Annotated in this window: 99 protein-coding genes and 1 tRNA gene (1 of these 100 running past the window's edge); 47 read left to right on the top strand and 53 right to left on the bottom strand. The window is 68.2% G+C overall.

The annotated features are described in order from the left end of the window. From lon to HFL01S_RS12880, 7 genes are all read right to left on the bottom strand, one after another. A protein-coding gene (gene lon / locus HFL01S_RS12910; RefSeq protein ID WP_066259025.1) for an endopeptidase La crosses the window boundary here: on the bottom strand, positions 1-1396 show its 5' portion. The gene continues 1037 nt to the left of window position 1, outside the view; 1396 of the gene's 2433 nt are visible here — the first part of the coding sequence; its start codon is at positions 1394-1396; the stop codon falls past the left edge of the window. 75 nt (positions 1397-1471) lie between these two features. Next, entirely contained in the window at positions 1472-2737 is a 1266-nt protein-coding gene (clpX, locus tag HFL01S_RS12905; RefSeq protein WP_066259022.1) for an ATP-dependent Clp protease ATP-binding subunit ClpX, read from the bottom strand. Between the two features lie 149 nt (positions 2738-2886). Then, positions 2887-3504, bottom strand: coding sequence for an ATP-dependent Clp endopeptidase proteolytic subunit ClpP (gene clpP / locus HFL01S_RS12900; protein WP_066259020.1), 618 nt, complete (start codon positions 3502-3504; stop codon positions 2887-2889). A gap of 195 nt (positions 3505-3699) precedes the next feature. After that, complete coding sequence (tig, locus tag HFL01S_RS12895) at positions 3700-5010, bottom strand: trigger factor (RefSeq protein ID WP_066259015.1); 1311 nt, start codon at positions 5008-5010, stop codon at positions 3700-3702. Between the two features lie 68 nt (positions 5011-5078). After that, positions 5079-5165: transfer RNA gene (locus tag HFL01S_RS12890), tRNA-Leu, on the bottom strand. A 77-nt stretch (positions 5166-5242) separates the two neighbouring features. Then, complete coding sequence (locus HFL01S_RS12885) at positions 5243-8398, bottom strand: efflux RND transporter permease subunit (protein ID WP_066259013.1); 3156 nt, start codon at positions 8396-8398, stop codon at positions 5243-5245. A gap of 8 nt (positions 8399-8406) precedes the next feature. Beyond that, positions 8407-9507: an efflux RND transporter periplasmic adaptor subunit gene (locus HFL01S_RS12880; RefSeq protein ID WP_245644807.1), complete on the bottom strand. Its 1101-nt coding sequence runs from the start codon at positions 9505-9507 to the stop codon at positions 8407-8409. A 192-nt stretch (positions 9508-9699) separates the two neighbouring features. Here HFL01S_RS12880 and hpnC point away from each other — a divergent pair, with 192 nt between their 5' ends. Next, on the top strand, positions 9700-10605 hold the full coding sequence (hpnC, locus tag HFL01S_RS12875; protein ID WP_066259011.1) for a squalene synthase HpnC: 906 nt from the start codon (positions 9700-9702) through the stop codon (positions 10603-10605). Here hpnC and HFL01S_RS12870 read toward each other — a convergent pair. Further along, positions 10580-11371 (bottom strand): sensor histidine kinase, encoded by a 792-nt coding sequence (locus HFL01S_RS12870; RefSeq protein WP_084383272.1) that lies wholly within the window; start codon positions 11369-11371, stop codon positions 10580-10582. The genes hpnC and HFL01S_RS12870 overlap by 26 nt on opposite strands. 304 nt (positions 11372-11675) lie before the next feature. On the opposite strand from HFL01S_RS12870, the gene HFL01S_RS25415 reads away from it, so the two are divergent. The 22 genes from HFL01S_RS25415 to HFL01S_RS12755 all read left to right on the top strand — a co-directional run bounded on the left by HFL01S_RS25415 (position 11676) and on the right by HFL01S_RS12755 (position 34830). Continuing rightward, positions 11676-12392, top strand: a complete 717-nt coding sequence (locus HFL01S_RS25415) for a Crp/Fnr family transcriptional regulator (protein ID WP_066259007.1) — start codon at positions 11676-11678, stop codon at positions 12390-12392. 87 nt (positions 12393-12479) lie between these two features. Next, a complete protein-coding gene (gene bchI / locus HFL01S_RS12860) occupies positions 12480-13505 on the top strand; it encodes a magnesium chelatase ATPase subunit I (RefSeq protein WP_066259005.1) in 1026 nt (341 codons plus the stop codon). Beyond that, positions 13502-15319 carry a magnesium chelatase subunit D gene (locus tag HFL01S_RS12855; RefSeq protein WP_066259000.1) on the top strand — a complete coding sequence of 606 codons (1818 nt, stop codon included), beginning with the start codon at positions 13502-13504 and terminating at the stop codon, positions 15317-15319. Before bchI ends, HFL01S_RS12855 begins: the two co-directional genes overlap by 4 nt. A 5-nt stretch (positions 15320-15324) precedes the next feature. After that, a complete protein-coding gene (gene bchO, locus HFL01S_RS12850) occupies positions 15325-16248 on the top strand; it encodes an alpha/beta fold hydrolase BchO (protein WP_066258999.1) in 924 nt (307 codons plus the stop codon). Positions 16249-16281: 33 nt separating this feature from the next. After that, positions 16282-17526 carry a Coenzyme F420 hydrogenase/dehydrogenase, beta subunit C-terminal domain gene (locus HFL01S_RS12845; RefSeq protein WP_066258998.1) on the top strand — a complete coding sequence of 415 codons (1245 nt, stop codon included), beginning with the start codon at positions 16282-16284 and terminating at the stop codon, positions 17524-17526. 123 nt (positions 17527-17649) lie between these two features. Then, positions 17650-18576: a polyprenyl synthetase family protein gene (locus tag HFL01S_RS12840; protein ID WP_066258994.1), complete on the top strand. Its 927-nt coding sequence runs from the start codon at positions 17650-17652 to the stop codon at positions 18574-18576. A 5-nt stretch (positions 18577-18581) separates the two neighbouring features. Continuing rightward, positions 18582-20729: a chlorophyll synthesis pathway protein BchC gene (gene bchC, locus HFL01S_RS25695; protein WP_245644806.1), complete on the top strand. Its 2148-nt coding sequence runs from the start codon at positions 18582-18584 to the stop codon at positions 20727-20729. Next, the gene (locus HFL01S_RS12825) at positions 20729-21736 is read left to right on the top strand and encodes a chlorophyllide a reductase iron protein subunit X (protein WP_066258993.1); all 1008 of its coding nucleotides are present in this window, start codon (positions 20729-20731) and stop codon (positions 21734-21736) included. Before bchC ends, HFL01S_RS12825 begins: the two co-directional genes overlap by 1 nt. A gap of 19 nt (positions 21737-21755) precedes the next feature. Next, positions 21756-23303 carry a chlorophyllide a reductase subunit Y gene (bchY, locus tag HFL01S_RS12820; protein WP_066258992.1) on the top strand — a complete coding sequence of 516 codons (1548 nt, stop codon included), beginning with the start codon at positions 21756-21758 and terminating at the stop codon, positions 23301-23303. Further along, entirely contained in the window at positions 23290-24771 is a 1482-nt protein-coding gene (bchZ, locus tag HFL01S_RS12815; RefSeq protein ID WP_066258990.1) for a chlorophyllide a reductase subunit Z, read from the top strand. The genes bchY and bchZ overlap by 14 nt, the downstream gene beginning before the upstream one ends. Before the next feature lie 145 nt (positions 24772-24916). Further along, positions 24917-25060 (top strand): light-harvesting antenna LH1, beta subunit, encoded by a 144-nt coding sequence (pufB, locus tag HFL01S_RS12810; protein WP_066258988.1) that lies wholly within the window; start codon positions 24917-24919, stop codon positions 25058-25060. A 39-nt stretch (positions 25061-25099) separates the two neighbouring features. After that, the gene (locus tag HFL01S_RS12805) at positions 25100-25324 is read left to right on the top strand and encodes a hypothetical protein (protein ID WP_066258987.1); all 225 of its coding nucleotides are present in this window, start codon (positions 25100-25102) and stop codon (positions 25322-25324) included. Positions 25325-25336: 12 nt separating this feature from the next. After that, on the top strand, positions 25337-25537 hold the full coding sequence (pufA, locus tag HFL01S_RS12800; protein ID WP_066258983.1) for a light-harvesting antenna LH1, alpha subunit: 201 nt from the start codon (positions 25337-25339) through the stop codon (positions 25535-25537). Between the two features lie 118 nt (positions 25538-25655). Further along, complete coding sequence (pufL, locus tag HFL01S_RS12795; RefSeq protein ID WP_066258978.1) at positions 25656-26495, top strand: photosynthetic reaction center subunit L; 840 nt, start codon at positions 25656-25658, stop codon at positions 26493-26495. A gap of 23 nt (positions 26496-26518) precedes the next feature. After that, positions 26519-27496 (top strand): photosynthetic reaction center subunit M, encoded by a 978-nt coding sequence (pufM, locus tag HFL01S_RS12790; RefSeq protein ID WP_066258977.1) that lies wholly within the window; start codon positions 26519-26521, stop codon positions 27494-27496. Next, positions 27496-28947, top strand: coding sequence for a photosynthetic reaction center cytochrome PufC (pufC, locus tag HFL01S_RS12785; protein ID WP_084383271.1), 1452 nt, complete (start codon positions 27496-27498; stop codon positions 28945-28947). Before pufM ends, pufC begins: the two co-directional genes overlap by 1 nt. A 35-nt stretch (positions 28948-28982) precedes the next feature. Next, entirely contained in the window at positions 28983-29927 is a 945-nt protein-coding gene (ispH, locus tag HFL01S_RS12780; protein ID WP_066258975.1) for a 4-hydroxy-3-methylbut-2-enyl diphosphate reductase, read from the top strand. 1 nt (position 29928) lies between these two features. Beyond that, positions 29929-30738: a hypothetical protein gene (locus tag HFL01S_RS12775; protein ID WP_066258971.1), complete on the top strand. Its 810-nt coding sequence runs from the start codon at positions 29929-29931 to the stop codon at positions 30736-30738. Between the two features lie 22 nt (positions 30739-30760). Beyond that, positions 30761-32338, top strand: coding sequence for a 1-hydroxycarotenoid 3,4-desaturase CrtD (gene crtD / locus HFL01S_RS12770; RefSeq protein WP_066258970.1), 1578 nt, complete (start codon positions 30761-30763; stop codon positions 32336-32338). Next, positions 32272-33174 (top strand): carotenoid 1,2-hydratase family protein, encoded by a 903-nt coding sequence (locus tag HFL01S_RS12765; RefSeq protein WP_066258968.1) that lies wholly within the window; start codon positions 32272-32274, stop codon positions 33172-33174. The genes crtD and HFL01S_RS12765 overlap by 67 nt, the downstream gene beginning before the upstream one ends. A 73-nt stretch (positions 33175-33247) precedes the next feature. Next, the gene (locus HFL01S_RS12760) at positions 33248-33502 is read left to right on the top strand and encodes a helix-turn-helix domain-containing protein (RefSeq protein ID WP_066258965.1); all 255 of its coding nucleotides are present in this window, start codon (positions 33248-33250) and stop codon (positions 33500-33502) included. Next, complete coding sequence (locus HFL01S_RS12755) at positions 33499-34830, top strand: type II toxin-antitoxin system HipA family toxin (protein ID WP_066258963.1); 1332 nt, start codon at positions 33499-33501, stop codon at positions 34828-34830. The genes HFL01S_RS12760 and HFL01S_RS12755 overlap by 4 nt, the downstream gene beginning before the upstream one ends. Positions 34831-34863: 33 nt before the next feature. On the opposite strand, the gene HFL01S_RS12750 is transcribed toward HFL01S_RS12755, so the two are convergent. From HFL01S_RS12750 to HFL01S_RS12730, 5 genes are all read right to left on the bottom strand, one after another. Next, entirely contained in the window at positions 34864-38007 is a 3144-nt protein-coding gene (locus HFL01S_RS12750) for a type I restriction endonuclease subunit R (protein ID WP_066258959.1), read from the bottom strand. A gap of 22 nt (positions 38008-38029) precedes the next feature. Continuing rightward, positions 38030-39538: a Fic family protein gene (locus HFL01S_RS12745; protein ID WP_245644805.1), complete on the bottom strand. Its 1509-nt coding sequence runs from the start codon at positions 39536-39538 to the stop codon at positions 38030-38032. Positions 39539-39637: 99 nt separating this feature from the next. Next, the gene (locus HFL01S_RS12740) at positions 39638-40747 is read right to left on the bottom strand and encodes a DUF4268 domain-containing protein (RefSeq protein ID WP_066258958.1); all 1110 of its coding nucleotides are present in this window, start codon (positions 40745-40747) and stop codon (positions 39638-39640) included. A gap of 50 nt (positions 40748-40797) precedes the next feature. Further along, positions 40798-42156: a restriction endonuclease subunit S gene (locus tag HFL01S_RS12735; protein ID WP_066258957.1), complete on the bottom strand. Its 1359-nt coding sequence runs from the start codon at positions 42154-42156 to the stop codon at positions 40798-40800. Continuing rightward, a complete protein-coding gene (locus HFL01S_RS12730; protein WP_066258955.1) occupies positions 42153-43907 on the bottom strand; it encodes a type I restriction-modification system subunit M in 1755 nt (584 codons plus the stop codon). The genes HFL01S_RS12735 and HFL01S_RS12730 overlap by 4 nt, the downstream gene beginning before the upstream one ends. A 100-nt stretch (positions 43908-44007) precedes the next feature. Here HFL01S_RS12730 and HFL01S_RS12725 point away from each other — a divergent pair, with 100 nt between their 5' ends. Beyond that, a complete protein-coding gene (locus tag HFL01S_RS12725) occupies positions 44008-44388 on the top strand; it encodes a RidA family protein (protein ID WP_066258953.1) in 381 nt (126 codons plus the stop codon). 16 nt (positions 44389-44404) lie between these two features. Here the strand turns inward: HFL01S_RS12725 and HFL01S_RS12720 are convergent, their stop codons facing one another. Genes HFL01S_RS12720 through bchF form a run of 14 tightly spaced genes read right to left on the bottom strand, consistent with a single transcriptional unit; the run spans position 44405 to position 61415 of the window. Continuing rightward, complete coding sequence (locus HFL01S_RS12720) at positions 44405-45517, bottom strand: phytoene/squalene synthase family protein (RefSeq protein ID WP_218008626.1); 1113 nt, start codon at positions 45515-45517, stop codon at positions 44405-44407. Next, a complete protein-coding gene (locus tag HFL01S_RS12715; RefSeq protein ID WP_084383280.1) occupies positions 45498-47117 on the bottom strand; it encodes a phytoene desaturase in 1620 nt (539 codons plus the stop codon). Before HFL01S_RS12715 ends, HFL01S_RS12720 begins: the two co-directional genes overlap by 20 nt. After that, positions 47114-47902: a putative photosynthetic complex assembly protein PuhE gene (puhE, locus tag HFL01S_RS12710; RefSeq protein WP_066258951.1), complete on the bottom strand. Its 789-nt coding sequence runs from the start codon at positions 47900-47902 to the stop codon at positions 47114-47116. The genes HFL01S_RS12715 and puhE overlap by 4 nt, the downstream gene beginning before the upstream one ends. Positions 47903-47911: 9 nt before the next feature. Further along, positions 47912-49048 (bottom strand): magnesium-protoporphyrin IX monomethyl ester (oxidative) cyclase, encoded by a 1137-nt coding sequence (gene acsF, locus HFL01S_RS12705; RefSeq protein WP_084383269.1) that lies wholly within the window; start codon positions 49046-49048, stop codon positions 47912-47914. A gap of 32 nt (positions 49049-49080) precedes the next feature. Further along, positions 49081-49530 carry a photosynthetic complex assembly protein PuhC gene (puhC, locus tag HFL01S_RS12700; protein WP_066258949.1) on the bottom strand — a complete coding sequence of 150 codons (450 nt, stop codon included), beginning with the start codon at positions 49528-49530 and terminating at the stop codon, positions 49081-49083. A gap of 25 nt (positions 49531-49555) precedes the next feature. Further along, positions 49556-50251 carry a photosynthetic complex putative assembly protein PuhB gene (gene puhB / locus HFL01S_RS12695; RefSeq protein ID WP_084383268.1) on the bottom strand — a complete coding sequence of 232 codons (696 nt, stop codon included), beginning with the start codon at positions 50249-50251 and terminating at the stop codon, positions 49556-49558. Continuing rightward, positions 50248-51009 carry a photosynthetic reaction center subunit H gene (puhA, locus tag HFL01S_RS12690; RefSeq protein WP_066258947.1) on the bottom strand — a complete coding sequence of 254 codons (762 nt, stop codon included), beginning with the start codon at positions 51007-51009 and terminating at the stop codon, positions 50248-50250. The genes puhB and puhA overlap by 4 nt, the downstream gene beginning before the upstream one ends. A 25-nt stretch (positions 51010-51034) precedes the next feature. Next, the gene (locus tag HFL01S_RS12685; protein WP_369407732.1) at positions 51035-52468 is read right to left on the bottom strand and encodes a BCD family MFS transporter; all 1434 of its coding nucleotides are present in this window, start codon (positions 52466-52468) and stop codon (positions 51035-51037) included. Continuing rightward, positions 52465-53193, bottom strand: a complete 729-nt coding sequence (bchM, locus tag HFL01S_RS12680; protein WP_066258945.1) for a magnesium protoporphyrin IX methyltransferase — start codon at positions 53191-53193, stop codon at positions 52465-52467. The genes HFL01S_RS12685 and bchM overlap by 4 nt, the downstream gene beginning before the upstream one ends. 13 nt (positions 53194-53206) lie before the next feature. Next, positions 53207-54130: a ferredoxin:protochlorophyllide reductase (ATP-dependent) iron-sulfur ATP-binding protein gene (bchL, locus tag HFL01S_RS12675; RefSeq protein ID WP_066258943.1), complete on the bottom strand. Its 924-nt coding sequence runs from the start codon at positions 54128-54130 to the stop codon at positions 53207-53209. Further along, positions 54127-57990, bottom strand: coding sequence for a magnesium chelatase subunit H (locus HFL01S_RS12670; protein ID WP_066258941.1), 3864 nt, complete (start codon positions 57988-57990; stop codon positions 54127-54129). The genes bchL and HFL01S_RS12670 overlap by 4 nt, the downstream gene beginning before the upstream one ends. Continuing rightward, positions 57965-59578 carry a ferredoxin:protochlorophyllide reductase (ATP-dependent) subunit B gene (gene bchB / locus HFL01S_RS12665; protein ID WP_066258939.1) on the bottom strand — a complete coding sequence of 538 codons (1614 nt, stop codon included), beginning with the start codon at positions 59576-59578 and terminating at the stop codon, positions 57965-57967. The genes HFL01S_RS12670 and bchB overlap by 26 nt, the downstream gene beginning before the upstream one ends. After that, positions 59569-60906, bottom strand: a complete 1338-nt coding sequence (locus tag HFL01S_RS12660) for a ferredoxin:protochlorophyllide reductase (ATP-dependent) subunit N (protein WP_084383267.1) — start codon at positions 60904-60906, stop codon at positions 59569-59571. Before HFL01S_RS12660 ends, bchB begins: the two co-directional genes overlap by 10 nt. Further along, positions 60903-61415, bottom strand: a complete 513-nt coding sequence (bchF, locus tag HFL01S_RS12655) for a 2-vinyl bacteriochlorophyllide hydratase (protein WP_157538861.1) — start codon at positions 61413-61415, stop codon at positions 60903-60905. The genes HFL01S_RS12660 and bchF overlap by 4 nt, the downstream gene beginning before the upstream one ends. Positions 61416-61735: 320 nt before the next feature. Here bchF and HFL01S_RS12650 point away from each other — a divergent pair, with 320 nt between their 5' ends. The 6 genes from HFL01S_RS12650 (at position 61736) to HFL01S_RS12625 (ending at position 68133) form a co-directional block, all read left to right on the top strand. Continuing rightward, on the top strand, positions 61736-62677 hold the full coding sequence (locus HFL01S_RS12650; RefSeq protein WP_066258937.1) for a cobalamin B12-binding domain-containing protein: 942 nt from the start codon (positions 61736-61738) through the stop codon (positions 62675-62677). A 51-nt stretch (positions 62678-62728) separates the two neighbouring features. Beyond that, complete coding sequence (gene ppsR / locus HFL01S_RS12645) at positions 62729-64177, top strand: transcriptional regulator PpsR (protein ID WP_245644804.1); 1449 nt, start codon at positions 62729-62731, stop codon at positions 64175-64177. A gap of 168 nt (positions 64178-64345) precedes the next feature. Continuing rightward, positions 64346-65221: a chlorophyll synthase ChlG gene (gene chlG / locus HFL01S_RS12640; protein ID WP_084383266.1), complete on the top strand. Its 876-nt coding sequence runs from the start codon at positions 64346-64348 to the stop codon at positions 65219-65221. Further along, a complete protein-coding gene (locus HFL01S_RS12635; protein ID WP_066258935.1) occupies positions 65218-66582 on the top strand; it encodes a BCD family MFS transporter in 1365 nt (454 codons plus the stop codon). Before chlG ends, HFL01S_RS12635 begins: the two co-directional genes overlap by 4 nt. Further along, entirely contained in the window at positions 66579-67796 is a 1218-nt protein-coding gene (locus HFL01S_RS12630) for a geranylgeranyl diphosphate reductase (RefSeq protein WP_066258933.1), read from the top strand. The genes HFL01S_RS12635 and HFL01S_RS12630 overlap by 4 nt, the downstream gene beginning before the upstream one ends. A 40-nt stretch (positions 67797-67836) precedes the next feature. Beyond that, complete coding sequence (locus tag HFL01S_RS12625) at positions 67837-68133, top strand: hypothetical protein (RefSeq protein ID WP_066258931.1); 297 nt, start codon at positions 67837-67839, stop codon at positions 68131-68133. Here HFL01S_RS12625 and HFL01S_RS12620 read toward each other — a convergent pair. Continuing rightward, the gene (locus HFL01S_RS12620) at positions 68115-68429 is read right to left on the bottom strand and encodes a high-potential iron-sulfur protein (protein WP_066258930.1); all 315 of its coding nucleotides are present in this window, start codon (positions 68427-68429) and stop codon (positions 68115-68117) included. The two genes, HFL01S_RS12625 and HFL01S_RS12620, sit on opposite strands and share 19 nt — an antisense overlap. Positions 68430-68544: 115 nt before the next feature. On the opposite strand from HFL01S_RS12620, the gene hpnD reads away from it, so the two are divergent. Both hpnD and hpnE read left to right on the top strand, forming a co-directional pair. Then, the gene (hpnD, locus tag HFL01S_RS12615) at positions 68545-69411 is read left to right on the top strand and encodes a presqualene diphosphate synthase HpnD (protein WP_066259099.1); all 867 of its coding nucleotides are present in this window, start codon (positions 68545-68547) and stop codon (positions 69409-69411) included. Then, on the top strand, positions 69408-70733 hold the full coding sequence (gene hpnE / locus HFL01S_RS12610; protein WP_066258925.1) for a hydroxysqualene dehydroxylase HpnE: 1326 nt from the start codon (positions 69408-69410) through the stop codon (positions 70731-70733). Before hpnD ends, hpnE begins: the two co-directional genes overlap by 4 nt. A gap of 9 nt (positions 70734-70742) precedes the next feature. Here hpnE and HFL01S_RS12605 read toward each other — a convergent pair whose 3' ends face one another. Further along, a complete protein-coding gene (locus HFL01S_RS12605; protein WP_066258924.1) occupies positions 70743-71399 on the bottom strand; it encodes a glutathione S-transferase family protein in 657 nt (218 codons plus the stop codon). A 3-nt stretch (positions 71400-71402) separates the two neighbouring features. After that, positions 71403-72143 (bottom strand): HAD family hydrolase, encoded by a 741-nt coding sequence (locus HFL01S_RS12600; RefSeq protein WP_066258922.1) that lies wholly within the window; start codon positions 72141-72143, stop codon positions 71403-71405. Between the two features lie 19 nt (positions 72144-72162). Here HFL01S_RS12600 and hemH point away from each other — a divergent pair, with 19 nt between their 5' ends. Next, entirely contained in the window at positions 72163-73254 is a 1092-nt protein-coding gene (gene hemH, locus HFL01S_RS12595) for a ferrochelatase (protein WP_066258920.1), read from the top strand. 968 nt (positions 73255-74222) lie between these two features. On the opposite strand, the gene HFL01S_RS12590 is transcribed toward hemH, so the two are convergent. The 8 genes from HFL01S_RS12590 to HFL01S_RS12555 all read right to left on the bottom strand — a co-directional run bounded on the left by HFL01S_RS12590 (position 74223) and on the right by HFL01S_RS12555 (position 82899). Further along, positions 74223-75092: an alpha/beta fold hydrolase gene (locus tag HFL01S_RS12590; RefSeq protein WP_066258918.1), complete on the bottom strand. Its 870-nt coding sequence runs from the start codon at positions 75090-75092 to the stop codon at positions 74223-74225. Beyond that, a complete protein-coding gene (locus HFL01S_RS12585) occupies positions 75089-76189 on the bottom strand; it encodes a branched-chain amino acid ABC transporter permease (RefSeq protein WP_066258916.1) in 1101 nt (366 codons plus the stop codon). The genes HFL01S_RS12590 and HFL01S_RS12585 overlap by 4 nt, the downstream gene beginning before the upstream one ends. A gap of 10 nt (positions 76190-76199) precedes the next feature. Next, positions 76200-77186, bottom strand: coding sequence for a branched-chain amino acid ABC transporter permease (locus HFL01S_RS12580; RefSeq protein WP_066258914.1), 987 nt, complete (start codon positions 77184-77186; stop codon positions 76200-76202). Next, positions 77183-77920 carry an ABC transporter ATP-binding protein gene (locus HFL01S_RS12575; RefSeq protein WP_066258912.1) on the bottom strand — a complete coding sequence of 246 codons (738 nt, stop codon included), beginning with the start codon at positions 77918-77920 and terminating at the stop codon, positions 77183-77185. Before HFL01S_RS12575 ends, HFL01S_RS12580 begins: the two co-directional genes overlap by 4 nt. Next, complete coding sequence (locus tag HFL01S_RS12570; protein WP_066258910.1) at positions 77917-78684, bottom strand: ABC transporter ATP-binding protein; 768 nt, start codon at positions 78682-78684, stop codon at positions 77917-77919. The genes HFL01S_RS12575 and HFL01S_RS12570 overlap by 4 nt, the downstream gene beginning before the upstream one ends. 138 nt (positions 78685-78822) lie before the next feature. Beyond that, positions 78823-80010 carry a substrate-binding domain-containing protein gene (locus tag HFL01S_RS12565; RefSeq protein WP_066258908.1) on the bottom strand — a complete coding sequence of 396 codons (1188 nt, stop codon included), beginning with the start codon at positions 80008-80010 and terminating at the stop codon, positions 78823-78825. Positions 80011-80173: 163 nt separating this feature from the next. Further along, positions 80174-81649, bottom strand: coding sequence for a sigma-54 interaction domain-containing protein (locus HFL01S_RS12560; protein WP_066258906.1), 1476 nt, complete (start codon positions 81647-81649; stop codon positions 80174-80176). Next, entirely contained in the window at positions 81646-82899 is a 1254-nt protein-coding gene (locus HFL01S_RS12555; RefSeq protein WP_066258905.1) for an MFS transporter, read from the bottom strand. The genes HFL01S_RS12560 and HFL01S_RS12555 overlap by 4 nt, the downstream gene beginning before the upstream one ends. Positions 82900-82992: 93 nt before the next feature. Between HFL01S_RS12555 and HFL01S_RS12550 the strand changes: the two genes are divergently transcribed. Continuing rightward, complete coding sequence (locus tag HFL01S_RS12550; RefSeq protein ID WP_066258904.1) at positions 82993-83952, top strand: LysR family transcriptional regulator; 960 nt, start codon at positions 82993-82995, stop codon at positions 83950-83952. A 33-nt stretch (positions 83953-83985) separates the two neighbouring features. Here the strand turns inward: HFL01S_RS12550 and HFL01S_RS12545 are convergent, their stop codons facing one another. The 10 genes from HFL01S_RS12545 to HFL01S_RS12500 all read right to left on the bottom strand — a co-directional run bounded on the left by HFL01S_RS12545 (position 83986) and on the right by HFL01S_RS12500 (position 95041). Next, entirely contained in the window at positions 83986-84618 is a 633-nt protein-coding gene (locus tag HFL01S_RS12545; RefSeq protein WP_066258903.1) for an HAD-IA family hydrolase, read from the bottom strand. A 32-nt stretch (positions 84619-84650) separates the two neighbouring features. Continuing rightward, on the bottom strand, positions 84651-85697 hold the full coding sequence (locus HFL01S_RS12540) for an ABC transporter ATP-binding protein (protein ID WP_066258902.1): 1047 nt from the start codon (positions 85695-85697) through the stop codon (positions 84651-84653). Positions 85698-85713: 16 nt separating this feature from the next. Further along, positions 85714-87906 carry an ABC transporter permease gene (locus HFL01S_RS12535; protein WP_066258901.1) on the bottom strand — a complete coding sequence of 731 codons (2193 nt, stop codon included), beginning with the start codon at positions 87904-87906 and terminating at the stop codon, positions 85714-85716. A gap of 24 nt (positions 87907-87930) precedes the next feature. After that, complete coding sequence (locus HFL01S_RS12530) at positions 87931-88953, bottom strand: ABC transporter substrate-binding protein (RefSeq protein WP_066258897.1); 1023 nt, start codon at positions 88951-88953, stop codon at positions 87931-87933. A 59-nt stretch (positions 88954-89012) separates the two neighbouring features. Then, the gene (locus HFL01S_RS12525; protein ID WP_066258895.1) at positions 89013-90074 is read right to left on the bottom strand and encodes an ABC transporter ATP-binding protein; all 1062 of its coding nucleotides are present in this window, start codon (positions 90072-90074) and stop codon (positions 89013-89015) included. Then, positions 90067-91131, bottom strand: a complete 1065-nt coding sequence (locus tag HFL01S_RS12520; protein WP_066258894.1) for a sensor histidine kinase — start codon at positions 91129-91131, stop codon at positions 90067-90069. The genes HFL01S_RS12525 and HFL01S_RS12520 overlap by 8 nt, the downstream gene beginning before the upstream one ends. Before the next feature lie 7 nt (positions 91132-91138). Then, entirely contained in the window at positions 91139-91822 is a 684-nt protein-coding gene (locus HFL01S_RS12515) for a response regulator transcription factor (protein ID WP_066259098.1), read from the bottom strand. A gap of 127 nt (positions 91823-91949) precedes the next feature. Continuing rightward, positions 91950-93440, bottom strand: a complete 1491-nt coding sequence (locus HFL01S_RS12510; protein ID WP_066259094.1) for a tripartite tricarboxylate transporter permease — start codon at positions 93438-93440, stop codon at positions 91950-91952. A gap of 18 nt (positions 93441-93458) precedes the next feature. Then, positions 93459-93995: a tripartite tricarboxylate transporter TctB family protein gene (locus tag HFL01S_RS12505; protein ID WP_066258892.1), complete on the bottom strand. Its 537-nt coding sequence runs from the start codon at positions 93993-93995 to the stop codon at positions 93459-93461. 80 nt (positions 93996-94075) lie between these two features. Beyond that, the gene (locus tag HFL01S_RS12500; protein WP_066258890.1) at positions 94076-95041 is read right to left on the bottom strand and encodes a Bug family tripartite tricarboxylate transporter substrate binding protein; all 966 of its coding nucleotides are present in this window, start codon (positions 95039-95041) and stop codon (positions 94076-94078) included. A gap of 178 nt (positions 95042-95219) precedes the next feature. Between HFL01S_RS12500 and HFL01S_RS12495 the strand changes: the two genes are divergently transcribed. From HFL01S_RS12495 to HFL01S_RS12480, 4 genes are read left to right on the top strand one after another with little or no spacing between them, the layout of a single operon-like run. After that, complete coding sequence (locus HFL01S_RS12495; RefSeq protein ID WP_084383263.1) at positions 95220-97292, top strand: DUF1631 family protein; 2073 nt, start codon at positions 95220-95222, stop codon at positions 97290-97292. A gap of 19 nt (positions 97293-97311) precedes the next feature. Beyond that, the gene (locus HFL01S_RS12490) at positions 97312-98001 is read left to right on the top strand and encodes a response regulator transcription factor (RefSeq protein ID WP_066258886.1); all 690 of its coding nucleotides are present in this window, start codon (positions 97312-97314) and stop codon (positions 97999-98001) included. Between the two features lie 4 nt (positions 98002-98005). Continuing rightward, positions 98006-99451, top strand: coding sequence for a sensor histidine kinase (locus HFL01S_RS12485; protein ID WP_084383262.1), 1446 nt, complete (start codon positions 98006-98008; stop codon positions 99449-99451). After that, positions 99441-99896: an RNA-binding S4 domain-containing protein gene (locus HFL01S_RS12480; RefSeq protein ID WP_066258882.1), complete on the top strand. Its 456-nt coding sequence runs from the start codon at positions 99441-99443 to the stop codon at positions 99894-99896. Before HFL01S_RS12485 ends, HFL01S_RS12480 begins: the two co-directional genes overlap by 11 nt. A gap of 99 nt (positions 99897-99995) precedes the next feature. On the opposite strand, the gene HFL01S_RS12475 is transcribed toward HFL01S_RS12480, so the two are convergent. The 3 genes from HFL01S_RS12475 to HFL01S_RS12465 form a co-directional block, all read right to left on the bottom strand. Next, the gene (locus HFL01S_RS12475; protein ID WP_066258880.1) at positions 99996-100904 is read right to left on the bottom strand and encodes an EamA family transporter; all 909 of its coding nucleotides are present in this window, start codon (positions 100902-100904) and stop codon (positions 99996-99998) included. 324 nt (positions 100905-101228) lie between these two features. Then, the gene (locus HFL01S_RS12470; RefSeq protein WP_066258878.1) at positions 101229-102413 is read right to left on the bottom strand and encodes a hypothetical protein; all 1185 of its coding nucleotides are present in this window, start codon (positions 102411-102413) and stop codon (positions 101229-101231) included. A 483-nt stretch (positions 102414-102896) separates the two neighbouring features. Then, on the bottom strand, positions 102897-103385 hold the full coding sequence (locus HFL01S_RS12465; protein ID WP_066258877.1) for an Rrf2 family transcriptional regulator: 489 nt from the start codon (positions 103383-103385) through the stop codon (positions 102897-102899). A 121-nt stretch (positions 103386-103506) separates the two neighbouring features. Between HFL01S_RS12465 and HFL01S_RS12460 the strand changes: the two genes are divergently transcribed. The 4 genes from HFL01S_RS12460 (at position 103507) to leuA (ending at position 107401) form a co-directional block, all read left to right on the top strand. Next, positions 103507-104724, top strand: coding sequence for an NnrS family protein (locus HFL01S_RS12460; RefSeq protein ID WP_066258874.1), 1218 nt, complete (start codon positions 103507-103509; stop codon positions 104722-104724). A gap of 46 nt (positions 104725-104770) precedes the next feature. Further along, the gene (locus tag HFL01S_RS12455) at positions 104771-105067 is read left to right on the top strand and encodes a DUF2249 domain-containing protein (protein WP_066258873.1); all 297 of its coding nucleotides are present in this window, start codon (positions 104771-104773) and stop codon (positions 105065-105067) included. Positions 105068-105080: 13 nt separating this feature from the next. Further along, complete coding sequence (fdxA, locus tag HFL01S_RS12450) at positions 105081-105404, top strand: ferredoxin FdxA (RefSeq protein WP_066258871.1); 324 nt, start codon at positions 105081-105083, stop codon at positions 105402-105404. 317 nt (positions 105405-105721) lie between these two features. Further along, the gene (gene leuA, locus HFL01S_RS12445) at positions 105722-107401 is read left to right on the top strand and encodes a 2-isopropylmalate synthase (protein WP_066258870.1); all 1680 of its coding nucleotides are present in this window, start codon (positions 105722-105724) and stop codon (positions 107399-107401) included. A gap of 175 nt (positions 107402-107576) precedes the next feature. Here leuA and HFL01S_RS12440 read toward each other — a convergent pair whose 3' ends face one another. Beyond that, the gene (locus HFL01S_RS12440; RefSeq protein ID WP_066258868.1) at positions 107577-108041 is read right to left on the bottom strand and encodes an Lrp/AsnC family transcriptional regulator; all 465 of its coding nucleotides are present in this window, start codon (positions 108039-108041) and stop codon (positions 107577-107579) included. A gap of 232 nt (positions 108042-108273) precedes the next feature. Here HFL01S_RS12440 and HFL01S_RS12435 point away from each other — a divergent pair, with 232 nt between their 5' ends. The 5 genes from HFL01S_RS12435 (at position 108274) to HFL01S_RS12415 (ending at position 113020) form a co-directional block, all read left to right on the top strand. Then, positions 108274-109059 carry a transporter substrate-binding domain-containing protein gene (locus HFL01S_RS12435; protein ID WP_066258866.1) on the top strand — a complete coding sequence of 262 codons (786 nt, stop codon included), beginning with the start codon at positions 108274-108276 and terminating at the stop codon, positions 109057-109059. Between the two features lie 69 nt (positions 109060-109128). After that, complete coding sequence (locus HFL01S_RS12430; RefSeq protein ID WP_066258865.1) at positions 109129-109809, top strand: ABC transporter permease; 681 nt, start codon at positions 109129-109131, stop codon at positions 109807-109809. Beyond that, positions 109806-110507: an ABC transporter permease subunit gene (locus HFL01S_RS12425; protein WP_066258864.1), complete on the top strand. Its 702-nt coding sequence runs from the start codon at positions 109806-109808 to the stop codon at positions 110505-110507. Before HFL01S_RS12430 ends, HFL01S_RS12425 begins: the two co-directional genes overlap by 4 nt. A 44-nt stretch (positions 110508-110551) precedes the next feature. Beyond that, on the top strand, positions 110552-111526 hold the full coding sequence (gene mmuM / locus HFL01S_RS12420) for a homocysteine S-methyltransferase (RefSeq protein WP_066258862.1): 975 nt from the start codon (positions 110552-110554) through the stop codon (positions 111524-111526). Between the two features lie 123 nt (positions 111527-111649). Further along, complete coding sequence (locus HFL01S_RS12415) at positions 111650-113020, top strand: hypothetical protein (RefSeq protein WP_157538859.1); 1371 nt, start codon at positions 111650-111652, stop codon at positions 113018-113020. 116 nt (positions 113021-113136) lie between these two features. On the opposite strand, the gene HFL01S_RS12410 is transcribed toward HFL01S_RS12415, so the two are convergent. Beyond that, complete coding sequence (locus HFL01S_RS12410; protein WP_066258855.1) at positions 113137-113409, bottom strand: hypothetical protein; 273 nt, start codon at positions 113407-113409, stop codon at positions 113137-113139. Positions 113410-113615: the final 206 nt, after the last annotated feature.

The raw sequence follows: 113615 nt of genomic DNA, 5'->3' as shown, positions 1-113615 counted from the left end.
CGACCTCGACGTAGTGGTCACCGAAGGTGTGGTTCTGCTCGGGATCGAGCACCTCCAGCAGGGCTGACGACGGGTCGCCCCGGAAGTCGGTGCCCAGCTTGTCGATTTCATCCAGCAGGAACAGAGGATTGCGAGTACCCACCTTGGACAGGCTCTGAAGCACCTTGCCGGGCATGGCGCCGATGTAGGTACGGCGGTGCCCGCGGATCTCGGCCTCGTCTCGCATACCACCCAGCGCCATGCGCACGTACTTGCGCCCGGTGGCCTTGGCCACCGACTGACTGAGCGAGGTCTTGCCCACGCCCGGAGGTCCGACGAGGCACAGGATCGGTGCCTTAACCTTGTCCACGCGCTGCTGCACCGCGAGGTACTCAAGAATCCGGTCCTTGACCTTCTCCAGACCATAGTGGTCTTCGTTCAGGACTCCCTCGGCAAACGCCAGATCGTGCTTGATCTTGGTCTTCTTGCTCCAGGGCAATGCCACCAGCGCGTCGATGTAGTTGCGCACCACCGTGGCCTCCGCCGACATGGGCGACATCAGCTTGAGCTTCTTGAACTCTGCCTCTGCCTTCTTGCGCGCTTCGGCAGGCATCTTGGCCGCCTTGATCTTCTTCTCGATTTCCTCGATGTCGGCGCCCTCTTCGCCTTCGCCAAGCTCCTTCTGGATCGCCTTGACCTGCTCGTTGAGGTAGAAGTCGCGCTGGTTCTTCTCCATCTGGCGCTTGACGCGACCACGGATTTTCTTGTCAACGTTCAGGATGTCGACCTCGCGCTCGAGCTGCTCGAACAGGTTCTCCAGCCGCTTGTTGATCGGATCAAGATCCAGCACCACCTGCTTGGACTCCAGCTTCAGAGGCAGGTGCGCGGCGATGGTGTCGGCCAGGCGACCCGGATCGTCGATGCTGGAGATCGAGGTCAGGATCTCGGACGGAATCTTCTTGTTCAGTTTGACGTACTGGTCAAACTGCTGCATCACGGCGCGGCGCAGCGCTTCGAGTTCGTTGGTCTGTGTGGCAGAGCGCTCCTGTGCCGGATCGATCGGTGTGACGTGGGCCACGAAGTGGCTTTCACCGTCCACGATCGACAGCACCTTGGCGCGCTGGACTCCCTCCACCAGCACCTTGACGGTGCCGTCTGGCAGCTTGAGCATCTGCAGAATGGTGGCGACACAGCCCATCTCGAACATGTCGTCCGTGGAAGGCTCGTCCTTGGCGGCGGCTTTCTGTGCCACCAGCATGATGCGGCGCTCGGCTTCCATCGCCGCCTCCAGCGCCTTGATACTCTTGGGGCGACCGACAAACAGCGGAATCACCATGTGGGGAAAGACCACCACATCGCGCAAAGGCAACAGTGGCAGGTCTACAGGCGTGCTGGGCAGGGGGACTTGTCCGGACATTTCAGACCTCTAGATGTTTGACGGGCGAAAGCGGGTGTCGCATACCGCTTGCTCTCGCCCTCTCGACGCACGCAATCAGGCCTGCTTGGCCGCCTCGCGGTACACCAGCAGGGGGGGCTTGTTTTCTTCGATGGTGGACTCGTCGACCACCACCTTCTCCACGTTGCTCATCCCCGGCAACTCGAACATGGTGTCGATCAGGGCGTTTTCCAGTATGGAACGCAGGCCCCGGGCACCGGTTTTTCGCGCCAGCGCCTTGCGGGCGATGGCTTTGAGCGCCGCGGGTCGCACTTCGAGATCGGCTCCTTCCATCGCCAGCAGCCGGGAAAACTGCTTGACCACCGCGTTCTTGGGTTCGGTGAGGATTTCGACCAGCGCGTCCTCGCTGAGCTCGGCCAGACTCGCAATCACAGGCAGTCGCCCAACCAGCTCCGGGATCAACCCGAACTTGATCAGGTCTTCCGGCTCGATGTCCTTGAAGGCTTCTGTCAGGCTGCGCTGCTGCTTGCTCCTGACGACCGCGCCAAAGCCCATGCCAGACGCCTCGGTGCGGTTCTCGATGATCTTCTCGAGACCTGCGAACGCGCCGCCACAGATGAACAGGATGCTGGTGGTGTCGACTTGCAGGAAATCCTGATTGGGGTGCTTGCGGCCGCCCTGTGGCGGCACGCTGGCCATGGTGCCCTCGACCAGCTTGAGCAGTGCCTGCTGAACCCCCTCACCCGACACGTCGCGGGTGATCGATGGGTTGCCCGACTTGCGCGTGATCTTGTCGATCTCGTCGATGTAGACGATGCCTTGCTGCGCGCGCTCAACGTCGTAGTTGCAGCTCTGCAGCAGCTTGGCCACGATGTTCTCGACGTCCTCGCCGACATAGCCGGCCTCGGTCAATGTGGTGGCATCGGCCATGACGAACGGCACATTGAGCATGCGCGCCATGGTCTGGGCCAGCAGTGTCTTGCCAGAGCCGGTGGGCCCGATCAGCAGGATGTTGCTCTTGGCCAGCTCGACGTCGTCCTTGCGAGCGGACTGCTTGTGCCGCAGGCGCTTGTAGTGGTTGTAGACCGCCACCGCAAGAGCACGCTTGGCAGCTTCCTGACCGATCACGTAGCTGTCGAGATTGTTTTTGAGGTCTGCTGGCGTGGGCAGGTCGTCGGGCGCGGTCTTGACCGATTCCAGTCCGGGCAGTTCATCACGAATGATGTCGTTGCAAAGGTCGATGCATTCATCGCAAATGAACACCGACGGTCCCGCAATGAGCTTCTTCACCTCATGCTGGCTTTTGCCGCAGAACGAGCAATAGAGTGCCTTTTCGCCGGAAGCGGCTTTTTTGTCGGCCATGGTCTGGAGGTGGGACTACCTAGTGGGAAAGTTGGAAACAATGATAGATCAAGCCCGCCGGGCCCGAAACCAAGGAAAAGGACCCCATTCAGGGCGAAATCCGCCGTCAGAAGGCCTCTTTTCCATGATGGTCTTGGCTGCGAAACCGATCAGCCCGCCACGGGACGCTTGTCGATCACCTTGTCGATCAGTCCGTACTCGGCCGACTCGGCTGCCGACAGGTAATAGTCACGCTCGGTGTCTCGCTCGATTTTTTCCAGCGGCTGGCCGGTGCGCTCGGCCAGGATCTTGTTCAACTGCTCGCGGGTCTTGAGGATCTCGCGGGCATGGATCTCGATCTCGGTGGCCTGGCCCTGGGTGCCGCCCAGCGGCTGGTGGATCATGATCTTGGAGTTGGGCAATGCAAATCGCTTGCCCTTGGCGCCGGCGGCCAGCAAAAACGCGCCCATACTGGCTGCCATGCCGGTGCACAGCGTCGACACATCGGGCTTGATGAAGTTCATGGTGTCGAAGATCGCCATGCCGGCGCTGACCGAGCCGCCCGGGGAGTTGATGTAGAAGGAAATGTCCTTGTCCGGATTTTCGCTTTCCAGGAACAGCAACTGCGCCACCACCAGATTGGCCGACTGGTCATTGACCGGGCCCACCAGGAAGATCACGCGCCCCTTGAGCAGGCGCGAATAGATGTCGTAGGCGCGCTCGCCACGCCCCGACTGCTCGATCACCATGGGCACCATGCCCAGACCCTGAATGTCCATTGCGCTCATGCGTTTCTCCAATGTGTGAATGCTTGAATGTCACTACTGTAACCAACCCGACAAAGCCGCGATCATGGCGTCGGTTTTGCCCAGGGCTTGCATATGGCGTGCCCGTGGCAAAACACAAGGTAGGCCCAAAACAAGAAGGGCGGATCGCTCCGCCCTTCTTATGCCCTGTCACGGCGACAAGCGCCGCGCAGACCCTCAGGCCTGGCCCATCAACTCGTCAAAACCGACTGCCTTGTCGGTGACCTTGGCCCGGGACAGCACGAACTCGGTGACGTTGTTCTCGATCACCACGGCTTCCACCTCGGCCATGCGGCGGTTGTCGCTGGTGTACCAGCGCACCACATCGGCCGGCTTTTCGTACGAAGAAGCCAGCTCTTCGATGTGGGCCTTGATCTGCTCAGGCTTGGCGTGCAGCTCGTGCGCACGCACCAGCTCGGCCACTACCAGACCCAGGCGCACGCGGCGCTCGGCCTGCTCCTGGAACAGCTCGGCAGGAATCGGGGCCTTGTCGGCATCCTTGATGCCGCGCTGCTTGAGGTCGGCACGGGCGCCTTCCAACAGCCGGTCGACTTCGGACTGCACCACCGACTTCGGCAGATCCAGCTCGGCCTTGGCCACCAGGGCGTCCATCACAGCCTGCTTGTTGCGGGCCTGGACGCGGAACTTGACTTCGCGCTCGAGGTTCTTCTTGATGTCGGCGCGCAGGGCTTCGACCGTGCCATCGGCAATGCCCAGCGACTTGGCCAGGGCCTCGTCCACCTCGGGCAGGTGGGCGGCTTCGATCTTGTTGACCGTCACCAGGAAGTCCGCGGTTTTTCCAGCCACGTCCTTGCCGTGGTAGTCGGCCGGGAACGGCAGCGGGAAGGTCTTGGACTCGCCGGCCTTCATGCCGCGCACGGCGTCTTCGAACTCCTTGAGCATCTGGCCGTCGCCGACGATGAACTGGAACCCTTCGGCCTTGCCGCCTTCGAAAGCCTCGCCGTCGATCTTGCCGGCGAAGTCGATGGTCACGCGATCACCATCGGCGGCGGCCTGGTCGGCAGCGCGCTGGGCGAAGGTGCGGCGCTGCTTGCGCAGGATGTCCAGCGTGCGGTCGATCGCCGCGTCGCTCACTTCCGTGCTGATCTTTTCGATCTCGGCGGTCGACAGATCGCCGATCTTCACCTCGGGATAGACCTCGAACACCGCATCGAAAGTCAGCTGGCCTTCGGGAGCGCCTTCTTTCTCGGTGATCTGGGGCTGGCCGGCCACGCGCAGCTTGGCTTCGCCAGCGGCGTTGGCGAAGGCCTCACCGACCTTGTCGTTCATGACCTCGTAGTGCACCGAGTAGCCGTAGCGCTGGGCCACGACGTTCATGGGCACCTTGCCCGGACGGAAACCGTCCATCTTCACATCGCGGGCCAGGCGCTTGAGGCGCTTGGCCACTTCGTTCTGGATCACGTCGGCCGGCAGCGTCAGGGTGATCTTGCGCTCCAGCTTCTCCAGGGTTTCAACGGTCACGGTCATGGTTATCTCCAATCAGGAAAGCGGTCGACCAGCGAGGCCGGCCGGTGAGGATCTGTCTGTCGGTTCTGTGGTGCGCGGGGGGGGACTCGAACCCCCACACCATTGCTGGCGTCAGGACCTAAACCTGGTGCGTCTACCAATTTCGCCACCCGCGCGCCTGACATGCGGCGCCCACAGGCGACCACCTGGATGCACGGGCGCCGCCGACGGCAACCTTCTATTGTATCCGTGCTCAGGCGTCCTTCCGGACCCGGAACCAGGCAGCGTACATCGCCGGCAATGCCAGCAGCGTGAGCACGGTCGCGACGATCAGTCCGCCCATGATGGCCACCGCCATCGGCCCCCAGAACACACTGCGCGAGAGCGGGATCATGGCCAGCACGGCCGCCGCGGCGGTCAGCACAATTGGCCGCATGCGGCGCACCGCGGCCTCGACGACGGCGTCCCAGGCCGGCACGCCGCGGGCACGGTCCTGCTCGATCTGGTCGATCAGGATCACCGAGTTGCGCTGGATCATGCCCATGAGCGCGATCACGCCCAGCAGTGCCACGAAGCCGAACGGACGCCCCAGCAGCAGCAGCGCACCGGCCACGCCGGCCATGCCCAGCGGCCCGGTCAAGAACACCAGCAGCGAGCGGCTGAAGCTTTGCAGCTGCAGCATCAACAGGGTGAAGGTGATGAACAGCATGATGGGCATGCCAGCGGCAATCGACGATGAGCCCTTGCTGCTCTCCTCCACCGCGCCCGCCACCTGCACGTGGTAACCGGTCAGGCCCTTCGCCAGCCAGCCGGCCTCGGCTTGGCGCAGCGCTGGCAGCAGCTCGGCGGTCACGGTGGCACCCTGCAGACCCTCGACCACATCGCCCTGCACCGTGATTGCGTAGTCGCGGTTTTCGCGCCACATCACGCCCGGCTCCCAGCCGAACACCGGCTTCGCGATCTGCGACAGCGGGATGCTCTTGCCGCTGGCGGTCGGGATGTAGGCGTTGTCCAGGCTGGTGATCGCGTCGCGCTCGGACAGCGGCTGGCGAAGCACGATGTCGATCAGCTTGTCACCGTCGCGGTACTGGCCCACGGTGCTGCCGCTGAGGATGGTGCGGGTCGCGTTGGCGATGGACTGGCTGGACACGCCCAGCGCCCTCGCCTTGGTCTGGTCGACCTCCAGTCGCAGGGCCTTGACCGATTCGTTCCAGTTGTCGTTGACGCCACGCATGCTGGGACTGGCCCGCATCAGGCCCTTGACCTCGTCGGCCAGCCCGCGCAAAACCGCCGGATCTGTGCCCACCACGCGAAACTGCACCGGGTAAGGCACCGGAGGCCCGTTGGGCAGCAGTTTCACCCGCCCGCGCACCTCGGGAAACTCGGTGGCCAGCAGCTCGGGCAGCGCCTTGCGGATGCGCTCGCGGGCCGCCAGGTCCTCGGGCAGGAGGATCATCTGGGAGACGTTGGTCTGCGGGAAGATCTGGTCCAGCGGCAGGTAGAAGCGCGGCACACCCGAACCCACCCAGGTGCTGACGCTAAGCACGCCAGGCTCACGGGCCAGCCGGGTCTCGACGCGCCGCGCCACCTCGTCCGTGGCCGCAATGCTGGCGCCCTCGGGCAGCCAGATGTCGACCAGCACCTCGGGCCTGGCCGAGTCGGGGAAGAACTGCTGCTGCACCTGGCCCATGCCGGCCATGCCCAACACAAAGGTGGCAATGGTCAAGCCAATCGTGATCCAGCGGTGCTCGACACACCAGTTCACCAGGGCCCTGAATTTCACATAGAAGGGACCGTCGAACACCTCGTGCGCCGGCCCGGTGTGGGCCTTGACCTTGAGCAGCCGCACCCCCAGGTAAGGCACGAACATCACGGCCACCACCCAGGAGATCACCAGCGCCGCGACAGTCACGGCGAAGATCGCGAAGGTGTATTCACCCACCGCCGAATTGGCCAGCCCGATCGGCAGGAAGCCGGCGGCCGTGATCAGCGTGCCGGTGAGCATGGGCATCGCGGTCGCGTCCCAGGTGAAGGTGGCCGCCTTCATCATGGAATGGCCCTCCTCCAGCTTGCGCACCATCATCTCGACCGCGATGATTGCGTCGTCCACCAGCAGACCCAGCGCGATGATCAGCGAGCCCAGCGAGATCTTGTGCAGGCCGATGTTCCAGTAGCGCATGGCCAGGAAGGTGATCGCCAGCACCAGCGGAATGGTGATCAGCACCACCAGACCGGGTCGCATGTCCAGCACATAGCGGCGCAGGCCGGTGCCGCCCTCGCGGCGGTGCAGGCCCAGGCTCACGAAGCTGACCGCCAGCACAATCAGCACCGCCTCGATCAGCACCTTGACGAACTCGTTGACCGAACGACTGACGGCACTGGGCTGGTCCTGCACCTGCACCAGTTCCATGCCCGCCGGCAGATGCCCGCGGATGTCGGCCAGCGCGGTCTCCAGCGCCTGGCCCAGCGCGATGATGTCACCGCCCTTGGTCATGGAAATACCCAGTGCGATACTGTCCAGACCGTTGTGGCGCACCAGCACCTGCGGCGGGTCGATGTAGCCCTGGCGGATCTGCGCGATGTCGCCCAGTCGCAGCTGCGTGCCGTTGGCGGCGCGGATGGGCATGGCCCGCAACTGCTCGACCGAGCCGAAGGCCCCTGCCACGCGCACCTGCAGAACATCGTGCGGCGCCTGCACGTTACCGGCCGACTCCACCGCGTTCTGCTGGCCCAGTGCCGCCAGCACCTGCTGCATGTCCAGACCCAGGGTGGCCAGTCGCTGGTGCGAGATCTCGATGAAGAGTTTCTCCTCCTGCACGCCGAACAGCTCGACCTTGTTCACGTCCTTCACGCGCAGCAGCTTCTGACGCACCTCGTCGGCCACACGCTTGGTTTCGGCCGGAGAAAAACCCTGGCCCTGCAGCGCGTAGATGACCCCGAACACGTCGCCGAACTCGTCGTTGAAGAACGGCCCGATCACACCCTGCGGCAGGGTTGCCCGGATGTCGCCCACCTTCTTGCGCACCGTGTACCAGGTCTGCGGGATCTCCGAAGCCGGCGAGTTGTCACGCACCTGGAACAGGATCAGGGTCTCGCCCGGCTTGGAGTAGCTGCGGATCTTGTCGGCGTAAGGCACCTCCTGCAGCGTCTTCTCGATGCGGTCGGCGACCTGTTCGGACACTTCCTGCGCGGTGGCGCCCGGCCAGTAGGCGCGCACCACCATGGCACGGAAGGTGAACGGCGGGTCTTCGTCCTGCCCGAGCTGGAAGTAGGCCGCGATGCCCAGCAGCATCAGCACGATCATCAGGTAGCGGGTGAAGGCCTGGTGGTCCAGCGCCCACTGGGACAGGTTCATGCGCGAGATCCAGGAATCCTGCGCGTCGGAGGGGTTGGGATGGCTCTGGCTCATCGTCCACCTCAGGGCTTCTGGGCCGCGGCGAAGCGGGTGACCTGCTGGCCGGGCGAGAGCACATGCACGCCGGCTGCGACGATTTCTTCGCCGTCCTTGAGGCCCGACACCACCAGCATCTCGTTGCCGTCGGCACCCGAGACCACCACGGTGCGCATGTTCACCCGGCTGCTGGCGGGGTCGAACACCCAGACCGCCGAGTCCTTGCCCCCTCCGCTGGCCTGGATCAGGGCACTGGTGGGCAAGCGCACCGGGGCCGGTGCGGTGGGCGCGGCCGAGGTTTCGTCGGCGAACACCACCGACACGGTGGCACCCAGCGCCACGCGGGCATCGGCGGGCAGGCCGAGCTTGACCTGGAAGGTCCGGGTGAGTGGATCGGCGCTGGCCGCGATCTCGCGCACCTGGGCGGCCAGCGGTTCCGACGAGGCAGGGCCGGAGGTCCACGGCCGCACCTGAGCCGTATGGCCGACCTTCAGCAGGGCCACACGGTCTTCAGGCACCGCGATCACGGCGTCGCGCGCGCCATCGCGCGCCAGCCGGACCACGGGCGCTCCGGCGGCCACCACCTGCCCCACCTCGGCCTCCACCGACAGCACCACACCGGGGCCGTCGGCCACCAGCCGGGCGTAGCCGGCCTGGTTGCCCTGCACCGCGCCCTGGGCACGGGCCTGGCGCAGCGCCGCCTCTGCCGCGTCGAGGGTGGCCTGGCGGCGCTCGATCTCGGCACCGCTGACAAAGCCCTGCGCCTTCAGATCGGAAAAGCGCTTGAGGTCGGCGGCGGCCAGGTCGCGCTGTGTCTGCGCGGCAACGATCTGGGCCTGTGCGGCCTGCGCCGCAAGCGCCAGGTCCTGGGCGTCGAGCTGGGCCAGCAACTGTCCGGCCACCACGCGCTGGCCCACCTCCACCGGCCGCTGCACCAGCTTGCCGCCGACGCGAAAGCCCAGGCGCGACTCGGTGCGCGCCCGGATCTCGCCCGCGTAGCCGCTCTGGGACTGCACCGCCGCGCGGGACACCGTCATCAGCTTCACCGCCCGCACCGGTTCCTGGGGCACTTCGGGACGGGAACAGGCGCCCAGCAACAGGGCAACCACCAGGACAGGGACATGCAACAGTGTCTTCATGGCAAAAGCGGAGAGCGTTGGGAGAAGCAGTGGATCGGCAGTCATGTTAATGACTGACCGGTTAGTAATCAATTCTAGCGCGATCGGCGTTCTGGTGTGGACGCACAATCCGGCGACTGTGCCCGCCACAACACCCTGTCTCCGCCCCGTCCCCGTCAACCCCTGCAGCGCCCGCCGCCCATGCCACCGTCCGCCAGCCCAATGACCACCGAGGTCGGTCACTATGAAAATTTTCCGGTGGCGTCCTGGCTCTGCCCGGCAGTGATCCGTCCGGCGGTGGTGGCGATCTACCACTTTGCGCGCACCGCGGACGACATTGCCGACGAGGGCCAGGCCACCGCGCCCGAGCGACTGGACCAGCTATCGGCCTACCGCACCGCGCTGGCGCGCTGTCTGGCTTCGCCTGCCCAGCCGGCGGATGCGGGGCAATGGCCCCAGGTGTTCGGCCCGCTGGCCCGGGCGGCCGAGCGCCACCGGTTGCCAGGCGATCTGCTGCACGACCTGCTGAGCGCGTTCGAACAGGACATCCGCCACACCGCCAGCGGCCATGTGTACGCCGACACCGCCGAGCTGCTGGCCTACTGCCGACTTTCGGCCAACCCTGTGGGCCGGCTGCTGCTGCACCTGTACGGCATCCACGACCCCGAGTCTCTGGACCAGAGCGACGCGGTTTGCAGCGCGCTGCAGCTGATCAACTTCTGGCAGGACATCTCGGTGGACCACGCCCGCGGACGGCACTACCTGCCCGCCGATGCGCTGCAGGGCCAGGGGCTGCGGCTGGAGGACTTCTCGGGCGGAGCGCCGCCCGAGGTGCAGGAGCGCTGCCGGCAGGTGGTGCGCGGGCTTTGCGAAGAGGCCCGGGCGCTGATGCTCGAAGGGGCGCCGCTGGCGCGCCGCATTCCCGGGCGGGCGGGCTGGGAACTGCGCCTGGTGGTCCAGGGCGGCCTGCGCATCCTGGACAAGATTGCCGCCATCGATCACCGCAGCTGGCTGCAGCGACCGACCGTCGGCAAGGCCGACCTGCCGCTGATGCTCTGGCGGGCGCTGGCTGGAACCAACCTCAGCACGCGTCGGCCGGCAGGCTGAAACCGAAACGGGCGCCTTCGCCGGGGCGGGCCGTGGCCCAGACCCGGCCACCGTGGCATTCGACAATGCGCCGCACCATGGCCAGCCCGACCCCCAGGCCCGGGGCCGGTGCGCCCTGCGCGCGCTGGAACAGGCCGAACAGCTCGGCCGCCTTCTCGGGCTCGAAGCCCAGACCGTTGTCGTGCACGAAATAGGCGTGGCCACCGGGCACCGCCTCGTAAGTGACCTCGACACAGGGCCGCTCGTGGCTGAGGGAGTGGCGAAGGGCGTTGTCCAGCAGCTCTTCCCAGACCCGGCGCAGCAGCGCCGCGTCGGCGAATGCGGGCGGCAGACCCGGCGCGAGCACGCAGGACACGGGATGGCTGCGCTGGCCCAGCTGAAGGTCCCGCAGGACCACCTGCACCATGTGGTCCACATCCACACGGACCGGATGAAGGTCCGCCGCCTGCAGCCGCGCCAGCGCAGACACCGACTCCATCAGGTGCTGCAACCGCCGCGTGGAATCCATCACCTTGTGCGACAGCCGCGTCACCTGACCGGGCTGCCCGGCGTAGGTTGGGTCGCCCAGCAGCTGGGCGTAGCTCGCCACGTGCCGCAGCGAGGTCCGCAGGTCGTGCGCGAGCGCATGCGAGATGTCCCGCAGGGTCTGCTCGGCAGAAGCCAGCCGGGTAGCGATGGCCGGGTCGCCCAAAGTGCCTGTGCCCGACGGCGACGCCGGGTCCGAACGCAGCGCGAGCGGGTGGTGGGAATCTCGGGACGAAGTCATGGCAGGAAGGCGGCGTCTGGAAGAAGGCGAAAGACCTGCATGTGGCAAGCGCCCGACACTAACCCCTGTGGGTGTGCAAACCTTTGCTCCCTTGCGGCCAGTACCCCACTCTGGTGCATTTATTTATTACGAATGTGACGGCACGCGCAGTTTGAGATGCCGCCATCCGGGCCTGTGTGGCAAACCCAGGGTTCTCCCGGGCGCGAAGTGCGACAGACCTCAAGCGCGGGGGGGGATGCGCCGATGGATCTGGAACGGTCTGTCTGCACCACGTACCCGCCCGCTGCGGCGAACCGCCCGATCCATGTCGCCTTCTGAAGCACCTCCCGCCGATCCCGCCCTGCGCTGCCTGGGCTGTGCCGCACGCACCAGTTGCCTGGTCGGCCTGATGCCGCGCATCCAGCAGGACCGCCTGGCCCCACTGATCGTGGAGCAGCGGTTTCGCAAAGGCGAGATCTTGCAGGCCGAAGGCACCGAGGTGGACATGGTGCGCACCATCAAGCTGGGCACCGTGATGCTCACCCGCTCGGGGCCCGACCGCGTGCTGCGCCCGGTGGCGCTGGTCGGGCGCGGGCACCTCATGGGCCTGATGGTCCTGCTGGGCCAGACCACACAGGTCGGGGCCAAGGCGCTCTCACCGGGCCGCATCTGCGACGTGCCGGTCGCGGCCATGCTCAGTGCCCTGGTCAAGGACACGGCGCTCCAGAACAGCCTGCACCGGCAGATCGGCAACACCATCGCCCGCCTGGCCGACTGGGGACAGACGATGCGACTGCGCGGCCTGCACCGCCAGCTGGTGGCCACCTTGATGCTGCTGGCGCACGAACAGGGCACCCGCATGGTCCGCATCCCCAGCCACATCGCGCTGTCCGAGCTGCTGCGGACCACGCGCGAGTCGGTGGCGCGCACGCTGCGCCAGCTGGAAGACCAGGGGCACCTGCAGCGCAACGACCGCTGGCACGTGACGCTGGCGCCCGGCCACGAACGCGTGTTCACCGAAGACGGGACGGCCCCTTCCTGAAAGGGTGCACCCAGATTGTCAATTTATATTGACACTTTTATCTGTACAAACCCCTAAAAGAAGACCGCCTGTGCCATACTGAATTGCATGGCACATGCATTCCCCTTCTCCGCGATCGTGGGTCAGGAAGAGATGAAGACGGCGATCCTGATCGCCGCCATCGACCCCAGCATCGGGGGTGTGCTGGTGCTCGGCGACCGGGGCACGGGCAAGTCGACCGCCGTGCGCGCCCTGGCCGCTCTGCTGCCCGCCATCAAGGCCGTGGTGGGCTGCCGCTACGGCTGCGACCCGCTGGACCCGGCCGTCCGCTGCCCCGACTGCGCCCGGCTGCGCGAGGGCAAAGCCCCCAAGTCCCACAGCATCCCGGTGCCGGTGGTCGACCTGCCGCTGGGCGCCACGGAAGACCGCGTGGTGGGCGCGCTGGACCTGGAACGCGCGCTGTCGCAGGGCGTCAAGGCTTTTGAACCCGGCCTGCTGGCCCAGGCCAACCGCGGCTTCCTCTACATCGACGAGGTCAACCTGCTGGAAGACCACCTGGTGGACCTGCTGATCGATGTCGCGGCCTCGGGCGAAAACGTGGTCGAGCGCGAGGGCCTGAGCGTGCGCCACCCCGCGCGCTTCGTGCTGGTGGGCAGCGGCAACCCCGAAGAGGGCGAGCTGCGGCCCCAGCTGCTGGACCGCTTCGGCCTCTCGGTCGAGGTGAAGACGCCCGACCAGCTGGCCGAGCGGGTCGAGGTGGTGCGCCGGCGCGATGCGTTCGAGCGCGACGGCGAGGCTTTCGTGGCGCGCTGGAAGAAGGAGGACGAGCGCATCCGGCGCCGTCTGCTCGCGGCGCGCACACGGCTGGCGCAGGTGGACCTGCCCGAGGCCGCGCGCGAGCGGGCCGCCACGCTGTGCATGGCCCTGGGCACCGACGGCCTGCGCGGCGACCTGACCCTGATGCGCGCCGCGCGCGCCCTGGCCGCCTGGGAGGGCGAGGCCGCCGTCGGCGATGCCCACCTGCGGCGTGTCGCCGCGCCCGCACTGCGCCACCGGCTGCGCCGCAACCCGCTGGACAACAGCGGGTCGAGCGCGCGGGTCGAGCGCGCCGTCGCCGAACTGCTGGGGCCATGAACCCCTTCGACAGCGCCCGCATCAGCGCCCGCATGGCGCTGGCCGCGGCGCTGCTGGCGGTGGACCCGTCCGGTCTGGGCGGCATCGCGCTGCGCGGCACTGCCAGCCCGCTGCGCGACCAGTGGCTGGCGCTGCTGCGCCGGCTGATGCCGCCCGGTTCGCCCTGGTTGCGTGTGCCGTCCCACGCGGGCGATGCCGCCCTGCTCGGCGGTCTGGACCTCACGACCACGCTGGAAACCGGCCGCCCGGTGGCGCAGCAGGGTCTGCTGGCCCGGGCCGATGGTGGTGTTCTGCTGCTACCCATGGCCGAGCGCGTGTCGCCGGGTGTGGCCTCCCACCTGGCGGCGGTGCTCGACCGTCGGCAGGTGGTGCTGGCACGCGAGGGGCTGAGCCTGCGTAGCCCGGCCCGGTTCGCCTTGCTGGCGCTGGACGAAGGCGCGTCCGACGAGGAGTGCCTGCCGTCTGCGCTGCTGGACCGGCTGGCCCTGCACCTGCTCGCGGAACCGGCGCCCGAGGGCGAGACCCCGCCCGACTGGCAAGCCGCCGACATCGAACGGGCGCAGATGCGACTGCCCCACGTGATCCTGCCCGAGCCGTTACTGCAGGGCCTGTGCGCGGCGGCGCAGGCCTGGGGCATTCACTCGCTGCGCGCACCGCTGATGGCGGTCCGGGCGGCGCGGGCGGCGGCGGCGCTGGACGGTCGCAACGAGGTCGACGACACACACGCCGCCCTGGCCGCCGCGCTGGTGCTGGCGCCGCGCGCGACCCGGATGCCGCCGCCCGCCGCGGACGACGACGCCGTTCCTCCGCCAACGCCCGCTGAACCCGGCCCGGCTGAACAGGCACCGGCCTCCCCGCCTGCACCGCCCCAGCCCGACGAGCACCCGGCAGACCGCGACGCCGCGCAAGCCGCTCGGCCGCCCGAACAGGCCGCGCTGGAAGACCGGCTGGTCGAGGCCGTCCGCGCCTCGATCCCGCACGGACTGCTGGCCGCGCTGCAGGCTGGCCAGGCGCGCCAGGCCCGCGCCAGCGCCGCCGGCCGGGCGGGCGCTGCGAGCAAGCACCCGAACCGGGGCCGCCCGGTCGGCAGCCGCCGCGCCGAACCACGCTCGGGCGCCCGCCTGCACGTGCTGGACACCCTGCGCGCCGCGGCGCCCTGGCAGCGCCTGCGGCAGGACGCTGCGGGCGGGCCGGCGCGGCTGCGCGTGCGGCGCGAGGACTTCCACGTGGTGCGCTACCGGCAGCACCGGCCCACCACCACCGTGTTCGTGGTCGACGCCTCCGGCTCCTCGGCCCTGCACCGGCTGGCCGAGGCCAAGGGCGCGGTCGAACTGCTGCTGGCCGAGTGCTACGTGCGGCGCGACCGCGTGGCCGTGCTGGCGTTCCGCGGCGCCGGTGCCGAACTGCTGCTGCCGCCCACGCGCTCGCTCACCCGCGCCAAGCGCAGCCTGGGCGCCCTGCCCGGCGGCGGTGGCACGCCCCTGGCCAGCGGCCTGGCCGCAGCGGCCGACCTGGCCGGCCAGCTCACCCGGGGCGGCGACTCGGCCACCGTGGTGCTGCTGACGGACGGCCGCGCCAACATCGCACGCGACGGCTCGCCGGGGCGCACGCAGGCCCAGCAGGACGCGCTGACTGCTGCGCAGCGGTTCCGCGCCGAGGGGCTGAGCGCCCTGCTGATCGACACCTCGCCACAACCTTCCGACCCGGCCCGAGCCCTGTCCGATGCCATGGGCGCCGCCTACCTGGCGCTGCCCCACGCCGGGGCCGAGGGGCTGGCGCGCGCGGTGCAACTGGCGGCCGGCCACGGCCGTTGAACACCATGCCGCGCCGACTCGACTGGCAGCGGGACGGCCCCGGCTGGCCCCACCACGAACGCAGCCGCTTCGTGCTGGCCAGCGGGCTGCACTGGCACACCCAGTGGTTCGACGGGCCGGGCGCCGACGCGCCCTGCGCGCTGCTGCTGCACGGAACCGGCGCATCGACCCACTCCTGGCGCTCGCTGGCGCCGCTGCTGGCCCGGCGCTGCCGGGTGCTGACTCTGGACCTGCCCGGCCACGCCTTCACCGGCCGCCCACCCGGCGGCATGGGCGCGCCCCAGCTCTCCCTGCCCGGCATGGCGCGCGCGGTGCACGGCCTGTTGAAGGCACTGGGCTGCACGCCGGCCCTGGTGGTCGGCCACTCGGCCGGCGCGGCCATCGGCATCCGAATGTGCCTGGACGGGCTGATCAAGCCCCGTCTGGTCGTCGGTATCAACGCCGCCCTGCTGCCGCCGGCCGGGCTGGCCGGGCCGCTCTTCGCACCGGCGGCCAAGCTGCTGGCCGCCGCGCCCTGGGTGCCACGCCTGTTCGCCTGGCGCGCCCACGAACCCGCGGTGCTGCAGCGCCTGCTGCAGGGCACCGGCTCGGTGCTCGACGCCGACACCGCGGCGCTGTACCGCCAGCTGGTCGGTTGCCCCGAACACGCCGCAGGGGCGCTGGGCATGATGGCCAACTGGGACCTGCAGACCTTCGCGCGCGACCTGCCGCGGCTGCGGGTGCCCCTGCTGCTGCTGGCGGCGGCGCAGGACCGCACCGTGCCGCCGGCGCAGGCGCACGAGGTGCTGGCGCGGCTGTCACCGGCCGCGCAGGCCCGCGTGATCGCTCTGCCCGGGCTGGGCCACCTGGCGCACGAGGAACAACCCGGGCTGGTGGCCTCGCACATCCTCTCGGCCCTGGGCGAGCCCGCAGCGGCGGCCTGCGCCTGACCCGTCCCTGCCCCGATCCTCGCCGGACCCACCGTGAACACCCCCCAGCCGCCCTGGCACCCCGACCTGCCCGAGGGCCCGCCGCGCCGGCTGTGCACCGACTGCGGCCTCTCGCGCACCGCCGACCCACACCGCTGCGGCCAGGCCTGCCAGTTCATCCAGCCCGACTACCCGGCACTGGAGCAGCGGGTGCATGGCCGCACGCGCGCCGCCCCGGGCGCGCCCGCCACGGCCGACAGCGGGGGCGACGACGAGCGCTTTTTCGGACCGTTCCGGCAGATGCACCAGGCCCGAATGCGACAGCCGCTGCCCGGCGCGCAGTGGACCGGCATCACCACCCGCATCGCCCAGCGGCTGCTGGAGACTGGCGAGGTGGATGCGGTGATCGCGATGGCGCCGCACCCGGACGACCCCTGGCGGCCGATGCCGGTGGTGGTGACCCGGGCCGAAGACATGGCGCTGTGCCGCGGCATGCGCATGGGCTACGCGCCGCTGATCGCCCTGGTCGAGCCGGCGCTGCAGCGGGGCCTCAAGCGCCTGGCCGTGATCGGCATTCCCTGCCAGATCTACGCCCTGCGCGCCATCCAGCCGCAGCTCGAACGCGACCACGGCCTGCAGGCCCTGCACGTGATCGGCATCCCCTGTTCCGACAACACCAGCACCGAGCGCTTCCACCAGTTCCTGGAACTCGTCTCGGACCGGCCGCAGGAGGTGAACTACCTGGAGTTCCGCGCCGACTACCGGGTCGAGATGCGCATGAAGGACGGCGCGGTGCGCACCATTCCCTTCCTGCAGCTGCCACTGTCCAAGCTGCCGCCGGACTTCTTCCCGCTCACCTGCCGCACCTGCGTGGACTACACCAACACCCTGTCCGACCTCACCGTCGGCTACATGGGGGGCCAGGGTGAGCAGTGGCTGCTGGTGCGCAACGCCCGGGGCCAGGCGCTGCTGGACCTGCTGGGCGACGAGGTGCACTGTCAGGCGCCGGGCAGCGCCGGGCGGCGCGCCGGCGCGGTGCAGGGCTTCCTGAAAAACCTGGAGCGGGCCGCCGGCGGCCTGCCACTGCGCCGCATGCCCGACTGGCTGCGCCCCGTGGTCGCCTGGCTGATGCCCCGGCTGGGCCCGCGCGGGCTGGAGTTCGCCCGCGCCCGCGTCGAGATGAAGGCGCTGGAGACGCTGGTGCACCTGGAGCGGGAGGCGCCAGCCCGCGTGAAGTCGATGGTGCCCGGGCATGTCCGGGCGCTGGCCCGTCCCTACCGTGCCAAAGATCACGACTAGGTGCTTACCCGTAGCACCGAAGAAATACAGTCACGCGCCATTGACAAACTGATGTGTCATGTTAGATTGACACCAGCACTTGTCACATGTTGATGACAAATGCTCCACCCGATGAGGGGGCCCATGGACATGTTGGCACGCATACAGCAGGCGCTCGAACAGGAGCTGACCTGTGCGCTCAGCCCCAGCGCCCCTCCCCGGCTCATGGCCGCCATGCGCCATGCCGTGTTTCCCGGTGGCGCCCGCATCCGTCCCCAGCTCTGTCTGGCCGTGGCCCAGGCCTGCGGTGACGACGCCCCCGAACTGACCGACGCCGCCGCCGTCGCCATCGAGCTGCTGCACTGCGCCTCGCTGGTGCACGACGACATGCCCTGCTTCGACGACGCCGACCTGCGCCGCGGCCTGCCCTCGGTGCACAAGCTGCACGGCGAACCGCTGGCCCTGCTCTCGGGCGACGGCCTGATCGTGATGGCCTTCCAGGCCATGGCCCGCGCGGGCACCCGCCACCCCGGCCGCCTGACCGGCCTGCTCGCCACCCTGTGCTCGGCCGCCGGCGCGCCGGACGGCATCGTCGCCGGGCAGGCCTGGGAGTGCGAACCCCGCGCATCGCTCAGCCGCTACCAGCGCGCCAAGACCGGCGCCCTGTTCGTGGCCTCCACCTGTGCCGGGGCGCAGGCCGCCGGCGCCGACCCGCTGGGCTGGCGCAGCCTGGGCGAATGCCTGGGCGAGGCCTACCAGGTGGCCGACGACATCCGCGACGTGATGCTGGGCAGCGACGAGCTGGGCAAGCCCAGCGGCCAGGACCTGCAGCACCACCGCCCCAGCGCGGCCGACGACCTCGGCCTGGCGGGTGCCCTGGGCTACTTCCAGCAACTGATGCAGGACGCGGTGGACGCCGTGCCCGACTGCGCACACCGCGGGGCCATGCGCGCCCTGGTGCTGCAGGAATCCGCGCGGCTGATTCCCCCGGACACCTGCGAGCGCATCGCCAGCGCGGCCCCGTCGGCGCCGCGCGCCGGTTCCATCCCGCTGCGCGGCGCCGTCGCCTGAACGCCATGGACGCCGTGCACAGCCCCTCGTCGATGCCGCTGGCGGTCACACCCGGTGGCTGGCGCGAGCGCCTGGCCGCGCGCATCGACCGCTGGAGCACCAGCCCCGCCCTGCACCGCTGGGCCATGGGCTCGGTGATGACGCGCTGGCTGGTGCGCCGCCGCTCGGCCCGGCTGTTCGCCTGCATGGCCGGCTTCGTGCACACCCAGGTGCTGCTGGCCTGCGTGCGGCTGCACCTGCTGGAGACCCTGGCCGAGTCGCCACGCACGCTCGACGAACTGGCCGCCCTCTCCGGCCTGCAGGCGGCCAGCCTGCAGCGCCTGCTCGACTCCGCCGTGGCCATGGGCCTGATGAACCGCCGCAGCTGCGGCCGCTACGGGCTCGGCGCCCTGGGTGCGCCGGTCGCCGCGCACGCCGGCATCCGCGAGATGGTCGAGCACAACGCCACGCTGTACGACGACCTGCGCGATCCGCTGGCCCTGCTGCGCGACCCGAACCAGGCGCAGATGCACACCTACTGGCCCTACACCCCGCACCAGCCGCGCGACGGCGCACCCGCCGAGACCTTCAGCCGCTACTCGGCGCTGATGTCCACTTCGCAGCGCTTCGTGATCGACGAGCTGCTCGCGGCCTACCCCTTCGCCGACCACCAGCGCGTGCTGGACGTGGGCGGCGGCATGGGCGGCTGGGTCAGCGCGCTGGCGCAGCGCCACCCGCAGCTGCACTGCACCCTGTTCGACCTGCCGCCGGTGGCCGAACTGGCGCGCGAACAGATCGCCCGCCTCGGCCTCGGCCTCGGCGCGCGCGTCAGCACCCACGGCGGCAGCTTCATCACCGACCCCCTGCCCACCGGCGCCGACCTGGTGACCCTGGTGCGCGTGGCGCACGACCACGACGACGCCACCGTGCTGCGCCTGCTGCGCGCGATCTACGACAGCCTGCCGGTGGCCGGTGCCCTGGTGCTGGCCGAACCGATGGCGCAGGCCGAGGGCGAGAGCCCGATCGACCCCTACTTCCACTTCTACCTGATGGCCATGGGCAGCGGCCGCCTGCGCACGCCGCAGGCCCTGGCCGGCCTGATGGCGCAGGCGGGTTTCACCCACATCGAGCTGGCGCCCAGCCCGGTGCCGCTGCACGCCCAGATCCTGGTCGGCCGCAAGTCGCGGGCCCAGGCCAGCCGGGCGGCCACCCCCCGCCGGAGGTGCCGCATGAAATCCGCCGCCATCGTCTTCCAGAGCCCTTGCCAGCTGTCGGTGCAGTCGCTGGACCTGCGCGCCATGGCGCCTGGCGACATCGAGGTGCAGGTCGAGTACAGCGGCATCAGCACCGGCACCGAGCGCCTGCTCTGGGACGGCAGCATGCCGCCCTTCCCCGGCATGGGCTACCCGCTGGTGCCCGGCTACGAAACCGTCGGCCGCGTGCTGCGCACCCTGGGCGACGTGCCACTGGCCGTCGGCGACCGCGTGTTCGTGCCCGGCTCCTACAGCTTCGAGGGCGTGCACAACCTGTTCGGTGGCGCCGGCGAACGCCTGGTCGTGCCGGCCAGCCGCGTGGTGCGTGTCGACAGCCAGAGCGCCGACGCGGTGCTGCTGGCCCTGGCCGCCACCGCGTACCACACCGTCACCTACGGCGGCACGCGCGACCCCGACACCCCGCCCGACCTGATCGTCGGCCACGGCGTGATGGGCCGCCTGCTGGCGCGGCTGACCGTGGCCTCCGGCGCACCGGCCCCGGTGGTCTGGGAAACGCAGGCGCTGCGCCAGGACGGCGCCGAGGGCTACGAGGTGCGGCACCCCGACGAGGACGAGCGCAAGAACTACCGCGCGATCTACGACGTCAGCGGCGACGCGCAGATCCTGCACAAGGTCATTCCGCGCCTGGACAAGGGCGGCGAGGTGGTGCTGGCGGGCTTCTACCACCAGGACATTTCGTTCGCCTACGCACCGGCCTTCATGCGCGAAGCCAGCATCCGCGTCGCCGCCGAATGGAAGCGCGCCGACCTGCTGGCCGTGACCGAACTCGTCAACACCGGCCGCCTGTCGCTGGACGGCCTGATCACCCACACCCACACGCCGGCGCAAGCGCGGGATGCCTACGAGGTCGCCTTCGGCGATCCCCACTGTCTGAAGATGGTCCTCGACTGGAGACACTGATGAACGCCCCTGAAATCAAGAGTCACCCGGTCCACTTCCAGGCCCAGCTGCGCCAGGAGGCCGCCATCGAGCCCGATCCGGTGCACACCGGCGAGGTCAAGAAAGAGACGCAGATCATCGCGATCTACGGCAAGGGTGGCATCGGCAAGAGCTTCACGCTCGCCAACCTCAGCTACATGATGGCCCAGCAGGGCAAGAAGGTGCTGCTGATCGGCTGCGACCCCAAGAGTGACACCACCAGCCTGCTGTTCGGCGGCCGCGCCTGCCCGACCATCATCGAGACCTCGTCGAAGAAGAAGCTGGCCGGCGAGCCGGTCAAGATCGGCGACGTCTGCTTCAAGCGCGACGGCGTCTACGCCATGGAACTCGGTGGCCCCGAGGTCGGCCGCGGCTGCGGCGGGCGCGGGATCATCCACGGCTTCGAGCTGCTGGAAAAACTCGGCTTCCACGAGTGGGGCTTCGACTACGTGCTGCTCGACTTCCTGGGCGACGTGGTCTGCGGCGGCTTCGGCCTGCCGATCGCGCGTGACATGTGCCAGAAGGTCATCGTCGTCGGCAGCAACGACCTGCAGAGCCTGTACGTCGCCAACAACGTGTGCAGCGCGGTCGAGTACTTCCGCAAGCTCGGCGGCAACGTCGGCGTGGCCGGCATGGTGATCAACCGCGACGACGGCACCGGCGAGGCACAGGCCTTCGCCACCGCCGTCGGCATCCCGGTGCTCTCGGTGATTCCGGCCGACGACGATATCCGCCGCAAGAGCGCGAGCTACGAAATCATCGGTCGCCCCGACTCGGCGTGGGGTCCGCTTTTTGCCCAGCTGGCCGCCAACGTGGACGCCTCATCCCCCATGCGCCCGACTCCTCTGACGCAAGACGGCCTGCTGGGCCTTTTCTCCGCCTCCTCGGTCGGCCGCGACGTGGTGCTGGTGCCGGCCACCGAGTTCGACATGTGCGGCAAGAGCGAGACGGTCAAGCCCTCGCTCGAAGTGGTTTACGACGAAGTCTGAACCCCAACAGCCCGACGCCATGAACGCCGTCATCCCGATCATCCCCGCGCCGGCTGGCGCCACCGCCATCGAAGGCGACGGCATGGGCTGCCATGCGGGTGGCGAGACGCTGCTGGCCGCCGCCAAGGCCGCCGGCAAGAGCGAGGTGCTGGCGCAGTACGCGCAGGATTACCCCAAGGGCGAACATGTCGGCCCGCACGACCAGCCCCAGAGCATGTGCCCGGCGTTTGGCTCGTTGCGCGTGGGCCTGCGCATGCGCCGCACCGCCACCATCCTCAGCGGCTCGGCCTGCTGCGTCTACGGCCTGACCTTCACGTCGCACTTCTACGGCGCGCGCCGCAGCGTGGGCTACGTGCCCTTCAACAGCGAATCGCTGGTCACCGGCAAACTCTTCGAGGACATCCGCGAGGCGGTGCACGCCCAGGCCGATCCAAGCCAGCTCGACGCGATCGTCATCATCAACCTCTGTGTGCCCACCGCCAGCGGTGTGCCACTGCAGCTGCTGCCGCCCTCGATCAACGGCGTGCGCATCATCGGCATCGACGTGCCCGGCTTCGGCGTGCCGACCCACGCCGAAGCGAAAGACGTGCTGACCGGCGCCATGCTGAAGTACGCGCGGCAGGAAGTCATGGCCGGCCCGGTGCCGGCACCGCGCCAGGCCCGCAGCGACAAGCCCACCATCACCCTGCTGGGCGAGATGTTCCCGGCCGACCCGATGCTGATCGCCCAGATGATCGCACCCATGGGCCTGGCCGTCGGCACCACGGCGCCCACCCGCGAATGGCGCGAGCTGTACGCCGCGCTCGACGGCGCGGCGGTGGCCGCCATCCACCCGTTCTACACAGCCAGCATCCGCGAGTTCCAGGCCGCCGGCCGCCCCATCGTGGGCTCGGCGCCGGTGGGTGTGGACGGCACGCACGACTGGCTCGGCGCCATCGGCGACGCGACCGGCGTGTCGCAGGCCCTCATCGACACCGCGCGCAACCAGACGCTCGGCGCGATCCGCGGTGTGCTCTCGCAACAGAAGATCAACGGCCGCATCACGCTCAGCGGCTACGAAGGTTCCGAGCTGCTGGTGGGTCGCCTGCTGGTCGAATGCGGTGCCGACCTGCGCTACGTCGGTTCGGCCTGCCCGGCCACGCCGTGGAACGCACACGACGCCGACTGGCTGCGTGCCAAGGGCGTGCAGGTGCAGTTCCGCGCCTCGCTGGAAAACGACCTCGACGCGCTGCACGAGTACCAGCCGCAGCTGGCCATCGGCACCACGCCGGTGGTGCAGGCGGCCAAGGAAGCCTGCGTGCCGGCCCTGTACTACACCAACCTGATCTCCGCCCGCCCGTTGATGGGCGTCGCCGGTGCGGGCTCGCTGATCCAGGTGGTCAACGCCGCCATGGGCAACCAGCACCGTTTCAACGCGATGAAGGAGTTCTTCGGCGGGGTCGGCCAGGGCGACGAGGCCGGCGTGTGGGAAGACGTGCCCAAGCCGTTTCCGAACTTCCGCAAGGAAATGCGCCGTCTCAACGAGAAGGCGGCCAAGAAGCGGGGGTCACAAGATGTTGGTGCTTGACCACGACCGCGCCGGGGGCTATTGGGGTGCGGTGTATGTGTTCACCGCCATCAAGGGCCTGCAGGTGGTGATCGATGGCCCGGTGGGCTGCGAGAACCTGCCGGTCACCAGCGTGCTGCACTACACCGATGCGCTGCCCCCGCACGAGTTGCCCATCGTCGTCACCGGTCTGGCCGAAGAGCAGCTGGGCCGCGAAGGCACCGAGGGCTCGATGAAGCGCGCCCACGCGGTGCTCGACCCCGAGTTGCCCGCCGTGGTCGTCACCGGTTCCATCGCCGAGATGATCGGCGGCGGCGTGACGCCCGAGGGCACGAACCTCATGCGCTTCCTGCCGCGCACCATCGACGAAGACCAGTGGCAATGCGCCGACCGCGCGATGTTCTGGCTCTGGAGCGAGTACGGCATGAAGAAGGTGCCGGCGCGCAAGCCGCTGGCCGAACGCCCTGCGGGCGAGAAGCCGCGCGTCAACATCATCGGCCCGAGCTACGGCGTGTTCAACAGCGCCAGCGACCTGGCCGAGATCCGCCGCCTGGTGCAGGGCATTGGCGCCGAGATCAACCTGGTGTTCCCGCTGGGCAGCCACCTCTCCGAAGTCTCGCGTCTGGTCGAGGCCGACGTGAACATCTGCATGTACCGCGAGTTCGGCCGCATGCTGTGCGAAGCCCTCGACCGGCCGTATCTGCAGGCCCCCATCGGCCTGCACAGCACCACGAAGTTTTTGCGCACGCTCGGCGAGCTTCTGGGCCTGGACCCGGAACCGTTCATCGAGCGCGAGAAGCACACCACCATCAAGCCGGTGTGGGACCTGTGGCGCTCGGTCACGCAGGACTTTTTTGCCACCGCGAGTTTTGCGGTGGTGGCCAACGGCACCTATGCGCGCGGCCTGCAGCACTTCCTGGAAACCGAGATGGGCCTGCCCTGCCGGTTTGCGGTCTCGCGCAAGGCCGGTGAAAAAACCGACAACGCGGCGGTGCGCGAACTGGTGAAGACCCAGACGCCGTTGATCCTGTTCGGCAGCTACAACGAGCGCATGTACCTGGCCGAGGCGGGGAGCACCGGCCCGATGCGCGCGGCCTTCATTCCGGCCTCTTTCCCGGGCGCCATCATCCGCCGCCACACCGGCACGCCGTTCATGGGCTACAGCGGCGCGACCTACCTGATCCAGGAGGTGTGCAACGCGCTGTTCGACGCGCTGTTTCACATCCTGCCGCTGGGCACCGACATGGATAAGGTCGACCCGACGCTGGCGCGTGGCGCGGCGGCCGGCCTGGCCACGCCCTGGGACGACCGCGCCCAGACCCGCCTGCACGCCCTGATCTCGAACCAGCCGGTGCTGGTGCAGATCTCGGTGGCCAAGCGGCTGCGCGACACCGCCGAGCAGCGCGCGCGCGAAGGCGGCGATGCCGCCGTCAGCGAAGAACACGTCAACACCGCGGGCCGCGAACTCGGCCTGGGAGAGCCGGCATGAAGCACATGGCGGCACGCCAACCCCTTCCGGATTCCGGCCCCAGGGCCGGTCCACCCCCATGTCGTGGCGCCTCGCTGCGGCTGCCCAGGTTGCGCGGGTCGGGCGCAACGCAGGCCTCACGGCCTTATTGAAAAGGAGCATTCGTATGGCTACACGGACATCGATTTCCGGCCTGACCGACGAGGAAGCTCAGGAGTTCCACCAGTACTACATCCAGGGCTTCATCGGGTTCACGGCCATCGCCGTGGTTGCCCACGTCCTGGTGTGGTTCTGGCGGCCCTGGCTCTGAGTCCGGACTGGCCTGACTTTTCATGATTGGAGAACTGCCATGAACGTCGTGTCTTATGAGACCCATAAGCCCACTCACCGGGAAGACAAGCTGTCGTTTGTCCTGATCTTTGCACCGTGCTTTCTGTTGCTGCTGTCGGTGGCCCTGCTGGGTCTGCTGGTCGGTCTGCACTGGCAGCAGTGGCTGCCTGGCGCCGAACACAAGACCAGCATCTTCTCGGGCGTGCATGCCGCGGTTTACACGGTCATGTCCCAACTGATCTAAGGAGAAAACATCATGTGGAGAATCTGGCGTCTTTTCGACCCCCTCCGGACCATGGTTGCGCAAGCGGTGTTCCTGTTTGCCATCGCAGTCATGATCCACCTCATCCTGTTGAGCACCAACAAGTTCAACTGGCTCGACGGCCCGAAAAAGGCCCCGGCGGCCGCGGCGCAGCTGGCGCCGATGCCCGCTGCCACCCCTTCTGCGACGTCCTGAACGCCGCACGAGGTGTGCAGATGCTGCGACTGCGCGCGGGCACAGCGCAGCATCTACGCCCCTCCCCCATTCGATTGCCAAAACGTCCTAACACCACCTGAGTCAGGAGGGCCGCACCATGGCCATGCTCAACTTTGAAAAGAAATACCGGGTTCGAGGCGGAACACTGGTGGGCGGCGACCTGTTCGACTTCTGGGTGGGTCCGTTCTACGTCGGCTTCTTCGGCGTCACCACCCTGTTCTTCGCGTTCCTGGGCACCGCCATGATCCTCTGGGGCGCCTCGCAGGGCCCCACCTGGAACCTCTGGCAGATCAGCATCGCGCCGCCCGACCTGTCCTACGGCCTGCGCTTTGCGCCGCTGATGGAAGGTGGCCTGTGGCAGCTCATCACCGTCTGCGCCATCGGTGCCTTCGGCTCCTGGGCGCTGCGCGAGGTGGAGATCTGCCGAAAACTGGGCATGGGCTACCACGTGCCCGCCGCGTTCAGCGTCGCCATCCTGGCCTACGTGACGCTGGTCGTCATCCGCCCCGTGCTGCTGGGCGCCTGGGGCCACGGCTTCCCCTACGGCATCTTCAGCCACCTGGACTGGGTGTCCAACGTGGGCTACCAGTACCTGCACTTCCACTACAACCCGGCGCACATGATCGCGGTGAGCTTCTTCTTCGCCACCACGTTCGCGCTCTCGCTGCACGGCTCGCTGATCCTCTCGGCCACCAACCCAAAGAAGGGCGAAGTGGTGAAGACGCCGGAGCACGAGGACACGTTCTTTCGCGACACCATCGGCTACTCCATCGGCACCCTGGGCATCCACCGCCTGGGCCTGTTCCTGGCGCTGGCCGCGGTGCTGTTCAGCGCCCTGTGCATCGTGATCAGCGGGCCCTTCTGGAGCCGCGGCTGGCCCGAGTGGTGGGGCTGGTGGCTGAACATGCCGATCTGGGCCCAGTGGCCTCTGAAATAAGAAGCAACCCGAGGAGAACCACCATGGCGCAATACCAGAACCTCTTCACCACCGTGCAGGCCACCGGCCCGCTGCACCACGGCGTGCCGCTGCCGCGCGGCAACAGCCCGCGCACCGGCAAGGAGCCGGCCATCTTCCACCTGCTGGGCCGCCTGGGCAACGCCCAGATCGGTCCCATCTACCTGGGCGCGATGGGCATCGCCTCGCTGATCTTCGGCGTGCTGGCGATCAACATCATGGGCTTCAACATGCTGGCCTCGGTGAACTGGGACCCGATCCAGTTCGTGCGCCAGCTGTTCTGGCTCTCGCTGGAGCCGCCGCCCGCGCAGTACGGTCTGTCGCTGCCGCCGCTCAACGACGGCGGCTGGTGGCTGATGGCCGGCGGCTTCCTCACCATCTCGGTGCTGCTGTGGTGGGCCCGCACCTACACCCGGGCGCGCCAGCTCGGCATGGGTACGCACGTGGCCTGGGCGTTTGCCGCCGCGATCTGGCTGTTCCTGGTGCTGGGCTTCATTCGCCCGGTGCTGATGGGTTCGTGGAGCGAGGCCGTGCCCTTCGGCATCTTCCCGCACCTGGACTGGACGGCCGCCTTCTCGCTGCGCTACGGCAACCTGTTCTACAACCCGTTCCACGCGCTCTCGATCGCCTTCCTGTATGGCGCGACGCTGCTGTTCGCGATGCACGGCGCCACCATCCTGGCGGTCAGCCGCTTCGGCGGCGAGCGCGAGATCGAGCAGATCGTCGACCGCGGCACCGCCAGCGAACGCGCCGCCCTGTTCTGGCGCTGGACCATGGGCTTCAACGCCACGATGGAATCCATCCACCGCTGGGCCTGGTGGTTCGCCGTGCTGTGCCCGCTGGTGGGCGGCATCGGCATCCTGCTGACCGGCACGGTGGTAGACAACTGGTACCTCTGGGCCATCAAGCATGGCGTGGCGCCCCCGTACCCCGATGTGTTCCCTGCGGTGATGGACCCCGCACTCACCCCAGGAGCCAAGTGATGAACACCCGACACACCGCACACGCCGGCTGGCTCAAGCTGCTGGCCCTGGGTTCCCTGGTGCTGCTGACGGCCTGCGAGCGCCCGCCGATGGACACGGTGCAGAACGGCTACCGCGGCACCGGCATGGTCCAGGTCTACAACCCGCGCACCATGGAAGGCGTGATCGAGGCCAACCAGCCACCGCCACCCGCGCCGGCCCCGGCGCCCGACGGCCCCAAGGCCAGCGAGGTCTACCAGAACGTGAAGGTGCTGGGCCACCTGAGCGTGGGCGACTTCACCAACCTGATGGTCTCGATGACCGCCTGGGTGGCGCCGCCCGAACAGGGCTGCAACTACTGCCACAACCCGGCCAACTTCGCCGACGACAGCCTCTACACCAAGCTGGTCGCGCGCAACATGGTCAAGATGACGCAGACCATCAACAGCGACTGGAAGAACCACGTCTCCACCACCGGTGTCACCTGCTTCACCTGCCACCGCGGCCAGCCCGTTCCCAAGTTCGTGTGGTTCAAGCCACCGGTGCAGGACAAGGGGGCCGACTTCATCGGCAACAAGATGGCGCAGAACACGCCCGCATCCAGCGTCAAGCTCGCCTCGCTGCCCTACGACCCGTTCACGCCCTACCTCTCGGGCAGCAAACCGATCCGCGTGCAGTCCACCAAGGCGCTGCCCACCGACCACGTCGCCAGCATCGCGCGCACCGAGACCACCTACAGCCTGATGACGCACATGTCGGCCTCGCTGGGTGTGAACTGCACCTTCTGCCACAGCACCCAGTCGTTCAGCAAATGGGACGGCGGACCGCCGCAGCGGCTGACGGCCTTCCACGGCATCCGCATGGTGCGCGACCTGAACAACCAGCACATGGAGCCGCTGACCCCGACCTTCCCGGCCAACCGCAAGGGCGAGCTGGGCGACGTGGCCAAGCTCAACTGCGCCACCTGCCACCAGGGCGCCTACAAGCCGCTGTTCGGCGCGCCCATGGTCAAGGACTACCCAGGCCTGGCCGCGCTGCGCGAGGCGGTCGAGAAGACGGCCGCCATACCGGCGGCACCGGCCGACGGCGTGCCCGCTGCGGGTGACGCTCCAGCCGTCGCCACCGCGGCAGCCGCCGCACCGTCCGAGGCCCTGGCCGCCCTGCTGCCGGCCAAGGTGCTGTTCACCGTGGGCAAGGACAACCTCACCGACGAGGCGCGCAAGGTGATTGCCGACGCCGCCAAGCTGCTGGCCGCCGAGCCGGGCGTGAAGGTGACTATCTCGGGCTTTGCCGACCAGAGCGGCAACATGGACGCCAACATGGAGCTGTCCAAGCGCCGGGCCTTCAGCGTGCGCGACGCGCTCAAGGCCGCGGGCGTGGCCGAGGACCGCATCGAGCTCAGGAAACCCGAACTGGCCGTGGCCGGCGCCAGCGCCGACGCGCGCCGGGTCGAGATCAACGCCGCGCGCTGAAGCCCTCCTCCACCCACGCCCATGAGGTCGCCACCATGCCCGTCCTGCTGGCCCAGCCCCGCGGCTTCTGCGCCGGCGTGACGCGCGCGATCGAGATCGTCGAGCGGGTGCTGGAGCAACACGGTGCGCCGGTCTATGTGTTCCACGAGATCGTCCACAACCAGTGGGTGGTGAACGACCTGCGCTCGCGCGGGGTGGTGTTCGTCGACGCGCTGGACGCGGTGCCCGAAGGCGCGCAGCTGGTGTTCAGCGCGCACGGCGTGGCCACCCGCGTGGTGGACCAGGCCCAGCGCCTGGGCCTGCACGCGGTGGACGCCACCTGTCCGCTGGTGAGCAAGGTGCACCAGCAGGCGCAGCGCTTCGTGCGCCAGGGCCACACCCTGCTGATGATCGGACACGCCGGGCACGAAGAGGTGGTGGGCACCATGGGCCAGGTCGACGCGCCGGTGCACCTGGTGAGCCGGGTCGAGGACGTGCAGGCGCTGCCCCTGCCGGCCGACGCGCCGCTGGCCTACGTGACGCAGACCACCCTGAGCCTGGACGACACGCGCGACATCATCGCCGCGCTGCACGCCCGCTACCCGCGCATCGTCGGCCCCGAGGTGGACGGCATCTGCTACGCCACCCAGAACCGCCAGGTGGCGGTGCGCGCGCTGGCCGCGCAGGTGGACGTGGTGCTGGTGGTCGGTGCGCGCAACAGCTCCAACTCCAACCGCCTGCGCGAGGTGGCCGGACACGCGGGCGTGCCGGCCCACCTGGTGCAGGACGCGAGCGACATCCGCAGCGAATGGCTGACCTCGCCAGCGCTGCAGACCCTGCGCGTGGGCATCACCTCCGGCGCCTCCACGCCCGAGCTGCTGGTGCAGCAGGTCGTCAGCGCCCTGCGACAGCGGCACGCCGGCCCGGTGGTGCAGCTGCCGGGCGTGCAGGAGCGCGCTCACTTTCGCCTGCCGGCGGAGCTGGTCGCTCCGGTGGGCTGACATGGTCGCCGCCCTGCCCGGCCTCATCACGCTCACGGGCGTGGTGGCGGTGGTGCTCGTGAACGTGCGGCGCCAGCACCAGACCTGGGCCTGGATGCGCCTGGTGCAGGGGCCGGCCTCGCTGCGGGACACGCCCGGGCTGATGTTCAGCAAGGTCATGGGCAGCGGCGCCGGTGGCGGCTTCGGCCTGCGCCCCAGCGCCAGCCACCAGGGCGTGGTCACCCTGTTCGACCACGCCGACCAGGCGCGCGCCTTCCTGGCCGGGCCGACGGTCAGTGCCTACCGCGAGCGCGCGGCGGAGTTCTGGTGCGGTCTGCTGGAGGTGGAGTCGGCGCGCGGTTCGTGGGACGGCCAGGCCTGGGGCGCCACCCAGGCCACCCAGCTCGGCGCCCTGGCCCGCGCGGCCAACGACGACGACCCGCCCCCCGACCACCGGCCGCTGGCCGCCCTGACGCGCGCCAGCATCCGGCCCGCTCGGGCGATGGAGTTCTGGCGCAACGCCCCCGCCGCGCAGGCCGCGATGCAGCACGCCCGCGGCTGCACCCTGGCCATGGGCCTGGGTGAGGCGCCGCTGATCCGCCAGTGCACCTTCAGCCTCTGGAAGGACACGCCCTCGATGCTCGACTACGCGCACAAGGGCGCGCACCAGCAGGCCATCGAGGCGGCCTACCGCCACCAGTACTTTTCCGAATCGCTGTTCGTGCGAATGCGCCTGCTGGAGCACCAGGGGCGCTGGCCCTCGCCGCACCGCGCGCCCGACGTGCGTGTGGAGGGCGGCAACGTCTACCACCTGCCGGGGCCGCCGCCATGAACCACGCGGGAAGGGTCACCCGATGAGTGCGCACCAGGTGGTCTTGGTCGGCGCCGGCATGGGCGGCCTGTCTGCCGCGCTGCGGCTGGCACACCGCGGTCTGGCGGTCACCGTGGTCGAGGCCTCGGACGCGCCCGGCGGCAAGCTCTTCGCCCCCAGGGTGGATGGCGTGCCCATCGACAGCGGCCCCACCGTGTTCACCATGCGCTGGGTGTTCGACCAGCTCATGGCCGAGGTCGGCACCACGCTGGAGGCCGAACTGTCGATCGCGCCGCTGGCGGTGCTGGCCCGCCACTGGTGGGACGACGGCAGCCGGCTCGACCTGCACGCCGACCCGGCCGCCTCGACCGAGGCCGTGGCGCAGCTGGCTGGCCCCGCCGAGGCGCGCCGCTTCCAGGCCTTCTGCGAACGCGCCCGTGCGGTCTACCGCACGCTGGAGACGCCCTACATCCGCCACCCCTCGCCCAATGCGGCGCAGCTCACCCGCGACATCGGACTGCGCGGCCTGGCCACGCTGACCGCACTGGGCCCGCTGTCTGGCCTCTGGCGCAGCCTGGGCCGCCAGTTCGCCGACCCGCGCCTGCGCCAGCTGTTCGCCCGCTACGCCACCTACACCGGCTCCTCGCCCTGGCAGGCCCCGGCCACGCTGATGCTGATCGCGCAGGTCGAGATGGACGGTGTGTGGTCGGTGGACGGCGGCATGCATGCCCTCGCCCGCTGCCTGGAACGGCTGGCCGCCGCGCGCGGCGCCGTATTCCGCTACGGCGCCGCCTGCGAACGCATCGAGCTGCAGCAGGGCCGGGTCGCGGGCGTGCGCCTGAGCAGTGGCGAGCTGCTGCGCGCCGACAGTGTGGTCTTCAACGGCGACAGCGCGGCGCTGCGCGCGGGCCTGCTGGGTGAACCGCTGCGGCGCGCCGTGCCGCGCCGGGCGCCTCAGCGCTCGCTCTCGGCCCTCACCTGGGCCCTGCATGCCCGCCCCGGCGACTGCCCGCTGGACCGCCACAACGTGTTCTTCCAGCACGCCGACCGCGCGCCCTACGCCGGCGAGTTTTCAGACATCTTCGCGCGCGGCCGACTGCCCGCCGCCCCCACCGTCTACGTCTGCGCGCAGGACCGCGGCACCGCCGGGTCCACCGCCACCGGCGCCGCGCCCGAGCGCCTGTTCGCCCTCGTCAACGCGCCCGCCATGGGCGACGGCGACACCATCACCCCCGAGGAGCTCGACCGATGCGAGACCCAAGCCTTCGAACTGCTCCACCGCTGCGGTCTGCCACTGACGCCGCAGGGACCGGCCGCGCAGCGCACCACACCGGCGGACTTCCACCGCCGCTTCCCGGCCACGGGCGGGGCCCTGTACGGCCAGGCGAGCCACGGCTGGGGCTCGGCCTTCTCCCGGCCGGTGGCCAGCACACCGGTGCCGGGCCTGTTCCTGGCGGGGGGCAGCGTGCACCCGGGGCCGGGGGTGCCGATGGCGACCCTGTCCGGGCGCTTCGCGGCCGAGGCCCTGATGGCCAGCCCCGCTTTGACCAGGCGGTGGCACCCGGTGGCTACCTCTGGTGGTACCTCGACGCCCTCAGCGACGACGGCCAACACGGCCTGAGCATCATCGCCTTCGTCGGCAGCGTCTTCTCGCCCTACTACGCCTGGGCGCGCCGCCGCGGCGCGGCCGACCCCGAAGACCATTGCGCCCTGAACGTGGCGATCTACAACCCGGGCGGCCACCGCTGGAGCATGACCGAACGCGGCGCCACCCACTGCCACCGCGAGGCCGACTGCTTCACCCTCGGCCTGAGCCAGCTGCAGTGGGACGGCCAGCACCTGACCCTGCACATCGACGAGGTCGGCGTGCCGCTGCCGCGCCGCATCCGCGGCACCGTGCACGTGACGCCCGAGCGCCTGTTCGGCTTCAGCACCGCGCTGGACGCACACGGCCGCCACCACTGGGGCCCGATCGCGCCCAGCGCGCGGGTGGAAGTGAACCTGGAACACCCGGCCCAGCGCTGGCACGGCCATGCCTACCTCGACAGCAACGAAGGCGAGGAGCCGGTGGACCGCGCGTTCCGCGAGTGGGACTGGTCGCGCTGCCGGCTCGCTGATGGCAGCACCGCCGTGCTCTACGACGTCGAACCCGGCCAGCCGGGCGGCCGCCTGCTCGCGCTGCGCTTTCACCCGGACGGCCGCGTGACGCCCTTCGACGCGCCGCCCCTGCGCGACCTGCCCCGCACCGCCTGGCGCCTGAACCGGCGCATGCGCAGCAACAGCCCGGTGAGCGTGATGCAGCAGCTTGAAGACACCCCGTTCTACCAGCGCGCCATGCTGCAGAGCCAGATGCTGGGCGAAACCGTGACCAGCTTCCACGAGACGCTCAACGTGCCGCGCCTGGTGTCACCGGTCGTGCAGGCCATGCTGCCCTGGCGCATGCCGCGGCGGGGCTAAAACTATTGCTTGTGGTTTTTGATATTTACGTCATAATTTCGTCCATTGGTAAATTTTTTGACGCAAATATCAATTGCAAACCCTCCAGGAACTCGGTGAAACCGTCGCCGCGCGCCGCAAGTCGCTCGGGCTGAAGCAGGGTCTCGTCGCGGCGCAAGCGGGCATCACGGCCGAGTCCCTGTCCCGCTTCGAGCGGGGGCGCAGCGCCGAGTTCGGATCGCGCAAGCTCCTGGCGGTGCTGGCGGTGCTGGGCATGGAGCTCAACATGGTTCCCACCGGCCAGGCCGGCACGCTGGATGAGCTGCGCCGCGAGCGCCACCAGGCATGAAGCTCTCGGTCTACGTCATGGGCCGCAATGTGGCCACGCTGGAGCAGTCGGGCGACTTCAAGAGCGTGCTGGCCTACAACCCCGACACCGCGCCCGACGACTTCGTCTCGCTCACCATGCCCGTGCGCACCGAGAGCTACGTGTGGGACGACCAGCTCCCCCCGGTGTTGCAGATGAACCTGCCCGAGGGCTATCTGCTCCAGGTGCTGCAAGAGCAGTTCGGCCCGCACATCGGCGCCAGCCCGATTGCCTTGTTGTCCGTGGTCGGCCGCAACATGGTGGGCCGCCTGCAGGTGGCAGCAAAGGGCGCCGAACTCAGCGAACCGGCCAAGCCCATTGAAGTGGCCGAGCTGCTGAGGGGCGACAACTCCGAAGCCGCCTTCGCCGCCCTGGTGCGCGAGCACGCCACCAGCGGCGTATCGGGCGTGGTGCCCAAGTTCCTGGATGCGCAGGCCGAAGACGGCGCACCGCTGGCGCTGCACAAGAAGGCCAGCCTCGTGACCCGCCGTCACATCATCAAGGGCTCCAGCGCCCAACTGCCGTTCGTGGCCTTGAACGAACACCTGTGCATGCAGGTGGCCAGCCGCGTGATGTCCACCGCCAAAACAGAAGTGTCAGACGACGGCCATGCGCTGGTGGTACACCGCTTCGACGTGAACGAACAAGGCCAACCCCATTGGGGCATGGAAGATTTCTGCAGTTTGCTGGGCCTGCGCCCAGCCGCCAAATACGACACCACCTGGGAGCGGATCGCGAAAGCCGTGCGAGACCACGTGCCCGGCGCCCAGCGGCTGGAAACCTACCGCCAGCTCGCCACCACCCTGCTGCTGACCTACGCACTGCGCAACGCCGACTGCCACGCCAAGAACCTGGCCTTGCTCTACACCCGCCGGGCCGATGTGCACCTCTCCCCCGCCTACGACGTGCTGACCACCAGCGTGTACGCGGGCTTCCAGCACAACCCGCCCGGCATCGAATTCATGGGCAAGAAGACCTGGACGCCCGGCAAGAACCTGCAGAAGTTCATCGCCGCCACATTCGGCATTCAGCCCAAGGAACAGCAGCACATGGTGCAAGCCATCAGCGACGCCGTGGCGGACGTTGGTCCGCAGGTGCGCCAGGCCATGGCGCAACACCCCGGCTTTGAAGACATCGGCAAACGCATGCTCATGGCTTGGGCCGAAGGCGTGCAGGGCCTGCGCGATCAGCGGGTGTACGCGGTGGGCGGCTGGGCGCCACCTGCGGCGTTTGAGGATTTCTCGCCACCACCCAAACAGAAAACCGAGTCGAACAAAATCGGCCGCTCGCCCTTGCTGGGCAAGCGCTGAACAACGGCACCTTGTGCCAGCTGGCAGCTGCGCTCAGCGGCCCGCTGCGCGACCGATGTCCCGCAGCGCCTCGTACAACCCCGCCGGCCCCAGCAGGATCGCCTTCAAACCGGCACGGACCCGTTCGGAGTCCAGCGCCTGTCTGCTCATGGCGCTGTACGCGGCCAGAGCATCCATGATGGCGTTCATCTGCTCGCTGTCCAGATCAGGCGAGTTGGCGAATTGGCCCTTGGAATTGTTCATGGCCTGCTGCACAAGCTGGTCGGATTCGAGCAGCTTCGACTTCAACGTGTTGACGTAACTCAGCATGTCGTTCTCTGTCAGCTCGCCGTCGAACAGGTCGTTGAGCTTCTGCACGATCTCGGAAAGCAACGCCTTCTGCTTTTCCTGTACATGCCCGCCGCCGGGTTCGGTTAGCGGTTGCAGCTTGTATTCGGCGTCGCCCTCGCCCAGCATCAGCGCGCGCTGCCCCTGGTCCTTGAGCTTGTGGTGGGTCAGGACCACCTTGCTCAGGTCCACCCCCTCGCGCTCGCGGCCGAACTCCAGCAGCGGCAGCAGGTGCTTGAAGAAGATGGCCCGCTTCTCGATGGCCGTGTTGCCGTAGTCGAAGAGCTGGCTCAGGAAGGCATAGACCCGAACGAAGGTGCCCAGGTCGCGCTTGAAGAGCAGCAGCGCGTCCAGCTCGTCCTTGGCGACCTTGGCCTCGGGGCCGTCCACCGCTGTGGCCTCGGCCGCGGCCAGCGCCTGCTGGGCGGCCTTGTAGCGCTTGAGCAGCCGGTCCGCCACCGGTTCGATGGCCGCCAGCAGCATGGCCTGACTGGCCTTGGGGTTCAGGACCACCAGTGCCACGCGCTCTACCTCGAAGTCGTCGTAGTGGCCGCTGCCGTCCAGCTTGGCGCGCAGTTCGTACACCAGGTGCGGGTCGGTCACGCCGGCCAGTTCGGCCGTCTCGTAGTAGGTCTGGAACGCCGCCAGCACCTCGTCCGGGTCGTTGACGAAGTCGAGGATGTAGGTCGTGTCTTTCAGGCCGTGCGGGCCGTTGTAGGCCCGGTTCAGACGGCTGAGTGTCTGCACCGCCTGGATGCCGGCCAGCCGCTTGTCCACGTACATGCCGCACAGCAGCGGCTGGTCAAACCCGGTCTGGAATTTGTTGGCCACCAGCAGGATCTGGTATTCGTCGGTGGCAAACGCGTCGCGGATGTCGCGACCCTTGAGGTTGGGGTTGAGCGTCTTTGACGTTTCGGCCACCGGCTCGGGCAGCGAAGCGGGGTCGTTCACCTCACCCGAATACGCCACCAGCGAACCCAGGGTGTAGCCGTTCTCCTGTATGTAGCCGTCCAGCGCCAGCTTCCAGCGCACGGCCTCCAGACGGCTGGCCACCACCACCATGGCCTTGGCTTTGCCGTTCAGCAGCGGCTGCACGTTCTCGCGGAAGTGCTCGACCACGATGGCCACCTTCTGGCTGATGTTGTAGGGGTGCAGGCGCACCCAGCGCATCAGGCCCTTCATCGCCTCGCTGCGCTCCAACTCGGTCTCGTCCCACTCGCGCCCCTCGTTCGCCAGCTTGAAGGCCAGCTTGTAGGGCGTGTAGTTCTTCAGCACGTCGAGGATGAAGCCCTCCTCGATGGCCTGGCGCATGGAATAGACGTGGAAGGCGCCCGGTAGGTTGTCCGGGCCAGGAGCCAGTTCGGGCTTGGGCCGGCGGCCGAACAACTCCAGCGTCTTGGCCTTGGGCGTGGCGGTAAAGGCCACGTAGGTGATGCCGCTGGCGTTGGCGGTCGCCGCCATCTGCGCGGCCAGCAGGTCTTCGGTGTCGATCTCGCCACCGTCGGCCAGCGCCTGCTGCTCTTCTGCGCTGAGCACCTGCTTGAGCTTGGCCGCCGCGTTGCCCGCCTGCGAGCTGTGCGCCTCGTCGGCGATCACCGCAAAGCGCTTGCCCTGCGTGGCCGCCAGTTCCTGCACCGCCTGCAGCGCGAACGGAAAGGTCTGGATCGTGCAAACCACGATCTTCTTGCTGCCCGACAGCGCTTCGGCCAGCTCGGCGCTCTTGCTGCCGCCTTCGCCCTTGATGGTGGCCACCACGCCGGCCGTGCGCTCGAAGTCGAAGATCGCTTCCTGCAACTGCGTGTCCAGCACCGTGCGGTCGCTCACCACCAGCACGGTGTCGAACACCTTGTTGTTGTGGGCGTCGTGCAGGTCCGCCAGAAAGTGCGCCGTCCAGGCAATGGAATTGGTCTTGCCGCTGCCGGCGCTGTGCTGGATCAGGTACTTCTGCCCCGCCCCCTCGGCCAGCACGGCCTGCACCAGCTGGCGGGTGGCGTCGAGCTGGTGGTAGCGCGGAAACAGGACGCTGGTGATGCGCTTCTTGGCGTCCCGCTTCGGTGTCAGGTAACGGCCGATGATCTCCAGCCAACTGTCGCGCTGCCACACCCGCTCCCACAGGTAACCGGTGCGGTGGCCCTGGCCGTTGGGCGGGTTGCCAGCGCCGCCCCGGTCGCCCAGGTTGAAGGGCAGGAAGTTCGTCTTCGGCCCCTCCAGGCGGGTGGTCATCATCACCGTGCGGTTGCTCACCGCAAAGTGCACCAGCGCACCGCGCGGAAAGTCCAGCAGCGGTTCGGCAAACGGCTTGCCCTTGGGTTTGGGCAGGCGGTCAAAGCGGTACTGGTCCACCGCCGCGTTGATGTCCTGCGTGAAGTCGGTCTTGAGTTCAGCCGTGGCCACCGGAATGCCGTTGAGGAACAGCACCAGGTCGATGATGTCGTCGTGGTTGGTGCGGCACTGGCGCACCACGCGCAGGCGGTTGGCCGCGTAGCGCGCCTGCAGCTCGGGGTTCATGGCCAGCGCCGGCTTGAACTGCGCGAGCTTCAGCGGTGCCTTCAGCCCCAGCAGCTCCAGCCCCACACGCAACACCTCCAGCGTGCCGCGTTCGTCCAGCGCCTTGCGCAGCCGGTCCAGCAGCATCGTCTCGGCGGCCAGGCCGTGGTTCTTCTGCAGCGCCTCCCAGGCCTGGGGCTGCGTGGCTTGCACCCAGGCCAGCACGTCGGCCGGGAACAGTGCGCGGGCGGTGTCGTAGCCCTTGGCATCACCCTCACTGCCGGGCGGGCCGTACAACCAGCCGTAGGCGGCCAGGTGTTCGCAAATGTCGTTCTCGAACTGAATTTCGTTGTGCAGTGCCAACCCGTGCTCCCTGTGCTTGTGTTCAGTCTTGGTCTTCCAGCGGTTCACCGCGCATGCGGCGGGCCACCGCAGCTTCTATGTCGTCCAGCACAGCGGGCTGCACCCGGTCGGCAAAGCGCTTTCGCCGGTTGTTCGACAGCTTGCCCCCGTTGTGGAAAGTGGTCACGATCAGGGTGGCCAGGTCGCTGCCGCGCAGGTCGTGCCGGTCGTTGATATAGCGCGCCACCTCGTCGAACAGACCCAGAAACGCCACCTCCTGCCGCAGGTGCAGGTCCAGCGCGGCCTGCGCCATTTCCAGCATGAACTGCACCCCCTCGGTCAGGTCCATGCTGCGGAACCAGATGTCCGCATCCGCCCGCCACTGGTAGCTGTAGTGGTCATCGCCCGCCCAGGTCACGTCGCACAGCGCGCGCGCCGGCTTGCTGAACGCCGTCAGCGCCTGCAGGTAACGGTCTTCGTGCTTTTTCATGGCCACCGAAATCGGCAGCAAAAAGCCCGCCGGCAGCACGCCCGACTGCCCCAGGCAGTGGTGCACCAGAAAGCGCGACAGCCGCCCGTTGCCGTCCATGAACGGGTGAATGAACACGAACGCAAACGACACCACCGCCGCGTGGACCAGCGCATCCAGCCCCGCCGGCCGGTGGTTGGCCAGGTGCATCAGGTGGTCCATCAGTTCGGCGGCAAGTTCGGGGGCCGGCGGCACATAGGTCACGCCTGCCGCACCCAGGGCATTGCCCTGCAGGCGGTTTTGCTCGGTGCGGAACTGCACCGCCTGGTCAAACGGGTTGGTGACGGTCGCACTCTGCAACTCCACCAGGTAGTCCTCGCTCAGCGGCCGCTGGTCGTGCGCGCGTTGCAGCAGGCGCGCAAACAACGCCGTCTTGTCGTGGCTGGGCGTTTCCCCCTCGATGGCGTAAGACCCCTCGGTCTCGCTCAGGTAGGCCCACGACAAGGCCCGTTCCAGCATCTGCGGGCCGATGGACGCCGCAAACGCCGCCGCCTCGCCCAACACCTGCGCGTCCAGCGCGGCCTGCATACCCGGCGTGCGGCGCACCACCGGGCACAGGGGCAGGTCGCCCAGGCCGTTGAAATCGATGCGCCAGCGCGGGTGCCGGCGCGACGCACCGGTCAGGTACTCGGCCTCGTCGAACAGCGGCACGTACACCGCCCTGATGCCCGGGTCATCCAGCCCTTCAATGTGCCGGCCGTTGAAGGCCTCCCACAGGAACCCCAGCTTGCGCAGGTAGGCGCCGTTGGGCGTCAGCGCCACCGCCTCGCGCAGGGTCGCGTCGTCCACCCGGCGCAAAGCACCGGCCAGGTAGCCCAGGTGCACCCCTTCGTGCTTGATGGCGAACAGCGCCTGGTCCAGCCACTGCGGGGCCGGCGCCAGCTTGGGCGGCACCAGCAAAGCCCCCTCGGGCAGGCGCTGCAGGCTCTGCACCGCGGCCACACGCGCCCGGCGCGGACCCAGAAAGTCCGGGCCATCCAGCTGTTCCTGGATCCAGGCGTAGCCGAGGGAATGGGTGTTCATGGGCGGGCAGCGTGCACGGGTGGAAAAATCTTCAGCGGCTACACATTTTGTTGATTTTTTGGCTTTTGCTGGATTTTTTTCTCAGTCACACCCCGCCGCTCACACCTTCAGCGCCTGAATCGGCCCCTTCAGCGCCTTCTCCAGCCGGATGGCCTGGGCCGTCAGCCACTGCTGCAGGGCCGGCCAGTCCGCCTCGGGCGACTTCCAGCCGCCCTGCAGGCTGTCGATGCAGATGCGGCAACTGTTCTTGCCCGGCAACTCCTGCCACTGCAGTTCGCTGCCAAAGGCGGCTTCAATGGCGGCCTTCTGCGCCAGCAGCGCCTGGAACGCAGCCTTGTTGGCCGGGGCGTTGTTCTTGCCGATGCTGATGCTGCACTCCACCCGCGCGCGGTCTTCCGTCAGCGACGCCGTCAGGGTGAACCCGGCCCGGCCAATGCCGGCCGACAGCCAGTGGTCCGTGGTGCTGCTGCGGTTGGCGAACAGTGGCGTCTGCTTGCTCGACAGCTCGATGAACTGCGACCAGAACCGTTTGAAGGTGTCCTGCCGTTTGCTGCGCAGCTTCTTGGTTTCCTGCGTCTGTTCGCGCAGCTTCACCTCGTAGTCCGCCGCCTCGGGCAGCGGGATGATCTGCGTCGCGTCCACCAGCACCTTGTCGCCCATCTTGTAGGGGCACAGGCGGATGCAGCGCACGTCCAGCCCGCGCTTGTTCAGCCACATGACCGAGGTGGTGATCTCCGACGAAAAGTCGGCCGACACGAGCACGATGCGCACCTCGTCCACCAGCTCGGCTTCTTCGATGGACTCCACGTTCAGGAACTCGGCCACCGCGTTGCGGGCCTTGACCTCGGCCTCGGCCGGGTCGCCACCCAGGTACTTGGCGTGGGCCGCCACCGCCTGGTCCAGCGTCATGCTCGACACCATGGCCGCGTAGCGGATCGCCTGCAGCTCCATGTGGCCGCCGTCTTCCGTGCGCTTGATCTCCACCACCACCAGCGTGGCGTCGCGGTCCAGGCACAGCAGGTCGATGCGGCGGTTGCTGTCCTCCCAGTTGCCGAACTCCTCGGCCAGCACCAGCAGGTCTTCGCCCAGCGGCGCCGTGTCGGCCCGCAGCAGGCGCTGCAGGTGCTTGCGCTCCAGGATCGCCTCGGCCACGAAAGTGGTCGTGGGCACCGGGCTGAGTTTGTCGGTCTGGATTTCGTACAAGGCCATGGTTTGTTTGCTTCCCTGGATGGTTTGAGTTGTCGCTGATCGTGGCGCGTTCAGGCCGCCGTTGCCGCCGGCACCCAGCCGCGCACGTCGATCTGGCCGGTGACGGCGGCGGAGATCAGGGCGGTGCGGCGTTCCTGGAGAAGTTCGATTACGGCTCTTGCTTCGGCGATGAGGTTTTCGAGTCTGGCGGATTCGACACCCAAGAATTCAACAATCGCCTTTTGCTCGCGAATGGGCGGCTTTGGAAATCGGTACTTTCTGAGTTGCTCACCAGTCAAGTGTGCGATCGTGGATGAGCCGCTCTGGTCGAAGATGCCGGTGCTCGCCGCCCACAGCAGGGTGAAGAACATAAAAGCAGAGTCCTCACTATCGTCGAGCGCTCTAAGACGGTGTAGGGCTTTCTGATAACCATAAATGCTGCTGATTGACGGAACAATTGCGGCCCGGCCAACCTCACCACCTTCACAGACCAAAAGATCACCACTCTTAACTGTGTAACGCGTGTACTCCCCCTCGGGAATGTCCATGAGTGGCAAGTCGTCAAAGTTGATCGCCCCCCACTGAACGTCAACATTGCGCACATATGGAGTCAAGTGCGCACCGGTAATTTTGGCGCTGTCGAGCATCTTTCCAAGCTCTGACGAGTACCGCATGTACATAGCCGGTGTGGACCAATGCGCCGGCACCTCGCCCAGCCACTCCACGCCCGAGTCCTTCATCGGCACCGACGGGTCTAGGCCCATGGTCACGGCGTGGGAGATGACGGCCTGGCGTTTTTCCTTGAGCAGTTCGATGAGCCGTTCCTGCTCGGCCACCAGCGCGTCGATCTTGGCGGTTTCGTGGTCGAGGAAGGTGGCGATGGCGGTTTGTTCTTTGAACGTTGGAAACGCAGCACGCTCGTTGTAGTACCGATCTTGGTCCAGGTTTTGAATACCGGACGTCTGGTTAATGGAGCCGATCGTCAGCCTTACGGCGTAGGCCGCAGCGTGAACGTAGCGCCAGAACGAAGACACCATGCCGGGAGCCAACTGCACGCGCGCCACAAAATTCGAGCACACCGCGGGACGTTCATCGTCATACAGGACGACACAGCCAACGGGTTGGCTTTCGCCACCACCCGATTTCTCAAGCAGCAGATCACCCTTGTTGAGGGTGCGCCCATCGCGCTCTTTCGCGGTGACGTTTCGGATAGTGGGTTCAGACAACTCGACCCGTAGTTTCTGGCGGTCAAAGTCAGCCACCCGAACACAAGGTATGTCGTTTTCGTCACCCTTTGACTCCTCACCCCAGATGCCATTCTTGGAGCTGACGATGGAAGCCTTGAGGCGATCGACACGCCAGTGGCACGGCACTTGCCCCAGCCACTCTACCCCGCTGTCCTTGTACGCCGGATACCGCGGAAAGCTCATGCCGACAGCCCCTGGATCATGGCGAGGATGCGGTCGGTGGTTTGCTTGAGATCTGCGTCGATCTGCGCCAGCGGGCGCGGCGGCTTGAAGACGTAGAAATGGCGGTTGAACGGGATTTCGTAACCCACCTTGGTCTTCTCGGGGTCGATCCAGGCGTCGGGCGCGTGGGGCAGCACCTCGCGCTTGAAGTAGGCCTGTACGTCGTCGCTCAGCGGCACGTTTTCGGTGTCGCGCAGGGCGCTGTCGGGCTGGGGCTTGCCTTTCTGCTTGCCCTTGCTGCCCAGCACGGGCTGGCCATGCTCGTCCCGCAGCGGGCGTTCCACCGTGATGGTGGTGTAGCCAAAGGCCTGGTTGGGGAAGATGCGGCTGATGGGTTTGACGCCTTGGCCCAAATCTTCTTCGGCCTCCACGAACTGGCCGAAAAGCTGGGTGATGCGGTCGATGTGCGCGTCGCTCAGTTCCTTGCGCTTTGACCCCAGGCTCTTGCGCATCTTCTGCCAGTAGCCGCTGGCGTCGATGAGCTGCACCTTGCCCTTGCGGGCGGCGGGTTTGCGGTTGCTGATGATCCAGATGTAGGTGCTGATGCCGGTGTTGTAGAACATGTCGGTGGGCAGGCCGACGATGGCTTCGCACAGGTCGTTCTCCAGCACGTAGCGGCGGATTTCGCTCTCGCCACTGCCGGCGCCGCCGGTGAACAGCGGTGAACCGTTGAGCACGATGCCGAAGCGGCTCCCCCCTTCGGCGGCCGGGCGCATCTTGCTGAGCAGGTGCAGCAGGAACAGCATGGACCCGTCGGACACACGCGGCAGACCAGGGCCGAAGCGGCCGTTGTAGCCCTGCTGTTCGTGTTCCTTTCGCACTTCTTTTTCAACCTTCTTCCACTCCACGCCAAAGGGCGGGTTGGCCAGCATGTAGTCGAACTTTTTGTGGGCGTGGCCGTCGTCGCTGAGGGTGTTGCCAAAGCTGATGTTGGCCACGTCCTGCCCTTTGATGAGCATGTCGGCCTTGCAGATGGCGTAGGACTCGGGGTTGAGTTCCTGGCCGAAGACCGTCAGCCGCGCCTGCGGGTTGTGTTCGGCCAGGTATTCGCCGGCCACGCTGAGCATGCCGCCGGTGCCGGCGGTGGGGTCGTAGATGGTGCGCACCACGCCGGGCTTGCTGAGTACGTCGTCGTCTTCAATGAAGATGAGGTTGACCATGAGCTTGATGACTTCGCGCGGGGTGAAGTGTTCACCAGCGGTCTCGTTGCTGATTTCGGCGAACTTGCGGATCAGTTCCTCGAACACCAGGCCCATCTGCATGTTGCTGACCACCTCGGGGTGCAGGTCGATCTGGGCGAACTTCTCGGCCACCTGGTAGAGCAGGCCCGCTTTGGTCAGGCGCTCGATCTGGGCCTGAAATTCAAAGCGCTCGAAGATGTCGCGCACCTCGGGGCTAAAGCCCTGGATGTAGGTGGTGAGGTTCAGCGCCACATAGTCCGGGTCGCCCAGCAGCTTCTTCAGATCCATGGGGCTCTGGTTGAAGAAGTTCACCCCGGCCTTGCGGCGCAGGAAGGGCTCGGGGTTGATGCCTTGCTTGGTTTTCGCAGCGAGTTCGGCCAGAACGGCGGCCTTGGTGGGCTCCAGCACACAGTCCAGCCGGCGCAGCACGGTGAAGGGGAGGATGACCTTGCCGTAGTCGGCCTGTTTGTAGTCACCGCGCAGCAGATCGGCTACGGACCAGATGAAGGCGGAGAGGGTTTGTTGGTTCATTGTTCTTGGAGCAATCGGCGGCTTGCAAACGAGTATGCCAGCCGCCTCTGGTCGCCATGCAGGGCAACATGGGCGGGTAGTGGTGGTAAGGTGCCCCGCCATGAACCGCCAACTCATCAGCTCCGGCTCCACCTTCGAGGCCCAGATCGGCTACAGCCGCGCCGTCGTGGCCGGCCCCTGGGTCTTCGTCTCCGGCACCACCGGTTTCGACTACAGCACCATGACCATCGCCGACGATGTGGTCGCGCAGGCCGAGCAGTGCCTCAAGAACATCGAGGCCGCGCTGGCGCAGGCCGGCGCGACACTGGCCGACGTGGTGCGCGTGACCTATGTGCTGCCCGACGCGGGCGAGTTCGAGGCCTGCTGGCCGGTGCTGCGGCGGTGCTTCGGCGAGGTGCGGCCGGCGGCGATGATGATTTCGGCCGGGCTGGCCGATCCGCGCATGAAGATCGAGATCGAGGTGACGGCTCTGAAGGGCTGAGCCGCCCGCAGTCCGATCAGTGCGCGACCCGACCGCGCGCGCGCTGTTCGAGCTTCTGCGCTTCGAGGCGCTCGAACAGGGTCAGCATCCACTCCACCCGCTGCGACATGCTGCGCACGCCCGCCGCGTCGCTGCCATCCCCGGCCCCGCCGCAGTGCTCCACCAGGTAGGCGATGGCCGCCAGCGGCGGCGCCGGCACGCCAGGCCGGCCGATCCAGCCCGACTGCACGCCCGCGCAGGCCAGCAGCACCAGCTTGCGCGAGGTCGGCACCACGGCGCGCTGGTTCACCGGGTCCAGGCCGTCTCGGCGCAGCTGCTGCCCGATCTCGGCGTAGATGTAGCGCGCCGCCAGGATGGCCGAGCGGCAGTCGCGCGGCAGCATGGCCACGCCCGCAGTCGACTGGCAGTACAGCCGGTCGGCCTCCTGCAGCAGTCGCTCGATCACGCCCTGCAGCGCGGGGGTGCAGACCGGCGCTGCGAGCCAGGCATCGGCGTCGATGCCGGCCTCGGCCAGCCAGCGGCGCGGCAGGTAGAGGCGGCCGTTGTGCGCGTCCTCGCCGACATCGCGTGCGATGTTGGTCAGCTGCATCGCCACGCCGAGTTCGCAGGCGCGGGCCAGGGCCTGCGGGCTGCGCACGCCCATGATCCAGCACATCATGGCGCCCACGCTGCCGGCCACGCGCGCGCCGTAGTCGTGCACGTCTTCCAACGACTCGTAGCGGCGGCCTTCGGCGTCCCAGGCAAAGCCGTCGAGCAGCGCATCGAGCAGCGCGCGCGGCAGCGCGTGGCGCTGCACCACGATGGCCAGCGCGCGGTCTTCCACATGGTCCTGCGGCCGGCCGGCGTAGACCGCGTCCAGCCGCTGCGACAACAGCGCCATGGCCTGCCCGAGGCTGTGCTGGCCGCTGTCGACCATGTCGTCGGCGACGCGGCAGAAGGCGTACAGCGCGATGGACGAGGCGCGCACCCGCTGCGGCAGCAGGCGGCTGGCGGCGAAGAAGGTGCGCGAGCCGGTGCGCATGAGGGCGATGCAGGCGTCCAGGTCGAGCGCGCCCGAAGCGTCCGGCGCCAGCCCGGCGGGGGCGGTGTGCGGGAACGGCGCCAGGGCGTCAGCGGCCATATCGTTCATGGGCGGTCCTCGCAAGAAAGGTGGCGGCGTCGGGCACCACCGAGTCGAGCGCCTTGGCCGACATCAGCACGCCCGGCACGCCGGCGCCCGGGTGGGTGCTGGCGCCCACCATGTACAGGCCGTCCACGTCTTCGCTGCGGTTGTGCGGGCGGAACCAGGCGCTCTGCATCAGCAGCGGCTCCAGCCCGAAGGCGGCGCCCTTGAAGCTGAGCAGGCGGTCGTGAAAATCCTGCGGCGTGGTGACAAAGGAAGTGCTCAGGTGTTGCTGGAAGCCCGGCAGCACGGTGCGGTCGAGCAGCTCGGCAACGGCGCGGCGCATCGGCTCGGCCTGTGCCGCCCAGTCGGTGCCGCTGTCCAGGTGCGTCACCGGGGCGAGCGCGTAGAAGGTGTCGTGCCCCGGGGGCGCCATCGATGCGTCGGTGGCGGTGGGCCGGTGCAGGTAGAGGCTGAAGTCGTCGGCCAGCTTGTGGCGGCGGAAGATGTCGGCCAGCAGTTCCTTGTAGCGCGGCCCGAGCAGCATCATGTGGTGCGGCACGCCGGGGTACTGGCGGCGGGTGCCGAAGTACCAGACGAACAGGCTCATCGAATAGCGGCCCTTGTCGATGCGGCGGTCGGTCCAGTGGCGGCGGTGCTGCGGCTCGACCAGGTGGCGGTAGGTCCAGGCGGTGTCGGCGTTGGAGACCACGATGTCGGCCGCGATGCGCTCGCCGCTGGCCAGCGTCACGCCCGTGGCGCGGCCGCGCTCCACTTCGATGCGACTCACCTCGGCGTTGCAGCGCAGCGCGCCGCCCTGCGCTTTCAGCAGACCCGCCAGACCCTGCACCAGCTTACCCGTGCCACCCACCGCCCAGTGCACACCCCACTGGCGCTCCAGCGCGTTGATCAGGCTGTAGATGCAGGTCACCGAAAACGGGTTGCCGCCGATCAGCAGGCTCTGCAGGCTCATCGCCGTGCGCAGCTTGGGGTGCTTGAGGTGGCTGGCCACCATGGCGTGCAGGCTACGCCAGCCGCGCATGCGGAAGATCGCCGGGCTGGCGGTGATCAGGTCGCCCACGGTGTCGAAGGCCTTGGCGCCCAGCGCCTCGAAACCCAGGCGGTAGCAGTGGTCGGCCTCGGCCATGAAGCGTTCGTAACCCGCCGCATCGGACGGGCTGATGCGGCGCACCTCGGCGCGCATCTTGTCGGGGTCGCCGCTGTAGTGGAAGACGTCGCCGTCGTGAAAACGGATCTGGTAGAACGGATCGAGCGAGCGCAGCTCGACGTCGTCGCTCAGCTTTTTGCCCGCCAGTGCCCACAGCTCGTCGAACAGGAAAGGCACGGTGATGATGGTCGGGCCGGCGTCGAACACATGGCCGTCGCGGTGGTGCACGTAGGCGCGGCCGCCAGGCGCGTCGAGCTTTTCCAGCACGGTCACGCGCCAGCCCTTCGCCGACAGCCGCACGGCCGAGGCCAGGCCACCGAAGCCGCTGCCGATCACGATGGCGTGCGGCGCGTTGGCGGCCGGGCGCGAGCCGGGTGGCGGCGGACCGCCGGGGCCCGGGCCGTCCTCGCGCGGCGGCCAGAACTCGGCGGAGGTGCGCAGGGTGCCGGTGGCGATCATGGGTGCACCCTTTCGGCCGCGGCGCTGCGCGACATCGCCCAGCCCCAAAGCTTCTGCATCGGCGTGGGGAAGGCCATGATCAGGTGCTCCACGATGGCCAGGCCGAGCAGGCTGGCCAGCAGCACCCAGCCGGTGGAGACCACAACCTCGCCGCTGACGACCTCCCACACGATCCAGGCCCACACCCCCATGGACGCGGCCACGCTGAGATAGAAGAACGCGCTCAGGCGCCCCTTGCGGAAGTAGCTGCCCAGGTAGGCCAGGTGGCGCGGCAGGTACTGTTCACCCACCTCGGGCACGCCGAAGAACAGGTTGAGCTTGGCCGAAAAGCGCATGCACCAGAGCACGGCGAAGGTGCACAGCGCCACATGGCTGGGCTGCCCCTGCTGCAGGGCCAGCAGCACGCCAAAGTTCAGCAGCAGCGCGAGTTCGTGCCAGATGACCACGCCGGTGGACTGGCGAAAGCGCGCCCAGCCCTGCGCACCCGGCGCCAGCGGCACGCGGCGCGGACCGGTGAGCCAGCCGGTGAGAAAGGCCAGCTCGTGCCAGGCCCACATCACGATCACGCTGGCGAAGCCGAGGTAGGCGTTGGCCACCGTCTGCGACTGCATGCTCAGGTACGTGGTCCAGAGGCTGAGCGCCAGCAGCGCGCTGCAGACCAGCAGGCTGCGGCGGAAGGCCGCCGGCGGCCGGCGCACCAGCCAGAGGATGGCCCCGGTGCCGAACCACCAGCACAGCAGCGCGAACAGCGCGGGCGCTGCGATGGAACCGGAAAGGTCGGTCATGCAGACCCCTTACCAGACCGGGTCGAGGCGGATGTCCTTGGGCAGCTCATGCTGTTTCACCGGCACCAGGAACAGCCGGCCGAAGGTGAAGAAGGCGCGGGCGGCGTGCCAGCCGCGCTGCACGGTGCCGACGAGGCCACCGCGCGCCACCGCCTTGTCATTGGCCAGCGAGATCTCCAACAACTTGTCCATGCAGACGCGGAACGTCGGGTGGTCGATGTCGACCTCGACCGGGAAGACCTGGCGGCAGATCTGGCTGGTGATGCGGAACACCTCGTAGTCGTAGTCGGTGGACTTGAAGCCCATGGCCTCGTGCAGCATCGGCCGCGTGTGGTCGCGCACGTACATGGTGGCGTAGACGGCGAGGATGAAGAAGCGGATCCAGAGCTTGTTGACCCCGGTCAGCAGGTGCGGCTGGGCGCGCATCATGAGCGCGAACGATTCGCCGTGGCGGAATTCGTCGTTGCACCAGCGCTCGAACCAGCGAAAGATCGGGTGGAAGCGCTTGTCGGGGTGGCGTTCGAGCTGGCGGAAGATGGTGATGTAGCGCGCGTAGCCGATCTTCTCGCTGAGGTACGTGGCGTAGAAGATGTACTTGGGCTTGAAGTAGGTGTAGGCCTTCACGCGCTTGAGGCTGCCCAGGTCGATGCCGAGGTTGAAGTCTTTGAGCGACTGGTTGATGAAGCCGGCGTGGCGCGATTCGTCGCGCGCCATGTAGGCCATCAGCTGCTTGATATCGGGGTTGCTGACGTTCTTGCGGATCTCGTTGTAGAGGATGCAGCCCGAAAACTCCGAGGTGCAGGAGCTGATCAGGAAGTCCATGAACTCCTGGCGCAGCTCGGGCGTGAGCTGGGGCATCAAGACCTTCAGCTCTTCGCCGAACGCGGCGTCGCGCTTGAAGTGGTCCTGGTTGTTGTCGCCCTCGTACTCGGCCATCATCCGGTCCCACTCGGCGCGCACGGGCGAGACGTCCAGCGCGTCCATGGCCTTGAAGTCGGTGGTGTAGAAGCGCGGCGTGAGCATGGTGCTCTTGGCGGCGCGTTCGGTGGCGGTTTCGGTGTTCTTCATGCCGTCCATCAGCAGGGCGACATGGTCGGTGTCGACGTCGGTGCGGGCTTCGGCGGCAGGGGTTTCGTGGGTGTTCATGGCGCGGCTCCGGTGGGACGTCAGGGAAGGGTTCAGCGGGCCCACTGCAGCTGTGCGAACACGGCCGAGTTGGTGGGTCCGAAAGATTCGAGGGCGATGCGCTGCCCGGTCGCGGTGTCGCGCAGGGTCAGGCGGCCGTCCACATGGCCGGTCAGTTCGAACGGGGCCTGCGGCCCCAGGCCGCTGCGCTGCCGCTCGCGCGCCAGGGCGCGCAGGCTGCCGCGCAGAAAGCCCTGCTCGCCCTGGAACCGCGCCACCTCGCGCTGGCTCGTGGCGTCGAGCACCGCGATGTCGCCGTTGGGCCGGTCTTCAAAGCGCAGGCTGCGCTGCCACTGCACCGAGGCGGTCTCCTGCGCCACCGGCCCGCCGCCGATCCGGCTCTGCCAGGCCACGGCGGCCAGTGTCAGCAGCAGCAGCGCTCCGAGGGCCCAGATGGGCCAGGGTGTGCCCTGACCGAGCGGGGATTCGTGGTGGGTTTGCATGGTGGGACTCCTGCGGTGACGACGTTCAGGCGGCGCTGGCCACGCCGTGTTCGCGCACCGGGCGCGCGTTGGGCATGGCGACCGGTGCCACGGGTGTCAGCGGCGCCGGCTCGGCGGCGCCGACCTGGGCCTGCACCTGCGGGTTGGCGGCGAGCCAGGCCTGCTGGATGCGCTCGCCCACGGCAGCGGCGCCGGGCAGGCAGCGCAGGCTGGGCTGCGGGTTCTTCAGCTGCCAGGCGCGCGCGTGCGGCCATAGGTTGAGGAAGGCGATGCGGTCCTTGCCGGCCAGGCTCAGCGCGATGTCGCCGTGGCCGCCAGCCAGCGGCTTGAACGAGGCACCGGCGATCTGGCGCAGCGGCAGGTTCAGCGTCAGCGTGAGCACCACGCCGATGCGCATCACGATGCGGCGGTCGGTCAGGGTGTAGAGCGTGGTGCGGGCGGCGAACCAGGCGGTGGCACCCAGCAGCAGCAACGCCAGCGCCGCCATCACCGCGCTGGTCAGCAGCGGCTTGAGCAGCGCGGCCTGCGGGTCGCCCGAGAGGTAGAGCGCCTGCAGGCCCAGCATGCCCGCGAAGTAGATCGCCAGCTTGCGCACATGGAAGGCGTGGATCGCCAGCGGCACCCAGTCGGGGCTGCCCTGCCAGATCAGGCGCTCGCCGCGCGGCAGCGGTTCGGGCAGCCCGGGAGCCGCCTCGAACTCGTGCTCGTGGTGCGCGTTCACAGCATCGGCTCCTGGCGCTGGGGCGTGGCGTACAGCGTGCCGGCACCGTAGTAGGCGGTGATGCGCTCCTCTTCCAGCATCGTGATCTGCTCGGGGTGGCGGGTGGTGGGCACGCGTGCGAACTGGTCGGCCAGCAGCGCGTGCACCTGCACGCCGTCCTTGCTGATGCGCGCGAAGTTGATGGGCAGCAGCACCGTGGCACCGGCGGGCAGCACCACCTCCAGGTAGCGGAACATCATTTCCGACTTGTCGACCCAGAGGTCCTGCACCAGGCCGGCCTGTTCGCCGTCGGCGCCGATCACCGGCAGGCCACGCGGGTCGGTGTCCTGCACGGCCACGCCATGGTCACCCGCCACGCGCAGCGGCACGATCTTGGCTTCGCCTTCATAGGTCATGTCGGGCACGTCGGCCCGTTTGGCCCAGGCGCCCGGGCCGACACCGGCCAGCAGCGGGTCGCCGACCGGCTCCAGCGGGGCGCCGATCCAGCCGTGGGTGGGTTGGCCGTGGTAGTCGCCGTCAGCGCGGGCATGGTCGGGCGAGAGCACCTCGTGGCCGTTGGCCAGCTTGTAGGTCTTGGGTTTGGGCACCGCTGGCCAGCCATCGGTCTTGGGACCGTTCTCGCGGCCCGGCGCCATGGGGTAGCCCTCGCGGTGGTTCTCTCGCAGCAGGTAATAGATCAGTCCTGCGAAGAACGCCCAGAACGCATACAGCACGAGCTGCGCGACGTCGACGTACTGTGTGATGGCGCCTGTTTCCATGAGGGTCTCCTTCGGGTGGTGCGTGTCAGCCCGGCAGCTCTGCCAGACCGATGGGGTGAACGGGGCGGGACGGTGTGGGGCCGCTGCGCTTGACCAGAGGGCCGAGCGCGATCAGCACCACGAAGAGCAGGTAGATCTCGAGGTGGAACACGAAGCTGTAGCCGGTGACCGGCGAGTTCAGCGCCGAGCCCAGCCAGCCGCCGGTGGCCAGGCCGCCGACCACGTCGCGCAGCACACCGCCGATGGCCATGGACACGCCGGCTGCTGTGGCCTGCACAGCGCCCCAGGCGCCGAGCACCAGGCCGGTGAGCTCGCGCTCGGGCAGGTCCATGGCGGTCAGCAGCATGCCGACCGAGAACAGGCCACCGGCAAAGCCGATCAAGGCCGCGCCGGCCTGGAACAGCCAGGGCGCCTCCAGCGGGGCCGAGAAGATCACGCAGGCAAACGCGGGCAAGCCGAGCAGCGCGCCACCCGCCGCGAGGCGGATGGTGTCCATGCCCTGCGAAACGATGCGGGCCGACAGCACAAACGCCAGCAGCGCGCCGCCTGCGCTCATCGCGGTGAGCGAACTGGTCAGGCCCACGTCCATGCCCAGCACCTGGCCACCGAAGGGTTCAAGCACCACGTCCTGCATGCTGAAAGCCACGGTGCCCAGGCCGACGGTCCAGAGAAAGCGGCGGATCTTCGGGATCGCCATCAGCCGCGCCCAGCTGTGGCGGAAGCCGTCGGCCACGCGCGCGCCGCGCTTCGCCCCGCGCGCCTCCTGCTTCCACAGCGAGGTGATGTTGAGCAGTGCCACGACCACCGCAGCGCCCTGCACCACCTGCACCAGCCGCGTCGGGCTGAAGTCGGTGAGCACCCAGCCCAGCAGGCCGCTGCCCAGGATCATGCCGACCAGCAGCGTGCTGTAGAGCAAAGCCACCACGCGCGGCCGCTTGTCCTCGGGCGCGATGTCGCTGGCCAGCGCCAGGCCCGCGGTCTGCGTGATCTGCATGCCCGCGCCCACCAGCAAAAACGCCAGCGCGGCGCCGATGCGCCCGGCCCAGACTTCGACACCGTGGCCTTCAGGCAGCGACAGCAGCAGCAAGGCGAACGGCATGATGGCCAGGCCACCGAACATCAGCAGCGTGCCGATCCACATGTACGGCATGCGCTTGAGGCCCAGCGCCGAGGGGTGGGTGTCGCTGCGGTAGCCGATCAGCGCGCGCAGCGGCGCAAACACCAGCGGCAGCGCCACCGACAGCGCCACCCACCAGGCCGGCACGCCCAGCTCCACGATCATCACGCGGTTCAGCGTCCCGACCAGCAGCGCCATCGTCATGCCGATGGACAGCTGGAACAGCGACAGGCGCAGCAGCCGGCCCAGCGGCAGTTCGGCCGACGCGGCGTCGGCGAACGGCACATACCGCTGGGTGATCTTCATCGCCCAGGCGGGGGACAGCAGGCGCTGGAGGTTCACTGCGTCCACTCCCAGGCCTGCGAGGTGTAGAAGCCGCTGGCCACCCGGTGGCTGCGGCCCTCGCGCCACCCGCTGGCGCCGATGCTGCGCTCCAGCCCCAGCCGCAGGCGCGGCTGCGCCACCGGCGTGAGCGCGGGCGAGCGGTCGCTGCGCGGGAACATCCGCCCCACGCGGTGCATGGCCGCCAGCAGCGGCGTGCGCGGCGCGAAGGTGAACAGCAGGCTGCCGCGTGTGCGCAGCGCGAGCCGGTGCAGCGCGGCCACGATGTCGGGCGTGTCGTAGTGGATCAGCGAGTCCATCGCGACCACGTGGTCGAAATGGCCCAGCGCCTCGTCGAGCATGTCGCCCGAGGTGAAGTGGATGCGGCCGCCCTGCCCGCCTCCGCTGCCGTGGCGCTCGCGCGCAAGATTTGCGAGATGACGCTCACGCGCCAGTTGCACCAAGGTGGGCGAAAGATCGATCGCGACCACCTCGGCACCGCGCTGCGCCGCCTCCACGGCCAGTGCGCCGGTGCCGCAACCGGCGTCCAGCAGGCGCAGGCCGCGCATGTCGTCGGGCAGCCAGTCCAGCAGCGTGCCGCGCATCTGGTCACGCCCGGCGCGCACCGTGGCGCGGATGCGGCCGACCGGCGCGGTCGAGGTCAGGCGTTCCCAGGCTTGCGCGGCGGTGCGGTCGAAATAGGTTTCGATCTGGTCGCGGCGTTCGAGATAGGTGGTTTGGGGCATGGTGTCTCCGGAATCAGTCGAAGCCCAGCAGGTCGAAGATGTCGCGGTCTTTCATGGGCACGGCCGCCAGCGGCTCCACGCCCAGCCAGAGCGACGCGGCCAGGCGCATGTACTCGGCCTTGACCAGTTCCAGCTCGGGCGAGGTCTCCATCTCGAACAGCGTGCTTTTCTTCAGGCGGCTGCGGCGGATCACGTCCAGGTCGGGGAAGTGCGCGGCCAGCTTCAGGCCGATCTGGTCGTTGTACTTGTCGATCTGGTCCGTGGCCGCGCTGCGGTTGGCGATCACGCCACCCAGGCGCACGTTGTAGTTCTTGGCCTTGGCGCCGATGGCCTGCACGATGCGGTTCATCGCGAAGATCGAGTCGAAGTCGTTGGCGGTGACGATGAGCGCGCGGTCGGCGTGCTGCAGCGGCGCCGCAAAACCACCGCAGACCACATCGCCCAGCACGTCGAAGATCACCACGTCGGTGTCTTCGAGCAGGTGGTGTTCCTTCAGCAGCTTGACCGTCTGGCCCACCACGTAGCCGCCGCAGCCGGTGCCGGCGGGCGGGCCACCGGCCTCGACGCACATCACACCGTTGTAGCCGGGGAAGACGAAGTCCTCGGGCCGCAGCTCCTCGGGGTGGAAGTCCACGGTTTCGAGCACGTCGATCACCGTGGGCAGCATCTTCTTGGTCAGCGTGAAGGTGCTGTCGTGTTTCGGGTCGCAGCCGATCTGCAGCACGCGCTTGCCCAGATGCGAAAACGCGGCCGACAGGTTGGAGCTGGTGGTGCTCTTGCCGATGCCGCCCTTGCCGTAGATGGCAAACACTTTCGCGTTGCCGATCTTCAGCGACGGGTCGAGCTGCACCTGCACGCTGCCCTCGCCGTCTTTGCGGGGCGCCAGGCCCGCGGCGCGGCGCAGGTCGGTCAGGGGAACGCTGGTTTCGGTGATCATGCGGGGGCTCCTTCGTACACGCCTTCCAGCCGGTCTTCCAGCTCTTCGCTGGCTTCACGGAGGGCCTTCAGAACCGAAGGATCGGGTTGCCAGAACTGGCGGTCGGACGCTTCCAGCAAACGGCTGGCCACACGCGCCGACGCGGTGGGGTTGAGCTCGGCCAGGCGCCGGCGCATCTCGGGGTCGAGCATGAAGGCCTGGGTCAGCTGTTCGTAGACCCAGGGCTGCACCTGGCCGGTGGTGGCCGACCAGCCCATGGTGTTGGTCAGGTGCACCTCGATCTGGCGCACACCCTCGAAGCCGTGCTTGAGCATGCCCTCGGTCCACTTGGGGTTGAGCATGCGGGTGCGGGTTTCGATGGCGACCTGTTCGCCCAGCGTGCGCACCGTGCCGCCGCCGTGGCTGTCGCGCGTCTGGTCGCCGATGTAGACCGGCGCCACCGCGGCGCCCGCGCCATCGCGCTGCGCCTTGGCGCGCTGGATCGCGCGGCTCACACCGCCCAGGGTGTCGAAGTAGGTGTCCACCGTGGTCACGCCCAGCTCGACCGAATCGAGGTTCTGGTAGGCCAGCTGCACATCGGCCAGCACGCTTTTGAGCAGCTGCGCGTGCTGCACCGGCTGGCCGGAGCGGCCGTAGGCAAAGCCCTTGCGGCGGCTGTAGGTCTCGGCGAGCTCGTCCGGGTCTTCCCAGCGGCTGTTGTCGATCAGGCTGCCGACGTTGGCGCCGTACGCGCCCTCGGCGTTGCCGAACACCCGCAGCGACGCGGTTTCCAGGTCGACGCCGTGTTCGGCCTGGTAGGCCAGCGCGTGGCGCCGGATCGCGTTCTGGTCGGACGGCTCGTCGGCACTGGCGGCCAGGAACGCGGCCTCGGCCAGCAGGCGGATCTGCAGCGGCAGCAGGTCGCGGAAGATGCCCGAGAGCGAGATCACCACGTCGATGCGCGGACGGCCCAGCTCGGCCAGCGGCACCAGCTCGGCGCCGGCCAGGCGACCGTAGCTGTCGAAGCGGGGCCGCGCGCCCATCAGTGCCAGCGCCTGCCCGATGGGCCCGCCTTCGCTCTTGAGGTTGTCGGTGCCCCAGAGCACCATGGCGATGGAATCGGGGAAGGTGTTGCCGTCGGCCATGTGGCGGGCGATCAGGCGCTCGGCCTGGCGCGCGCCGTCTTTCACGGCGTAGGCGCTGGGGATGCGGAACGGATCAAAGCCGTGCACGTTGCGGCCCGTGGGCAGGATGGCCGGCGTGCGCAGCAGGTCGCCGCCGGGCGCCGGGCGCAGGAAGCGGCCGTCCAGCGCGCGCAGGATGCCGTCCATTTCATGGTCCTGGCACATCAGCGCGTCGGTCTTGGCCAGCTCGCGCAGCATGGCGAGGATGCGCGCATCGGCCACCGGGTCCAGCGGCGCGGCCGAGGGAGCGCGCTCGTGCAGCTCGGCCAGCGCCGCCTCGGGCGTGGCGCCCTGCACCAGGGCTTCGACGGCGGGGCGCAAGACCTGCTCGCCCGCCGCTTCGCCGTGGGTGGCCTGGGCGCAGGCCAGCAGCAGCTCGACGCGTTCGCACAGGTTGGGCGTCTGCCCCACCACGTGCAGGCCGCACGGAATCAGCGTGTACTCCAGCTCCAGCACGGCCTCGGTCAGCCGCACGATCTGCGCCTCGGCATCGCTCCAGTCCGCGCCGTCGGTGCACAGCTCCAGCTCCTGCGCCAGCGCCTGGATCATGGGAACCATCTCGTCGCGCTCGGCCTGCGCCTCGGGTTCCAGGCTGCGAAAGCGCTCCAGCAGACCCTTGAGTTCCATCAGGCCCTTGTAGAGGCCGGCTTGCGCCACCGGCGGCGTCAGGTAGCTGATCAGCGTGGCCGCAGCGCGGCGCTTGGTGATGGTGCCTTCCGACGGGTTGTTGGAGGCGTAGAGGTACATGTTGGGCATGTCGCCGATCAGCCGGTCGGGCCAGCAGTCGGCGGTCAGGCCGTTCTGCTTGCCGGGCATGAATTCGAGTGCGCCGTGGGTGCCGAAATGCAGCGCAGCGTGGGCGCCGAAGTCTTCGCGGATCCAGCGGTAGAAGGCCGAGAACGCATGGGTCGGCGCGAAGCCCTGCTCGAACAGCAGGCGCATCGGGTCGCCCTCGTAGCCCATGCCCGGCTGGATGCCGACGAACACGTTGCCGAAGCGCTCGCCCATGATGAAGATGCGGCTGCCGTCGCTGAGCAGCTGGCCGGGTGCTGGGCCCCACGCGGCTTCGATCTGCCGCAGGTGCCGCTCGCGCCGCACGTGGTCGTCCACCGCCACGGTGGCGTGCACATTGGCCGGCGCGCCGTACTGCGCGGCGTTGCCGGTGATGAGGCGTTCGCGCAGCGCGTCCACGCTGGCGGGCAGGTCCACGGTGTAGCCCTGGCGCTGCATCGCGGCCAGCGTGTTGAAGAGCGACTCGAACACCGCCAGGTGGGCCGCGGTGCCGGTGTTGCCGGCGTTGGGCGGGAAGTTGAAGATCACGGCCGCCACCTTGCGGTTCGCCCGCTCGGAGCGGCGCAGCGCGATCAGCTTGCCCACGCGCGCGGCCAGCGCGTCGGCGCGCTCGCTGCAGGTCTGCATGTCGTGCGCGCCTTCGAGGGCGTCGAAGGTGCAGGCCTTGGCGCAGCCGCTGCAGCTGACCTGCTTGGCGCCACCGCGACCGCCGTAGACCATGGAACCGGTGGCGCCGTCCAGCTCGGGGATCGCCACCATCATGGTGGACTCGACCGGCAGCAGGCCGCGCGGCGAGGCACCCCAGTGGTCCAGCGTCTGGAACTCCACCGGCGTGACCGCGAGGTAAGGCACGTCGAGCTTGGCCAGGATGTTTTCGGCCGCCTGCGCGTCGTTGTAGGCCGGGCCGCCGATCAGCGAGAAGCCGGTCAGCGACACCAGCGCGTCGATGGCGGGTTGGCCGTCCTTGAAGAAATAGCCGTCGATGGCCGGGCGGTTGTCCAGCCCGGTCGCGAACGCAGGGATCACCTTCATGCCACGCGCTTCCAGCGCGGTGATGACGCCGTCGTAGTGGCCGGTGTTGCCCGCCAGCAGGTACGAGCGCATGACCAGCAGGCCCACGGTGCCGTGCTGGCCGCTGGTGGCCACGCGCGGCAGGTCGCCCTGCTCGGCCGACATGCGCTGCGCCATGCGCGGGTGGTAGACGCCGACTTCCGGGTACTCCAGCGGCACACCGGGCTTGAGGGTGCCGCGCAGACTGCGGCGCGCACCGTCGGCGTAGCGGTCGACCAGGAACTGCACCAGGTTGAACATGTTCTGTTCGGACCCGGCCAGCCAGTACTGCATGGTCAGGAAATAGGCGCGCACGTCCTGCGCGGTGCCCGGGATGAACCGCAGGATCTTGGGCAGGCGGCGCAGCATGCGCATCTGGCGTGCGCCGGCGGTGGTCTTGTCTTCGGCCGAGATGTTGACGTCGGCGCTGCTCTTGCCGCGCAGCTTTTTCAGGAAGGCCAGCGGGCCGCTGGTGGGCGCGCTCATGTCGAACTTGCCCATGCGGGTGAGCTTGGTCACCTCCGCGGCCGACATCAGGCAGACCATGGCGTCGCAGTGCGCGCGCCGCGCCTGCAGCGCCGGCAGCACCGGCAGGAAGTGGTCTTCCATGAACAGCATGCTGACCAGCACGATGTCGCCCCGGGCGATGTCGTCGGTGCAGCGCTGCAGGGCAGCGGCATCGTCGCGCCATTCGGACGCTGCGTGCACCACCAGCGAGAGGCCGGGCACGGCCTTGGACAGGCTGCGGTTCGCGCGTTCGGCGGCGCTGGCCAGGTGGCTGTCCATGGTGACCAGCACCACGCGCACGCCTGGGGACAGCGGCCGGGCGTCAGCGGCTGAAGTGGGCTTTGGCATCGTAGAGGGTCTCCAGGGTGATCACGGGCAGGCCTTTGTCCCTGGCGTAGGTTTCGGTGTTGCGGCGGGCCTTGCCGCGAACAAAGAACGGAATCTTGCGAAGCTCTTTTTCGGCTTCGGCCGCCCAGGTGGCCACCACCTGCGCCGAGCTGTCGGCCGCAGCGGCGATGGCCGCATCGGCCTGCGCGGCGACCGCTTCGGGCAGCTCCGGCTCGCTGTCTGGTGCAGAGATCGGCGCAGCGGCCGGGCGCGACACACTGCCGCCCAGGTGCGAGGGCGCGGCGTCTTCGTGGAACTCGGCGTCGCCGCGGAACATGCCGATCAGGTGTTCTTCCAAACCCATCATCAGCGGGTGCACCCAGGTGTCGAACAACACGTTGGCGCCTTCAAAACCCATCTGCGGCGAGTAGCGCGCCGGGAAGTCCTGCACATGCACCGGGGCGGAGATAACGGCGCAGGGAATGCCCAGGCGCTTGGCGATGTGGCGTTCCATCTGCGAGCCCAGCACCAGCTCGGGCTGCAGCTCGGCGATGCGCGCTTCCACGTCGAGGTAGTCGTCGCTGATCAGCGCGTCCACGCCGTACAGCGCAGCGGCTTCGCGCACCTCGCGGGCGAACTCGCGGCTGTAGGTGCCCAGGCCGACCACGGTGAAGCCCATCTCGTCCTGTGCGATGCGGGCCGCGGCGACCACGTGGGTCGCGTCGCCAAACACGAACACGCGTTTGGACGTGAGGTAGGTGGAATCGACCGAGCGCGCGTACCAGGGGGCGCGGGCGTTGGCGTTGTCCAGCACGGTGCTGGCGTCCACACCGGCGAGCGCCGCCACTTCGGCGATGAAGTCGCGCGTGGCGCCGCTGCCGATGGGCACCACCTTGGTCGAAGGCTGGCCAAACGTGCGCTTGAGCCAGCCGGCCGCGACCGAGGCGATTTCCGGGTAGAGCACCACGTTGAAGTCGGCGTCGCCGATGCGTGCGATGTCTGCGGGAGAAGCACCCAGCGGCGCGGTGACGTTGATATCGATGCCCATATCGGTGAGCAGCGCGGTGATCTCGCGCAGGTCGTCGCGGTGGCGAAAGCCCAGCGCCGCCGGGCCGAGGATGTTGCAGCGGGCGCGTTGCCCGGCTTCGCGGGGCGCGCGGCGCACCGAGGTGTCGGCCAGCTGGCGCACCATCTGATAGAAGGTTTCGGCTGCGCCCCAGTTTTCCTTGCGCTGGTACGACGGCAGTTCCAGCGCCACCACCGGCACCGGCAGATCCAGCGCCTTGCACAGGCCGCCCGGGTCGTCCTGGATCAGCTCGGCGGTGCACGACGAGCCGACCATCATGGCCTGCGGCGCGAAGCGCTCGAAGGCCTCGCGCGCCGCGTTCTTGAACAGCTCGGCCGTGTCGCCGCCCAGGTCGCGCGCCTGGAACGTGGTGTAGGTCACCGGCGGGCGCTTGGCGTCGCGCTCGATCATGGTGAACAGCAAGTCGGCGTAGGTGTCGCCCTGCGGCGCGTGCAGCACGTAGTGCACGCCTTTCATGGCGGTGGCGATGCGCATGGCGCCCACGTGCGGCGGGCCTTCGTAGGTCCAGAGCGTCAGTTGCATGGCAGGGCCTCCGGCTGGGTTCCTGCGGCCACCGCGACAGCTCCAACGACAGGACCGGCCAGCCGCGTGCGGCGCACCAGCGGGCGGGCGAACAGCTCGGCCAGATCGGGGGCCTGTTCGTACCCCTGGATGGGGGTGAACACCAGCTCGATCGCCCACTTGGTGGTCAGGCCTTCGGCTTCGAGCGGATTCGCCAGGCCCAGGCCACAGACCACGATGTCCGGCTGGGCGGCGCGGCAGCGGTCGAGCTGCTTTTCCACGTCCTGGCCTTCGCTCAGGAAGGTGCCCTCGGGCAGCAGCGCCAGCTCTTCGGCCATGTGGCTGCGGTGCAAGTAGGGCGTGCCGACCTCGGCCAGCGACATGCCGAGTTCGCGCGAAAGGAAGCGGGCCAGCGGGATTTCGAGCTGCGAGTCGGGGAAGAAAAAGATGCGCTGGCCAGCCAGCTGGCTGCGCTGGCGGGCCAGCGCGGCGGCGGCGCGTTCGCGGGCCGGAGCGGTCGCGCGGGCAAAGGTGTCGGCGCTGACGCCAAAAGCGCTGGCCGCCGCCTGCAGCCAGGCGGTCGTGCCCTCGACACCCAGCGGGAACGGCGCGGCCAGGCGCTGCGCACCTCGCGCTTCGAGCGCCAGCGCGGTGTCGGCCAGGAAAGGCTGGGCCAGCAGGAAGCGGGTGTTGGGCCCGACCGGCGGCAGCTGGGTCGCCTGGCGCGGCGGGAAGAAGCGCACCGGGCCGATGCCCAGTTGCTGGAACAGGCGGGCGAACTGGTCTTCCACCACGTCGGCCAGGGTGCCGACCACCATCAGCTCGGCCGGCGCCGCTTTGTCAGAAGCCGGCAGGCTGGGCACCAGGGAGGCCAGACACGCGTCTTCGCCCTGGGTGAAGGTGGTCTCAATGCCGCTGCCCGAATAGTTCAGCACCCGCACGCCGGGGTTGAAACGGTTCGACAGCCGCTGCGCGGCGCGCGACAGGTCCAGCTTGATCACTTCCGAGGGGCAGGAACCCACTAGGAACAGGAGCTTGATCTCGGGCCGGCGCTCGATCAGCCGCGTGACCACACGGTCCAGTTCGTCGTTGCAGTCGGCCAGCCCGGCCAGATCGCGCTCGTCGATGATGGCCGTGGCGAACCGTGGCTCGGCAAAGATCATCACGCCAGCCGCGCTCTGGATCAGGTGCGCGCAGGTGCGCGAGCCGACCACGAGGAAGAACGCGTCCTGGATCTTGCGGTGCAGCCAGATGATGCCGGTCAGGCCGCAGAACACCTCGCGCTGGCCGCGCTCGCGCAGCACCGGCGCGTCGCTGCAGCCGGCTGAGGCCGCGCGGATCGGGATCATGCCGCCACCCCTTGGGGACCGGCCGCCGGCTCACCCTGCAGGCGGGCCATGCGCAGCTTCCAGAGGAACTGGCCGGCGTTGACCACGTAGGCCGCGTAGGCCGCCAGGGCCAGGGCCATCAGGCCGCGCGCGTCGAGCCAGCCGTTGAACAGGGCCAGCAGGTAGGCGGTGTGCAGCGCCAGCACCGCCATGCTGAAGACGTCTTCCCAGAAGAAGGCCGGGGCGAACAGGTACTGGCCGAACACGACCTTTTCCCAGACGCAGCCCGTCACCATGATGGCGTAGAGCGCGAGCGTCTTGACCACCACCGACAGGGTGGCCGCCTGCTCGCCTTCGCCGGTGAGCAGGAAGCGCAGCACCAGCGCCAGGCTGACCAGGAACACCAGGAACTGCAACGGGGCCAGGATGCCCTGCACCAGGGTCCACATCGACCCGTCGCGGCGCTGGCGCTGCAGCGGCGTGTAAAGCGGTGGGCGGGCAGGTGTCAACCCGGGGTTCTCGGCAATCATCGGTCGTGTCTCCTGGTTGCTCTGGGACCCAATTTAGAACTTCCGGGTTGAAGTGTCAATTTATATTGACGTATATTTTTGTTGACATCCAGTTGGCGCCGGCTACAGTGCGTTCAGGTTTGATCGGAAATGTTTTGACGACGGCAGTGACCAGCAGTACAAACGCGGGACCGTCGGAGGCACCCAGGGCTCGAAAAAGGCGTCCATCCGACTCGGAAATGCCCCGACGCAAATAATTCGAGTGGCGTAAGAAAGCACCGGCATAAGTACCGTGGCCCCTGCGTGAACCGGCAGCCGCGCACCAGCGCAAGGAGACATGGATGGGCTCTTTTTCCAGGCAGAGGTCTCCGCAGGAGACCGACGCCCAGGGCAATCGTTTTTCCGACGGTTGGCCCGAAGAAACCGCCCCAGTGGGCATTCCGCCAGGCATCGAGGATCTGCTGCGCTCCTCCATCGACATGCCGGTCAACGAAGACGGCCTGCGGGCGGTCCTGCTGTCCAAGGCGGTCGAATACGAAATCATTCCCCGGCTCATGCTCGCTCACCGCGTGCCCGAGGAATGCGCCTCCTCCCCCATCGGCACCAACCAGCGGGTCACGCCCGAAGACGTGGCGGTGTTCGCCGAGCTGGTGCTGCACGAGGACGACCGCGCGGTGCGGGACTGCGTGATCGCCCTGCGGGACCGCGGCGTGCCCACCGAGGCCATCTTTCTTGAACTGCTGTCTCCCGTGGCACGGCACCTGGGCGAGATGTGGGAACGCGACCTGTGCACCTTCACCGAGGTGACTGTGGGCCTGGGCCGCCTGCAGAAGGTCCTGCGGGAAAACAGCTCGGCCGGCAGCCAGTTCGGTCACGGCGGCCGCAGCGAGCAGAGCCAGCGCATCCTGCTCATGCCCTGCCCTGGCGAGCAGCACACCTTCGGCCTGTCGCTCGTGGCCGAGCTGTTTCACCGCGCCGGCTGGGACGTGGTGACCTGCTTCCTGGCCACCGATGCGGCGGCCACGATGGTGCAGAAAGACTGGTACGACGTGGTGGGTTTTTCCCTGGGCAGCGAGGCCGGCGTGCCCCGGCTGCGGGCCGCCATGGAGCTGGTCCGCAAGGTCAGCCAGAACCCCCGCCTACCTATAATTGCCGGCGGGCCCATTTTTCTGTTGCACCCCGAATACGGGGAACAAATCCAGGCCGACGCCATCATCACCAACGGTGCGCATGCTCCATCGCAAGCCGACAAACTGGTGGCCGCCAGCCGCTTGCGCCCCTAGGCTACTGGCAAACAACAAGACGCACTTGCGTTCAATCACCGGAAGGTACAGATGACCCAGGGCATTCAAGCGATGGTGAAGGGGCAGTTCCTGAACCCCGCCCCGCTACTGGCCGACATGAGCGGGGATGCCGTTGCCGACCTGATCACCGCTGCCGCGGACGTGGTGCTGATCCTCGACCGCGACGGCATCATCCGCGACATGGCCCTGGGCAGCGAGGACATGCTCGAAAGCGGCTGCCAGCAATGGCTGGGCAAGGCCTGGTCACAGACGGTGACCACCGAGAGCCAGCCCAAGATCGAAGCCCTGCTCAAGACCCAGGGGGCGCTGACCAGCGACGGCGTGCGCTGGCGCCAGGTGAACCAGTTGCTCACCGACGGCGGGGATCTGCCGATTGCCTACTCGGTGGCGCCCATCCGCAGCGACCGCGGCATCAGCAGCGTCGCGTTCGGTCGCGACCTGCGGCCGCAGGTGGTGTTGCAGCAGCGCCTGGTCACTGCGCAGCAGACCATGGAGCGCGACTACTGGCGCCTGCGGCAGATCGAAACCCGCTACCGCCTGCTGTTCCAGATGGCCTCCGAGCCGGTGCTGATCTTCGAAGGCGGCCTCGACAAACTGGAAGAGGCCAACCCAGCGGCATACGAGCTGCTGGGAGATGGGGCCCGCCAGCAGGGCTGGTCGCTCGCCGACAGCCTGCACCCCGACAGCCTGTCGGACGTGCAGACCATGATGGAACGGCTGCGCGCGACCGGCCGGTCCGAGCCCTGCCAGGTGCGCTTGGTGGGCAGCGGCGAACTGATGTTCCTCGCGGCCACGCAGTTCCGCCAGGACAACCGCCTGTTTTTCCTGGTTCGCGTGACGCGACCTGAAGCGGCGGAACTCAACATGCCCGCCGCGCGCCAGCAGCTGATGCACGTGATGGAGTCGGCACCGGACGCGCTGGTCGTCACCGACACCGACGGCCGCATCCTCAGCGTGAACCGCGCGTTCCTGGATCTGGGCCAGCTCAGCACCGAAGAGCAGGCGCGCGGCGAAATGCTCGACCGGTGGCTCGGCCGCACCGGCGTCGATTTCCGCGTGCTGCTGTCCAACCTGCGCCAGCACGGCACGGTGCGGCTGTTTGCCACACAGCTGCGCGGCGAGTACGGCTCCAACTCCGAGGTGGAGGTGTCGGCCGTGTCGGTGATGGGCGGTGCCCACCCCTGCCTGGGCTTCACCATCCGCGACATGGGTCGGCGGCTGAGCACCGACCTGCGCGCCACCAAGGAGCTGCCGCGCTCGGCGAGCCAGATGACCGAGCTGGTGGGCCGGCTGCCGCTCAAGGACATCGTGCGCGAAACCACCGACCTGATCGAGCAGCTGTGCATCGAGGCGGCGCTGGAACTCACGGGCGACAACCGCGCGTCGGCGGCCGAGATGCTGGGGCTTTCGCGCCAGAGCCTCTACATCAAGCTGCGCCGTTTCGGCATCATCGAAGGCTCCAGCGACGACGTGCACTGAACCCGCCGGCCTTCCCTGCATGCGAACGCTCGAGCCCCTGGTGGGCTCGATTTTTTTGGCGGCTGACAAGCCTCGCTGGGGTCGGTGGAACGGGACCGGCATGCGCAATGAGCGATCAAGTGTCTATTTTGATTGACATAATAAAGTGTAAGGCGTACAACCCATCGGATGGAACGCCCCGCCCTGTCGGCCGTCACCGAGCTGTTCAAACCCATCACCTGGTTCCCGCCCATGTGGGCCTTTGCGTGCGGGGTGGTGGCTTCGGGGGTGTCGCTGCAGGAGCGCTGGTGGCTGGCGATCATCGGCATCGCCCTGGCCGGTCCGCTGGTCTGTGCGACCAGCCAGGCGGTCAACGACTGGTTTGACCGCCACGTCGACGCCATCAACGAACCCCAGCGCCCCATAGCCTCGGGGCGTATGCCGGGCCAGTGGGGCCTGTACCTCGCCATCGCCTGGACCGGCGTCTCGCTGCTGGTGGCGCTGGCGCTCGGCCCCTGGGGGTTCGGTGCCGCAGCGCTGGGCCTGCTGCTGGCCTGGGCCTACAGCGCGCCGCCGGTGCGCCTGAAAGAGAACGGCTGGTGGGGCAACGCCGCCTGCGGCATCAGCTACGAAGGCATCGCCTGGGTCACCGGCGCGGCGGTCATGGCCGGCGGCGCCATGCCAGGCGGCGAATCGCTGGCGCTGGCAGCCCTCTACAGCGCAGGCACCCACGGGATCATGACCCTCAACGACTTCAAGGCCGTCGCTGGCGACCGCCAGATGGGCGTGCGTTCGCTGCCGGTGCAGCTGGGCGTGGACCGGGCCGCGCGCGTGGCCTGCTGGTTCATGGTGCTGCCGCAGGTGGTGGTGATCGGCCTGCTGCTGCACTGGGACCAGCCGGCCCACGCGGCGGGCGTGGCGGTCCTGCTGCTGGCGCAGGGTGTGCTGATGCGCCGCTTCCTGGCCGACCCGTCGGCCCGGGCGCTCTGGTACAGCGGTTTTGGCGTGCCGCTGTTCGTGGCCGGCATGATGGTCAGCGCCTTCGCCTTGAGGGGAATGGCATGAAACCGTTCGGATGGGGCAGCGTGGCCCGGCTGGGTCTGGTGCAGGCGGCGCTCGGCGCCATCGTCGTGCTGACGACCTCCACGCTCAACCGCGTGATGGTGGTCGAACTCGCGCTGCCGGCCCTTCTGCCCGGCGTGCTCGTCGCCCTGCACTACCTGGTGCAGATAGCCCGCCCGCGCATGGGCCACGGCTCGGACGTCGGCGGCCGGCGCACGCCCTGGATCGTGGGCGGCATGGCGCTGCTGGGCACGGGCGGGGTGGTCGCCGCGCTGGCCACGGTCTGGATGGCGACGAACCGGCCTGCGGGCATTGCGCTGGCGGTGCTGGGCTTCGCCCTGGTCGGGCTGGGCGTGAGCGCCAGCGGCACCTCGCTGCTGGTGATGCTGGCCAAGCGCGTGCCCGATGCGCGCCGGGGCGGTGCCGCCACCCTGGTCTGGATGATGATGATCGCGGGCTTCGCCATCACGGCCGGGCTGGCGGGCAAATTCCTCGACCCCTATTCACCCGAGCGGCTGCTGCTGGTGACCTCGACCGTCTCGCTGCTGGCGTTCGGGCTGACGCTGCTGGCCCTGCGCGGGCTGGAAGGTCACCCGGCCGGCACACCTGTTGTCACACAGGATGAGCCCGCCAAACCCGCCTTCCGGCAGGCCCTGGCCGAGGTTTGGCAGGAGCCTGTGGCGCGGCGCTTCACCGTCTTCGTGTTTGTCTCCATGCTCGCCTACAGCGCGCAGGACCTGATCCTCGAACCCTTTGCCGGCACGGTGTTCGGCTACAGCCCGGGTGCATCGACCCAGCTCTCGGGTGTGCAGCATGGCGGCGTGCTCGGCGGCATGCTGCTCGTGGCGTTCTCGGGCGCGCTGGCGGCGCGATTCGCCGCGCTGCGCTGGCTCGGCTCCCTGCGCGGCTGGACCATCGGCGGCTGCATCGCCTCGGCCCTGGCCCTGCTGGGCCTGGTGGTCGCGGGCGTCAGCGGCAATGGCGACTCGCTCAAGGCCACGGTGTTCGCGCTGGGCGCGGCCAATGGGGCGTTTTCCATCGGCGCCATCGGCTCGATGATGCGGCTCGCGAACGAGGGCCAGGGCTCGCGCGAAGGCGTGCGCATGGGCCTGTGGGGGGCGGCCCAGGCCATCGCGTTCGGGCTCGGTGGCCTGGTCGGCACCGGGGCCAGCGACATCGCCCACCACCTGATCGCGTCCCCTGGTACGGCCTACGCGTTCGTGTTTGCGCTCGAAGCGCTGACCTTCATAGCCTCGGCCCTGCTGGCCTGGCACATCTCGGCACCGCCGCCCCAAGCGGCGGCGGCCCCGTCCACCCGTGCCGATGGCGCCGCCATCGGAGCACCCACCAGGTTGAGCGCATGAACACCAGCGACGAGATCTTTGACGTGGTGGTGGTCGGTGGCGGCCCCGCCGGTGCCACGGCCGCCCACGAACTGGCGCGCCGGGGCCGCAGGGTGCTGCTGCTCGACCGGGCCGGACGCGTCAAGCCCTGCGGCGGCGCGATCCCGCCGCGCCTGATCCAGGACTTCCAGATCCCCGACGAGCTGCTGGTCGCCAAGGCCCGGTGCGCGCGCATGATCGCGCCCTCCAGCCACCGGGTGGACATCCCCATCGACAACGGCTTCGTCGGCATGGTCGACCGCGACCGCTTCGACGAATGGCTGCGCGTGCGGGCGCAGACTGCGGGGGCGGTGCGGCGCACCGGCAAATTCGTTTCGCTGGGCCTGAACGCGGATGGTCTGGCAGAGGTCTACTACACAGTGCGCGAACGCCACGCACAGGACGAAGGCCTGCCCCGGCGGGTGCGCGCACGCTGCGTCGTCGGCGCCGACGGCGCGCGCTCGGAGGTCGCCCGGCAGGGCGGCGTGCCCGGCGCGGAGCGCACGCGCTGCGTGTTCGCCTACCACGAGATCCTGAGGGCCCCACCGCCCGCGCAGCGGCCGGCCGGCTACGACGACAGCCGCTGCGACGTGTACTACCAGGGCCGCTTCTCGCCCGACTTCTACGGCTGGGTGTTCCCTCACGGCGACACGCTGAGCATCGGCACCGGCAGCGCCGACAAGGGTTTTTCACTGCGTGGCTCGGTGCAGCACATGCGCGAGGCCAGCGGTCTCGCCGGCGCCGAGACCCTGCGCCGCGAGGGCGCACCCATCCCCATGAAGCCGCTGCCGCGCTGGGACAACGGCCGCGACGTGGTGCTCGCTGGCGACGCGGCCGGCGTGGTAGCCCCGGCCTCGGGCGAAGGCATCTACTACGCGATGGTGGGCGGCCAGCTGGCGGCCGAGGCGGCCCAGGCGATGCTCGTCAGCGGCAACCCCGCCGCGCTGCGGCTGGCGCGCAAGAAGTTCATGAAGCTGCACGGCACGGTGTTCCGTGTGCTGGGCGTGATGCAGTGGTTCTGGTACAGCAGCGAACGGCGGCGCGAGCGCTTCGTCAAGATCTGCGAGGACCGCGATGTGCAGCAGCTGACCTTCGAGTCCTACATGAACAAGCGGCTGGCCCGCAAGAAGCCCATGGCGCACGTGCGCATCTTCCTCAAGGACGTGGGCCACCTGCTGGGCCTGGCGCGGGTATGAGGCCCGCTTCGGCACCGGGCCGGTCGGCCGGAGGCTGACCTTGGATTCGCTCTGGCGCAGCGCCTGGCTGGTCGACGCCGCCATCGCCATCACCTTGGCGGAATGGCTGGGGCTGGTGGTCTACCACCGCCTCACGGGCCGCGGGCTGGCGCCGCGGTCATTTCAATGGAACCTGGTGTCCGGGCTGTGCCTGATGGCGGCCCTGCGCTGCGCGCTGCTGGACCTGGCCTGGACCTGGGGCGCAGGGTGCCTGGCCGCATCGGGCGCGGCACACCTGGCCTACCTGAGGCAGCGCTGGCGGCGCCAGCGCGAGAGCCGTCAGGCCTTCTTGGTGTAGGCGCTGCACCAGCCGCCGGAAGCGACGGCCTTGCCCGGGAAGATGCCGCAGGGGCCCGAGGGTGCGTCGGGCTTGCCGCTGAAGAGCGTGCAGTTGCCACACTTCTGGGTGGCCGCGTGCTTGGGAAACTTCTTGGCGTCGGCCTTGTTGGTGTCGGCGACGTAGCCCAGGGCCATGGGCTGGGGGTCCTTCTCGTTGACCATGGGCGGCGTCTGGGCCTGTGCCGCGACGGCGGACAGCAGCGCCGAACCGGCGGCCACCTGAAGCATGAACACGCGACGGCTGGAATTCTTCATGGATACCTCGTGGGGTTGTGTGCGGAATGGCTTTGACAGCGTAATCGCCAACACTGAAGAGCGGCTTAAAGTTGACCAGAGCGCCTGCGTACACTTGGCGCCCACCACCATGCCCATGAACCCGCAAGACTACGCCCAGCAGAAGGCCGCCGCGTCCGGCAGCAGCTTCTATTACGCCTTCCTGTTCCTGCCGCCCGAGCGCCGCGCCGCCATCACGGCCTTCTATGCCTTCTGCCGCGAGGTCGACGACGTGGTCGACGAGGTCAGCGACCTCGGCGTGGCCCAGGCCAAGCTGGCCTGGTGGCGCCAGCAGGTCGCCCAGTCCTTCGGGGGCCGGGCGGACCACCCGGCGCTGCAGGCCCTGATGCCGCACACCGCCCCCTTCGGCATCGAGGCGCGCCACCTGCTGGCCGTGATCGACGGCTGCCAGATGGACCTGGACCAGAGCCGCTACCTCGACTTTGCCAACCTGCAGCAGTACTGCCACCTGGTCGCCGGCATCGTCGGCGAGGTGGCGGCGCGCATCTTCGGCCAGACCGACCCGCGCACCACCGACTACGCCCACCGGCTCGGCCTGGCCTTCCAGCTCACCAACATCGTGCGCGATGTGGGCGAGGACGCGGCGCGTGGCCGCATCTACCTGCCGGTCAACGAGCTGCAGCGCTTCGACGTGAAGGCGCACGAACTGATCAAGCGCGGCGCCGCGCCGGGCATGGACACCGCGGACTTCCACCGGCGCTTCCGCGAACTGATGCGCTTCCAGTGCGAGCGCGCGCTCAAGACCTACGACGAGGCACTGGCCCTGCTGCCCGAAACCGACCGCCGGGCCCAGAAGCCGGGCCTGATGATGGCCAGCATCTACCGCACCCTGCTGCAGGAGATCGCCGCCGACCCGGTGCTGGTGCTGACCCAGCGCGTGAGCCTGACGCCGCTGCGCAAGTTCTGGCTGGCGTGGAAAGTCCAGGCGTTGGGGCGCTTGTGAGGATCGGCATCGTCGGCGCCGGCTGGGCAGGTCTGGCCGCCGCCGTGGAGGCGATGGACCTGGGCGCCGACGTCACCCTGTTCGAAGCCACCCGCACCCCCGGCGGTCGCGCCCGCGCCCTGCCCGCCACGCGGCCCGACGGCGTGCCGCTGCGGCTGGACAACGGCCAGCACATCCTGATCGGCGCCTACCGCGAGACCCTGGGCCTGATGCAGCGCCTGGGCGTTGCGCCGGAACAGGTCCTGCTCGGCACGCCCCTCTCCCTGCCCTACCCCGACGGCAGCGGCCTGCAGACGCCCGCCTGGGCCGCGCGCTGGCCCGCGCCGCTGGACGCGGTGGCCGCGATCCTGACCGCGCGCGGCTGGCGCTGGAGCGAACGGCTTGCCCTGGTCCGCGCCTCGCTGGGCTGGCAGCTCTCGGGCTTTGTCTGCCCGCCGTCACTCACGGTGGGCGAGCTGTGCCGCACCCTGCCCGCGCGGGTGATGGACGAACTGATCGAGCCGCTGTGTGTCTCGGCGCTCAACCTGCCTGCGGCTCAGGCCAGCGCGCAGGTGTTTCTGACCGTCATGCGCGACGCGCTGTTCGGTCAAGGCTTCGGGCGCTGGTCGGCCTCGGCCCTGCTGCTGCCGCGCGAGGACCTGGGCGCGCTGCTGCCCGACGCCGCCTGCCACCGGCTGGGCACCCGGGTGCGGCTGGGTACCCGGGTCACGGCCCTGCAAGGCAACGCACCAGGCTGGACGCTTGCAGGCGACGGCTGGTCGGAAGACTTCGACCGCGTGATCTGGTCTACCGCGGCCAGCCCGGCCGCCGTTGCCATTGGCGCAACCACCGACGCCAATCCCCAGGACGCCGCGCGGCGCGACTGGGCCTCGACCACACGCCAGCTGGACTTCACCGCCATCACCACGGTCTACGCCTGGGCGCCCGGTGCGCGCCTGCCGGCGCCCATGCTCGCGCTGCACAACCGCCCCGACGCGCCGGCGCAGTTCGCCTTCGACCGCGGCCAGTTGCGCCCGGACGACCCGTCCACCCAGGGCGTGCTGGCCTTTGTCATCAGCGCCAGCAAGGGCGAGCGCGACGAACTGCAGCAGCGGGTGCTGGCGCAGGCGGCCGAGCAGCTGGGGCTGTCGAATCTGCAGGCCATCCAGACCGTGGTGGAGAAACGCGCGACCTTCGCCTGCACGCCCGGGCTGCGGCGCCCGGCCGCTGTCATCGCGCCCGGTCTGTGGGCGGCGGGCGACTACATCGACGGCCCCTACCCGGCCACGATCGAAGGTGCGGTGCGCAGCGGTCTGGCGGCTGCGCGCGCGGCCTGCGCCTGAACCCGCGTTTCAGCGCCGGTCCAGCGCCTGCGCCGCGTGGAACGCGGGCCGGCGCACACAGGCCTTCAGCCAGTCGCCCGTAAGCGGATACCCCGCCATCAGCCCGCGCGCCGGCCGCAGCCACTGCATCACGCTGGCCACGCACAGGTCGGCGAGGGTGAAGCGGTCGGCCGCCAGGTGGGCCTCGCCGCGTTCATGCTGCCGCGCCAGGTGCTGCTCGATCACCCGCAGCGGCACCGCCAGCCGGCGCTCGGCGGTATCGGCCAGTTCGGGCTTGCGCCGGCCCGGCGGCATCACCACGCGGTGCATCAGCACGGTCAGCGCATCGGCCTCGCACTCGCCCATCACCCAGAAGCTCCAGCGCAGCGCCTCGGCGTCCTCGCGCGGCGTGGCCGGCGCTATCGACACCCCGTCGGCGGTGCCGTGGTGGCGCGCGATGTAGAGCGCGCAGGCCATGCTCTCCCACACCACCACCTCGCCCTCCGGCCGCTCGTCCACCACCACCGGGATGTGGCCATTGGGGTTGAGCGCCAGGAACTCGGGCGTGCGCGTGGCGCCGCCCTGGTAGGGCGTGGGCACGTGATTGAAACTGAGGCCCAGCTCGGTGGCGGCCCAGAGGGGGCGCAGCGCACGCGAGGCCGCAATGCCGTGGATGCTCAGCGTCATGCGTCAGCCCTCCAGCGCGCGGCACAGCGCGTGCAGGTCACCCACCGTCAGGTGCGGCACCAGCGGCGCGTGTTCCCAGGCGTGGCCGGCGCGGTTCAGCCAGGCCAGCTGCATGCCGGCGTTGAGCGCGCCCACGCCGTCCAGGTGCGCGTCGTCGCCGATGTGCAGCACCTCGTGCGGCGCCACGCCCGCGGCCTCGGCGGCGGCGTGGAAGATGCGAACGTCCGGTTTGCCAACGCCGAAACCGCCCGCGTGCAACGAAGCGTGGAAATGGGCACCAATGCCGACGCGGTGCACGTCGGCGTTGCCGTTGGACAGCGCCACCACCGGGAACCGGCTGGCCAGGTATTCGAGCGTGGGCAGCGCGTCTTCAAACAGCTCCACCCGGTGCCGCTCGGCAAAAAAGACCTCGAAGGCCGGCTCGGCCAGCGCCGGGTCGTCTCCCGCGCGCTGCAGCAGCCAGCGGATCGACTCCCGGCGCAGGCCGCTCATGTCCAGCGCCAGGTCGGGCCGCATCGTCACCATCTGGTTGCGGGCCTCGCGCAGGGTGTTGCGGTCGCGGCCCAGCGTGGCGGTGGCCGGCGCGTGTGTGTCCAGCCAGTCCTGCAGCACCCGCTCGGCGCGTTCGATGGTGGGCCAGATGGGCCAGAGCGTGTCGTCCAGATCCAGCGTGATCGCGCGGATGCGGGACAGCTCCAGGCCCTGGTGGGGAACATTGATGCGCTGGGGGTCGGGGGCATTCATGGCTGCGGGAGAATAGCGCATGCCCTTTCAGACCGAACCCGCTTTCAAACATGGCCAGGCGCCCCGCACGGCCATCGTGCTGTGCAACCTCGGCACCCCCGACGAACCCACGGCACCGGCCCTGCGCCGCTACCTCGCCGAGTTCCTGGGCGACCCCCGCGTGGTGGAGATACCGCGCGCGCTGTGGATGCTGATCCTGCACGGCATCATCCTGCGCGTGCGGCCCAAGAAGTCGGCCGCCAAGTACGCCAGCATCTGGACGCCCGAAGGCTCGCCGCTCAAGGTCTGGACCGACAAGCAGTCGAAGATGCTGCAGGGCTACCTCGGCGAGCGTGGCCACCAGGTCACCGTGCGCTACGCCATGCGCTACGGCAACCCGTCCATCCCGTCCGTGCTCGACGAACTCAAGGCCCAGGGCGTGACCCGCGTGCTCGTTCTCTCGGCCTACCCGCAATACAGCGGCACCACCACAGCCAGCGTGATCGACGCCGTCTCGGCCTGGAGCCAGAAGATCCGCCACATCCCCGAGCTGCGCTTCGTCAACCGCTACCACGACGACCTGGGCTACATCGACGCCCTACACCGCAAGGTGCGCGCGCACTGGATGCACCACGGCCAGGGCGACCACCTGGTGATGAGCTTCCACGGCGTGCCCGAACGCACCCTGCTGCTGGGCGACCCCTACCACTGCGAATGCCTGAAGACCGCGCGCCTGCTGGCTGAAAAACTCGGCCTCGCCAAGGACGACTACACCGTCACCTTCCAGTCGCGCTTCGGCAAGGCCAAGTGGCTGGAGCCCTACACCGAGCCGACCCTGGTCGCGCTGGCGCAGAAGGGGCTCAAGAGCGTCGACGTGGTCTGCCCCGGCTTCACCAGCGACTGCCTGGAAACGCTGGAAGAAATCCGCATGGAGGCGCAGGAAGCCTTCAAACACGCGGGCGGCCAGCGGTTTGAATATATCGACTGCCTCAACGACAGCCCGGACTGGATTCGGGCGTTGGCCGATCTGTCAGAACGGCATCTGCAGGGCTGGCCGACGAAGCAGGCGGACGACCCGATGCAGTTGGCGGCGAGCCGGGAGCGGGCGTTGGCTCGGGGGGCGAAGGATTGAGGAAGATTGGAATTCGGTTGCCAGATTTGTCGAATCTTTTATTCCTACTCCTGCCCGCAGCGGAGTTGCCGAGTCGTTTGATTTCAAAGAGTCTCTCTGGATGCGAGGGAACTTTAATTAATGGCAACGCCTGTGGGCATATGGCGCACTGCCTTTTCCATCAAACTTGAACAGCGAGGGGGCAATGCTTCTGATTCCCGAAGGATGGTCCATCGAATACGAGGATCCGACGATAAATTCAGGCCACTGGGAGCAAAAGGAAGATCTTTTGCAACTGCGCCACGCTGCCCTTGATCGGCTAGTGGACCTGGGGTGGTACGGCCACGAATTCGCTATATTGGTGTTTCAAGGCGATTTTCGAGGGGATCAGCTTTCTAGTGTTCGGGCATACACGCAAGCGGAAGCGCTTGAAAAGCTACGAGACATATTAAGAGTGTGGGGAACGAATGCATTGCCCTAGCTCGCAGCCTGCTCAACCATGTATTGCAGTGAACCTGCATCAAGCGCACTAGCTGGCCCACTGAATTAGATCTTTGGCTACCGATGAACCACGGTCCTGCTTGGATAATCTTTCAGGAGCACTACCCAAAGAGCGGTCGGTCATTGCTTTCGCTTCTCTCTGCTCGCAAGAGTACAAGCGACGTGGTGCGATTTATGGAGCAGCTCTATGTGGATCGGTTCTGTTCAATCGAGAGCCGCCTCGATTACAAGAGGTCACGCAAAAGCTTTGCCGTAAAGCCGCTAATTGATCCGTACAGTCAAACCATTCACTTGGGCCACGGGCCTTTTCTTGTTGGAATTCCTGCACGCCAGATTGCGCTAAAAAATGATGTATTGGACGTCTCGTACAAGAGCGCCGTCGACAGGTCCGACCCGTTCAATCCGGTGTGGGAGATTCGCTCTATATCGCTCGCTCTTGGTAGTTAAAAACTAGCTCAAGTAGAGCGACAACGGCAAGCTGCAAGGCCTCACTGCCCCGCCAAAAACCGGCTAACCAGCAGCAACTGCTCCGGCACATTCAACGCCGGCGCGTGCCCACACCCGGCAATCGTCACCACCAGCGCACGCGGCCCACGGTCGCGCATCTGTTCCGCCGTGTCGGCCAGCAGCAGGTCGGACTCCGCGCCGCGCAGGCACAGCACCGGGATGTCGATGCGGTCGTATTCGGGCCAGCGGTCGTAGTCGGCCGGGTGTTCGGTGAACTGCATCACCATGGCCGGGTCGTAGTGCGGCGTGACGCGGCCGTCGGGCAGGCGGCGCACCGAGCTTTCGGTCAGCAGCGTCCACTGCGCGTCGCTGAGCCAGCCGTAGGGTTTGTAGACGGTGCGGAAGTACCGCTCCAACTCGCTCACCGTGGCAAAGCTGGCCGGGTTGCCGGCGTAGCTGCGGATGCGCTCCAGGGCGGCATCGGCCAGCTTGGGGCCGTTGTCGTTGAGCACCAGGCGCAGGATGCGCCCGCGCAGCAGGCCGTCGGCGGCCACCATGCCGATGGCGCCGCCCATGGAGGTGCCGACCCAGTGGAACTGGTCCAGGCCGAGCTGGTCGACCAGCGAGCGCGCAAGCTTGGCGTAGAAGGCCAGGCAGTACTCGGCTTTGGGTTCCGGGCTCCATTGCGAGAAGCCGCGGCCGATGGTGTCGGGGCAGACCACGCGGTAGCCCAGCGCGCTCAGGTGCGCGGCCAGGGCGTCCATGTCGCGGCCGGTGCGCGCCAGTCCGTGCCAGGCGATCACGGTGCCGTGGTCGGTGGTGCCGGGCGCCCTCGCCCAGTCCATGAAGTGGATTTCGCGGCCCTCGCAGCTGAGGTAGCGCGACTGGGGCACAACAGCGTGGTCGTTCATTTCATGCCTTTCAGCCGCGCGAGCACGGCGCGTTCGCGCAGCTTGCCGACGATGCCGGTGGGGAAGTAGTAGACCGAGAGCACAAACAGCAGGCCCAGCCAGAGCAGCCAGCGGTCGGGTGTGAGCAGCGCGGGCAGCAGCGGAATGCCTGCGGCTGCCTCGCCCGCAGCACGCAGCAGGTCCTGCAGGTAGCTCTGCGCCAGCACGAAGAGCACGCTGCCGATCAGCGCGCCGTAGAGCGTGCCCATGCCGCCGATGACGACGATGAGCAGGATGTCCAGCATGATCTCGAAGGACAGCGAGGTGTCCGGCCCGTTGTAGCGCAGCCAGAGTGCGAGCAGGCAGCCGGCCAGCGTGGCGAACAGTGCCGACAGCACGTTGGACAGCGTGCGGTAGACGACGGTGCGGTAGCCCAGCGCTTCGGCACGGAAGTCGTTTTCGCGGATGGCCTGCAGCACGCGGCCGAACGGCGAGTTCACGATGCGCAGCAGCGTGAGGAAGATGGCGCAGACGCTAGCGAAGATGAGGTAGTAGGTGAGCAGCTTGCCGTTGAGGTTGACCTCGCCCCAGGGCAGCGCCAGTGGTTCTTCGCTCAGCGAGAAGCCGGGCGAGAGCAGCTCGGGCACGCTGAAGGTGAGGCCGTCTTCGCCGCCGGTGAAGTCTGACAGCTGCGAGGCCAGCGTGAGGAAGGCCGAGGCCACGGCCAGCGTGATCATGGCGAAGAAGATGGCGCGCACCCGCAGCGAGAACAGGCCGATCAGCAGCGACAGCAGCGTGGACACCCCCAGCGCGCACACCACACCGAGCCCGATGGTGCCGAAGGACGCTTCTTCCACCGAGCTGAGCGCGATGGCCACGCCGTAGGCGCCGATGCCGAAGAACATGGTGTGGGCGAAGCTGACGATGCCGGTGTAGCCCAGCAGCAGGTCGAAGCTGGCGACCAGCGCGACGAAGATCAGGATCTTGGCCGCCACGTTGAGCGCCTTCACGCCCGGGAACAGGAAGGGTGCGAAGGCCAGGCCCAGGAACAGGAGCACCAGCAGCGCCGCCAGCCAGGGGCTGCGCGGCAGGTCTTTGGAGAGGAGTCGTTGCAGCATGGTCAGGCTTTCAACGGCTGGTCACCGGGTAGACGCCCTGCGGACGCCACAGCAGGATGGCGACCATGAGCGCGATGTTGGAGAACAGCGCCACCTTGGGCACCAGAAAGCCGGTGTAGTTGGCCATCAGGCCCACCAGCAGCGCGCCGATCAGCGCGCCCAGCGTGGAGCCGAGGCCGCCGATGATGATGACGATGAAGATCAGCACGTTGACCTGCGCGCCCATCTGGGGCACCACGTTCTGCTGGTACAGACCCCACATGACACCGCCCAGCCCGGCCAGCGCACTGCCTGCCACGAACACGCCGACGAACAGGCGCTTGATGCGGTAGCCCAGCGACTCGACCATCTCGCGGTCCTGCACACCGGCTCGGATCAGCAGGCCGACCTTGGTGCGGTTGAGCGTCCAGACCATGGCGGCGAACACCGCGGCGCCCACCAGCACCGCGACGATGCGGTACTTCTCCACCGCCGCATCGCCGATCAGCAGCGAGCCGCGCAGGCCCTCGGGCAGCGGCAGCGGAATCTGCTCCGGCCCCCAGATGACCTTGATCATTTCCTCGCCGATGATCATGCCTCCCATGGTGATCAGGATCTGCTTGAGGTGCATGCCGTAGACCGGGCGGATGATGAAGCGCTCGAACACGAGCCCCAGCGCGCCGGCCACCGCCATGGCCACCAGCATGGCCGGCAGCAGCGCCAGCAGGTTGGTCCAGAGGCTGTCGGCGGTGGTGAAGGCGTTCATGCTGCCCAGCACCGTGGTGGCCACGAAGGCGCCGAGCGCGATGAACACGCCGTGGCCGAAGTTCAGCACGTCCATCAGGCCGAACACCAGCGTCAGGCCCGAGGCGATGATGAAGACGATCATGCCCATGGCCAGCCCGGCCACGGTCAGCGTGAGCCAGGTGGAAGGGCTGCCGATGGCCGGCAGCGCAGCCAGCGCGAGCAGCGGCACCAGGGCCATGGGCTTCCAATCCATGTCTTTCAGGAAGTTCATTGGTGCGCTCCGAGGGAAAGACCCAGCAGCTTGCTTTGCAGCGATTCGTCGGCGGCCAGTTCGGCCATGGAACCGCTGTGCACCACCCGCCCGTCGTCCATGACGGCCACGGTGTCGCCCAGCTGTTTGGCGAAGTTGAAGTTCTGCTCCACCAGCAGGATGGTGGTCTGCGCGGCCTTGAGTTCGCGGAAGGCCGCGATCATGTTCTGGATGATGGCGGGCGCCAGGCCCTTGCTGGGCTCGTCGATCAGCAGCAGCTGGCGCGGCTCGACGATGGCGCGCGAGACCGCCAGCATCTGCTTCTGCCCGCCGCTGAGCTTGCCGGCCGGGTGGTTCCAGAACTTCTTCATGGCCGGGAACAGGCCGAAGATCCATTCGAGGCGCGTGGTGTCGATGTCGTCGAGCGTGCGTGCGCCGCGCGCGGCCAGCAGCATGTTCTCGCGCACCGACAGGTCCGAGAAGATGCCCATGCTCTCGGGCACGTAGGCCACGCCGCTGGTGGCGATCTCGGGCGTCTGGCGCGCCGTGATGTCCTGCCCCGCCAGCGTGACCCGGCCCTGGCTGGCGTGCCACAGGCCCATGATGGTCCGCAGCGTGGTGGTCTTGCCCGCGCCGTTGCGGCCCAGCAGCATGGTCAGCTCGCCCTTGGGCACCACCAGGTCCACGCCGTGGAGGATGTGGTACGCGCCGATGTGCGTGTGCACGCCTTCTAGCTTCAGCAACGCCTCGCTCATGCGGCCACCTCTTCTTTGTCTTCGGGGTTGATGCCGAGGTAGGCCTGCTGCACCACCGGCGAAGCGATCACGGTCGCCGGCTCGCCGTCGGCCACCAGCTCGCCGTTGTGCAGCACGATGATGCGGTCCGAGAGTTCGCGCACCACGTCCATCTTGTGTTCCACCAGCAGGATGGTCTTGGTCTTGTCGGCCTTGAGCTGGCGGATCAGGTTCAGGATCACCGGCACCTCGTCCACGCTCATGCCGGCGGTGGGCTCGTCGAACATGAACACCTGAGGTTCCAGCGCCATCAGGATGCCCACTTCGAGCTTGCGCTGGTCGCCGTGCGGCAGGCTGGACGCGAGCTGGTCGCCCTTGTCGGCCAGCGCCACGGTCTCCAGCACCTCGTCGGCCCGCACGATCAGGTCGCGCCGGTCGCTCCAGATCTTCCACAGGTTCAGGCCCGCCCCCGCCCTCGCCTGCACCGCCAGCCGCACGTTCTCGCGCACCGTGAGGTTGGGGAACAGGTTGGTCAGCTGGAAGGCCCGCCCAAGCCCGGCTTGGGCCCGCGCCGGCGCTCCCTGGGCCGAGATGTCCACGCCGTTGAGCTTGACGCGCCCGGCGGTGGCCTTGATCTGGCCCGAGATCAGGTTGAAGTAGGTGGTCTTGCCGGCGCCGTTGGGGCCGACGATGGCGGTGAGCGTGCCCGGCGCGAACGCGCAGGAGACAGCATTCACCGCCACGTGCCCGCCGAAGCGGACCGTGAGGTCAGTGGTTTCAAGCATCAAGGTCCTCCACGCGCAGCGCAGGTGCGCGAGCAGTTGCGGCGAGTGCCGCAACCTTCAAGAAACGCCGCGGAACCGGCTTTGCCGGGCTGCAGGCGTTGTCCCCCTGGGGGGAAGCCGCGAAGCGGCGCAGGGGGGTTACTTCTTATTGCGGATCGGCACGTTCATCTCGGAGGGCTTGATCTCGCGCACGAGTTCCGGCACACCCCACGCAAAGGCCGGGTCCACCTTGATCTTGAAGTGGTACATGCTCTGCATGGCCTGGTGGTCTTCCTTGCGGAAGGTCATCGTGCCCTTGGGCGTCTCGAAGCTCATGCCTTCCATGGTCTTGATCAGCGTGGCGGCCTTGGCGTCGCCGTTGGTCTTCTTGAGCGCGGTGACCACGGCCATGGCCGAGCTGAAACCACCGGCAGTGAAGAAGTCCGGCGGACTCTTGAACTGGGTGTAGTGCTGGGCCACCATGGCCTCGTTCACCGGGTTCTTGGGGATGCCGAAGTAGTAGTAGGTGGCGCCTTCCATGCCGGGGAAGTTCTTGTACGAGGCCATGGCCGGCAGGATGTTGCCGCCGGTGGCGATCTCGATGCCGTAGCGCTTGAGATCGAGGTCGGCGATCTTGAACGGGTTGCCCGCGCCGGCCCAGATGATGAAGATCACCTTGCGGCCCGGCTGGTCCTTGAGCTTGTCGATCAGGCGCTGCGCACCGGCGGTGAAGTCGGTGGTGCTGGTGGGGAGGTATTCCTCGTGGACGATCTTGGCGGTCTTCACCGCGTCCTTGAAGGCCTTCACGCCGTCGCGGCCGAAGGCGTAGTCCTGCGCCAGGGTGGCGATGGTGGTGCCGGCCTTGTCCAGCGCCACGGCGTTGGAGATCGCGTCCTGCGACGAATTGCGGCCGGTGCGGAAGATGTACTTGTTCCACTTGTCACCGGTGATGGAGTCGGCCACCGCAGGCTCGACCAGCAGGATCTTCTGGTATTCCTCGGCCACCGGCAGCATGGCCAGCGCCACGCCCGAGCTGGTCGGGCCGATGGCCAGATCGGCCTTGTCGTCGGCGTAGGCCGCGGCCAGCAGGCTCTTGCCCAGGTCGGGCTTGCCCTGGTCGTCCTTCTCGATCACGACGATCTTCTTGCCGCCGACCATCATGGTGCCGCCCGTGGCGTACTGCAGGCCCATCATCAGACCCACCTGGGTCTGCTTGCCATAGGCCTCCAGCGGACCGGTCTTGCTGTAGACGTGGGCGATACGGATTTCGCCACCCGACTGGGCGAAGGCAGCGGCGGCGCCGCAGGCAAGGGCCATCACCGCAACGCGGCGCGTGGTCTGGAACATGTCTTGTCTCCTGGTTATGGGATCACCGGGCCGGTGAACGCCTGCCCACTTTGCATGGTCCGTGCCAGGAGGAAAAAACCTTTTGAATCAATGAACTGCAGCCGCTTCGGCGCATGAATGTCTGAAGTTCAGACACACCACGCAAACCTAAACTGTCTGAGTTTCAGACAATTGTCTGGTTTTCAGACATGGACAGGCGGTCGTACAGGCTGGCGCGCGAGATGCCCAGCAGCTTCGCCGCTGCCACCCGGTTGCCCCCGGTGCGCGCCAGGGCGGCGGCGATGGCGCGGCGCTCCAGCTCGGCAATCTGCACCGGCAGCGGCCGCAGATCGTCGTCCGCGGCCGTCGCCGGCACGGGATCGGCCCGCCGCGACAGCGCGGGCTCGATGCGGTCCAGCCCCGAGTCGCGCAGCACCTGCTCCACCTGTTCGGCGCCGATCTGCGGCGAGTCGCTGCGCAGCGCCAGCTGCTCCAGCACGTTGCGCAGCTCGCGCGTGTTGCCGCGCCAGGGCTGCGCGGCCAGCAAATCGAGCGCGGGTGGCAGCAGCTCCAGGTGCACGTTGGCGCCGCGTGCTGCGATGTCCTCGCACAGCGTCTCGACCAGCAGCGGGATGTCGCCCTGCCGCTCGCGCAGCGGCGGCACGCGGATGGGCAGCACGTTGAGGCGGTAGAACAGGTCTTCGCGGAACTTGCCCTCGCGCACCAGCTGGGCCAGGTCGCGCGAGGTGGCGGCCACCACGCGCACGTCGCAGCGGATCAGCTTGTTGGAGCCCAGCGGCTCGATCTCGCCGTCCTGCAGCGCGCGCAGCAGCTTGACCTGCACGGCCATCGGCATGTCGCCCAGCTCGTCGAGGAACAGCGTGCCGCCGTCGGCCAGCTTGAACTTGCCGTCGCGCCCCTTTTTGTCGGCGCCGGTGTAGGCCCCGGGCGCGACGCCGAAGAACTCCGCCTCCATCAGCGATTCGGGCACGGCCGCCATGTTCACGCCCACGAAGGACCGGCCGGCGCGCGGCGAGGCGGCGTGGATGGCGTGCGCCAGCAGCTCCTTGCCGGTGCCGGTCTCGCCCAGCAGCAGCACCGGGCTGGACGACAAGGCGGCGCGGCGCGCCTGGCGCTTGACCTCCTGCGCGGCGGCGCTGCTGCCGACGAAGCTGGCGAAGGTGTACTTGGCGCGGCGCTGGCTGGCGAGTTCGCGGCGCGCCTCGTTCAGGTCCTGCTCCAGCCGCGCGAACTTGGCGATGAAGGGCTGCAGCGTGGTCTCGGGGTGGTCGAACAGCACGATGCCCAGCACCCCAATCACCTCGCCCGCCTCGTCCCGCAGCGGAATGCGGCTGACCACAAAGGTGCCGGCCTTGTTGGTGAGCAGATCGATCAGGATCGGCTTGCCCGTTTCCAGCACCTGGTGCATCTGCGTGTTCTGCACCACGTTTGACACCGGGTGGCCGACAAAATCCTCTTCGCGCTCGTAGCCCAGCGCCGGCAGGAAGCGGCGGTACTGGTCGTTGATCCACACCACCCGCCCCTTGCGATCCACCAGCAGCATGCCCTCGCTGGCGTTGGCGAACAGGTCGAACATGGAGCGCGCGGCCAGCTCCAGGATGCTCTGGGCGTCGCGCGGAAGGCGGGTGTCGGGGCTCATGGTCGCTGCATGGTACCCGCGGTGCTGGCCGGTCCGAACCGCCCGAGCCTGAGACCCACGGCCACCAGCGCCGAGGCCACCGCCAGGCCGACCACCGCGTTCCAGCCCCAGCGGGCGAACAGCACGCCGGCCAGCACGGAACCTGAAGCCATGCCCCCGAACATCACCACAAACAGCAGGGCGTTGAGCCGGCTGCGGGCCGACGGATCGGCGCTGTAGACCAGCGACTGGTGGGACACCAGCGCGCCCTGGAACCCGAGGTCGAACACGATCACCGCCAGCGCCAGCGCCGCCACCTGAACGCCCTGCGGCAAGCCACCGAGCAACCCCGTCGCCGCGTAGCCGGCCAGCGCCAGACAGGCCCCCGCCAGTGCGCTGCGGTGCGGGCCATGGCGGTCCGCCAGGCGACCGAACCAGGGCGCGGCAAGCGCACCGGCCGCCCCGGCAATGCCGAATGCACCGGCCGCCGCGCTGCCCATGTGGAACGGTGCGCCGTGCAGCCACATCGCCAGCGTGGACCAGATGGCGCTGAAGCCCACCGCCAGCGCACCCTGGGCCAGTGCGGCCTGCCGCACCGATGGGTGGCGGCGCCACAGCGATCCGAGCGACGCCAGCAGCGCGCCGTAGCCGAGGTTGGTCGTGGGCGGCACATGCGGCAGCCCGCGCGCCAGCGCCAGGGCCACCAGGGCCACCGATACGGCCGCCAGGCCGAAGGTCGAGCGCCAGCCCAGGTGTTCGGCGGCGAAGCCGCTGACCACGCGCGAGAGCAGGATGCCCAGCAGCAAGCCGGTCATCACCGCACCCACGGCCTGCCCGCGGCGGGCTTCAGGCGCCAGCGTGGCCGCAGCGGGCACGATGTCCTGCGCCGCCGTGGCCGCCAGCCCGATGGCGAAGCTCGCCAGCAGCAGCCAGCCAATGGATGGAGCCAGCGCCGAGCCCGCCAGAGCCGCCACCAGCCAGCCGCACTTGATGAGCACCAGCGTCCGGCGGTCGCAACGGTCGCCCAGCGGTGCCGTCAACAGGATGCCCAGCGCGTAGCCCAGTTGCGTGAGCATGGGCACGAAGCCCAGGGTCTGTGGCCCCACCCCCAGCTGCGCGCCCAGCACACCCAGCATGGGCTGGGCGTAGTACAGCGCGGCCACGGTCAGGCCAGCGCCGACAGCCAGCAGGCGCACCAGGGCGGGCGAAAGCGCCACATCCTGCCGGAATGGCGCCGCCCCCAATACATTCGACAAGTGAATGGATGACATGACAAACTCCAGAAAACTCGATGGACGCAGTGTCTATGTCTGCAGATTTCGGCGGAAGACGGCTGTCACGAACCACAGATATACGTTTCACGAATGAATAACCCTTCATCAACCACGGCGCCAACCGACACGCTCCCCATCGGCAGCGGCGACCGGCTGGCCCTGATGCAGACCTTCGTGCGCATCGTCGAAGCCGGCAGCCTCTCGCGCGCGGCGGCGCAGATGCAGAGCACCCAGCCCACCATCAGCCGGCGCCTGCTGGCGCTGGAACGCCTGCTCGGCGTGCGCCTGCTGCAGCGCTCCACCCGGGCCATGCACCTGACACCGGATGGCGAGCGCTGCTACGAACGAGCCAAGCTGCTGATGGAGGACTGGGAAGCGCTCACCGCGGACGCGCACGGCGAGCAGCAGGCGCCCCGCGGCCACCTGCGCGTGGTGGTGCCACACGCGTTCGGACAGGAACAGCTGGTGCGCCCCCTGACCCGCTTCCTGCAGGACCACCCGGACATCCAGGTCGAGTGGCTGCTGCGCGACGACGTGCACAACTTCATCGGCGCCGGCATCGACTGCGCGATTCAGGTCGGCGAGGTGCGCGACCCCTCGGTGGTGGCGATCCGGCTGATGGATGTGCCGCGCATCGTGATCGCGGCGCCAGCACTGCTGGAAAGCGGCGAGCCGCCCGCGACGGTGGACGCGCTCGCCGGTTTGCCCTGGCTGGCCCTGCGCACCTACTACCGCGACGAGGTGAGCCTCACCCACCAGCAGACGCAGCAGACCCGGCGCTTTGCCATCCGCCCGCGCCTGAGCACCGACAACCTCTATGTGCTGCGCAATGCCGCCGCACTGGGGCTGGGTGCGGGCATCGTGTCGGCCTGGATGGCGGCCGACGATCTGGCCGCGGGGCGGCTGGTGCATCTGGTGCCCGAGTGGCAGGCACCGGCCCTGCCGGTCTACCTGGTCTATCCGCACGCCCGGTTCTATCCGCTGCGCCTGCGGCGCTTCATCGACGCCATGCGCGCGGCCATGCCGGTGGCCGGCGGCGTGGCCCCCTGAGCAGCGGCGTGAAGGGTTGAGGGCCCTGGGCGCTCAGCCCAGCAGCCCGAGCGCCCCGAGATCCGCCCGCACCTGCGCCGCCGTCTCGAAGCGCACCCCGCGCCAGCCGATGGCGTGGGCCGCATCGATGTTGCGCTGCGCGTCGTCGATGAACACCGGCGAGGGGTCCCTCACCGCCAGCTGCTCGGTCACCGTGTGGAAGATGGCCGGGTCAGGCTTCATCAGCGCCACGCGGGCCGAGAAGATGCCGTCCTCGAACCAGTCGGCGAACGGGTGGTCGTCCTCGATCCAGCGCGCCAGGCCGTGCGGCATGTTCGAGAGATAGACCAGCCGGTGGCCGCGCGCCTTGAGCTCGTGGATCAGCGCCACCGTGTCGTCCTTGACACGCATGTGCGGCGCCAGTCCGTCGATCACGGCCATCACCTCATCCACCGCCAGCCCGGTGCGCGCGGCAATGCACTGCGCCAACCCCTCGGGCTCCACGTTCCCGAGGTCGAACTGCGCCCAGTCGCCGTCGGGGTCGAAGGCCTGGAAGATCTCGCGCACCCAGTGCGCCGCCTCAGCCTCGTCGCGCGCCCGCCCGGGCAGCACCTGGCGCAGCAGCACGGTCGGCTGCCAGTTGAACACCACCCCACCGAGGTCGAACACCACCGTCTCTGTCGTCATGCCTTGTTTCCGTTTCTCTGTCGTGTGAAGGCTCATGCGGCCACGACGGTCACGCCGTGGTCCTTGAGCGTGAGACCCAGTTCTTCGCCCAGCCGCCATTCGCGGTCCACCTGCGGGCTGACCACGAAGATCGGGCCCAGCTCGGTCTGCACCGTGAGTTCCTGGAACGAGCCGAGGTAGGCCTGCTTGAGCAGTTCGCCGCCCAGGCCGCCCGCCTCGCGCGGGCCGATGGACCAGGCCTCGGGCCGGATCGCGGCCTTCACCGGGCCGGGCGGCAGGCGGTGGCGCGGCTGCAGCCGGATCGGGCCGAAGCGCACCGAACCGTCGACCTCGCTCACGCCGTCGAACAGCATGGCCTCGCCCATGAAGCCGGCGACGAAGGCGCTGGCCGGGCGCTCGTACAGATCCTGCGGCGCGCCGGCCTGGGCGATCTGGCCGGCGTCCATCACGATGATCTGATCGCTCACCGCCAGCGCCTCGCTCTGGTCGTGCGTCACATAGGCCACCGTGAGGCCCAGGCGCTGCTGCAGGCTGCGGATCTCTTCGCGCATGCTGCGGCGCAGCCGGGCGTCCAGGTTGGACAGCGGCTCGTCGAACAGCAGCACCGCGGGTTCGATCACCAGCGCGCGCGCCAGCGCCACACGCTGCTGCTGCCCACCCGAGAGTTCGCTGGGCAGGCGCGCGTCCATGCCGACCAGGCCGACGGTCGCCATCGCGGCCCGCGCGCGCTCGGCGATCTCCGCCTTGGGCAGGCCGCTCACGCTCAGGCCGTAGCCCACGTTGTCGAGCACGCTCATGTGCGGAAACAGCGCGTAGCTCTGGAACACCATGCTGACGTTGCGCTCGCTCGGGCCGAGCGAGGTGACGTCGCGGCCGTCGATCAGGATCTGGCCGCCCGAGGGCGATTCCAGCCCCGCGATCATGCGCAGCGTGGTGGTCTTGCCGCAGCCCGAGGGGCCGAGGATGGTGGTCAGCGTGCCCTTGGGCACGGTGAAGTCGATGCCCTTGACGATCAGGGGCGCATTGGCGCCGCCGTAGCGCTTGGTCACCTGGCGGAACTGGATGCCGTGTGTGGTCATGGCGGTTTCCTTGGAATCAGTGGCCGCCTGAGCGGCGGCCGAGTTGCCGTTCACCGACCAGGCGCTGCACCAGCGCGGTGATGACGGACATGAAGACGATGAGCACCGTGCAGTAGGCGAGCGCAAGCCCGTACTCGCCATTGCCGACGCGGCCGATGATGTAGGTGGTGGACAGCTCGTACTTGGCCGAGACCAGGAAGATCACCGCCGAGACCGTGGTCATCGAACGCACGAAGCTGTAGATCAGCGCCGCCGTCAGCGCCGGCTTGAGCAGCGGCAGCACCACGCGCCGCAGCGTGGTCAGCGTGCCGGCGCGCAGCATGAACGAGGCCTCGTCCAGCGAACGGTCCAGCTGCTTGAACGCCGCCGTGCCGGCGCGCACGCCCACCGGCAAGTTGCGGAACACGTAGCACAGCACGATGATCAGCCCGGTGCCGGTCAGCTCCACCGGCGGCACGTTGAAGGCCAGGATGTAGCTCACGCCCAGCACCGTGCCCGGGATCGCGAAGGTCAGCAGCGCGGCGAACTCGAAACCGGCCTTGCCGCGGAACTCGGTGCGCGCCAGCAGCCAGGCGATCAGCAGGCCCAGGAAGGCGCAGACCGGTGCCGCCATCGCCGCCAGCGAGGCGGTGGTGAACAGCGAGTTCCAGGCCGTGCCGGCCCACACCAGGCCGTGCTCGCCCCACTGCAGGTCGAAGGCGCCGCGGAAGTGGTCCAGCGTGAGCGTGTAGTCGCGGCCCCAGGTCTTCACGAAGCCGCCCGCGAATGCGAACAGGTAGACCACCACGGTGAACACCAGCCAGGGTCCGGCCACGCCGAAGCACAGGCGCCGCACCGTGTCGGGCAGCGGCATGGGCAGGCCGGCGTCGCCCTTGCCGGTCACGGTGGTGAAGCTGGTGCGCCCGAGCAGCCCGCGCTGGATGAAGAACACCACCAGCGCGAACAGCGTGAGCACCAGCGCCAGCGCCGCCGCCATGCCCGGGTCCAGCGAGGCGCCGACGATGGCGAAGAAGATTTCGGTGGACAGCACGGCGTAGGAGCCGCCCAGGATGATGGGGTTGCCGAAGTCGGCCATGCTCTCGATGAAACCCACCAGGAAGGCATTGGCCAGACCCGGCTTGAGCAGCGGCAGCGTCACCGTCATGAAGGTGCGCAGCCGGTCGGCGCGCAGGGTCTGCGCCGCCTCTTCCAGCGACGGGCTCACGCCCTGCACCACGCCGCGCATGATCATGAAGGCGATGGGCGTGAAGGCGAACATCTGCGCCAGCCAGACGCCGAACACGCCGTAGAACCAGCGCGAGGGCGCCACACCGAAGGCCCATTCCATGAACTGGTTGTAGAGCCCGGCGCGGCCGAACAGCAGGATCAGGCCCAGGCCGACCACGAACGGCGGCGTGATGATGGGCAGCATGGCCAGCACGTTCAGCGGCTTCTGCAGCCGCGTGCCGCCGCGCTCGGCCCACAGCGCCATCAGCGTGCCCATCACCGTCGTGCCCGCCGCCGTCAGCAGCGCCAGGAACAGCGTGTTCCAGGCCACGCCGCAGCGCGTGTCGGCGGTGACGCAGCCCAGGCCCCAGATGCGCTCGGTGGCCAGCCGGTCCACCAGCGAACCCGGCGCCCACAGGCCCATGTCGTCGTACAGGCCCGAGGCCAGCGAGCGCAGCACCGGGTAGACCACGAACAGCGCGAGCAGGCTCACGCAGCCGACCACCGCACCCGCGACAAACACGTCGCCGCGAAAGAAGCCCAGCCGCGCCACGCCCGCACCCAGCAGCATCACCAGGCAGGCGATGGCCACGAAGCCGCCCCAGCCCATGCCGAACTGGCCGCGCTCCAGCGGGCCGAACCAGGCCTCCAGCGCCGGGAAGCTCCAGCCCGGCGCGCCGATGGCGAAGCCGCTGGCCAGCAGGCCGGTCAGGCCCAGCAGCGCGCCGGCCACCAGCGCCCCGCCCTGCGCCCGCCCCACGGGCAGCAGCAGGCCGGCGCCGGCGATCAGCAGGCCGGCCAGACCGGTCCAGAGCCAGGGCCGCCCGTGCACGGCCGCCTGCACCACGCCGCTGGCGGTGGCGTCACCGCCCCAGACGCCGGGCAGCGCCGCCCAGAGCGATTCTTGTTGGAGGAAGTACCAAGGCAGCAGCGCGTAGGCGGCCAGCCCCAGCAGCGTCCAGGCGGCCAACGCCCGCCCGGACCGCGAGGTCAAGGTGTTCATGCGGAATTCCGGAGCGGGTGTAGGTCAGCGCGGCAGGCTGTTGACGTCTTTTTCCCAGCGCTGGATCAGGCGGCGGCGCTCTGCCGTCTGCCCGTACTTCGCGTAGTCGTAGTTGATCAGCTTGATCTTGCGGAAGTCGGGTACGCGCGGATCGACCTTGGTCTCCTTGTTCGACGGCAGCTGGAACTGCAGCGTGGCCGCGCCCAGGGCCTGGGCCGAGGGCGTGAGCGCCCATTCGTAGAACTTCTTGGCCGCGTCCAGGTTGCGCGAGCCCTTGATGATCGACATGGAGCCGATCTCGGCGCCGGTGCCGTCCGACGGGGTGATGGTCTCCAGCGGGAAGCCTTGCGCCTTCTCGCCCGGGCCGTCGTGCACGAAGCTGATGGAGATGGTGGCCTCGCCGCGCGCCACCGCCTTGATCGGGCCGGTGCCCGAGCGGGTGTAGGCGCCGATGTTGCCGTGCAGCTTCTTGAGGTATTCGAGCGCCTGGTCTTCACCCATGAGCTGCACCAGCGTCGCGATCATGGTGTAGGCGGTGCCGCTGGAGGCCGGGTTGGCCGACTGGATCTCGCCCTTGTACTCGGGCTTGAGCAGGTCGGCCCAGGTCTTGGGAACGGCCAGCTTCTTCTTGGCCAGCAGCTCGGTGTTGTAGCCAAAGCCCAGCGGGCCGGAGTAGATGCCCACCGTCTTGTAGCCCGACTGCGCGGCCTGCTTCTGCGCCCAGTCGTGCAGCTTGGGCAGCGTGGGCGACTTGTATTCCATCGTGAGGCCCTGCTCGGCCGCCTGCAGGTGCGGGTCGCCAGTGCCGCCGAACCAGAGGTCGGTCTTGGGGTTGGCGCGCTCGGCCATGATCTGCGCGATCGCCTCGCCCGAGCCTTTGAGCGTCATGTTGACCTTCACGCCCTGGCTCTTCTCGAAGGTGACGGCGAGCATGTTGCACCAGGCCGCCTGGGCCGAGCAGATCATGTTGAATTCGCCGCTCTGGGCCTGCGCGGACAGCGCGGGCAGCATCAGGAAGGGTGCGGCAAGCCAGAGGGTCTTTTTCATGGGCTTTCTCCTTGGATGGACGGGGATCTCGGGTGTGGGAAACGGGTGGGGTGAGAGGTTCATGGCCCTTCGGGCATGGCGGCGGCGCCGGCCAGCAGCACGCTGACCCCGGGGCCGTCGAGGAAGACGCTGACTGGCGCGCCCACCTGCAGCGTCTGGCGCTCGTGCTGGCGGTGCACCTGCAGCAGGCCCAGCGCGGTGCGCACGCGGTAGTGCGACTGCCGGCCTTCGTAGGCGTGCGATTCGATGCGCCCGGCCAGGCCCTGGCCGCTGGCCGGCGCCAGGCGCCAGGCCTCGGGCCGCACCACCACGCGGGTGGCGCCGCGGCGCCTGGCGTGGCCGGTGTTCACCGTCAGCGGACCGACGCGCAAGCCACCCTGGCCGTCGGCCTCGGCGTCGAACACCGCGGCATCGCCCATGAAGCCGGCCACGAACTCGGAGCGCGGGCGCTCGTAGATGTCGCGCGGGCTGCCGACCTGCTGCACCTGACCGTCGCGCAGCACCACGATGTGGTCGCTGACGGCCATGGCCTCGTTCTGGTCGTGCGTCACGTACACCACCGTCAGGCCCAGGGCCTGCTGCAGGCCGCGGATCTCCTCGCGGATCTGGCGCCGCAGGCCGGCGTCGAGGTTGGACAGCGGCTCGTCCAGCAGCAGCACCTCGGGCGCCAGGGCCAGCGCGCGCGCCAGGGCCACGCGCTGCTGCTGCCCGCCCGAAAGCGAAGCGGTGCCGCGGCCGGCCAGCGCGCCCAGGCCCACCTGCTCCAGCGCGGTCTGCACCCGCGGGTCGCGCGCGGCGGCGGCGCTGTCCAGCCCCAGGCCGTAACCCACGTTGCCCTGCACATCCAGGTGCGGGAACAGCGCGTAGTTCTGGAACACCATGCTGATGGGCCGCTGGTCGGGGCCGGTGCCGGTCACGTCGCGTTCGCCGATGAACACCCGGCCCGCGGTGGGCTGCTCCAGCCCAGCCACCAGGCGCAGCAGCGTCGACTTGCCGCAGCCCGACGGCCCGAGCAGCGTGGTGAGCTGGCGCCGCGCGAACCGCAGCTGCACGCCGCGCAGCGCGCGCGTGCCGTCGGCAAAGGTCTTTTCCACCGACTCCAGGCGCACCGCGTCAGGCATGCGAGCCCCCTGCCCCGGCCAGTGCCAGGTTCCAGCGCACCACGGCATCGACGCCGACCACCCGGTCGTCCTGCACGCGGTTGAAGAGCTGCACCTGCGCCTGCATGGACTCGGCGATCTGGCGGCAGATCGACAGCCCCAGGCCGATGCCGGTGCCGCCCGCGGCCGACTGGAAGGGCTCGAACAGCCGGTCCATCACCGCGGCATCGATGCCGCCGCCGTTGTCCCAGATCAGCAGCTCGGCCTGGTCCGGCAGCACCCGCACCACCATGCCCAACGCCGAGCCGCGCGGCGCGTGGTGGATGGCGTTGGACAACAGGTTGCGCAGCAGCTCGCCCAGCATCCAGGGGTCGGTGGTCAGCCGCACCGGCACCGACTCGAAGGAAAAATCCAGCCGCTTGCGCGCCAGCAGCGGCCCGAACTCCAGGCACACGGTCTGCGCCACGGTGTCCAGGTTGACTTCCTGCCAGTGCCCCTGCGCCACCAGTTGCTCGACCTTGGCCAGCGAGAGCAGCTGCCGCACCAGCTCGCTGGAGCGGTCGACGGTCGCGAGCATCTTGGGCAGGGTGTCCTTCACTTCCAGCTGGCCCGACATGGCGCCCTGCAGCTGCGTGCGCAGCACGGCGAACGGCGTGCGCAGCTGGTGCGAGGCATCGGCCAGAAAGCGGCGCTGCTGCTCCGTGGAGGCTCGCTGGCGTTCCAGCACGCCGTGCACCGCGCCGGACAGCGGCTGCAGCTCGGCCGGCACCGGGCGCGGGGCGCTACCACCCTCGCCGGCGTTGAGCTCGTCCTCCAGATGCCGCAGCGGCGCCAGCGCGCGCCCGACGCACCAGGCGAACAGCGGCAGCACGGCCAAGAGGCGCAGTGCGCCGCCCCACAGCGGCGCGGCCGCCAGCTCGGGCAGGAAGGCCTGCAACAGCAGCTCAACCAGCAGCAGGCACAGGGCCAGGCCCAGGAGCAGCCGGGCCGTGATCGACCAGGGTCGCGCGGCGGTGGCGCCGGGTGTCGACGCGGTGCGGGCCACGGTCGGGGGCGGAGACGGGACGGACGACGCCATGCGCTGTTCAGGCTGGAACCGGCCCTTCGGTCATGGCCTCGTCGATCAGCAGGTAGCCTACGCCGCGCAGCGTCACCAGCTGCGCGCCTGAACCCTGGATGCGCTTGCGCAACCGGTGCACCAGCACCTCGATCGCGTCGGCACCCACCGGCTCGTCACCGAACACGGCGTGGTGCAGATCCTCCTTGCCGACCGCCTGCCCCGGCCGGGCCAGCAGCGCCTTGAGCAGCGCCAGCTCGCGGGTCGACACGTCCAGCGGCGTCGCGCCGCGGAACACGGCGCCGGTGGGCTCATCGATGCGCAGCAGCGCGCAACGCAGCTCCGGCGCGCCATGGCTGCGGCGCACCAGCGCCTTGAGGCGGGCGGCGAGCTCCTCGATGTCGAAGGGTTTGGTCAGGTAGTCGTCGGCGCCCTCGTTGAGGCCGAGCACCCTGTCCTGCACCGCGCTGCGGGCGGTGACCACCAACACCGGCACCTGCGAGCCGCCGTCGCGCATCAGGCGCAGCACCTCCATGCCGTCCATGCCCGGCAGGGTCAGGTCCAGCAGCACCACGTCGGGCCGGCGGCGCCGGAACATGGCCAGCGCCTCCGCACCGTCAGCGCAGCGCGTCACCTCGAAGCCCCGCCCCTGCAGCACGCGCCCCAGCGCGTCGCCCAGGGCCAGATCGTCTTCCACCATCAGCACTTTCATGCCAATGATCATGCCCGGCGGCCCCGCCGGGCCGCATAGAGGAAACCTTAGAGAAGCACGAAAGCCGGACGAAATCTTCGTCCGGCTTTCAGGCGCCGCTCAGGGCGGCCAAGCAAGGGACCTTGGTTCAGGACCTGCGATGCCAGGCCAGAAGACGCGGCGTCACCAGCACCAGCAGCACGATCACCAGCAGCGTCGCCGACATCGGGCGCTCGAAGAACACGGTGAAGCTGCCCTCACCGATCGACATGGCGTTGCGGAACTGCGCCTCGGCCAGCGGCCCGAGGATCAGGCCCACGATCACCGGCGCGGTCGGGAAGTCGAAGCGGCGCATCGCCACGCCGAACATCGCCAGGCCGAACATCAGGAACAGGTCGAACGAACTCTGGCGCATGCCGTACACGCCCACCGTCGCGAAGATCAGGATGCCGGCGTACAGCGGCGCCTTCGGGATCTTCAGCAGCTTGACCCACAGACCCACCATCGGCAGGTTCAGCACCAGCAGCATCACGTTGCCGATGTAGAGCGAGGCGATCAGCGCCCAGACCAGGTCGGACGAGGTCTGGAACAGCTGCGGGCCGGCGTTGATGCCGTAGTTCTGCAGCGCCGACAGCAGGATGGCGGCGGTCACCGAGGTGGGGATGCCCAGCGTGAGCAGCGGCACCAGGGTGGCGGTGACGGCCGAGTTGTTCGCGGCTTCGGGACCGGCCACACCTTCGATGGCGCCGACGGTGCCGAACTCGGCCTTGTGTTCCGGGGAAGCCAGCTTGCGCTCGGTGGCGTAGCTGAGGAAGGTCGGGATCTCCGAGCCGCCGGCCGGGATCGTGCCGAAGGGGAAGCCGATGACGGTGCCGCGCAGCCAGGCGGGCCAGGAACGGCGCCACTCGGTCTTGGTCATGTGCGCCTTGTTCATCTTGTTCATGCTGGCTTCGCTCTTGCCCTCGTACAGGGCGTTGTAGAGCGCCTCGGTCACGGCGAAAAGGCCGACCGCCACCAGCACCACCTCCAGGCCGTCCATCAGCTCGATCACGCCCGCGGTGTAGCGCACCTGGCCAGTGATCTGGTCCATGCCGACCAGACCCATGGCCAGGCCCACGAACAGCGAGGTCAGGCCGCGCAAGGTGCTCTGGCCGAGCACGGCGGACACCGTGGTGAAGGCCAGCAGCATCAGGCAGAAGTACTCGGGCGGGCCGAGCTTGACCGCGAACTCGGCCAGGATGGGCGCGAACAGCGTCACCAGCACGGTCGCAATCGAACCCGCGACGAAGGAGCCGATGGCCGAGGTGGCGAGCGCCGCGCCCGCGCGGCCGTTCTTGGCCATCTTGAAGCCTTCGAGCGCCGTCACCATGGTGCCGGTCTCGCCCGGGGTGTTGAGCAGGATCGAGGTGGTCGAGCCGCCGTACATGGCGCCGTAGTAGATGCCGGCGAAGAAGATCATCGAGGCGGTCGGTTCGACCTGCCCGGTGATCGGCAGCAGCATGGCCACGGTCACCGCCGGGCCAAGGCCGGGCAGCACGCCGATGGCGGTGCCCAGCGCGCAGCCGGCCAGCGCCCACAGAAGGTTGAGGGGGGTGGCTGCGGTGGCGAAGCCGCCCAGCAGCTGGTTCCAGGTGTCCATCATGGTCGTGCTCCCTGATCAGATCCAGCCGGTGCCGGTCAGGCCCGGCAGGTTCACGGCGAGGAATTTGGTGAACAGCCAGTAGGTCGGGGCGGCGATCACGACACCGGTGACCACGTCGCGCACCGCCTGCATGGCGTTGCCGCCGGACTTGCCCTCACTGATGCGCAGGCCGCGCACCGCGAGCGTGTAGCACAGCGCGCAGCTGAGCACGAAGCCGATGGTGGTGATGAGCGCCGCATTGCCCAGGATGCCGGCCGACACCCAGGCCAGCGCGTGCCAGTCACCGCGCGGGGCGCCCGAGGGCTCCTCCATGTTGCGGTAGCCGCCGGAGCGCACCTCGAGGATCAGCATGACGCCGCACAGGCCCAGGGCACCGGCGACCAGCCAGGGCAGGAAGTCGGGGCCCACGCCCGCGTAGCCGGCGTCGGACGGAATGTTGGCCGCGCCATACGCCAGCATGGCGGCCACCACGACGGCGGCGATGCCCATGGCCAGCTGACCGGGACGGTGATCGGGGCGCTCTTGCTGCGCGGGGGTGGTGTCGGCATTCATGACGTGCTCCACTCGTAAAAAAAAATGCGGCCGCGACGCGAACGCCGCGGCCGCTGGATCGGACAGACCGGGCCGTGGGCTTACACCATGCCGGCGCGGACCATGGTGGCGCGCAGGGTGGAGAAGTCCTTGTCGACGAAGCTGTCGAAGTCCTTGCCGGTCAGCAGGGCCGGGGTCCAGTTGTTCTTGACCAAGGCTTCCTGCCAGGCCTTGCTCTTGGTGGCCTTGACGATCATCTCGGTCAGCGCGGCGCGCTGCTCGGGGGTGATGCCGGCGGCGCCGTAGACACCGCGCCAGTTGCCGATCTCGACGTCGATGCCCTGCTCCTTGAGCGTGGGGATCTTCTCCAGGCCCTTGACGCGCTGGCCGGAAGTGATGGCGATCGCCTTCATCTTGCCGCTCTCGATGTACTGCTGGAACTCGCTGTAGCCGGAGCCACCGACGGTCACGTTGCCACCCAGGATGGCGGCGACGGCCTCACCGCCCCCACGGAAGGGCACGTAGTTGATCTTGGCGGCGGGCACGCCCACGGCCTGGGCGATCTGCGACGCGGCGATGTGCTCGGTGGAGCCGCGCGAACCGCCGCCCCACTTGACGCTGCCGGGGTCCTTCTTCAGGGCCTCGACCACGTCCTTCATGGTGTTGAAGGGCGAGCTGGCGGGCAGCACGAACACGTTGTATTCGGTGGTCAGGCGGGCAATCGGCGTGACCTGGGTAATCGAAACCGGCGGCTTGCCGGTGATGATGCCGCCCAGCATCACGGCGCCCATCACCATCATGGCGTTCGGGTCGCCCTTGGCAGAGTTGTAGAACTGGGCCAGACCGATGGCGCCGGCGGCGCCACCCTTGTTTTCGTAGGTCACGGAGGCGGCCACGCCCGCATCGCGCAGGGCCTCGCCCAGCGCACGGCCCGTGCCGTCCCAGCCACCACCCGGGTTGGCGGGGATCATCATCTTGACGTTGGCACCCTGGGCCCAGGCGGCGTTGGGCAGGGCACCGGCGGCGGCCAGAGCGGCCAGGGACTTGAGGAAGGTATCGCGACGCATGTTTGTCTCCGTGGGAGGTTGATCGACGGGGGTGATATTCCTGTCGGCCGCTGTCAATCGGCTGTCGCCGCTGTCAGGAAAAACCCTAGGAAGCGACTGGGCCGCCCATCACAAGGAGGACCATAATCGCACCAGCCCCCTCAACCGCGCAGGGCCTTTGGCCTCGCGCCCATCGCTCATGAATGCATACGCCGATCCCGTGTTTGACGCCTGCCTGAAGGAGGCGCTGGCGTTGTCGGCCGAGTGGGTGCCCCGCTGGCTGGCGGCACTCGGCAACGCACTGCAGCAGAAGGAGGCAGCTGCCGTCGGCGCCTCCGAGCAGCGCAGCGCCGCCCAGGCGCGCGCCACCCTGGTCTCCTACCAGCCGCGCATCACCGAACACTTTCTGACGGCGCTGTCGGAGTCGATGGGCAGCGCCGCTTCCAGCGAGGGCGATCTCGATCCCGTCAGTGGCAAGGCCCCGGCCCGCCGACTGGACACACTCAGCCTGGACGACCTGGAGCTGATGGATCACCAGCAGGTGCAGCACACCGTCGAGCTGGCGCGAATCCAGCAGGTGGTGAAGATGGCGGTGGAAGAAGAGCTGGTGCTGCTCGACGCGCGCCTGAGCGCCGCCCGTGGACTCACCGTGGTGAGCAGCAAGGCCAACCCGCTGAACCCCGAGGCCATCATCGGCGCCCTGATCCGTGCGCTGTCCAAGCTGCACATCGATGCGGAGGTGCGGGTGCAGTGGCTGCACATCGGCGCCCTGCCCCTCGGCCAGGAACTGCGGCGCTTCTACCGCCAGCTGGTCGACCTGCTGGACCGCTGGGGCGTGCAGCCCGCGGGCTACAAGGTCGTGCAGACCCCGGTGGGCAAGCCCACCGACCGCGGTGCGACGCGTGCCCGCGAAGACAGCCTGCCCGTGGACGCGCTGACCGCCAAGAGCGAGTTGCTGACGCTGGATCACCTGCACCAGCTGCTGGTGGGCAATGTGGCGCGTGGCGCGAACGACGCCACCGATCCTGCCCAGGCGCTGGAGGCCAACGGCATGGTGCGGTCCCTGGCCATGGAAGTGGTCACGCTGATGCTGCGCCGCATCACCGACGACCACCGCCTGCTGGCACCGGTGCGGGACATGCTGTTGCGGCTCAAGCCGGTGCTGCTGGCGCTGGCGAGCAGCGACCCGCGCTTCTTTGCCGATCGCAGCAACCCGGCGCGGCGCCTGCTGGACGTGCTGACCGAGCGCGCGCTGGCCTTCAAGAGCGAGCACGACACCGGCTTCCAGGCCTATGTGCAGCAGCTGCGCAAGATCGAGCAGGACCTGCAGGTGCCGGCTGGCCAGCTGCCGCAGCGCATCGGCGATGTGCTGGCGCGGCTGGTGCGCACCGACCCGGTGACGCAGGCCCCCGCCCGGGGCCTGGCCATGCAGACCCTGGTGAAGGTGGAGCAGCGCAACCTGCTGGCCGAACGCGTGGCCTCGGAAATCCAGGCCCGCAACGACTTCGCCCGGGCTCCGGGCGTGGTGCGCCGCTTCCTCACCGGTCCCTGGGCCCAGGTGGTGGCGCAGGCGCGCATCCGGGCGCAAGCCGTGAACAGCCTTAGCCCGGGCGACGCGCCGGCGCTGCGTTACATGGACGTGCTGCCGGACCTGCTGTGGTCGAGCCAGCACGAGCTGGCCAGTCTCAACCGGCCCCGGCTGGTCAAGGTCATCCCCGGCCTGCTGCGCACGCTGCGCGAAGGACTGGAATCCATCGACTACCCGCGCGCCCAGGCCGACTCCTTCTTCCAGGCGCTGATGGAGCTGCAGGAACCCGCCTACAAACCCCGGCGCGACGACGAGGAGGACATGCGCGGACTGGACCTGTCCGATACCTGGGTGCATCCGGCGGAGGCACGCGACTCGGGGTTCATGGACGACCTGGAGATCGAGAGCCAGCCCGGCTTCCAGGACACCGAACCGATGGACCCCGAGTGGCTGCGCCAGCGCCAGACGGAGACCACCGCCAAGCCCCGTCCGCTGGCCGTGGGCACCTGGGTGGACCTGCGCGACGGGGGAGAAGACCTGCGCTGCCAGCTCACCTGGGCCAGCCCGCACGGCACCATGTTCCTCTTCAACGCCGCCAACGGGCGCAGCATATCGCTGACGCTGCGCGGGCTGGAACGCCTGCGCGAGATGGGGCGCCTGACGGTGGTGGCCGACCACGGGCTGGTCGACGACGCCCTCAACGAAGTGACCCGCCAGGCCTTCCTCAATTCCGGCCGCTTCTGAGCCGGCGCCCCTCGTCCGCATGAAACTGCTTCTGGTCGAAGACAACCCCACCATGCAGGCTACCCTGCAGCGCACGCTGGAACGGCGTGGCATGCAGGTGCTCACCTGCGGCGACGGCGACAAGGCCCTGTCGCTGTGGCGCTCCAGCGTGCCCGACGTGGTGCTGCTGGACCTGAGCCTGCCCGGGCGCGACGGCCTGCAGGTGCTGGGCGATGCGCGCGCCGAAGGCCTGAAGACACCGGTGATCATCCTCACCGCGCGCGGCACCGTGGGCGACCGCATCATCGGCCTGAACACCGGCGCCGACGACTACCTGCCCAAGCCCTTCGACCTCGACGAGCTGGAGGCCCGCGTGCGCGCCCTGGTGCGCCGCTCGGCCGACGCCACCGACAGCCTGGGCAACCTGCCCGCACGCAGCGCGGGCTGGTGCGGCATGCAGATCGACCGCGACAGCGGCGCGGTCTACCACGACGGCGAGCCGCTGGAACTGGCCCCGCGCGAGCTGGCCCTGCTGCGCGCCGTGCTCTCCCAGCCCGGGCAGGCCATCACCAAGGAACGCCTGTTCGAACTGGTGTTCCCCGGCGAGGCCCATGTGCAGCCCGAGGCCATCGAGGTGGTGGCCTACCGGCTGCGCAAGAAGATCGGCCACACCGGCGCGCAACTGGTGACGCTGCGCGGGCTGGGCTATCTGCTGAAGGCGGCTGCCTGAGGACATGGCCTTGAGCGCACCGCTGTCGCTGCGCCGCACGCTGCTGCTGGGCATCCTGCTGCCGCTGTTCGGCTTTGTGATCATCAACACCGTGGTGCTCTACCGGCAGGCGCTGGCTGGCGCCGACACCGCCTACGACCGCACTCTGCTGGCCACTGCCAAGTCGCTGGGCGAACAGCTGGAGGTGGTGCGCAACGGCGACCAGGCCAACGTGCGCTCGTCCCTGCTCTATTCCGCGCTGGAGGCCTTCGAGGCCGACAACCGCAGCCGGCTCTTCTACCGCGTCAGCGGCTTTCGCGGCGAGATGGTCTCGGGCTTCGAGAACCTGCCGCCGCCCAGAACCCGCCTGCCCGACCAGAAGATCTACGCAGCGCTGGTGCACTTCTACGACGACGTGTACCAGGGCGCGCCGGTCCGCATGGCCGTGCTGCTGCAGCCGGTGGCGGGCGAGGCCGGCCAGGGCATGGCCACCATCCAGATGGCCGAGACGCTGGAGCTGCGCCAGACCCTGGCGCGGCAGATCCTGATCGACACCTTGTGGCGCCAGGCGGCGCTGGTGGTGGTGATCGTGCTGGTGGTGGTGCTGGTGGTCCAGCGCGCCACGCGCCCGGTGCGCTCCATCAGCCACGCGCTGGCCCACCGCAGCGACAACGACCTCTCGCCCCTGCCCACCAACAGCGCCCCGCGCGAGCTGTTGCCCCTGCTGGAAGCGACCAACCAGCACATGCAGCGGCTGTCGCAGTTGCTGGACCACCAGAAGCGCTTCGTGCGCGACACCTCGCACCAGCTGCGCACCCCGCTGGCTGTGCTCAAGACCCAGGTGCAGTCGGCCCGGCGTGGCGATGTGCCGCCGCTGCAGGCGCTGGACGAGATCGGACACACCGTCGACCGCGCCACCGAACTGGCCAACCAGATGCTGGCGCTGGCCAAGGTCGAGCAGCTGCGCCAGGACCGGGACGCGCCCGTGGTCGACTGGGGCGAGGTGGTGCGCGCCGTGGCGCTGGACCTGGCCCCGCTGATCGCCGACCGCGGCCTGGACTTTTCGCTGGACGTGGTCAGCGCCCCGGTGCGTTCGCACGAATGGGCGCTGCGCGAGCTCGGGCGCAACCTGCTGCACAACGCCATCAAGCACTGCCCACCCGAATCGCGGCTGGCGGTGGGCATGGTCTGCGACGAGCGCACCGCCGCTCTGTCCATCAGCGACAGCGGGCCGGGCATTTCCGACCACCTGCGCGAGCGGCTGTTCCAGCCCTTTGCCACCGACCACGGCGCGCGACCCTCGGGCGCCGGATCGGGCCTGGGTCTGGCCATCTGCCACGGCATCGTGCAGTCGCTGGGTGGCAGCATCGAGCTGGAAAACCGCGTGGTGCGCGGACGCATCAGCGGGCTGGACGCCACCGTGCGCCTGCCCCTGGCGCATCAGGAAACGGAGGCCGCTCATGGCCCATAACGCTCCCGAAGGCGGCCGGGTCCGGCTGGACAAATGGCTCTGGGCCGCGCGCTTCTACAAGACCCGCTCGCTCAGCGCCGAAGAAATCGACAAGGGCCGCGTGCGGGTCAACGGCGCGCCCGTCAAGCCCGCGCGCGAGGTGCGCATCGGAGATCTGGTCGAGCTGCGCGCCGGCACCGTGCAGCGCACCCTGGTCGTGCGGGCGCTCAGCGGTGTGCGCGGCCCGGCCACGGCGGCGGCCCTGCTGTACGAAGAGACCGCCGAGTCGGTGGCGCAGCGCCTGGCCGCGGCCGAGCAGCGGCGCCTGGCGCCCGAACCGGCCGAGAGCATCGCCCAGGGCCGACCCAGCAAGCGCGACCGCCGCGAACTCGACGCCTGGCAGAAACCGCCGGCGGAATGGAACGACCGCTGGAGCGCCTCTCTCGACCAAGAAGACGGCGAATAGGGCCCCCACGCTCCGCCGCTACGCGGGTCGCTGCCCCCCGAGGGGGCTGACCTGCCTTGGGGCGGCCCGGCGGCAGGTCTCGCCCCCCACGCTCCGCCGCTAGCGGCGCCGCAGCCCCAGCCACATCACGGTGGCCACCACCAGCAGGCCACCCAGCACCTGCACCGGCGCCACCTGCTGCCCCAGCACCGCCCAGGCCAGCAGCAGCGCAAAAATCGGCTCCACGTTCATGATTGGCGAGCCGCCCACCACGCCCAGCCGCGGCAGCACGGTGAACATGATGGTGAAGGCGGTGCCGTAGAGCACGGTCAGGCCCAGCAGGCCCCACCAGCCCGCCGGGGCCTGTGGCAGCGACCAGCCGCCCTGCCCCACCACCCCCACCAGGGCCGCCAGCGCCACGATGGCCATGGTGGCCGCGGTGCGCATGCGGCCGTCCAGCCCCACCGTCTCGTGCTGCGTGAACACCAGGGCCAGGCCGAACGAGGCCGCGGCCGCCAGCGCAAACGCCACCCCGGCGCCGATGCGCCCCCAGTGCGCCGAAGCCCCCAGCCCCGAAGCCGCACCCGCCACATCCAGCGCCAGCGCCAGCCCCAGCAGCAGCACCGGCATGGCGCGCAGCAGCGCCGGCTCCACCCGCTCGGCCTTGAGCGTGCGCGCCCACAGCGCCGTCCACAGCGGGTAGGTGTTGAAGGCCAGCAGCGCCAGCGCCACCGGCAGGCGCGCCACCGCCGAATACAGGCACAGGCTCTGCACGCTGATCAGCACACCGATCTTCAGCAGCCCCCGCTTCTGCCCCGAGGACAGGTTCACCGGCAGCCCCGCCATGCGCACGATCAGCCAGACCACCAGGGCTGTGGCGCCGCTGCGGAACAGCACCGCGGTGGACACAGAGACCCCGTGATCAAAGGCCAGCCGCGCCGCGACGTGGTTGGCGCCCATCATGAAAGCGATGAGCAGCAGGGTGGCAAATGCGGAACCGGAGAGGGATCGGGTGGACGGAGCAGACATCGGGCGATTGTGCCGGTCTGCCCAAAAACCGGGCAATGCTGCCGCAAGCCTTGTGCGGCGCGGACTTGGCGCAGGTGTCCGGAACATATCCACAGGCTTACCCCCTGCGGCTGGGTGCAACTTCAGTGGCGCGGGCAGTATTGTTGCCGGTCACTTTGCTGACACCGAGGGCTGCAATCGGCCAGGAGCAGGCTTCACAGCCTCGACGAAGCGCTCCTTCAACGTTTTAGTTGAGTGTGCCCACTGGGCAGGCACTTGACACGCGAACGAGGGGGGCCTGAAACGCCAAGTGCCAATCCGGGGGATATCCGCACAAGGGAAGGGCTAGCCCCCATTGGCGACAACGTAGGGCGTAAGGTCAATAGCCTTTGAGCCCTTCTTGAGGCGCAGCGCATAGCTCTTGTCGTCGCGATAAATCACCACATGCCAGTAGGTTCGTTCACCGTTCTCGGTGACCCAAGTGTTCTGCAGCCATGGCTTGAACTTCTCGTAAGGCACAAGAACCAGGCGTTCGCTTGAGCCACAGCCGAAGGCGACGTACGCCAACGCGTGCTTCTCAAGGAACGTTTGCTGATGCGGATGAAAGGCGAACCAGTAGTTCGGATTCGAATCGGGGTTGTGCTCCTTAGATACCGAGCAGTTCAGCGCTATCGCGTCGTCTGGCGTTGAGTAGCCAGACCTGCTGCGCTTCACGAGTGACACCTTGAGCTGATGCTGGATTCGCTTTACACATGCCTCGTGGAAAGCGACCGGCGACGTTTTGATCCCCTCAACCTTCGGTTCCTCGGAGCTTTGCTTGATCTCGATTGGAGTCTCGTCTTGCTTCACCTCTTCGGTCGTCGAGAACAGTACATCGGCGATGGCATCGAGCCTGGTGAACTCGTGCGGGACGAGGATGCTATGGATGCGCTGGACGATGGCCGGATCGTCTACGTCTTCCATGATCTTCATAAGCCGCGTTAGCGCGTCGACGGAGATGATTCGAACGTCCCACGCGTGTCTCGAACCTCGGATCTGTGCCTCAAGATCTCCAGTGTCTTGTCGTCCGACGACGAGCAAGATTGACGACGTCTCTTCTGCCGTCTCCCCTGCCGCAATTAACTTCCTTCTGTATTCGGCGACGACGTTCAAGTCGATCCTGTACGCATCCGTTGTTTTCACCTCCACCACGATGGAGTTCCCAGCTGGAAATTTCCATAGCCCGTCAAAACCGATTTGATTCTTGACACCTCGATAGCGACCACGAATAGATTTAGCACCTAGCCGGACACCGATTTCGTTGACGATGTCTTGCAGCGCCATGCCGGAATCAGGGAAGGCCTGTTCGAGACACTGCGCAGAAAATGACTCAAGCTTTTTGGATGGAACCGTAGCGAGAAACTCTCGAAACTCGGCCGAGCAGGGGCTGTCATCGAGGAGCCTCCCTCCACCAGCAAAGGCGATCAATTGGTGAATCTGCTTGTCTTCGAGTTGATCGGGTGTCTTGGCCCAGAGATCGAGTAGTGGCATGTGTGGGGTGTTCGTGAGGTCTAACTTTGATCTACACCGGCGAAGCGCCGTATACCAACAATTGCAGTAGTCGAACAAATTCGCGTGGCATCCAATTCGCCCCACTTGGCTTCGAATGCCTGAGCAGATGGAAGAGTCGGGGGCAAACACCGTTGGGCAGTTTACTTGGGAGCACCCATTTGAAACACCAGAACCTGCCGACCGATGCACCTTGAATGTCAGCTTTGGGACGATGTGCTGTAAGCCTGCTCCGGGTCGGAAATGGTCTCTGAGTAGATCTGCTTCTACTGGGTACGGCACTTGGTCTTCCACGGCGAGGTGCAGCTCATCCGGACAACGAGCCTTGCGATGTCGGCGGCGTTCTGCGCCACCCCGGACTGTGCGAGCATGCGCTGGGCCGATATGGCGCCAATGATGTCCAGGCGCTGGTGTTTGAGCTAGCGATGTTCACGGGAGGCTCCGTGGAAAAAAGATTGGGTGCGCTCAAGCCCCAGGCCTTGCCTTGCCCGCGGGCTTTCGAAGGCTTCGGGGCGCCGCCACCGGTACGGCCCCTGCAGTGCCCCGCGGCGGCGCGGGCGCCACGAGCTCGGCCAGGGTCATGCCGTCGAGTTCCCTGAGGTAGGCCCCCAGCGCGGCGTTGAACAGGCCCTTCAGACGGCAGGTCGGTGATAGCGCGCACTGGTTGGAACCCGGATCGAAACACTCGACCAGGCGGAAGTCGGTCTCCGAGGCGCGCACCACATCCCCGATGCGCAGCGTGGCCGCGTCTTTCAGCAGGCGCAGGCCGCCACCGCGGCCGCGCGTGGTTTCCAGCACACCCTGGCGACCGAGGTCGGTGACGATCTTCATCAGGTGGTTTCTGGACACCCCGTAGTGTTCGGCCAGCTCGCTGATGGTCACCATCTGGTGCGGACGGGCCGCGCAATACATCAGCACGCGCAAGGTGTAGTCGGTGTATTCGGCGAGTCGCATGGAAGCCCCTAAAGAGGTACCAAGTATATTTCTTTAAGGGTGAATCCGGTTTAATATTCATTTCACATGCTTCTTATGAGGTTTTTGCAGCGGCCCGACGGCTCCCGCAACGTCCCCCACCATGACCACCCTGCCCTTGCTCGCCTCTCCGTCCAAACCTTCTGCCGTGCCTCAGCCTCTGGGCTGGCCGCTGTTGAGGCTCGGATTCCGGCCCTTCTACCTGGGCGCCGCGGTGTTCGCGCTGCTCGCAATCCCGCTGTGGGTGGCGCTGTTCCTGGGCCAGTCGAACCTCACGATGGCACTGCCCCCGATGCTGTGGCACGCGCACGAGATGCTGTTCGGCTTTGCAGTCGCGGTCATCCTGGGTTTCCTGCTGACCGCGGTCAAAGCCTGGACCGGGCTGGCCACGCCGCGCGGCACCTTCCTGGGTGCCCTGGCGCTGTTGTGGCTGGCGGCCCGGGTGGCCGCCGTGACTGGGCCCTACACGCTTTACGCCGTGCTGGACCTGGCGCTGCTGCCCCTGGTGGCCGCGGTGCTCACCCGCCTGCTGCTGCGCGCACGCAACCGGCGCAACCTGCCACTGGCGGGCATGCTGATGCTGCTCGCGCTGGCCAACGGTGTCTTTCACCTGGGCGTGATCGGCGTGCTGGAGATCTCGCCGCTGGCCCCTCTGCACGCTGCCCTGGCGCTGATCGTGATGATCGAGTGCGTGATCGCGGGCCGGGTGATTCCGGCCTTCACCATGAGCGCGACGCCGGGTCTGAAACTCCAGGTGCGCGCACCGGTGGAGCGCTCAGCGCTGGCGCTCACCGCGCTGGGCTTGCTGCTGTGGGTGTTCGCACCCGCCGCCGCGGGTTGGAACATGGTCGGAGGCCTGGCCCTTCTGTTCGCGGCGCTGGCCCAGGTGGTGCGGCTGCTGCAATGGCGGCCTGCGATCACACGGCACCGCCCCATCCTCTGGATCCTTCATCTGTCATACGCCTGGATTCCCGTCGGGCTGGCACTGCTGGCGGCGGCCCGGTTCGGCTGGATCGGCGTGTCGGCCGGCGTGCATGCACTGGCGATCGGCGCCACCGCTGGTCTCATCATCGGCATGATCACCCGCACCGCCCGCGGCCACACCGGGCGCGCGCTGCAGGTGTCGCGCGCGGAGACCTCGGCCTATGTGCTCGTCATGCTGGCGGCCGCCATCCGCGTGCTGCTGCCGCTGGCCCTGCCGATGTGGCTGCCCATGGCCCTGGTGCTGTCTGCCGCCGGCTGGTCGGTGGCGTTTGTGATCTACCTCTTCATCTACACGCCCTGGCTGCTCAAGACGCGCTTCGACGGCAAGGACGGCTGACGCACTTTCTCAACCCTTCTCTCTTCACCCTCTCAAGGAACTGCACATGACCACCATCTCCGCGCCCGCCCCCACCGTCGACCTGCGCAGCATCGCGCCGCGCGAACGCCACTCCCTGGTGTTCTCCACCTTCAAGGCCCTGCCACCCGGCTCGGCCATGGAGCTCGTCAATGACCACAACCCGCAGCCGCTGCGCGGGCAGTTCGAGAGCGGCCTCTATGGCGCCTTCGGCTGGACCATGCTGGAAAGCGGCCCTGAACAGTGGCGCGTGCAGATCGTCAAACCGGCCGACAGCCAGCCTGTGCACGGGGCGGATTCCTGCTGCGGTTCCTGCGGCGGCTGACCGGGAGACCGCCATGACCTTTGTGGTCACCGAATCGTGCATCCGGTGCAAGTACACCGACTGCGTCGATGTCTGTCCGGTGGACGCCTTCCGGGAAGGACCGAACTTCCTGGTGATCGATCCCAACGACTGCATCGACTGCGCGGTCTGTGTCCCGGAGTGCCCTGTCTCGGCGATCTACGCCGAAGAAGACGTGCCCAGTGACCAGCGGGACTTCACACCGCTCAACGCCGAGCTGGCGCTTGTGTGGAAGCCGATCACCCGGACCAAGCCAGCGCTGCCCGACGCCGACACCTGGAGCAAGGTTCAGGACAAACGCGACCAGCTCGAACGCTGAATCCACCCGGCCAATGCACAACGCCACAAGGCCGGTGCATCCACGCTTTCAAAAGCGGCTATATTGCTCTCCTATGCAACGCCTGCACGCCCTACCCCTATCGCTAAGCCTAGTGCTCGGCCGGGGTCTGCCTGCGTTCGCCTCCCGTGCCTGACACCGTCAGCGCACCACCGACTTCCCCCTGACCCCGGCCCACGAACCAGCCTTCGCTCGACGCGAAGGGCTGCAGGGGTTGTCATGTCCTTTGTGTTTTGACACCGGCCTGAGCCAAGCCCTCTTCATCGCTTGCGCACAGCCCAACGTTCGTGGAACCTCTCATGATTGCAAACCCCTCAACCAAGTACCGCGCCTTCCCGCCCATCTCGCTGACCGACCGCACCTGGCCCGGCCGGGTGATCTCCCGGGCGCCGCGCTGGCTCTCGACCGACCTGCGCGATGGCAACCAGGCCCTGTTCGAACCGATGAACGGTGAACGCAAGATGCGGCTGTTCAAGGAGCTGGTGCGGATCGGGTTCAAGGAGATCGAGGTCGGCTTCCCCGCGGCATCGCAGACCGATTTCGATTTCGTCCGCAAGCTCATCGACGAGCAGCTCGTGCCCGACGATGTCACGCTGATGGTGATGACGCAGTCGCGCGAAGACCTGATCGCCCGCACCGTCGAAGCGCTGCACGGCGCGCCCCGAGCCATCGTCCACGTCTACAACGCCACGGCGCCGGCGTGGCGGCGGATCGTCTTCGGCATGAGCGTCCCGCAGGTGATGGACCTGATCTCGCACCATGTCGGCCACCTCAAGACGCTCACGGACGAGCACCCAGAGACCCGATGGACGCTTCAGTACTCGCCGGAGACCTTCAGCTCGACCGAGCTGGAGGTGTCGCTCCAGGCCTGCCAGACGGCGATCTCGGCGTGGGGCATAGGTCCTGACCGGCCCGTCATCATCAACCTGCCCACCACCGTCGAAAACGCGACGCCCAACGTCTTCGCCGACCAGATCGAGTGGATGCACCGGCACCTCGTGCCGCGCGAACACATCGTCCTGTCGGTGCATCCCCACAACGACCGCGGAACCGGCGTGGCGGCGGCGGAGTTCGCCGTCATGGCGGGCGCAGACCGCGTGGAAGGCTGTCTGTTCGGCAACGGCGAGCGCTGCGGCAACGTGGACATCGTGACCCTGGCGCTGAACCTCTACACCCAGGGCATCCACCCCGGGCTGGATTTCTCGGACATCAACGCCATTGCGAGGGTGGCCGAAGAATGCACCTCGATCCCGGTGCATCCCCGGCACCCGTACGCGGGTGATCTGGTGTTCACCGCGTTCTCCGGCTCGCACCAGGACGCCATCAAGAAGGGGTTCGCGGCCCAAGATCCGTCCGGGATCTGGGAGGTGCCGTACCTGCCCATCGATCCCGCCGATCTGGGCAGGACCTATGACAGCGTGATCCGGGTCAACAGCCAGTCCGGCAAAGGCGGCATCGCGTTCCTGCTGGAGCGGGAACGGGGGGTGGTCATGCCGCGGCGGATGCAGGTCGAGTTCAGCGCCATCGTTCAGCGCCAGACCGACGAGAGCGAGACCGAGGCGACCGGAGATGAACTCTGGCGCCTGTTCCAGTCGACCTACGCCACAGCGCAAGACCACCAGGCGGGCGTCCGGTACGTCGCACACAAGCTCGACGACAGCGGACAGGGCATTGAGCTGGACGTGGTCATCGATGGTGTTCGACAGTGTCTTCGCGGGCACGGCAACGGACCGATTGCCGCCACCGTGGACGCCCTGGGTCTGCCCATCCGGCTGGACACCTACGAGGAACGGTCCACAGGGCATGGCGCAGATGCACAGGCGCTGGCCATCATCGAGGCCGCGCTTGAAGGCGCGCCCGGGTCCACCTTCGGCATTGGCCTGAGCCACAACATCCTGACCGCCTCCGTCCTGGGGGTGATCAGCGTGGCCAACCGGCTGACGGCCAGCCGGCAGGGCCTGGGTCTGCAGATGTCCTGAGCATCTGTCCCCAGCGCCACTGCAAAGCTTGTGGATATCTCGTGGACCGTCGCGCGAGAGCCGCGCCGCCACTGGGTTGGCGGCCTCGTGCCCAAAAATCAGGCACCGACCGATGTCATGCCCGTTTGTGGCAGCAACCGGCGGCGCAGCTCTGGATCCACCTAGTCCTGGTGTCCTACTGGACGGGCACAAACAGGCTTTGCTTCATGGTGTCGATCACGACGTGGGTGGTCATGCGCACCACCTGGGGGATGTGGGCCATCAGCCGGGCCGACAAGGCGTCGTAGGCCTTCACGTCGCTGGCCACCACGACCATCATGATGTCGAAGCTGCCGGTCACGTAATACACCTGCTGCACCGCCGGTTCCCCCTGTGCCCACAGGCGGATGCGGGGAAGGGCCTCGTAGTTGTCCTTGATCTCCAGCCCCGCCAGGAAATGCATGACGTTGCCCACCGCCTGCGGGTCCACCACCGCCACCTCGGCACTGATGGTCTTGTCCTGGCGCATGCGCCGCAGGCGGCGCTGGACGGCCGATGCCGACAGCCCCACCGCCTCGGCAATCACCTCGGCATTGAGTTGGCAATCCTTCTGGACCAGGTCCAGGATCTTGCGGTCGAAAACGTCCAGTTCGCTGTCCATGCGCAGATTCTAGGCACGGCCTCCGTGCGCCGCTGCGGCGCACAGATGTGACGCGACGCGCTGTCTGCCCGCATGCCGGGACTCATTTTTGCCGCCACACCGCATTCGAGGCACGGATACTTCCCCAGCTTTTGCCCTGAACAACGGTACGTTGACCCCCAATCAGGGCCCCCGGCCGTTCCGGTTGGGTGTTTCCGTCGGATTCTTCGACATTTCTTTTGGAGATTGCAAAGTGAGTCGTTCCCTCTTGAGCTGGTTGGTGGCTGGTGTGGTGTCGGTCAGTGGTTTCGCGCATGCGCAGGACGTGGTCCGCATTGGCACCCTGTCGGACTACGCGCCGTTCGAATACCGCGATGCCAAGGGCGAGCTCAAGGGCATGGAGATCGAGCTGGCCAAGATCATGTGCAAGCACATCCAGGCCAAGTGCGAGTTCGTGACGATCGACTTCGACGCGCTGATCCCGGCCCTGAAGGCCAAGAAGATCGATGCCGTGGTGGCCCAGATGTCGATCACCGACGAGCGCAAGAAGGAAGTGGACTTCACCGACCTGTTCACGCTGGCGCCGGTGCAATACGTCGCCAAGGCAGGCTCGGGCATCTCCGACGATCCGGCCACACTCAAGGGCAAGACCGTGGGCGTGTACAGCGGCTCCACCCATGAGACCTACCTCAAGAAGCGCCTGCCCAAGGGCACGTCGGGCATCGCGACCAAGTCGTACCCGTCGCAGGACCCGATATGGCTGGACCTCGAAGCCGGCCGCGTGCAGGCCGCATTGACGGACACCACGGTGGCCCACGAATGGCTGGAGAAGACCGGCAAGACCAAGGGCTTCGCGCTGGTCGGCAAGCCTTTGACCGACCTGGCCATCTTCGGTGAAGGCACCGGCATCGCCGTGCGCAAGGGCGACCCGCTGCGCACGCGCCTGAACGGCGCGATCAAGCAGGTGCTCAGCGATGGCAGCTTCGCCGCTGAAAACAAGAAGGTGTTCCCCTTCAGCATCGCTCCGACCGCCAAGTAAGCTCGCAGCCGTCGAGGCCAGGCCATCGGTCTCGGTGGCCTGGTTTTTCTTTTTCTTGGGTGGGAACACATGGACGACTTGGGGCTGTACGCCGGTCAGTTGCTGCAGGGTGCCTGGATCACCGTGCAGCTGGCCGTGTGCTCGCTGGCGCTGGGCATGGTGCTGGGCCTGGTGCTGGCGGCGGGCAGCCTGAGCCGGCAGACCTGGCTGCGCCGGGGGGTGATGCTGTGGACCGCCGTGCTGCGAGGCATCCCCGAGTTCCTGATCGTGCTGGTCTGCTGCTTCGGTCTGTCCAACCTGATCAATACCCACTTCGACGGCGCCATCGACCTCAGCCCGTTTGCGGCCGGCGTGTTTGCACTGGCCATCGTGTTCTCGGCCTACGCCGCCGAGGTGTTCCGTGGCAGTTTCGCGGCCATCCCCAAAGGGCAGATCGAAGCGGCACGGGCCCTGGGCCTGCGGCCCGCGCAGATCTTCTTTGCCGTGCGCCTGCCGCAGGCCTGGCGCATCGCGCTGCCCAGCCTGGGGAACCTGTGGCAATCGCTGCTGAAGGACACCTCGCTGGTGTCCGTGGTCGGGCTGGAAGACCTGCTCAAGAAAGCCAACATGGCCGGTCAGGCCGCCCACCAGCCCCTTGTGTTCCTGCTGGCGGCCGCAGCGGTGTACTTCGTCTTTCTGCACGCGTCCCAACCGGTTCAGCACTGGCTGGAACGGCGGGCGGGTGCGGGCTACGGACCGAGGACCGCATGAACCTCGAAGCGCTGGAAGCCTGGCTGGGCCTACCCGCCGAGAGCGCCCTGGAGGTCTGGGAGGGCCTGCTCATCACCCTGCAACTGCTGGTGGGGTCGGTGGTGCTGGCCTTCCTGCTGGCGGTGCCTCTGGCGCTGGCCGCCACCTCGGGCCACCCAGCGCTGGCGCGCCTGTCGCGTGCCTACAGCGCCGCGTTCCGCGGCACGCCGCTGCTGGTGCAACTCTTCATCCTGTACTACGGCGTCAGCCAGTTCGAGGCGGTGCGCAATTCGCCCGCCTGGTGGCTGCTGGAAGACGCCTTCTATTGCGGCCTGCTGGCGCTGAGCCTGAACCTCGCCGCCTACATGGCCGAGGACCTGCGCGCCGGCATCCTGGCCGTGCCCATCGGCGAGAAGGAAGCCGCCCTCGCCCTGGGCATGGGCGCGCACCAGGTCAACCGGCGGATCGTGCTGCCGGCGGCCTGGCGCATCGCCACGCCCGCCCTGGGCAACGAGGTGATCGCGCAACTCAAAGCCACCGCCCTGGTGAGCACCATCACCGTGCTGGACCTGACCGGTGTGGCCCGCCGCCTGTCCACCGCGGCCTACACCACCGATGCACTGGTCATGGCCGGCGTGGTGTACGGCGCCATCACCCTGCTGATCGTGCTGGCGGTGCGGCTCATCGAACGGCGCTTCGGCCCCGCCAGCCGCCACTAGGGCCAGTCCACGGCCTTCCACCGAAACCACCCACCGACATGAACATGCACACCCCCCCCTTGCAGCAAGCCCTGGCCGACCAAGGCCTTTTCGTGCTCGACGGAGCCCTGGCCACCGAACTGGAGCGGCGTGGTGCCGACCTCAAGGACCCGCTGTGGTCGGCCAAGCTGCTGATCGAGCAACCCGACCTGATCCGGCAGGTCCATCTGGACTATTTCCTCGCGGGGGCCGACGCGGCCACCACCGCCAGCTACCAGGCCACCTTTGAAGCGTTCGCACGGCGTGGCCTCAGCCACGACCAGGCGGCGGACCTGATGCGCCGCTCCGTACAGCTGGCCTGCGAAGCCCGCGACGCTTTCTGGGCAGACCCGGTCAACCGCGTCGGCCGGCGCAAACCGCTGGTGGCCGCCTCGGTGGGCCCTTACGGCGCCATGCTGGCCGACGGCTCGGAATACCGCGGCTACGCCGACGTGTCGCGCGAGGCCCTGGCCGCCTTCCACCGCCCCCGCCTGCAGGTGCTGGCCCACGCCGGCGCGGACCTGCTGGCCTGCGAGACCCTGCCCTGCCTGGCCGAAGCGCTGGCCATCGCCGACCTGCTGCCCGAGTTCCCTGGAGTGCAGGCCTGGATCAGCTTCTCGTGCCGCGACGGCGAACACAACAGCCAGGGCGAAGCGCTGGCGGACTGCGTGGCGGCACTGGACAGCGTGCCCCAGGTGGCCGCGGTGGGGCTGAACTGCACCGCGCCCGAGTTCGTGCCCTCGCTGGTCGAGCGTGCCCGCGCACGCACGGGCAAACCCATCGTGGTCTACCCCAACTCCGGCGAACACTACGACGCGGTGGGCAAGGTGTGGCAGGGCGACGGCCAGGCGCACGACTTTGCCGCACAGGCCATGCGCTGGCACAACCGCGGCGCCCGCCTCATCGGCGGCTGCTGCCGCACCGGGCCGGACGACATCCGGGCCCTGCGCCAGGCCGCATCGGCTTGCGGAGCCCTCAAGCCCAGATCTGAGCCGACATAGCCCGCTGCCGCCACTCGCAGGACACAAAACCAAACTTCTCCTTGAAGCATGGGCATATTGAGCAACATTTTCCCCAACCTGTTTGGCAAAGGTTCGGCAACGCCTGCAGACCACGAACCCGCCATGGACCTCGATGACTGGAACCGGATCGGGTGCGCCAAAGCCCAACGGGTGTGCGCTGCACTGGAGGCCATCATCGACCACGGCGAAGACGTTGACGAGGATCTTCTCGAGGACGAACGATCCGAGGAGCTGGCCGACGCTGTGCTCGATGAGGTGGTCGCATTGAACCAGGCCGGGCAGTGGCAGCAGGCGCGCTCCAGATTCACGCCAGCCCACCGACCGTTCGACTCGCACATGGGCGATCTGGGTTTGCATGCCGTGGTTCTCTTGGGTCCGGAGCGGATGCTCGTGCGCCTGGGCGACGAGGTGTTGCACATCGATGGCGAGCAGGTGGTCGCGGTCGAAGGCGCATCCATGTTCGCCATCTCGCGCAACCGACGCTGGCTTGTCATCGCTGCGGTGGAAGGCTTGACGGTACACCATGTTCCCGACATGCCTGCTGGAATGCTTGCCAGTCCTCAACGCCTGATCCCTTGGCCGGAAGGGGTGGACGTTGATCCAGCGAGCGTGAGAACACTCGACATCGTCGACGACGGACTCAGCGTGGCGCTGGCAAGTGACGAGTTCGGTATCTGGTTTGCCAGCGGAGACGCGTGGACCGTTCTGGCGCCGCGCCCCGGCGTGGGCGATGACAACACAGGCGACGGCGACGAAGACCTCGCTGAAGGCGCCGATGGGGTGCAAAACCTGGGTACGGATGCATGCCCCGTTTACATCGGCAGCTACGCACAACTCAAGTCCCGGTTCGGCGGACCTCTGGGTCTCGATATGGCCCATGCTGCGCTTTCACCGGATGGGCGGTTCATTGCCTACGGCTGGCAAGACGCCATCTCGGGGCACTACGTGGACCGCGTGACGGAAAATTCCATTGAACCCCTGGGCCGAATCGAAGCACGCAGCGACTATCCCTACTGCGTCCGCTTCACCGACGATTCGCAAAAGGTGCTTTCCAACTCCCGCTACGGTGTCAGTGGAATCACCGTCTGCGTGGACCTCGCCTCTCTGGCCGACGGATTGAACGAGGCGCCCCACACCGATGAGTACCTGCGCGCATATGGTGTGACCTTGCTTCCGGGCACGCACTTCGGGCTGGAAGAACCGGTGGCATGGATCGGAGGTGCTGGCTGGTCACATGCTTCACCGCTGAGCGGTGGCAAGCCTGTGTTCACCCACTTTCTAGGCTCGGCATTGCGCGCCTTCGACTTCGACCCTGTGTGCGGGCGCGTCGCGGTGGCCAGTGCATCTGGGGTGCTGCATGTACTTGATCCATTCTGCGAAGCCGAAAACGGTCAGGAACGTGGCTATCACCCACGACGCGAACTGTTCCGTTGGCTCTTCTGGAAAGCGCTGGACAAGCCAGTTCGCTGGTAGCCATGAGGTTCACAAGGCCATCCGAACACCTTCCAAGGGTCGCGAGCTACATGGCGAATGGCAGGTTTTGAGCTCCGGCCTTCATGGGGACGGAAGACCTGACCGACTGCCACTCTTCAGGTCAGGTCCTCGATGCTCAATCCATGCCGATGCATGGTGGCGACAATCTCAATGATCGCCGCTTCTCGCTGGGCCAGCCACAGCTCATGCTGGCGCTCACGTTCCCTGACCTGCCTGCGCTTCTCCTCGCCATCGTCGGCTTGGGCGAAAGCGGCGCCCATCTCACTCATCAACTGGCGAAAGCGCTGGTCGCCCATCGGTACGTTGGGAAGCCTGCGATCGGATTGAAGGACTTTGCGGTTTCGAAAACTCTTGTCTGCAAGTGGCATTTGTGCAGCTGTCTCAGGCACCAAAAATTCGGCTTTTCATCATAGTCCGCCAATGGCGATCCGGGGCCCCTCCCGGCGGCGGGAACACGGTCCTCATCATGGTTACCGATGCGGCCAGCCCGCACTCTCCACAAATCTCAAGTGAATCGAATCGGTCATCGAGCCACCATGTCTCCAGAGGACAGTATCTGCAAGCCTTTGGCCGT

Source organism: Hydrogenophaga flava NBRC 102514, assembly GCF_001571145.1.
Classification (GTDB): domain Bacteria; phylum Pseudomonadota; class Gammaproteobacteria; order Burkholderiales; family Burkholderiaceae_C; genus Hydrogenophaga; species Hydrogenophaga flava.
Note: the sequence above shows the minus strand (reverse complement) of the source record. Positions and strands in the feature narration are given on the sequence as shown.

Excerpts from the sequence above, each read along its gene's own strand:
- HFL01S_RS12500 (WP_066258890.1), bottom strand. The coding sequence starts at position 95,041 with ATGCGTCGCGATACCTTCCTCAAGTCCCTGGCCGCTCTGGCCGCCGCC.
- HFL01S_RS12565 (WP_066258908.1), bottom strand. The coding sequence starts at position 80,010 with ATGTTCCAGACCACGCGCCGCGTTGCGGTGATGGCCCTTGCCTGCGGC.
- HFL01S_RS12525 (WP_066258895.1), bottom strand. The coding sequence starts at position 90,074 with ATGCCTGACGCGGTGCGCCTGGAGTCGGTGGAAAAGACCTTTGCCGAC.
- HFL01S_RS12515 (WP_066259098.1), bottom strand. The coding sequence starts at position 91,822 with ATGAAAGTGCTGATGGTGGAAGACGATCTGGCCCTGGGCGACGCGCTG.
- HFL01S_RS12600 (WP_066258922.1), bottom strand. The coding sequence starts at position 72,143 with ATGAATGCCCCCGACCCCCAGCGCATCAATGTTCCCCACCAGGGCCTG.
- bchC (WP_245644806.1), top strand. The coding sequence starts at position 18,582 with ATGGACGCCGTGCACAGCCCCTCGTCGATGCCGCTGGCGGTCACACCC.
- HFL01S_RS12725 (WP_066258953.1), top strand. The coding sequence starts at position 44,008 with ATGAACCGCCAACTCATCAGCTCCGGCTCCACCTTCGAGGCCCAGATC.
- HFL01S_RS12720 (WP_218008626.1), bottom strand. The coding sequence starts at position 45,517 with ATGAACGATATGGCCGCTGACGCCCTGGCGCCGTTCCCGCACACCGCC.
- HFL01S_RS12775 (WP_066258971.1), top strand. The coding sequence starts at position 29,929 with ATGGTCGCCGCCCTGCCCGGCCTCATCACGCTCACGGGCGTGGTGGCG.
- puhC (WP_066258949.1), bottom strand. The coding sequence starts at position 49,530 with ATGCAAACCCACCACGAATCCCCGCTCGGTCAGGGCACACCCTGGCCC.
- HFL01S_RS12570 (WP_066258910.1), bottom strand. The coding sequence starts at position 78,684 with ATGCTTGAAACCACTGACCTCACGGTCCGCTTCGGCGGGCACGTGGCG.
- HFL01S_RS12430 (WP_066258865.1), top strand. The coding sequence starts at position 109,129 with ATGGACGACTTGGGGCTGTACGCCGGTCAGTTGCTGCAGGGTGCCTGG.
- HFL01S_RS12545 (WP_066258903.1), bottom strand. The coding sequence starts at position 84,618 with ATGACGACAGAGACGGTGGTGTTCGACCTCGGTGGGGTGGTGTTCAAC.
- mmuM (WP_066258862.1), top strand. The coding sequence starts at position 110,552 with ATGCACACCCCCCCCTTGCAGCAAGCCCTGGCCGACCAAGGCCTTTTC.
- HFL01S_RS12520 (WP_066258894.1), bottom strand. The coding sequence starts at position 91,131 with ATGGCGTCGTCCGTCCCGTCTCCGCCCCCGACCGTGGCCCGCACCGCG.
- HFL01S_RS12630 (WP_066258933.1), top strand. The coding sequence starts at position 66,579 with ATGAACACCAGCGACGAGATCTTTGACGTGGTGGTGGTCGGTGGCGGC.
- chlG (WP_084383266.1), top strand. The coding sequence starts at position 64,346 with ATGGAACGCCCCGCCCTGTCGGCCGTCACCGAGCTGTTCAAACCCATC.
- HFL01S_RS12440 (WP_066258868.1), bottom strand. The coding sequence starts at position 108,041 with ATGGACAGCGAACTGGACGTTTTCGACCGCAAGATCCTGGACCTGGTC.
- HFL01S_RS12855 (WP_066259000.1), top strand. The coding sequence starts at position 13,502 with ATGAACCCCTTCGACAGCGCCCGCATCAGCGCCCGCATGGCGCTGGCC.
- HFL01S_RS12660 (WP_084383267.1), bottom strand. The coding sequence starts at position 60,906 with ATGATCCCGATCCGCGCGGCCTCAGCCGGCTGCAGCGACGCGCCGGTG.
- HFL01S_RS12755 (WP_066258963.1), top strand. The coding sequence starts at position 33,499 with ATGAAGCTCTCGGTCTACGTCATGGGCCGCAATGTGGCCACGCTGGAG.
- HFL01S_RS12485 (WP_084383262.1), top strand. The coding sequence starts at position 98,006 with ATGGCCTTGAGCGCACCGCTGTCGCTGCGCCGCACGCTGCTGCTGGGC.
- HFL01S_RS12480 (WP_066258882.1), top strand. The coding sequence starts at position 99,441 with ATGGCCCATAACGCTCCCGAAGGCGGCCGGGTCCGGCTGGACAAATGG.
- HFL01S_RS12475 (WP_066258880.1), bottom strand. The coding sequence starts at position 100,904 with ATGTCTGCTCCGTCCACCCGATCCCTCTCCGGTTCCGCATTTGCCACC.
- HFL01S_RS12410 (WP_066258855.1), bottom strand. The coding sequence starts at position 113,409 with ATGCCACTTGCAGACAAGAGTTTTCGAAACCGCAAAGTCCTTCAATCC.
- pufL (WP_066258978.1), top strand. The coding sequence starts at position 25,656 with ATGGCCATGCTCAACTTTGAAAAGAAATACCGGGTTCGAGGCGGAACA.
- HFL01S_RS12460 (WP_066258874.1), top strand. The coding sequence starts at position 103,507 with ATGACCACCCTGCCCTTGCTCGCCTCTCCGTCCAAACCTTCTGCCGTG.
- bchO (WP_066258999.1), top strand. The coding sequence starts at position 15,325 with ATGCCGCGCCGACTCGACTGGCAGCGGGACGGCCCCGGCTGGCCCCAC.
- puhE (WP_066258951.1), bottom strand. The coding sequence starts at position 47,902 with ATGACCGACCTTTCCGGTTCCATCGCAGCGCCCGCGCTGTTCGCGCTG.
- HFL01S_RS12560 (WP_066258906.1), bottom strand. The coding sequence starts at position 81,649 with ATGAGCCCCGACACCCGCCTTCCGCGCGACGCCCAGAGCATCCTGGAG.
- puhA (WP_066258947.1), bottom strand. The coding sequence starts at position 51,009 with ATGGAAACAGGCGCCATCACACAGTACGTCGACGTCGCGCAGCTCGTG.
- bchM (WP_066258945.1), bottom strand. The coding sequence starts at position 53,193 with ATGCCCCAAACCACCTATCTCGAACGCCGCGACCAGATCGAAACCTAT.
- HFL01S_RS12465 (WP_066258877.1), bottom strand. The coding sequence starts at position 103,385 with ATGCGACTCGCCGAATACACCGACTACACCTTGCGCGTGCTGATGTAT.
- HFL01S_RS12590 (WP_066258918.1), bottom strand. The coding sequence starts at position 75,092 with ATGAACGACCACGCTGTTGTGCCCCAGTCGCGCTACCTCAGCTGCGAG.
- HFL01S_RS12870 (WP_084383272.1), bottom strand. The coding sequence starts at position 11,371 with ATGACTTCGTCCCGAGATTCCCACCACCCGCTCGCGCTGCGTTCGGAC.
- HFL01S_RS25415 (WP_066259007.1), top strand. The coding sequence starts at position 11,676 with ATGTCGCCTTCTGAAGCACCTCCCGCCGATCCCGCCCTGCGCTGCCTG.
- HFL01S_RS12490 (WP_066258886.1), top strand. The coding sequence starts at position 97,312 with ATGAAACTGCTTCTGGTCGAAGACAACCCCACCATGCAGGCTACCCTG.
- HFL01S_RS12805 (WP_066258987.1), top strand. The coding sequence starts at position 25,100 with ATGAACGTCGTGTCTTATGAGACCCATAAGCCCACTCACCGGGAAGAC.
- pufC (WP_084383271.1), top strand. The coding sequence starts at position 27,496 with ATGAACACCCGACACACCGCACACGCCGGCTGGCTCAAGCTGCTGGCC.
- HFL01S_RS12455 (WP_066258873.1), top strand. The coding sequence starts at position 104,771 with ATGACCACCATCTCCGCGCCCGCCCCCACCGTCGACCTGCGCAGCATC.
- HFL01S_RS12740 (WP_066258958.1), bottom strand. The coding sequence starts at position 40,747 with ATGGCCTTGTACGAAATCCAGACCGACAAACTCAGCCCGGTGCCCACG.
- HFL01S_RS12635 (WP_066258935.1), top strand. The coding sequence starts at position 65,218 with ATGAAACCGTTCGGATGGGGCAGCGTGGCCCGGCTGGGTCTGGTGCAG.
- HFL01S_RS12425 (WP_066258864.1), top strand. The coding sequence starts at position 109,806 with ATGAACCTCGAAGCGCTGGAAGCCTGGCTGGGCCTACCCGCCGAGAGC.
- HFL01S_RS12495 (WP_084383263.1), top strand. The coding sequence starts at position 95,220 with ATGAATGCATACGCCGATCCCGTGTTTGACGCCTGCCTGAAGGAGGCG.
- HFL01S_RS12885 (WP_066259013.1), bottom strand. The coding sequence starts at position 8,398 with ATGAGCCAGAGCCATCCCAACCCCTCCGACGCGCAGGATTCCTGGATC.
- pufB (WP_066258988.1), top strand. The coding sequence starts at position 24,917 with ATGGCTACACGGACATCGATTTCCGGCCTGACCGACGAGGAAGCTCAG.
- leuA (WP_066258870.1), top strand. The coding sequence starts at position 105,722 with ATGATTGCAAACCCCTCAACCAAGTACCGCGCCTTCCCGCCCATCTCG.
- HFL01S_RS12535 (WP_066258901.1), bottom strand. The coding sequence starts at position 87,906 with ATGAACACCTTGACCTCGCGGTCCGGGCGGGCGTTGGCCGCCTGGACG.
- HFL01S_RS12745 (WP_245644805.1), bottom strand. The coding sequence starts at position 39,538 with ATGAACACCCATTCCCTCGGCTACGCCTGGATCCAGGAACAGCTGGAT.
- clpX (WP_066259022.1), bottom strand. The coding sequence starts at position 2,737 with ATGGCCGACAAAAAAGCCGCTTCCGGCGAAAAGGCACTCTATTGCTCG.
- HFL01S_RS12540 (WP_066258902.1), bottom strand. The coding sequence starts at position 85,697 with ATGACCACACACGGCATCCAGTTCCGCCAGGTGACCAAGCGCTACGGC.
- tig (WP_066259015.1), bottom strand. The coding sequence starts at position 5,010 with ATGACCGTGACCGTTGAAACCCTGGAGAAGCTGGAGCGCAAGATCACC.
- HFL01S_RS12415 (WP_157538859.1), top strand. The coding sequence starts at position 111,650 with ATGGACCTCGATGACTGGAACCGGATCGGGTGCGCCAAAGCCCAACGG.
- ispH (WP_066258975.1), top strand. The coding sequence starts at position 28,983 with ATGCCCGTCCTGCTGGCCCAGCCCCGCGGCTTCTGCGCCGGCGTGACG.
- pufA (WP_066258983.1), top strand. The coding sequence starts at position 25,337 with ATGTGGAGAATCTGGCGTCTTTTCGACCCCCTCCGGACCATGGTTGCG.
- HFL01S_RS12510 (WP_066259094.1), bottom strand. The coding sequence starts at position 93,440 with ATGGACACCTGGAACCAGCTGCTGGGCGGCTTCGCCACCGCAGCCACC.
- HFL01S_RS12550 (WP_066258904.1), top strand. The coding sequence starts at position 82,993 with ATGAATAACCCTTCATCAACCACGGCGCCAACCGACACGCTCCCCATC.
- HFL01S_RS12825 (WP_066258993.1), top strand. The coding sequence starts at position 20,729 with ATGAACGCCCCTGAAATCAAGAGTCACCCGGTCCACTTCCAGGCCCAG.
- bchL (WP_066258943.1), bottom strand. The coding sequence starts at position 54,130 with ATGATCACCGAAACCAGCGTTCCCCTGACCGACCTGCGCCGCGCCGCG.
- HFL01S_RS12605 (WP_066258924.1), bottom strand. The coding sequence starts at position 71,399 with ATGACGCTGAGCATCCACGGCATTGCGGCCTCGCGTGCGCTGCGCCCC.
- HFL01S_RS12585 (WP_066258916.1), bottom strand. The coding sequence starts at position 76,189 with ATGCTGCAACGACTCCTCTCCAAAGACCTGCCGCGCAGCCCCTGGCTG.
- bchB (WP_066258939.1), bottom strand. The coding sequence starts at position 59,578 with ATGCAACTGACGCTCTGGACCTACGAAGGCCCGCCGCACGTGGGCGCC.
- HFL01S_RS12530 (WP_066258897.1), bottom strand. The coding sequence starts at position 88,953 with ATGAAAAAGACCCTCTGGCTTGCCGCACCCTTCCTGATGCTGCCCGCG.
- HFL01S_RS12620 (WP_066258930.1), bottom strand. The coding sequence starts at position 68,429 with ATGAAGAATTCCAGCCGTCGCGTGTTCATGCTTCAGGTGGCCGCCGGT.
- HFL01S_RS12505 (WP_066258892.1), bottom strand. The coding sequence starts at position 93,995 with ATGAATGCCGACACCACCCCCGCGCAGCAAGAGCGCCCCGATCACCGT.
- HFL01S_RS12580 (WP_066258914.1), bottom strand. The coding sequence starts at position 77,186 with ATGAACTTCCTGAAAGACATGGATTGGAAGCCCATGGCCCTGGTGCCG.
- acsF (WP_084383269.1), bottom strand. The coding sequence starts at position 49,048 with ATGAACACCCACGAAACCCCTGCCGCCGAAGCCCGCACCGACGTCGAC.
- HFL01S_RS12715 (WP_084383280.1), bottom strand. The coding sequence starts at position 47,117 with ATGATCGCCACCGGCACCCTGCGCACCTCCGCCGAGTTCTGGCCGCCG.
- hpnC (WP_066259011.1), top strand. The coding sequence starts at position 9,700 with ATGCCACCGTCCGCCAGCCCAATGACCACCGAGGTCGGTCACTATGAA.
- HFL01S_RS12470 (WP_066258878.1), bottom strand. The coding sequence starts at position 102,413 with ATGCCACTACTCGATCTCTGGGCCAAGACACCCGATCAACTCGAAGAC.
- bchI (WP_066259005.1), top strand. The coding sequence starts at position 12,480 with ATGGCACATGCATTCCCCTTCTCCGCGATCGTGGGTCAGGAAGAGATG.
- bchY (WP_066258992.1), top strand. The coding sequence starts at position 21,756 with ATGAACGCCGTCATCCCGATCATCCCCGCGCCGGCTGGCGCCACCGCC.
- HFL01S_RS12555 (WP_066258905.1), bottom strand. The coding sequence starts at position 82,899 with ATGTCATCCATTCACTTGTCGAATGTATTGGGGGCGGCGCCATTCCGG.
- bchZ (WP_066258990.1), top strand. The coding sequence starts at position 23,290 with ATGTTGGTGCTTGACCACGACCGCGCCGGGGGCTATTGGGGTGCGGTG.
- pufM (WP_066258977.1), top strand. The coding sequence starts at position 26,519 with ATGGCGCAATACCAGAACCTCTTCACCACCGTGCAGGCCACCGGCCCG.
- clpP (WP_066259020.1), bottom strand. The coding sequence starts at position 3,504 with ATGAGCGCAATGGACATTCAGGGTCTGGGCATGGTGCCCATGGTGATC.
- ppsR (WP_245644804.1), top strand. The coding sequence starts at position 62,729 with ATGACCCAGGGCATTCAAGCGATGGTGAAGGGGCAGTTCCTGAACCCC.
- HFL01S_RS12840 (WP_066258994.1), top strand. The coding sequence starts at position 17,650 with ATGGACATGTTGGCACGCATACAGCAGGCGCTCGAACAGGAGCTGACC.
- HFL01S_RS12730 (WP_066258955.1), bottom strand. The coding sequence starts at position 43,907 with ATGAACCAACAAACCCTCTCCGCCTTCATCTGGTCCGTAGCCGATCTG.
- hpnD (WP_066259099.1), top strand. The coding sequence starts at position 68,545 with ATGAACCCGCAAGACTACGCCCAGCAGAAGGCCGCCGCGTCCGGCAGC.
- HFL01S_RS12670 (WP_066258941.1), bottom strand. The coding sequence starts at position 57,990 with ATGCCAAAGCCCACTTCAGCCGCTGACGCCCGGCCGCTGTCCCCAGGC.
- hemH (WP_066258920.1), top strand. The coding sequence starts at position 72,163 with ATGCCCTTTCAGACCGAACCCGCTTTCAAACATGGCCAGGCGCCCCGC.
- bchF (WP_157538861.1), bottom strand. The coding sequence starts at position 61,415 with ATGATTGCCGAGAACCCCGGGTTGACACCTGCCCGCCCACCGCTTTAC.
- HFL01S_RS12575 (WP_066258912.1), bottom strand. The coding sequence starts at position 77,920 with ATGAGCGAGGCGTTGCTGAAGCTAGAAGGCGTGCACACGCACATCGGC.
- crtD (WP_066258970.1), top strand. The coding sequence starts at position 30,761 with ATGAGTGCGCACCAGGTGGTCTTGGTCGGCGCCGGCATGGGCGGCCTG.
- fdxA (WP_066258871.1), top strand. The coding sequence starts at position 105,081 with ATGACCTTTGTGGTCACCGAATCGTGCATCCGGTGCAAGTACACCGAC.
- HFL01S_RS12735 (WP_066258957.1), bottom strand. The coding sequence starts at position 42,156 with ATGAGCTTTCCGCGGTATCCGGCGTACAAGGACAGCGGGGTAGAGTGG.
- HFL01S_RS12650 (WP_066258937.1), top strand. The coding sequence starts at position 61,736 with ATGGGCTCTTTTTCCAGGCAGAGGTCTCCGCAGGAGACCGACGCCCAG.